Raw genomic sequence first — 115,343 nt, 5'->3', positions numbered from 1 at the left:
TAGTAAAAAGCCATTTATTAATGTCAGTTACGGCACAACGTCGTGACATTCAAGACCCCGATGTCATCAAACAATTTGCCCTCGAGGTCAAAACAGTGACGCGGCTAAACTATTTGATGTGTTTAACTGTTGCCGATATTTGTGCAACTAACAGTACGCTTTGGAATAGTTGGAAGCAGAGCCTAATTCGAGAACTGTTTTTATCTACTGAACATCAACTCAACCAAGGAATGCAAAGTACTCCTGATTTACGAGAACGTATCCGCCATCATCGCCACCAAGCGTTAGCGTTATTACGCCAATCTTCAATCAATGAAGAAAAATTAAACCAATTATGGTCTCGCTGTCATGCAGACTATTTTTTGCGTCACACGCCTTCTCAATTAGCTTGGCATGCCTGTAACCTATTAAAACATGATCTTGAGCAGCCTCTCGTGTTGATCAGCACACAGCCAAAACACGGTGGAACCGAAATTTTTATTTGGTGCCCCGATAAGCCACACTTATTTGCGGCCGTGGCTGGGGAGCTTGATAGGCGCAACCTGAGTATCCACAGTGCACAGATTTTCACCAACAAAGACAACATGGCAATGGATACCTTTGTGGTGTTAGAACCGAATGGCACGCCATTATCAAAAGATAGATATGAGCAGATCCGCCATAGTCTGCTACACGCGGTACAACAACCAGCGATCTCACTTCCCCAGGCTCGCACCCTACCATCAAAACTACGCCATTTTACCGTTCCTACCAAAGTGAATTTTTTACGCTCAACCAATGAGCGCCGTAGCTATATGGAGCTCTTTGCTCTCGATCAACCGGGGTTATTAGCACGGGTTGGGCATGTGCTCGCTCAGATGGAAATCTCGTTACATGGTGCACGGATCACCACAATTGGCGAGAAAGTGGAAGATTTTTTCGTCCTTGCAGATAAAAATCACAAAGCGCTCGATAAAAAAATGCAACAAGAGTTATCAGAAAGGTTGACAGAAACCCTCAACTCGAAGGATAAATGTTAGGTTTTATAAGCAATATTATTACTGGTCCTTAAAGGGGAAAATTAATCAATGCAGCAATTACAAGCCATCATTGAACAAGCATTTGAAGATAGAGCGGCTATCACACCATCCACAGTGACCCCCGCCGTTCGCCAAGCGGTGACAGAAACCATTGCCCTACTTGATAGTGGTAAACTGCGTGTTGCTGAAAAAATTTCAGGGGTTTGGGTAACACATCAATGGTTGAAAAAAGCAGTATTACTCTCCTTCCGCATTCACGATAATCAGTTAATCGAAGGGGCTGAAAGCCGTTATTTTGATAAAGTTCCCATGAAATTTGCGGATTACGATCAGGCTCGCTTTGAACGCGAAGGCTTCCGTGTTGTTCCACCCGCGGCTGTTCGCCAAGGGGCATATATCGCTAAAAACAGTGTTTTGATGCCTTCTTATGTCAACATTGGTGCTTATATTGATGAAGGCACCATGGTAGACACATGGGCGACGGTAGGCTCTTGTGCCCAAATCGGTAAAAATGTGCATTTATCCGGCGGAGTTGGTATTGGTGGCGTACTTGAACCACTACAAGCTAACCCAACCATCATTGAAGACAACTGCTTTATTGGCGCCCGTTCAGAAATTGTTGAAGGCGTTATTATTGAAGAAGGGTCTGTCATTTCAATGGGGGTTTATATTGGTCAAAGCACAAAAATTTATGACCGCGAAACTGGTGAGATCCACTATGGACGTGTGCCAGCGGGCTCTGTGGTTGTATCGGGTAATCTGCCATCGAAAGACGGTAGCTACAGCCTTTATTGTGCCGTGATTGTTAAAAAGGTCGATGACAAAACCCGTGGAAAAGTCGGTATTAATGAGCTATTAAGAAGCATTGACTAATCCCACATCCTCGCTCGGCTAGAGATAAAACACGTTCTCTACCCAATCTAAAAATGATAGACCTCTTTTTCTTATGATGAGGGGTTTGTCAATTTCCTCATTTCGCGCATAATATATAAGTTTAGCTATTGTCGGGCTTTCGAGAATATAAACTGTATGATTTTATTTTTTGCCTTTTTAAAACACAGATTAATAGCATCGCTAAGTGTTATTCGCTTTAATGCGCGTGTTTTTAATTCCTGCCAAAAATAGAATAATACTGTTTCTGCTGGCATATGCTAACGGCTCTGTGCCTCTACAAATTTCGGTTTCCTATAACTCGGTGAACAACATGTACGATAATCTAAAAAGTTTAGGTATTAGCAACCCTCAAGATATTGACCGTTATACGCTACGCCAAGAAGCAAATAACGATATTTTAAAAATCTATTTTCGCAAAGATAAAGGGGAATTCTTTGCGAAAAGTGTAAAATTTAAATATCCACGCCAACGCAAAACTGTAGCCGCGGCAGATGGTAGCAATAATTTCAAAGAAATTAATGAGATCAACTCCAACCTACGTTACGCTATTGAAGAACTAGACCAAATTTGCCAAAACGATACAAGTGATATTGATTTGAAACACAAAATTTTGGATGACCTACGTCATCTTGAGCATGTGGTCTCAAACAAAATCGCTGAAATTGAAGCTGACCTTGAAAAATTAACCCGTAAATAGTTTTAAAATACCGCTCTTATTTTCTTTACTGCACCGAGAATCCTATTCACGGTGCAGTAATTTACAGTTGCTCACCCCAAGATTGTATCCAAGGCTTCGCATATTCTTCGGGTACATCTTCTTCTATCGCGTCAATGAACAAAACCTCACCAATCCGTGTTCCCGATTGTTCAGTTAATAACTCATCAAAACGCTTTCCTGCCCCACAAAAATTTTCGTAGCTGCTATCACCTAAAGCGATTAACCCGTAACGTAATTCAGGTTGATAACCAACAACATCTTGAATTTCATAAAATAGTGGAGCAATCGTATCGGGTAAATCCCCTTGCCCTGTGGAGGAAGTGATGACTAAGGCGACCCCTTCACCCGCATTATATTGCTGCCAGTCACTGAGCATTGGCTCATCAAAAATCGTGACCTCATGGCCGAGTTGCTCCAATATTTCCTGAGCAGATTCAGCCACCGCTAAGGAATTACCATAAACTGTTCCCACAAAAATACCAATTTTTGACACGAACACCTCCTATTGACCCAACTACAGTGATGAATTGAATTCTCCCATCCCCAATTTGCTGGCGATATGCTGCCACCCAAACTGATTTACCAATGACAACCATGACTCATCCCATTGTGCAATCAGAGAGATACGCTCCCCTGAAATGGGATGATCTAATACTAGCTGGCTGGCATGCAACATTAGCCGTGAAACGGCAAAATGTTGGCTTACACCGCGGTTTTGACGTAAATCACCGTGTTTACTATCGCCAATAATGGGGTGACGAATGTGCGACATATGACGTCGTAACTGATGTTTGCGCCCTGTTTCTGGTTTCAATTCTAGTAAACTAAACCGAGATGTTGGATAACGCCCAATTGCGACTGAGCACTCAACTTGAGCGATTGGCTGGCAATGTGTAACACACTCTTGCAATGCTGGCTCTCTGGTCGCATGTTTATCCGCAATTTTGTCCAACTGCTCAAGTAATGGATAATCAATGGTTTGAGGCGCTTCAACATAGCCACGAACCACCGCATGGTAGATTTTTTCTATTTGATGAGATTCAAACTGCGCCGCTAATTGCCTCGCCACATCACTGGATAGTGCAAACAACAACACACCCGATGTTGGCCTATCAAGACGATGGATTGGATAAACAAATTGACCAATTTGGTCTCGTAATGTTTGCATAACAAACACAGTTTCCTTGCTGTCTAACCAGCTGCGATGCACCAACATACCGGCAGGCTTATTAACAGCAACCATATACTCATCTTGATAAATAATCTCTAACATCAATGAGCTACCTACCCAACTGAGTACTGAAAAAATCATCTAATTCACGAAGGTGAATCAACAATAAATGATATTGCCCTTCCTCATCATTCTTATAAACTTCTTCAAAATAAGGGGCTATAGCAAAAGCTCCGGGTAAAACAGCGCCTTGCTCAATGAGTGCTTGTAAACGAGGGATAAGTACCCATTGTAACCACTCTGTTGCTTCCATCGTATCAATTGAAAAAGGCTCTGTACTTTCAAAAGCTTCAGGGCTAGGTGGTAATTCACGCCAAAGTGCCTTCGCTCTCATTTCCTCTTCAATATGACGAAGCTTTTCCATGATGCGCTGTTCAATATTCATATAAAAACCTACTTAATAAACTTAATTCGAAATATACGGCATATCCTTCATTAATTCTGTCGTAAATATGGGGTGTAGAACAACCAAAATAATTTCCCACACAAAATCCTAGTTACTTTCACGTAATCCATCTTGCCGCAAGCACTTTTATAAGTTTATTTAAAGTTTATTTACCTTTTGTTGTAGTTAATAAGAGTAATATCAGACGCTTTTCACTTTACTGAATAAAAAACACTCAACAATCAAGTATGGTTTATATATGGGATTATTAAAGCAGTGGCGTAAACAAAATAAATTTTGGCAGTCTATTAACAACAGCTATGACCATTTAAAACGACAAGTCCGTATTGCCAAACTCCCGTCTAAACCTTATCAGCAATTTCAATCCATGTGTGAAAGCTACACCAGTGCCCGCATGTCTAAGGAATTAAATAATATTCCTGATTTTGCTGAACGCCCCTTAAATAAGTATTTGCATCGCGAGTGGAACGGAAAACAAAAATTACTCACCGCGAGTCACACCCTAGAACTCATCGAAAAAACATTTTCGACGGATGCTATCAAAGCAATGTTTTCTATTGATCGCCAAGGGTTAAAAGTTGCAGATATCGAATTAAAATCGGGAGATTATGCGCAATTAAGGCTTGTTTACTCCCAATATCCACGCGAAGGTGACCTCACCTTACACCTGCTAAACGAAACAGGGGATGATATCTATTTAATGAGCTTTTCGTTTGGTACTGAGGGCCAACTTTATATCTGTTCTTTACAGGGGCCTGCTACTGAACAAAGTACCGAACAAGTGAAGTCCATTACGAAGCAAATGCATGGGATGCGACCTAAAAATTTATTGATGTCATCTATTTATGCAGTTGCCGCTTTTTTCCACTGTACATCTATTATGGGTATTTCAAACCATTGCCATATTAAGCGCCAACATTTGAAATCAAGCTACGATAATTTTTGGCAAGAGTGTAATGGTACGGTTTCCGCGGATGGCTGGTATCACTTGCCTTTAACAGAGCCTGTTCGTGATATCGAATCGGTCAAAAGCCAACACCGCTCTGCGTTCCGTAAGCGTGAGGCCTTAAGAGAAGCCATGTATCAAAGTGTGTTAAACGCATTAACGCAATATTCTACCGACCCACATCAAAAGACACGAACGCAACACTAAGTGAAAAAGAAGCCAGCCAACAAGAGGGTTGACTGGCTTATCTCATGTTTTAAAGGGTGTTAAAGCATCCTGCAAAAACGACCTCCTGCCGTTCGACATCCTGTCGCTAATAAACAGATTAAAGTCAGCGACATGCGCCACTTTGCCATCCATGACCTCTGTTTACTGATAAAGCAGCAAACTCACTGCTCCCTCATTCAGTCGTTTAAGAATGTATTAAAAACACTAATGAAACAACCTAGTGCAATAAACTTAAAAACAGCCTTAAACCTTCAATTTAAGAGATTGATAGTAACTACATGAAATTAAATGTTAAATAATGCTCACTTAGATAAATTAAGAAAATTAAGGTTTATTTCTTAATTGATTTGTAAGCTATTTCCTACAGCTTCCATCAGCAATATCTTACTCAAGCGGTTCTACTACTGGGGTTAACTCTTGAATAAAATGGATAAGATTAGGCGCTAACACGCGTTTTTCCTTACTACCAAATTTTTCTAAAATAATTTCTCCCGTTAAATTACATAACGAAATCATTTCTAAATCAGATTCTAACGTTGCTATAAATAATGTTGGTGATAGTTTTAAACGCTTTTGGGTAACTAGATGACCAATTAAATTTTCTTGCAAACGGATAAAATCCTCTTCGCTCCACACTTGAACCAAATTCAATAGATGACCTTCAAATTGAGCCTTCATATCCCCCGCAAGCTGAGTGGTATAAAAAGGATGGATCATCGGTTGTAATTCAATATCCAATGCTGTCGCTACTTTATTTAAGTTTTTATCTGCTATTGGGAAGGCTTGTGGCTCCCAATAAACCCAATTTTCCCCCGTCCGAATGACACAAGGAGACGGAATGCCATATAGGTCACAGGAAGCAGGCGATAGACCTGTTTGCTCCTTCCATTTGGTCACATATTGTTGAGTAAATTGAGTAAGCGCTTCAGAAACGGTTGTATTCATAATGATTTAATAACTTTAGATTGAGTGAACTGAAATGGCGGCAATATCATTAATAAATGATATTATGACAGAAGTTAACCGATGAATGAATTGCTCTCATTTTCAGCCGTTTTATGGTATCGCGTGCTTTTAGTACATGAAGTTTAAGGATCACTATGTCACACTATCAAAATAACCCTGCTTTGGATAATCTCACACTAGGAAAAAAAACGGCATATTATGATCAATATGACCCAAGCCTACTCCAAGCCGTTCCGCGCAGCTTAAATAGAGATCCGTTAGATATTCACGCTGATAGCCTACCGTTTCATGGGGCTGATATTTGGACCTTATACGAGCTATCTTGGCTCAACAAGAAAGGTGTTCCGCAAGTCGCTATTGGTTCAGTCCATGTCGATGCACAAAGTGAAAATTTGATCGAATCAAAAAGTTTTAAACTCTACCTAAATAGTTTTAACCAAACTCGCTATGATTCATGGGAAAATGTGCGAAGTGTTTTGCAAAACGACTTAAGCAATTGTGCTAATGGAAAAGTTAGCGTTACACTCCATAAACTTGATGAGTTTTCACAGCAAGCGATTTGCCAATTTGAAGGGATTTGTATTGATGAACAGGATATCGAGATCAATCAATATGAATTTAGTCGTGATTATCTCGCAAATAGCACGGAAAATGAAAACGTAGAAGAAACACTAGTTAGCCATTTATTAAAGTCGAATTGTTTGATTACTAACCAACCCGATTGGGGGTCAGTACAAATTCGTTATCGTGGCCCGAAGATCAACCGTGAAGCACTGCTGCGCTATTTGGTCTCTTTCCGTCATCATAACGAATTCCATGAACAATGCGTCGAACGTATTTTTAATGATATAACACAACTGTGTAAGCCTGAACAACTCAGTGTTTACGCACGCTATACGCGCCGTGGTGGTCTTGATATCAATCCATGGCGTAGTAATACCCAATTTACGCCTGAAATAGGACGTTTAGCACGGCAATAAGCACCTTAATTAAGTTAATTGATATAATTTTATATACTCTAAATAGTTCGAGGTACAGCAAGGCGACCGGTAGACCAGTCGTAGCAAGGCAGAAATAACGATGCCAATGGTGCGAAAGTAAACTGAGTCAATGACGCCGTAACTTGAAGTATGGCGAGTATATCAAGATCCCTTTGGGATAAAGGAGAGTTACTTGATTACTCATATCAGTCCATTAGGTTACCAAAGCAACAAAAAGCATTAAATATCAATAGCTTAATTTATTATCAGTTCATTTTTCATACTACAAAACACTACATTTCATTCTAAATGAATCAATAAGTTACCCCTTCATTTCGAACGAAAAAGAGGGGTAATTAACCCCTCACCTCTCATTTTTGCGGCACAGTTCGTCACAGTGATATCTGATAACATTACGACCAATATTGATATCGCGCCATTGCCTGACTGCTTATAATTAACTCCAGACTTTATTGGAGGGTTTATGACCAGTACGCAACTTATCTTACTCGCACTTACTTGCATCAATGAAAATAGAGAGCCGTCTCACACTGAACAATCACGTATCTATGTTTTCTATAAAACTGAGATAGATGGCAAGGCTATTTCGATCAATGAGTTTATACTCTTACTTTCTAATTCATCTTTGTACTGCCAGATAGAGCAACCAAAAAGAGCTCCAGTAATTGAGTCCATAGAAAGTTATCTAAGCAGTTCTGCTGATAAATCACACGCAAGAAAGTAGAATAATCATGCACAATCTCGCAAATCTAACTCAGTGAGTAAGAGATTTCCGCAGGGGTATGAATACAACAAAGAAGATTAGATGTTTACTCAGCTTCAATTTCGGCGTTCTTAGCCTCCTCCTCCGCTTGCCTCTCCGCCTCCTCTTTCGCCAATCGCTCGGCTTCTGCTTGTTTGAGGTTGTAGATAGAATTCACCGGCATTTCGACGCGCATATCTATCCAGCGAGACTCAGGCACGTCACACGGCTCGTAGTTTTCGTAGTAAACAGGGTTGCCGTCTTTATCTATGTACTTAATGCGCTTGTTCTGAAAACGCTCCGGCATGTCTGCGTTCTGTTGGTGAAAAACAAAAACTTCAATATCACCATCAGGTCTCACCTTGTAATCAATAAGCACCATGTTTTTACCATTATGGTCTTGAGGAATAACAAAGCCGTTATTGATACCCCATGCTCCATCCGAGTTAAAACCGACAACGCCTTTAATTAAATAGTGCCCTACACCAAGGTGCTCCATTTCAACGCCTTCTGACTCTTCGTTAAGCTCAATGTGATCAGCAAATAATTTCACAATTGGGGACGCCTTTTTAACAAATCCATTATTGTCAGTGGTGACTCCTGTTAAGCGATCATAAGGAATATTTCCAGCAACTAACGTCCCTTTGGTGCTAAAGCTCCACGACCAGCTGTTAGCTTCATTCGACCATATACCACTGACACCAGAATTTTGGATGATTAAACCATACGTCTCATTCGGTCTTATTGAACATTGATAGCTTGCTGCTGTGTACTTGGTGCCATCGGCATAATTCCCAGCCACTTGCTTCCCATCTAGCTGTTTATCCATCTCTTTCGCCGTTCTCAGTTGCTGTGTTGTGCCGTCTGGCAACGTCACTGTAATTGTACCGCTTTCTGTCGCCCATCGATTTAAGATATCGCTGAACTGCACATTCGCAACGTTCATTGCTACAATCTTGTTTGCTGCATCAGAGACTGAATTCACCATCGTTGTCAGTATTTGATACGGTGCATTGCTCACCGATGCAGGCACAGGGAAACTCAGTGTTATCTCTGTGTTGCTCTGAATAGACGCAATGCTGTTAATGTAAATCGTTGCGCCATTTTGAATTAAAATAACCTGCTCTGCGGATACTCGCGAGTTGTTATCTTTCCACTTAGTACCTACTCCCACTAACTTTGTGCTGTTTGCTGTCGTTGTGACTGTTCCTACGTTGTACATAATATTCTCCGAAATTTAGATACAAAAAAACCGCAATTAAGCGGCTTGTTTATGAATTGATTGAACTATTTGAATGACGATGGGGCGCTCTTGCATGCTAAGACAAGCGCCGGATGGATTTTTAATGTGCAGTCTGAGTTGTCGCCGCCATTCCCTCGCCCTATGAGCCGTATCTTTATCACTGTGTCTTTTTGATATTTCGGTATCTTGATATAGCAGGATGCGATTGCAGCCCATGTTGTATCTGGACTATTAACTGTTGTTGTGATGACATTTTGGGAAACTCCATTTGCAAAAACTGAAATTTCAAAAGGTCTATTGATTGCTGGCTCCCTGTGCTCAGATGAAAAATGCATTGTCGGCATAATCAAATCAACATCATACGGCATGTTTCCTACGTAGATTATTGATGTTTCTATAGACATAACAGATTGTTTAATGAAATACTTTGACACCCCTTCGTATAAAACCCCCGTTGCAACATCCCCGATGAATTTTTCAGCGTGGACAGTTCCCCTGAAGTCACCATCAGTTGCATAAATCTTGCCAGTTATTTCTGCATCATTTGCAATCAACTTCCCGTTTTCAAAGTCCAGCATGAGACCTTTTTTAGCTGAAGGATCCCAATTTTTGGATTTGATAGTCGAACCGATTAACAGCTTTTCAATGGTCGCTTGATTAATAAACGCTTCATTAATAAAGACCTGTCCATTTTCAACAAAGAAAACTGGCTCTAACTTGCCACTTACAGGGTTAAAGATACCAAACGTATCAGCACTGAAACCAATTTGCGTGACGACTTGGCCGTTTTTTACCTCCACTCCCATCATGAACTTAGCGTCGTAATATTGACCATTCCAATTAATGCCGGTCTTAATTGTGTAGATAGCAGAGCCATTGCCGTTGTGGTCAAAAATGGTTTGCCCACGTTGCTCAATCGCTGCCTGCTGATTGTCAAACTCAGCTCTCGTCAACTGACTGAAATCTGCCAAAGCTTGCTCGTTGTCGCTGATTGACTGCTTGTTATCACTGATTGACGACTCTGCTTGACCGATTCGAGTAGATAAATCTGTGTTAACTTTAGCAATCGCCTGGTCTTGCTTCGCAATCGCTTCTTTCTGCGTGTCAATTTGGGCTTGAACGGTGTCAATCCTGCTATCAAACTTCGCGTTGAGCTGCTCATGGCTTTTTGCAACTGACTGCTGAGTATCTGCCAGCGCTTCTTCAACTCGCGTAAAACGAGCACCGTTCTCACCGAGCTGGGCATCAATTTGCGTGAACTTCTGCGCATAAGCTTTATCGTTATCAACAATAATTTTGTTGGTCTCACGAATAGAGGCTTTAGCACGTAAAAGCTCAGACCCTTGCTCATTTTGCTGCGCTGCGAGCTGTAACGTCGTTTCAGCTTGCGATGACTCGATGTTAGACTGCGTGTTTTGAAGGTTCGCTATCGTCGCTTCATTGCTATCAAAGCGTGAAGAAGACACTTGCTCAAGCTCCGTCAATGTCTTATCCGTCTCAGCGATGGCCTTTGTGTTAGTTGTCACTGCGGCGCTGATATCTGATAACTCTTTGTTTGTCTTGTCTATTTCCTCTTTGTTAGCGTTAATATCTTTCCCGAGTTCTGCGCGCACTTGTTCTGTGCGTTCTGAGTGTGCTTTGTCTTTCTCAGCAATTGATTTACGCACATCCACGAATTCAGCTTGCGAATCTTCGTAGTGCGCTTTCACGCTCTCTGCAAGCTCAGCCGTTGCTTTTTCATTCGTCGCTGTTGCATTCGCAATACGCTTGACGTCCGCTTTCGACTGTAGCAACTCAGAGCTATGTTGGTTCACTTGAGCTGTCGTCTGCATAATCGCTTCTGAAACTGCAAGCTCCACATTTGACAATGACGTCTCAAAGTGCGTGATATAGCCGCGCATCTCGCCGAATTCAGCTGTAGTTGATTGCTCGAATTTAGCTTGCGCTTTTTCTAAGTCGCTAGTTGCTGTCTCAACTGTTGTGACGCGTGATTTAACGCCATCTACATCAGCTTTCACTTGACTGATTTGCTGCGCCGTTGCTTTCTCATAATTCGACTGAGCATCCTTAATATTCAGGATTTCAGATGCGTTATAATCGACTTTTGCAGTAATCTGCTCTTGCCAGCGCGCAGCGGCCTCTCTGTCAGTGACTTGCACTTGCTCAATGCGGAATATCTCAGCTTTTCTATCTGCAACCTCTTCTTTCAAACTGAAATGAACTTCCGTCGTGAACTTAGTGTTCATCATCACCGCTTCGTTGACAGCTTCAACCTCTCTATCAATGCTGACAACTTTCTGCTTCACATCAATAGCATCAAGCTCAAGCTCTGCAATCGCTTCTTTGCTAAAGTCAATCTGCTCTTGCATCTGCTTTCCAGCTTCGGTGGTGAGGAAGGTGTCGCCCAGCTCGTCAATTACATCGCTGATAATGTTATCTGGCTTGCCAGTTGCTTCAACAAAATCAGAAACTCCAAACGGATTTATAGAGCGAATATAAAACCAATACTCCTGCCCCTCTTTAAGCCCATCCTTTATCCAGAAAGTACCGCGCCCGAGCCTTGCAGCCTTTATCTCAATATTAGTGGCGTTACCAACTTTTTGTTCGCTACCCCAGAATTCAAATTGAGTGTTTATCGAGTTATCGGTCGCGATGTGGGGCGTCGCTTTTAGTGCAAAGTGCATTGAATCAACTTGAATGTGCGTCGGCTTTGGTGGTGCGCCAATATTCATTTCAATTTGAGATTCAGCGCCTTTCATTCCATTAATTATTTTAGCTCTAACACCTACGAAATAATTCCCTGCGTTTAAGCCGAAAAAATCATAGCTAAACAGGCTTGTATCTTCTTCAAGCACAACGAGGCCATTTTTGTTGTACACACGAATCTCAAATGAAAGACCTTTTGTTGTTGTCGAGGACTCCCAAGAAACTGTTGTTTGTACTGTGGAACTATTCACGTTAACAACGCGCAATCGCTCAATAGAAGGGGCGCGATAGCTATTAAGTGTATCTATAGGCCTCTCAAAAACCACCCCATCATCAACTATCGCTTGTTTGTTTGGGTTGTGTTCTGTTGCAGATATTTTATATAGATTATTATTTTCTTCTTCTTTGACGCTAGTTATGCGGTATAGCTTTGGCATTAAATTTTTTGCAGCAACAATAAATGGAGAGTTCTCTTTAAAGAAAGTAGGCTCTTTTATTAGATGAATTCTATTTCCGTCAATGAAGTCAATGTCGTATTGAGCTGGCTTTCCATTCGATCCTATCATGGAAAAAGTTAACGATAACTCGTCAATCTCAATATTAGAATCAACAGTAATAACTTTTTTATTTTGCGATACAACCCTGCCGCCAATTCGTGAACCAATGTGGTTGTTATCAGCTATCTGTACAATGTCGCCCGGCATAAAAGCTATAGCTTCTCTTGCCATAGAGAATGAGATTTTGCTTGTCTCTCTTAGCGATGTCTCAAGTAACCACTTGCCTGTTCTATAAGCCTGCCCCCTGCTAGTGCAACCGAATGCCTCGATAGTTGTTTCTTTATATCCATCATTAGCAATGGACACATCGTCAGCAACGTACTCTTTTGAAGTTTCCCAGCCGTTGTTCGGGTCAACCCAGGACACTATAACAGCGTTATAGCGCTCGTTATTTGGTGTTGAATTCCTTGTGAATTTCCCATCTACAACATTGGCGTTGGTAATTAATGCTATGGGATCTGACGGCATATCCATCAGCATCGTATAATAAGTCCCGTCCCATATGGCGGAACCTCTCAACATTGAAGCAATGTTATCTAAAACAGTTTTAGCTTTTTCCTGCTTTGTTAGATATGCGTTAAGTGTAAACCTAGGTTCTTTTCCGCCATACCCATCATTAACTTGCTGATCGCAATACTGAGAAAGCAAGTATAAACGTCCGTCATCAATATCGATATTCCCAAGGGCTTTGGCTAGTCCGAACTGATCATTTTTAATCAGCGCTCTGAAAAGCCAAGCCGGATTGTTTGTCCATGCCTTTTTGAATCCACCTAGCCACACGCCATCATAGGTGCGGGTTAATGGGTTATAGTTGTCTGGTACATCAACAATAATCCCACGCATATGATAATTTCGTGTTGGGGTATCTTTGAACTGATCCCTATCTACAATAACGCCAACAATTGCAGAGCATGGATACGATAAACGGTCATCTGTAATCTCAGTGTAACTATTCCAGACGGTTCCGTTTTGCAGTGTGTCTGAGTTGCTGTCGTCGGTAATTCTTCTTACTCTCAAATCGAAAGGTTTAGCATCTGGCGCATCAATCACGTGCGCTTCTAAATACTCTCCCGATATCTTGCCGGGGCCTATCGTAACAATTTTTTTTGTCACATATCCGCCATTACCCTCTCTGACTTCGATAGCAAGTTGAACCGAGGCGTTATCTTGATTTCCACTGGAGTCTGTTTTAACCAAACTGCTAACACCGATATTTAACCTGACACGGTCAACGTCTTGATTGGTAACTGTCCGCACCAAAGGCGTCTCTTTAGTGACTTCTTTATTTACAATCACCGTTGACTCTAAGTAATCAAAGCCATTAATAGGCTCTTGAAACTCGCTACCGTTTCTCCATGCAGCCGCAACGCCGTTTATACTTACATCCCCATCTTTATTTGTGACAGGCGTCTTATTTAGCATGATTGAAGATAGATGCTCAGTATCAACAGGGCCATATATCGGGCCTTCTGATATCAAGTCTAATACTCTTAAAAATTGCTTTGACTTTAAGTTATCGTTAATAAGAGTAGGGGTTTTAGATTTTCCGCCGCCTGACGACATATTTACCTCAACTTATTGAAATATCCCAATCTTTATTGTTTGTTGTGTCTATACCCAGTGATATCACGTTACTACCAACGACCATCTCCCCGAGCAAAATAGGCACAGGGCGCCCCTGACCCACTAAATTATCTGCACTTGAAAATGAGTTATTAGTAATGCGATCTGACTGTGCATCAGTTGACGAGGGTTTATTTGGTGTTTTGAACAAGGTGTAAAGCGATAATGCTATGGATGCAGCAACCAATCCCACCACCACCCAAGTAGCCACGCCTCCCGCAATTGCCCCCTCAACTACAGGCGTGAACTTAACAACAGAATTAGCAGGGAGCCTTCTCGAAAAGCTAAACTCTAACTCGCCTGAGCTTATCTTTTGGTCGTTGATAGTGATGTGCATTTTTGAGTGAGTGAATGCTTTTCGAAACTCAATATTTTGAGCAAAAAGCAATCTTAGCCCGTCGCTGATTTTTGAAACATTCATGTCGAGGTTGCTAAAATATCTTCTAAGACCCCCTCTAAATTCAAATCTAACCATTTTTTATGTCTCCAAATTGAATGCACTGTGCGCCAGTGCCCCTGCCTTAACGGTTCTCTACGGCTCAAGTGCCCTGCACAATCGTGATGAATAGCGATATTGTCGCCAAGGTAAACCATGGCGTGGCTTGGGTTCGCTCCATAAAAAGGCGATCTAATGATGATGTCGAGTGGCTGGATGCTAGTAATGTCCACTTGATAAAAGCCGTTGTGTGGCAAATTGTTTATGTAGAGATTCTCATCCCGTAACCACCAGCCGTCAGACCTTTCATATTCAGGTAAATCGATGCCACACAAATGATATGCATCACGAAATAATGTGTAGCAGTCAGTTACTCCGTGCTCAAAATGCCTACCAAGAAGGTGCGGGACAGGCTTAAATATTCGCAATCTATTGTTACTTACAAGCCACCACTCAAGCCCTGTCATGAGTTGCTGCTTTCTGTCAGCGGCAGATAGTACAAGACGAGTCTGCGGGTGAGAATGAAAGACGGCTGTGATTTCTCCTACTTTTTCAGCCTCTGTCCATTCATCGCCACTTATCCTAAAATGCTTGCGAGGCTCATGGTGTGAGTTTTTACACCTGAATAGATGCGAATTGCCAATGATTAGCCCGCACTGCTCCAAATCGCTCTCATTAGCATATTCAATGCACTCTTTCTCAAGCATTACCCCACCTTATTGCTATTAGGAAATAACCCTATTGGAAGTACCTCAGGCCTAGGGTGCCTCAATCGACATCCGCGCTTTGAATGAGAGCATTTGTCCTTGAGCGGATCCGATGTTGGGTTATCAAATTCATCAGCGACTGGTTTACCAGAATATCTGCATCCTTTACCCCTATATACCCACTGACAAACATCCGCAAGAATTGTCCTTGCGGGGATAATTGCCGTGTCGCTCTCGGATGGTGATGCGAGAGAATATGTCACCTGCTCAAACGTCTCTTCTGTCATTTCTTCAATGATGAACACTGACAAAACCTCGCTTGTTGGGTCAGCGTCAGGATTGCCATTTTTGAAATTTATAGCATCTAATGCATTAATTGGAACCTGCCTACGAATTAACCTTGAACCAACAATGTCGTTAAAATCACTATTCAGCCCAGTCATAAACCCGAATAAATTACTTACAGTTAAAGTTGGTTTGGCTCCTGTTCCTGAAACCTTAGACTCGAACCCCTCAGCAAGTATGGGGTAAGCCTGATACTCTCGGCCTTGCCAGATTAGATTGTGATAGTTCTCATTAACACCACCATAAAAACGAATTATTTCGCCGCCTAGTCTTGATAAGTCAAGCTCGTATAAGTCCAGACAAGTCACAACCCCAGCATCGACTGCGGAGATAAGCAGCTCTTTTGGGATATCTTTCATCTAACTACTTCCTCAAACTCTGCTATTAATTTATGAACGATGCCGTTCTTGGTATAAGACCAGCTACGGCAGACATAACGCCCTTGCTGTCCCGTATCTGATGGTGTCCAGAAAAACGACTCCACAGCCCCCCTCTCCTTCAAAAAGGCTCTAACTTCTTTGGCGATATTGGGTTTTCCACACAAGCCATCTACACCGATAAATGTCAGTGCAGAATATTTAGAAAGTAGAGGATTAATGCCTTTTTGTTGGCGCTGCTCGTAACCGTCACCAAAAGTGACGACTGAGACATTAGGGGTTTCTGTGACTGTATAGTCTTTCTGCGGCACCCAATTAAATATTGGGGTCAAACCAGTCTCCTTGCTGTTTAAATATCAGGATTTTCAATAGATAAATTTGGTTTATGGTTAAAGGTCAGCCCTGTGAATCTTGCCGAAGGGATGGCTGATTAACTTCGGTGTGAGGAAAATATGCAATTTATGTTACATAGTGTTCGTTCTATGAATCAGAGCGAAGAATCAAATAAACTTGCAGTGGGACTAACTGGCTCTGATGGCTCCATTCATAACTTTGACATTAATACCACAGGTAAAAATGTCATGAATCTAACCTTAAGAGACATTGAAAAATTAGCAATTCAACATGCCAGAGAAAGCTTTGCAAACTGTTCTAACGGTTAAAATTTTCAACAGTAACAATTCGCGCACTTAGCGCATCTAATTCACAGCTCATTGCCGCTTGCATGTCAGTGAGCTGTTTTTGTAGCTCTGCAATCTGAACATTTTGCTGTGTGACTTGCGCTGATAATGTCGCAATTGTTTGTTCTAAATGTTTGTTACTCATAACTACCTCTCCTTATTAACTTAACATTCCACCCGGGCGCTTTTGGTCTTTGATTTGAAGTAATGCAGTGGTTTTCATCATTTCTTGCATTTTCTTCATTGTTGCATCATCTATCCCGTTAGTTGTGTGAATAGTGAAATGATTCTCTTGATATATTGTTGCTCCCCCGCCAGAACCTCCTCCGATGTCCTTATTCGATATAACTCTCCCATTGTCACCCGGGATCATGTATTGCTTTCCGGTGCTGGCTTTGAAGATTTCAGGCTTACCATTTTCACCAACTCGGTAATATTTATCCGCTGATACTGGGCCGCCGCTTTCACGCCCTCCGCCAAATGCCATGCCCACTGCTTGAGTGCCAAGGCCAGAAAGCTTACTTGCCATCTGCCCACCGGCCATCGCAGTTTGAAATGCCGTCGCCCCTGTCGCTGATGCAGTACCCAATGTCGCAATAGATGCTGCTATCGCCGCCGGAGTCCATGCTGCCAATGCTGCCGCTCCTCCTGCTGTTGCTGTTGCGGCTGCTGCCATCGCTGATGCTTTGCCGAGCGTTTGAGATAAAATGAAGTTTTTCACCATCTCAACACCCATTTGCACAAACGAGTTTACAAGTGTGTTTAATATCGTGCTTCCCATTGAGCGAAGGGCCTCTTCTGCTGACATGCTGCCAGTAATGATGCCTGTAAGAGCATTGGATGCGTTACCGGAAAACGAATCAATAGCGCCTGTGAGCATTTCAAAACCGAGATTTTGCTGTCTCAGTATTTGCCATCCCGCCTCGGTCATCTGCTTGTTGAATTCGTTCTGAGAAGCTGTCCTCAACATTAAATACTGAGCATCTGTCGCCTCTTTTGCAGCAGTAAACTGCTCGTGAGTCATTTGCTGTTTTGCATAAGCCTCTTCAAGTAACGCCTGCTCTTGTTTATGGAAGTTCTCCATCATCACCAGCTTTTTAGCTTGTTCATTTGCTAAAGCTTGGATGGGGTCGAATTTGGCTCGATTTTCTTCGATGTTGTTGACTGTGCTATTGACTTTAATTTCTGCGATTTTGTTAGCGTATTCAGAAGCAATTTCATATTTACGTTTATGATGCATTTCTTCTGTGATCAGATTAGCGTTAAGTTGTCTGTCTAGTTGCTCTAATGCTAACTTCTGATCTCTTGCCGCTTGGAGTCCTAAATTTTGCTTGTAAGCGTCCTCCCTATCTTTGATGGCCTGTTTTAAGTCGAACTCTTTCCCTGCAAGCTCTGTTATTTCTTCAATTTGCGGATCCGTGGCTTTTTTGCCAAGTTTTAGCTTTGCCTCTTCAATTGCTGCGTCTCTGTATAACCCCTTAGCTTCTAACGCTGCAACTTTTGTTGCATTTGCCAGATCATTAATTTTTTTCTGCAACTTCTCAGCTTCAGTGGCTTCTTTAGCCGCTGCGGTAGCCGCATCCTTGCTGGTTTTTATTGACCTCTTCTTTTCTTCATTGTTTTTGAAAGTGGCAACTGCTGCGTCTTGTAGATTTTCAATCGCTTTTTCATCTTTAACGCCCGCGTCCTCCGCTGCGTACTTAACTTGTAGCTTAACTTTTGCTTCACCATCAAGCTTAGATAAAGCCAAATCCCTCTCTATTTTCTTTTTTAACTCCTCCCCTTTTTCGCCGCCATAATCCAGCATCAAGCTTTGAGAATTGAATTTTTGCTTGCTTCTTGTGGCTTTCTCCAAATCTACGCCATACTGTCTTAGCGCAGCGCTTCCACTAGGTAGTAGAGTTTTAGCTTGATAAGATAATAGTTCAGCACCTTCTCTTAGTTCGCCATTGAATTTTGCTGTTGCTATAGTTACAAAGTTTTTGGCTTGAGATAACCTTTGTTGTGCCCTTTCAAGCTCACTCGCAGCAATTTTCTGATCATTCAAAACGATATTTAGAGCCTCAGATGCCTCCCTTCCTCTTCTGTTGCTTAACTCAAACCTTTTGATTTCTCTGTTGTAACCCTCTATTTTAACTGTGAGTTTATCAAACCGCTCCTGAGCTTCTTTTAGTGATTTTTCCAACTCTGGTATTTGTTTGTTTGCTTTACCTATCTCTTCTCCAATTTGAGCTCGCGTCATCTCTTTGAATTTTTGGATAAGCCCGTTTACTCCGTCCGCTAGGCTATTCGCACTATCTCTAGCTTCCTGAGCCTTTTGGCTAAAATAGAACAAGCCTGACGCCGCCAAAACTGCAAATCCTACTGGCCCACCAACCAACCCAAGCGCACCTCTCAGCACGCCGCCAATCGTAATGCTAGCCCTTGACGCCGCCGCAGCCGCTTCCGCTTGGGCTAATCTATGCTCAGATAACAATCTGTTGTACCTATTTACTATTGGAGCAGCGTTTCTTCTTGCTGCCGACAGCCTAGCTTCTGCTGCTGCAACTTGATCGGTTGTTGTTGCAGTTGCTCTCATTTGTTGCGCTAGCTTAACTTCATCTAGCGCTCTTGTTTTAGCTACTGACGCTGCTCTTAAATTTGCAGCGGCTGTTAATTCTGCTGATGATGCAAGCCTGTGTTCCGCTATGGCTAAATTTCTTGATTCTATAGCTGCTTGTATTTTCCCTTTTGCTGCCATCGCTAGTGCGCCAGCAAACCTACTGCCTAGCACTGATGCTAGCAACGTTAATACGCCAGCCAATGCGCTCAGGTTTTCACTTACTGTTACAACAGAATCATTGAATACACTCACAAATGACTTTATTGTTGATGACTCTCCAAAAAACTTTGTGATGTTATTCCCAGCCTCTTGCATTGCTTGAGACATCGTCTGAGTTGTATTTGCGAACTCCTTGCCGATTGAGTCACCTTGAGATAAAAGGCCATTGACAACGACATCTGTCGTTAACTTTCCTTCTGCTGCCATTTTTCTCAGCTCGCCAATTCCAACACCTAAAGAATCAGCCAAAGCGACCATTAAACGACTTCCTTGCTCGGATACAGAGTTAAATTCTTCTCCTCTCAGCACGCCAGAAGCAATGCCCTGCGACAGCTGAATAATGGCGTTCTCCGCCTCTTGCGCGGTTGCTCCGGAAACAATAAACCCCTGATTTATTATTGTCGTGAGTTTAGCTAGATCTTGAGCTGACGTGTTGTACTGTCTTGTTCCTCTTTCTAAGCGAGCATATAGAGTTGCCGTTGCATCTAAACTTGATCGAGTTGTTTGAGAAATATTAAATATTCGCTCAGTGACATCAACTAAAGACTCCCCCTCTCTAATCGAGTTAGAGAGTTTGTTGTTTAATGTTGTCCATGCTTCCGCGTAGTCGGCTACAGACTTAACAGAGAGATAACTTGTTAACGCTACTGCCACTTTAGATAGAGATAGCATCGCCTTGTTTGTGCGATCTATTGCAGTGCTTGTGCTGTTAAAGCTTGACTCCATTCTATTGAGCCTCTGTTCTAGAGTTCTCTGTGAAGTTAAAAGCTGCTGAACATCCATCGATACGTCGTATACTATCTCGCCTAGATTCGTTGACATTTCTTTCTCCTAGAAAAAGAAAAGCCCCGTCAACGCGACGAGGCCTTTAGCTAAAATAAAAAACCCCGCCAAACGGCAGGGTGTAATCAATAAAGTTGTATGGTTTATTCCTCGATCAGCTCATATGTTATTCTTGCTGTAGGAATAACTGTAGTTGATGTTGTTTTCAGCTCTATATCAACCCTACCCAAGTCTGTCGTCACACTTTCATTGATATCGTCACAAGTTTCAAACTCAGTACACTTTTTTCGTATAATATCAAGGGTGTTTTTGTCAGCCCCATGCTTCTCTAAAAAAGAAAACTCACTATTTAACTTGTCAAGTAAAACGTCATGAACCAAAAAACTTTTGAGTGGGTCAGGGTTTTCCCCGCGAAACCAGATGGTAACATGACTTAACTTATTGTCACTAAATCCAATAACACCATAATCAATCCATTCATTAAATGGATTCCCTCCATAAAATGAGCACTGCGCATATAAATCACTTGCATCATCACACTTAATTTTTTCACCATACTGGGATTGAGTCTTGCTCATAGACTGCCCCCACGTTAAACCAAACGGGGCATCTTGTTTACTGTCACAACCAGCCAGCAAAGCAACCACCGTAGCAATTATCAGTACCTTTCTCATCTCACCCTCACCTCAGTTTTTATTAATTTAATTTATGATAGCCCGAGGGTGACGCAAAACAAAGCAAAAGGCCTCAGTTAAGAGGCGTAGTGTGTGATCTGGATTACAAGCCCAAGGACGGGGTATCAATTCTAACGATTCGTTATAATCAAACAATATCAATAATTTGAGATATTCAGGCAATAAAAAACCCACCGGAGTGGGTTAGTTGAATTTATTTAAGAGCTCAGTCAGCTTTTGAGTTGACGCTGGTCTGTCTATGTTATTCCTGACATTACTTCGCTTCTGCGCTCTGGCTATTCGGTCACCAAAATATTGTTTAAATAATATATATTCTGGCTTACTCTCAGGCTCAACATCAAAGTAAGATATCTTTCCATACAGTGCACAAAGCCAATCTGCACATTGAATAGTCTGATACAATTTACTGTCTACCTGAACAGGTGCTTCCAACAGTTGATACTTATCGCATTGATGCATTTCATATATCGAACGCTTTACAATTTCTTTTCTTATCTCATGGTCATCCATAAAAATAAGAAACTGAGCGTCTTGGCCCTTGAATTCATCATCAAGCCTTTTAATAACTTCTTTTAGACTGGATTTGTATACACCTTGAGGATTGTGCTTCTCAACCCCCCTTTTTTTAGCCTCTCCAACATAAAACAAAAAACCACCCATCTTGGTTATATTGTTTATAATTCTTCCAGTGCTACCGATCAGAAAGCTTTTATATTTTTTTAAGTTGGCTACAGAATACTGTTTTGACCCTTTCTTTTCCCAGTTAGACAGTTGAAATTTTCCACCAGCCTCTTCTTCTTTCTTCCTTGCGGCAGGAATCTCATATTTACCAAAAAGATTTTGTTTTAACTTAAAGAAGAAATGAGAGAAGTCTCGAACTCTATTAGCAGGAATTACAAATCCACCTAGCCCGAATACTGGGTGAGTGTTATGAAGCTCATGATCATGTGATATGAATGGACCGTCATGGCCAAATTCATCTAGATATACTATGTATAACTGAGACATGTTATTTTTCTATAGGTTTAAATACACGGAAGCTCGACTATAAATAGCCGAGCCCCGGAATCAGCAGCAGAGAATTCTCATCCCCCGCCTCTGGATTCAGAGTCTATTACCTTGAGGTTAATGGTGTCAAGATCTTTTTATTGCGTAATGACCCATTAAGCGTATAATTCGCGCCCCACGAGATTGCCACGTTATGATTTGCGCTGCAATAGAATCTTATGTGAGCACAGGTAAAATGCACCAAACCACTGTATACATACACAATGATACCTAGTTGGCGCATTGATACTAGGGCATTGCTGCCCTACTTAGTATTATTTCCTACTCACCAATCGACGCTTACCACTGATCAGCTCATCATTGCGCAGGTCATCAGCTTTCATGATCTCGTCGTATTCTTCACGAGTGAAGCCTTTCTCGTCTGGATATTTAGCTTTTAGCATCATGACGAACTCGGTCATGGTTAATTGCTCCGCCTCCTCACGACTCATTCCAAAATGAGCTCGAGCAGCATTGATGTACTCAATGGCATTAAAGCTATCTGTAAATTCGTTTTTACCTTCGTTACGCTGAAGCTTTCTAACCTTTACTTTGCCAACAATGCCATGCATCATTAACTCATTAGCCAACACAATTATGGATGTGACAGGCATCTTGCCTAGCCTGTATGTTGAGCCATTTCTACTTGGCTTCCACTCGCCTATCAGCTCATCGCAATCATCATTACAGCAAGCTTGCATCACCATCATTGATGTTGATAAAACGCTGCGTCCGTAGGCTGGTTTTTTTAACGCTCTAAATAGCCAATCAGGAACCTCTCCATAAGCATGTTTGGCGCGAGCAATTAATGCCTGAGCCTCCGCCCCGCTTATCAGAGTAAGTGCATTAACAATCTGCTCTGGCGTTCCTATTCTTGTCATCGCATCAAATGAAGGCTTGAAAAAATAATCTTTGTCAGGCGTTGATATTATGAATTCGCCATATTCCTTTCTTGCTGCCATTTTTCCCCCTGAAAATATTATCAAGGGCACTCGAAAGCACCCTTTGTAATATTAAGCAGCCGTGACAGTGACTACGCATTTAGCAGTTTTTGCACCATCTTCAGATGTGACAGTTACATTTGCTGTTCCTGCTGCAACACCTGTGACAGTGACAACATTCACCAACTTACTAACTGTTGCAAAGTTAGCCTTATCACTTACAACCGTGTAATTTTTATTGGTTGCATCTGTTGGCGTGAAGTTAACTGTGAACGTGCCTGTTTCACCTGCTTTTACGCTCAATGTTGCGGGCGTGACTGATACTCCTGTTACTGCAACTTCCTCAACTAGCCATTCAATCGAGTCAGCATCAGATACTTTTAACTCTCCCGAGTAAGTAGCGATTTCTGATGCTGGAAACTCAGAAGACCAAGATGTGAATACAAAATACCCTTGAAGAACAACAGCATCCTCTCCAGTGAAGTCCATCTGCACCCAATAAGCAGGCTGGCGACCCATTTGCACTTCTTTAGGGATCTCCTGTAATAGCTTTAATGGCCCAAAGTCAGTATCTTTGTCTCTCTTGCGATACTCTCCGTCGAATGAGATAGAGAGATCCATGTTGGTAACAATGTTTTCTATTAGGCCTTTTGTATCGTCTGCCTCTGACGTAATCGAATTTGGTGATAAATCAAAGGACTTTGTTGTAATCGCGCCAATCCGCTTAAATGCAGACTGCGCTGGAACTTGGTCAGGGCAGCCAGGAGCAATACGAATAACTGCATTGCGCCCAATCAACTTGTTAGTTTGTACGGGGCAGTTAGCCATGTTTTACCTCTTTCTATAGAAAATAAAAAAGGCCGCACATTGGCGACCTAGTTTGAGATTTGTTTGTTTATGATAAGCAGCGGAATGAGAGCCTGAATATCGTTCGGTTTTCTGTGGTTACAATTCCTGATGGCAGCCCACCCATGTTAAAAACTGAGTTGAGATTACAGTCACTAGGATTTGCCGCGACATATTTGAGTATTTCATCAGCGCGAGTTAATGCGGGAATTGGGTCATCTTGTGCGGACACGAGAATAACATCTACATAATCATCTGCACTCAACTCACCCAACCGACCAGAACCACTGGCAGGGCGGATAACAATATATTGCTGGATTTTAGTTTCTGGACGCTCTTTCCAGTCTAAGCGTTGAACAATGAATCCATCAGTAAGTCCACCGCGCTTTAAGTAGTCAAGAAAATCATCAATAATCACACTCTCAGCTCCCTTGTTATCACTTCATGTATACGCTCCTCAGACTCTTCGAAAGCAGATTTAAGAAACTCTTTTTTCGCAGAGCTACGCCTAAAGTTTTGTTTCACTTTAGGGTCATGGACATACACCGCATAACTTGCGCTATAACCAACCCTCCCCGTTATGCGAGTGCCGTTCACTTTAGTTTCGCGAAACTGCGAATTAATTAGCGTTGATGTGTCAATAGGGGTATACACAGCAGACAGCTCAGCACCGACAAGGATCGCTTTATGTATTGCTGTTTCCGCTTTTTTTGTTGTTGCGTTAATAAACGCTCGTGTATTGCGCCTTGCACTGTCAAGCCCTCTAACTCTGCCAGCCATATCAAGTCCTTATTTCATAATCTGGCTCTTCCCCGAAAAAGCTCATATCATCTTCTTTAACTGTGATGATGATGTCAGCTCCTGCGACTCTCGGGTCAGATTGAGAAGTGGTATCGCCTTTGGCAATGTAGAACCCGCGCTCTGGCTTTTGAACATCTACACCGCTACGCTTCAATTCAGTGTAAAAAACGTTATTGGTGACGAACTCTTTGCCCATATCGTCTTTCACAACTTCATTACTAGATTGCCATGTGCAGTCAATAAGATAAGGAGGCCCGTAGGTAGTTTCATCCCCCCACTCGCCGCCACCATGAATGACAGGGTAAATTGTTGCGATGTTGGTATATGACCAATTAGCGGTAGCGCTCATCGACCACCTCCGCACATACATCCGCCTTTAGCTATCCACAATCCAGCATGCGCCGTTTGAGTCGGGTCAGATGGGATTAGACCATTAGCACATCCGTACTTATCTAAGCTACGTAGAAGCGATATAGCCGCTTTCCATCTATCACCAAAGGATTGATACCGAAATGACCGTGACGCACCGTTGGGGGCTGATTGCGAGATGATATACTTATCACCCTGACCAAGCGCCATGAGTGCAAGTAAATACATCTGAATCAATAGTGCGGTTGCCGCTGGATAATGCTTATCAAGGCATTCCTGAATGCTGCCGACCTGCTCAATCAACGCGTCGAGAATAAAATCAGGCAACTCTATTCCCTGCCCCGTCAGGTATTCTTTGGCTTGCTCTTTTGTGATCATGATTACCTCACAAAGCAAAGCCCTCTTTCGAGGGCATAAAAAACCGCTTTCGCGGCTATTCTTCTTTGTCTTTCTTCGACTTGGCTTTCGGTGTGGATGGGATTAATTCAGCAGCCTCAATTGATAACTTCCGAACATTTGGTTTCAGTGCGGGGTGAAGGCTTTCAATATCAACAACCTCACCTTTTTCGACACCATACCAAGGGATAATAACTTCATACTTAGCCATTTTTATCTCCTTAGCTCAGTTTCGCGCCATAAACCACGCCAGACTTACCTTCGCCATCACGAGTGATTTGCAGACCTGCCGCGCACATGATTTGGAAATTGTAGTTATCCTGTGGCATAAAACGAGGCTTAGGAACAACACCAGTCGCCATGCCAACTAAAGGAGTCACTACATCTTTGCGACGCTGATACGCAATGAACTCAGTACCTTTAAGCGCATAAGTCGGGCGAATTTCTTTCACGCCAGCATACGGCAGTAATGTGTCGATAACACGACCATTCACTACGCTATTGCCAGCACCTGCGCCAACCGCAACCACTGTAGGCTTAATCAGGTTACCCCATGCCTCATAGCTCACCCACATAACATCGTAAGCGTCTACTTTGTTGTTGAATGCAGTCTGGCCGAACGCACCACCAAAACCAAAGAACGCTAACAATGCAGGCAAGTCAGCAGTGGTTAAATCGATATTAGCACCAGAAGCTCCCAAGTCGATTTTCGCTGTGTTGCGGTGATTCTTCATGCCTTGGCCTTTGTAACCATCAACGCTGATTTTGTCGTCACCATTCAGGAAGTAATTAACAATTTTCTTGTTGAATTGGCGCATCTTCGCGGTTTGAGAATCTAACACTAAGTCGATGCCAACAGTGCTTAGCCCTGCCGCATGACGCCAGTTAACACCATAACCTGCGGTGAATACTGGAATTGGGTCACCGTCTGAGTCGTATCCAGTGTGATCATGCGAATATGGTGCTTGACCATCGATGCTGATTGATACGTCATCAGCAATATCGCCAACCACGTTATACAGTTTCGCTGTTTTGCCAATTGGTAACACTGTTTGCAGGCCCATTAAATCATTGACGATTTCCATGCCTGTTTCTTGGCCGCGGAGTTGGATAATATTACGGTCAATCTCAGCCCAAAATTCACGAGTGAAGCCGCCAACTTGGTTTGCCGCTAACGTCTCACCGTCCATCACGTTCTGATACTGGTTAATCATCAAGTTATGTTGCGTGTTATAGATATTACGTGTAGCCCATAGGCTATCCCACTGACGTTGCAGTCGGCTATTTGTTGCTAAAGTTTCAGCAGTATAAAACATGTTTTTTCCTTTTTATTAATCAGTAGTTGCAGTAGCTACAGTGCCAACACGAAAGCGAACACGAATGAAATCATCATCTTTTAGCGTCACTTCATCTTGAGAGTAGCCAATTACTGATTCTGTATCAGCAGATGCAAGAGCGCCTTTACCATCAGCACCAAGCTTGATCGGAGAGTCTTTTTTATAAGTTCCAGCAGGAACCAATACAGCCAACTCTCGACCTTCTTCTACATACTCACCGACAACAGAGTCACCAGCAGGAATAGCATCACGAATTGTCAGACCTTGGTGATACGCTGGATTGGTAATGTAGATGCGACCAGTTAATGCTGTGGCTTGTGCAAACTCATCATCTGCATCAATAACCACGAAAGTACCGGGCAACACATTCGCCTTTGCTGCGCGTGTTTCTGTGATTGATTTGCCGTCAAGATTTACACGGCGGTAACGACTAGTAGCCATTATTGAGCTCCCTTAAAGTATTCCGCTGGGTTTGGTGCGCCAACTTGCTCTTGCTGTGCGACTGAGTTGCCAGCTAATGATGCTGCTTCACCGAGTTGCTTGTGCATATCGATTAATGCTTGGCCTTGTAGTGAATTTGCAACCACTTCGCCATATTTAGCTGCTACCTCTTTGCGCATTTCGGCTTCTTCTGCACGTTGGTTTGCGGTTAATGATTCTTCCAGCTTCTTGTGGTTAACCTGTAACGCATCAACCTTTTCATTGATTGGCTTTAGTTGCTCAGCAAGGTTCGCTGCTAATGCCTGAGCAATATCACCTACGAGTTCTTTCTTTTCTTCTTGAGTTAAAGGCATGTCGCCCTCCGTACTGTTATTGATTGCAGGGCTTGCCTGCGGTTTACTGAATACCGATTTAAGTTTATTTGTTACCACTTTGACCCATGACTCTTGGCGCTCCACTTCTTCGCCTTGAGTATCAAATGTGATAACGCCATCTTCGTTAGTGTAGGAATGCAATTTAGCCGTGCCGTTATCTACGATGATGACTGCGTGTGTATCAGTGAAATCAGATACCCATACAAACTCACCACCAGTAGCAAACTGCTTGCGAGCCGCCATCGTTAACTTGTGTTCTTTCTCGCGATAGGTTTCGCCAGTGAGCGCGCCGTTATTGATTTGCATCTCAGTTGCTTGGTCAGCATTAACCATCATCCCAACACCTTGAGTTGGTGTTGCTGCACCAGATTCATGAAGTAATATTGCGTCATGATCCATTCTGTGAATTTTTGCAATCCAGTTATAGCCTTGCGCTTTCTGTTCTTCGTTGGCTTCGAGTTTCTCCAAGAAAACAGCCACGCTGGTATGAATTGGCTCTGAGCTTTCGCCGCTTTCCAGCGCTTCTACCCTTGCCAAAACTTCGCGACCACCTTCAGATTCTTTTGCCTTGTTTACATCAATCCACTTTTCGACATAGATTCGATTACCGACCTTCTCTACATTTCGATTCCACGCCCCAATATGCCCCTGATTGATGCCCTCAGCCGACAAAGCTGATACAAACTCACCATTTACCGTCGGATGCCCAAGCGGAGCAAGAGTGCCTTCTAGACCTCTGTAATGAGCATCGATTTCAGTGCTTGGATACAATCCGCCATTCATGATCACGTTTGCTGGCAGTGTGTAACTCGGGATGATGATGTGCTCACGGCCGTTATAGGTTTCACGCCTGATTGATGCGCTATTAACCTTGGTCGTGACGTTTACTTGAATCGGCATCGTTATTCCTCCGCCCATTGGTAACCACGTTCTTTCATGGCTTCTTTTTCCTCTTTCAGTTTATTGAGCAACGTATCGTTGTACGGCCTACCTTCTTTGTCAGTCAGAATAGTCACCGTCGAACACTTGCAGTTGATTGAATTACCATCTCTAGCCCACCAATCACGCTGCTCGTCAGTGGTAAATATTTTGCCGTGACGTGATGCATGATTAGGTCGTGTTGTTGGACTAAGCGCGGATATGTGGACCTGCCGAGTTTCAAGGTTTAGAACCTCACTAGCCTTATCAGCCTCATCCATTCTGGCTCGGCGTAATGCCGTTGTGATTTCCGTTCTGGCCACTCGATTAGCACGACGGATTTCGATGCCTGATTGCTCATTCAGATTTCTAGCAACTTCACGAGGATTTAGCCCCCTCGCTATACCATCGGTAAGAATGCGCGCCATATCTGCTTTGACTTGCGCAGACAGCCCTTTCATTTCTTCAAACACCCTAGCCCGAACTAACGCCATCCGAAGCTGATAAGGCTCACTAAGCAATATCGTTGCTACGCTTTGTTGCGTCGCTGCATATGCTGTCGATTGCTGCGCTAGGTTTGCATATTCCTGCGCCGTTCCTCGCTCATATGCTGTGCTGACGTACTCATTGAAAAAGAAGTTATTGAATTCACCACCCTGCAATAACACCTCATCGACCATGAGCTCACCATCTCTCAAGATGATTGACAGATAATTAGGGTCTAGGTCGAATTGGTATTTTTTATTAACTACAGGCTCGGATGGGATTCTATTGAGTAGCTGTATGTAGCCTTGTGATACTTTTTTAATGCGCTTTGCAAAGGCTTTCATTGCTCCGCGCTCCAATTTATCAACCGCTGTTGGATCGGCTTTCGTTCCTGCCCTTATAGCGGTCCTTATCTTCTGGATTTTCATCGAATTCACCTAGCGGGTCGCTACCATCATTCTCATACCCTGCTGCCGTTCTAATCTCTTCAACGGTGAATACAGGCTCGCCAGTTGCTAGTGATGCTTGATTTATACGGCTCATCTTTTCACCACTATCGAGCTTCTCAGTAGCTGATTGCTCGTTCAGGTCATCCCAAATAACCGTTTTCTCAGCAATAGGCTCTAGAACCTTGATTCGTGTTAAGTGATCAATGAAGTCCTCTATTTCGAATGAAAGCTCACCCTCCCTGCGTGATTGGCAGCGTGAATTGAAATACTTCTGATCTTCAGTGCTCGCTCTTTCTCCTGTTTGCATGCCGACGAGTATTTTCGATGGGATATCCATTGCTGCGGCGGCAGTTTGAAGATTGACGTTATATGTAGGCGTTGGGTCTGATACAGCAGTAACTAACGGGTTAACGTTAGCTCCCTGAGTGATCATAACTGCGTCATTGCCTATGTTTATTTCCCTAGCAACATCGTTATAAATCTCCTGCAACTCTGACATCTCAACACCGTAGGCTCTTGCTAAGTCATCAAGCTTGGCCTCTTTGTCAAAGTTCACTGACAGCTGTCTGGCTGCATTTTTTAGGAATGACTCACCAGAACCGCCTTCGACTTTTTCAAGGCTCACAAATGCGTTGTAGGCTGGCTCAAGGAAGCCAATCGCATCAATGGAGTAGTCACCTAGAATGAACACGCGGTCAGGATGAATATTGATGTTTCTAGTGCCGCCATTGGGTAGTGACTCGGTGTATTGCCACATCTTCGGCTGACCGTAGTCAGGCGAGTTAATATCAGTAACCCACTCAGTAGGTTTGATAGCACTAGCCCATGCAGGAGTAACCCTTCTCAAAAGCTTGGAGGCTTTAACCGGCTCGTGCCATTTACCATTGTCATTGATGTGAAGGATTAGGCCAGAATAGCGACCTACAAGACGGCGCTGATCTGCCTCTTTAAACTCTTTCCATATGCGCTTGTTAATTGTTTTTTTGAAAGATTTTTCCCAACCAGTTTCATCTTTAGATTTATCTGCTTTTTCACCTTCAATAACTTGTGGCGCTGTTTTCCAACATGTACCAATTAGTTTAGTCACTCCACCGTATGCAATCCCACCACGGCGAAATAGTTTGTATAAATCATCAAAGGTTAAATCTTGTTTAAATCCGTATTCGCACCAAGCTGATGATCGCTTAGCATCAAGCCCCATGGTTGGATTTACCAAAGCCATACGGGCACGAGCTATCGCATCATTCACTAAGTGATTGACGGCTAGTTTCATGTTTTCTTGCATTATCGCCTCAGTAATCTTTTTGGAACCAGTAGACCTGCGTTAGATTTTTGCGTGATATACCCATCCAGACCATACCTAACCGCATCCCAACAGTGGTTATACTCATCCTCAATGACGGGAAGCACTTCACCAGTGATGCGGTCTGTTTTGTATGAGTAGAGGCGGGCTTCTTTTGCTGTTTCTTTACAGCGAGGATGAATGATAATTTGCTTGAAACCACGCAAGTATGTGATGCCATCTTCTACGCTGCCCTGCCACTTTTTAGCGGCTGAAATATTAAATCCCTGTCGCTTCAGATAACTGATTGTTTCCGGACGCGCTGAATCGGCTTTGATAGGCCACTTACGAGCTTCGGGTATTTCATCGTAAAAAGCTGGCATGTGGTCAAGTTCAACGCCTACACCGTAAGCCTCGCGCTCGATGTACAGGCAGTCATCTAAGATAAACATGCGAATAAGCGTGTTAGGGTCTTTAGCAAAACCAAAGTCGGCACCGAAAAGCAACCTATCTGCTTTCTTCCACAGGTCATCAGGGAACGATTTAACAACGTATTTATTCGCTAACACCTGCTTATCAGAGTTTTCAAGATAAGCGCCTTCCCATATCCATGCGTATGTGTTCGGGTCTAGGCGGGATTGGTCGCTCAAGCGTTCTTCTTCAAGCACTGACGGGAACCATGGGTTATCATCGTAGTTCATCTCGACAATAATTGCGTTATCGGGTGGCTCCTTTCTAAAGCGCTTGTCTGTTGCACTGCCATCTTTCTCAGGGTTCCATGTCACCCATATTTCAGAGCCAGCTTCACGAACCGTAGGAGCAAGTTTTGTCCATGCGATTTCTGATACTGATTCAGCCTCATCAACCCATGCGATTAATATTCTCGCCTTGGATTTGATGCTATCTAAGTTATGTCGCAACCCTGCGAAAACATAGCTAACTGAGCGGCACTTAGTGCGAATGTATTTCTCGCCAAGCTCGTAGAAATCACTTAGCCAAGGCACAGACCTGATAGCTTGTTTAACTTCTTCCATCGAGGATTCTTCAAGCGAGTTCATGTACTCACGAGCGCAAAGTATCACCCCAGATTGACCATTCATTGCAGCCATATAGCCACGGATAGCTGTCATTAATGCGAATGTTCTCGTCTTTGCGGAGCCACGCCCACCATATGCGCCACGGTATCGCACACCTTCGTTCTCGAAAACTGGAACCAGTTTAGGTGGAATTTCAATCCTCGCTACCGTCATTGCTACCCCCAGCAACTAAAACTATTTTTGTTGGTGACATTGAGCTATCAGATGACTTGTGATCCACTTCCTGCTTCTCACTGTAACCATGATTGGCCAGCATTAGCTTAGTGATTGTTGCGTTAAAGTCGCCAGTCAATCCGCTATTAATTAGCTTCATTTCCTGAAATGCCATAATTCCGTCTAACGTGTCCGAAAACTCATGACCTAAGTAACTATCCTGCTTTGCGTATTCATAAACAGTAGAGCGAGCAATGCCTAAATAGCACGCCAACCCTGCAATACTTGGTATTACCTGACCTTCGTTTTCTTTGTAACCGCCGTACAGGTATTCCTTAGCCTTAGCGATTAGCTCATCAGTCAGCTTGCTAGGGCAACCAACCTGTTTAGATTGTTGTCCCATATCCATCCCTTTAAATTTCTTTAAACACAATTTCTTTCTTGTAGCAGAGCTTCATTAGCCAAGTGCTGTGAATTAAAGCGCCGATAATAGACAATGGGTACATGTAACGGCGCAGTGTCATTTTGTAATGCAGTGTTCCTGTTTTCATATTCCACCCAATAAAAAAGGCCGCTAGGGCCTATTGTAATGTTGCAGAGTGTGATGACTGTTGATGACTTGGAAAAACTAGAAGCCCTTGCATTCCTGACTTACCAAAAGCCTGAACACATCTAGCTTCAAAGTCTTTATAGTCAATGCAACCGTTAGCTAAAGTAGTGACAGCAACTAATTGATCCTGCACCAGTTGTAAAGCTTCTGGTTTTAGGTATTGGTGTATTTTATCTTTACTGTCCTTTGCCATCTGCTTAGCTTCTTCATAAACAGAATCAGGCAACACGGCTTGGTATACCCACTTAGCTGTTATCATCCCGAATAGCGATGGACAACCACCAACATGACCAGAATAAGGCAAACCAGACATTCGGCTTAATGTTTGATAGAAAGGTTGTTGAAAGCGCTTCTCCCATGATGTTGGCTTATCAAGTAAGAATATCGCATTGATTCTCTCATCGTTATAAACTGGCATATTGCCACGGATAAGAGCATCAATTTGTTCATCACACCATATTTCAAAATCAACAGACAACCAGCGAGCGAAACGCACGGCTAATTTAGAGTGTAGCCATGTTCCGCCACCCCTATCTTTCCTAGCTTTGCTAGTTTTTACATACGGGATTTTCCCGTATCTACCTTCAAGTGCTTGAATATAGGCTATTGTTTCAGGAAGTCTGACCCACTCATTGGGCACTTTCCCAAATTTAGCTGCTATATCGGTAGCATTGATCCATCCGTCGTTATTAAAACGCACAGGGTGCCCATCATATTCGAGAGGAATAATATTATTCATAACGTATTACCTACATTTGAAATGAACCCTCGTTCACATAGAAAATCAGCCCGTCGAAGCTCGCCAGCTATAACTGACTTCCTCGAAGGCTCATATCAAAGTGATTGGATTCGACGTTTTAGAATTGCTCTGTGAATGAGCGGTGAAATGCGTAGAGTTCGCAGCCTAGCGATACACTGCTAAGCCACTTCTAGTCTGTTCCTAGCAGTCAAGATAGCGATCACCCCCTTAAATGGTGGGATAATTACACCTATTAAAAAGCCTCTGATTCATTGGAAGATAAATAAATTTACATAATTAAACTTATTTTTAACTACCATGTAACTAATTGAATAAACTCTGTATAGAATTAGTGCCGTCCTTAAGATGTACACAGCAAAGATAATTTCCTTTTCAAGCCTCAACACCAGGGGCTATTTTTTTGCCATTAAAAAGCCCCTGATTTCTCAGAGGCTCATTATTCGCTTGCATATTTTGAATGCGTCAACTACATTTAATGTGATATTCATTAGTTCAACAGATGTACTTAGCCCGCGGTGTGTGGGCTTTTTTTATTCTTTCGGAATGCTTTTATCCAGTTCTTCCCGGAATTGATCTGGCTTATCAAAACCCTGCGTTGCCATGATATTTCTCCATTAAAAAGCCCCGCTATTTTGCGAGGCTCAGATTTGTAATATCTACTTGAGATTACTACCTTTTTAATGTTGTGGTTATCCACGATTAACGTATAGTGACGTTACATTCATGAACTATTATTCTCTACTTTGCCTCGATATCTGGGGCATTTCTTTGTTGTTCAATTTCCCGTATTGCTTTCTTGTCGAGAGTTAAGACTTATTTGACTTTGTGGCAAGAGTCACAAGATCAATAAAGTCCTGACAGAACTCAAGTCGGTGTCCGTGATCGTCCACGAAGTTATATTTATTAAAGTGTTCTAATATTTCCTCGGGACTTTTCCCGTTAATAGGAGATTTAGAAATTGAATCGTGTTCCTGTTTCATCTTCAAACCTTCAATAAGTTAAAGCGGGGGAATCCTCGCTTTTTCGATTTCTCGAATGGCTTTCTTATCTAAATTGCACTTTGCTATTGAATTCATCGCATCAACTAGCAGTTGTGGCATGTCGCCCCAGTCCACTTTTTCAGGAATATCAGGCTGAGGACAATCAGCGGTTAACTGTGCTGGTATTGGTGGAGACTGAACGGGAATCAATACCTCTTTTGTACTTGTGCAACTCACTAACAACATCGTCAGGCACAGCAGTATTAGCGCACTCATTGTCTTTGAGTACTGTTTTGATAACAGTCTTAACTTTGACATGTTCTGAGTCCTCTAATTGCTTTGCTTTGATGTTGTCGAGCGATGCTTGATAGTGAAGAGTTATTGCTGATTGGGTTACTTGGTTTAGTAGCTGGCTTGTTGATAATTGCTCAATGAGCTTTCCATTCTCTTTACTCACTTTGACCATCTGATATGTCAGTATTAAGCCAAATATGAATAGCAACAGCCAGCAAATAAACGGTGCTAAAGCTATAAGCCTTTTCACAGCAAACTCCACGCTTTTTCGAACATAGCCTCATCGTAGGGTTGCGTGCCATTTTCATGACGAATGATTGCCTTGGCCAGTTTAATTGTGGTTGCCTTATCATAAAGACTGATAACATCAGTAGGCGATACACCCAACTCTTTAGCTACACCGTTAATATATGCTCGGGTGTTGTTTTCATTCGTCGGAGCCCAGCGGTCAATCAGGCCTGATACAGTTTTTAACCCGTACTTACGCTGGTAGGTACGAAGTAGTGCCATCAATGCACGAATACCATAAACAGGGCTTTCAAATCGACAGAAGCGAGGTTCAATACTTGGGTCATGCGGCAATTGCCCTTTCCAATTATTGGCTTTGTTGTAATCAATGTTACCAGGGTTGTTATTGCGAATGCCTCGCGCTTGCTTAGTCATTGTTCACCCCCGCCCTGCCTTTAATAATTTTACTCAGGCCATCCACGCCGACATACCCAATGAATACACTGGCCAGATATGCCAACTCATGGTTAAGACCAAGCAGTGTTAGAAGGTCTTTTACAAACCATGCAAATAGTGCACACATAGCGCCATCAAATAGCGTCTTCTTCCAACCGCCGCCGTTGTACTTGCCGCGTAGAATCGCCATACCTGTTGCTAGTGATGCGCTAATACCTTGCTCCTTATGAGCAGCAATAATTTGAAATACGTTATCCCAGAACTCGGGGTTTTCTTTCATATGATCCATACTCACCCCCTTTACTGGAGGAATTAGTTAATAGAAAGCCGCGCACAGACGCTCAGTGAAAGTGAGTGATAGTAGTGATTCTGTGGCGGCTGTATACGAAAAAGGCCGCACTAGGCGACCTGTTGAATGTGAACCATCCGGAAATTCCGGAGAGTTGAGCTTGTAAGGATTACTTACAGCTTTAATTGGCGATATCGGAATTCCGATATCGGAACAATACCAACCAGTTATAAATAGACTGTCAGATAAAGCCTGTTTCTTTTTTTTAATTGGTTGGTTAAAATAAAAGACGACCAAGAGTTTTTTTTGGTTTAGCTATAAACATGATTTGCAATCTTTTGCCACCATCCTAAAAAGTTGGTGGTTTTTTTATGCTCACTCGAATTCATCAAGCATATAAACCCTTGCAATGCAAAAAGCCCCACCGAAGTGAGGCTCTAGAACCGGAACTTTTCAGCCCGTAATCAGCAGGTAATCTCTTACCCTCTTTCGACCTCTCAGCCGATGTGGTTGGAGTTCCAGTCCAAATAGACGAAGTGACCAACTAGGCGGGATCGATAACAAGTGCCGCCTCTTTTATCTTGTTATCCTCAACGAAATGGCAATAACCCATCGTTAGAACGATATTTACACAAAAAAGTGCAAAAGTCAATTCATTCGTTAGAAGTATTCGTTTTTAATTTGTTACCTTTTTTAGTATGTAATCTGCGTTACTTTCTCCTTTTTCACACTCAACCACCAAAGATTCATAAAATTTGCTAACCGAACGTTTCCATTGATCAATCGTAACCCCTAAGTGAGACACAGATTGAAAAGCTTTCGATGCAGGTATTCGCTCATAGCCACGACCAGAGCAACGCTTACAAGGCCTACTGACAGCTTCACCGGTTAATCTTAACGTTTCCCTGTCTATTGCCATACCACGCCCTTTGCAGTCATTGCATGCACAAGAAACATAACCTTTACCGTTACACTTATCACAAGTGCATGACTCAGTGTCATCAATAATGCGAACTTCTTTACCAAAGACTTTTTTAACCTTAATCGTCTTTACCTTAAAACCTGATCCGTTGCACTTTACGCACTCAGTAACACTTGATGCCGATCTGCAATAATCTGCATAAGCGAATTTTGCGAGTATTTGCATTACCTTTCGCTTAACATTCATATCGAGCTTGCGTAAGGCTGGAACCTTATCGCAATGATTCAACGCATGCCGAGTTAAAAGTTGTATCGCTTTCACTTTGTCATTCTGGCTTATCTCCATCTTTCCCGAGAACGCAGAAAAGCCGAATGACTCTTTACTTTGACAATATCCAAAAGCCCCCATGACATCAGTGACGGTTAATCTATCTGGCGATGTTGAGCTAGGCGCATCTGATATTGATGTTGTTTTGGCGAAGTGATATTTAACAGCGCTTTCTAGGTTCATCTTACCTCCGGCAATACCGTGTGATATCTATCGCAACCGACTGAATACATTATCGGAAGATTCATTCTTCTAGCCCAGCTCGTCTCTACAACTTCCATGAAGCCATGTTTTTTCTGAACGATGGAAAGATAACGTTTAGGCTTTTTCCCTGTCGCTTCTGTCTCTGCTCGGTATCGGCATTCTTCAATTGCTGCTTCTATGTCAGTGAACATCTTTCAGCTCCTTTAACTTGGCTCGGTAGTGGGTTATGCAGGAATCAACGTGGGTATTTTTATATTTAGGGGTGTAACCACTTTTAGGGAGAGTTGATATGTGCGTCTCTTTTTCTCCATAAATAGCGTCATACGGTGAAGAGCCATTTTTTATTCTTCTGGAAATTGTTCCTCTTGAAACTTTAACATTGGGCATTCTGCTCCACTCTGTTGCCGTCAACGTTATTCCATTACATGTAATACCCACTCTCCTTTTCTTGGTGTGTTCTTTCTGATGCTTTCTAGTTCTCATCACATTACATCCGTTACATAAGAACCTAAGATTTTCTGGCGAATTATCTTTAACATCTTCATTGATGTGGTCTACATGCACCGTACTCCAATCAATCGCTTTCCCACACTTGTTGCAATTCATTGGGTTATCGCCATGTAACTGGTGCATAACGACGCGGTGTTCATATGCATATCCGTTCTTCATTGCTAATGGATGATCTGGTAGATATAGCATCTGATACCCCTTCGCATTATGAGTTCTTAACGACCGACCTTTCTTTTTGTAGCTTCCTGTTCTCATCATCCTGAAATAATGCATTTGGCAAACCATCTGCGACTTATACATGGCTTGGCGGTCACAACCGACAACTTTGCACTTACACATCGAAGTCTCCTTTTTTCTTCAGTTCCTTCACTTTGGCCCTGTACTCATCGCGGATTCGGATATAATCCTCTCGCTTCCAGTGTGGTATCTCATGCGGGCCACGTAACCAGTCAACCAACTCCTGTCCAAACCTTTCAACCAGCCGCAGCTCGTATTTCTGAGTAACGGTGGCATTTTTATGTGAATATTTCCCCGCCCCCGCATTGCATGATTTACATTGTTTGTATGCATTTCTCTCTTCAAATCGGAGTTCAGGATGAGCACCAACAGACAAAAAATGACCACAGTCCCATTGACCGCCGTGAAGATCAGGAGGATTGGTTTCACCACAACTAATGCAAGGCTCATTACGGTCTCGAAGTCGGATGAATTGATTAAATGCTACTTGGGCTTGCTGTCTGAAATATGAGAGGGGTTTTACTGCTAACTTGCGGGCTTTGAGTTTATCGCGGGCTTTTACTTCTTTTTGTTTCTGCTCTTTCTTGAGTTTAGCTTCTAGTTTTTCTCTCTCCTTACTTCGTCGCTTGATTGCTAATTCTGCTCCATGTTCCGGACAACACCACCAAATATTATCGTACGACGGGTGAAATATTACTTTGCATATTTTACATTTTCGCCGCACCGATTTTCTCGGCTTTTGCATCTACACCCCCACAAGACCTATAACCAAAGTAACAATCGAAAAGAATAGAATTATGTGTCGGGTTCTAATCATTTCCCCAACTCCCACTCTGCAAGCGCAATAACCAACATCGGGTTACTACTACCTTCAATCTTCCGCATTGCTTCATACGCTAAATGCTCTTTAAATTTGCGCTTTAATAGCCCTGCACACTTCCTGACGGCTTCATTGGACTTATGGATAACCCAACATAGCTTGAGTGTTGTTAATGCGCTCATAAACGCTTCTGCTTCGTTTTTCATGCTCTCACCCTCGCTATCGATTCATTGAACTTTTGCACTAAGTGATTCGGAAATGCGTTTGCAAATGGAGTGATGACAACGCCAATCTTTCGCGGCATTTTCCTTCGCTTAATCTCTGCATCGATAGCAATATTCACATCAGCGATAACGCGATACTCCCTGTTTCGACTGCTCATTTTTAGCTTTTTAAGTACCCCTGCATCAGCTAGCTCTCTCAACACAACTGAATAGCAGTTCACATGTCTTTTGCTATTGCTTATGTCACGAAGCATTGATGAGTGAACAATATCCCCAACTTTAAATTTTTTTGCTATTAGCTCTGCTATTCCAATATTCATCTCTCTTGCTGCTCCTTGAGTTTCATGTACTGTGATTCTTTCGGTATCGTCACGAGACAACCTATACCCGCCGCCCAACACTCAACCTGCTCCATGAAGTGGAACATTTCACCTGTATCTAACTTTGATGTTTTTCGTAGTGTCCTGACGCGCTCTATATCCTGTGTAGTAGCGTCTATCATCTCTACCACCTCGTAGCCTAGAAATGTGTGCTTTAACATGTCCTTGACAGCTTCAGGCGTGAAATTAGCTTTGTTTTTACACAGATACTTGCTTATCTCTCCACACCACATATGGAAAGTTGCATTCTGAGATAGTGAGCGTGTGGACTTCCAAGGCTTGATAATGATTCGGTGTGGTTGGTTTGTTGCTAGAACTTCTTTGAGGTGTTGCCATGCGGTATTTTTGGTTGATTCGTGGAAGAGGAAATCTGCTTCCAAGTTAAACTCCTTGCATCATCCTTACCATTTCAACGAAATATTCAGAGTCTTCTTTGGCTTCACGAATGAATCGTTTTTTAAATTTCCTGATTTGTTTCCTGGTTGGCTTAGCCTGAAACTTAAAGTGATCCTCATCGCCATAAGCTGATATTTTTAATATCCAGAATCTGCGATTCGTATTGAAGTTAACGTAATAGACCATTGTTTCTACTGGGTCACTCACTGTTAGCTCTCCTGTTCACCAATTAGCGTTAACTTAACAATCTCAATAACCCCTATTGCTTCAGCTAAGCTTATTTCACCGTCATATTCGTGGATTAATTCCAGCAAGCGTTTAGATAGCTCACCATTAGCTTGGAATTTTTTATCGATGGGTAATTTGGTGATGTTCATCATTCACCCTCTGGCATTGGTGGGAGTAGTAAAGGTATCCAGTGCGTTATTGGGTAATTATCATCTTCAATAAACTCATCGTTATCGCTGATAAAATGGCTGTAAGAACGCGACCAAATCCAACCTTCTCCACATGTATCAGAACGCATGAAAACGTGGTATACAAACTCTCCATTACCTCTGAACCATCCAGCAAATACTGGTGCGTCTAGTTCTGGCAATGTCTCGCTACACTTAACCCAATTAGTTCCCTGCATTAGATGCCTCCACCTGTTAACGTTGTTCCTTTCATCACTCAACCCTCTCTTAAAGTAGGTTACATTCTGTTAAAAACCTCTGAGTTAGAAACCTTTAGATACGCCCTTCCTCTTGGGAAGCATCGATTAAGTTTTCGATCCAAATTGGGCGTTTTGCTTTTTGGTTTGGCGCTATCAAAATAGAATAGTTTTACTTCTTGTGATTGCTGCTTATCGAGTAGTAATTCATAGTTTTTAAAACACTCATTGGATGCTGAATAGTCATAATCCTTGTGAAATAGAATGCCTTTCATCACTCAACACCTCGCTTAATTGACTGATTTAGCTCTTTAATTCGATTAGCGCGCTCTTCCATTTTGTCGAGTAATTCAAATACAAGTTTGAAGTCGATATTGTTCATCCTAAAAATCCTTATTATGAAAAATAAACTTTGCATTCACACTTAGGGCAACACTTGTCTTTGGTGTGAGTAAGTCGCTTATTTTTGATTAATTTTGCATCTAGTAAATTGTAGATGTGTAGACATCGGTAGCACATAACTCGCTTGTCTGTGTTCATCTAGAAGTCCTTATGATTTGGTGTGTTACGGTTGGCGGTTGCCATATCAGCTCGAGCCATTGCGTGAGTTTGATCGGTGTCGAATAAGCAAAGCCCTTTCTGGTCTACAAATGCTGTTCCCGTTTTACCGTGGCGGTTAAGTCTCACAATAAGTTCTGTGAGCGTCTTGTCGGCTTTGTCGTTGTAAACTGAGTCTTTGTATATTCCCATCCAGTAATCGCAATCCTGCTCGATCTGACCGGTGTCACGGCTATCACTTGGCATAGGTCGCTTGTTGGTTCTATCTTCCAATTTACGGTTTAGCTGTGTGAGTAATACCACTGTGGTATCAAGCTCTTTTGCCAGTTGCTTGAGACCTTTGGTAATTTCACCGTAGGCAATATCGTTACGGTCTGCTTTGCCAGCTTTCATCAGCGTTAAATAATCCACGCCGATAAACCCGATTTTCCCAACCTTGCGCTTCAACTTCCGGCACTCTGACTGAATGTGTTCAAGTGTCATCCCTGCTGTGTCATCGACCCAAATGTTAGGCTTTTCGCTCAAGTCACTGATAGCCTTTCCAAGTAGCGACCATTCGAAATCATCCTCTGTGCCACCATAGAACATATCTGAGTTTAAGCCTGACTTCTGGCTTACCATTCGCTCAACCAATTGCTGATTGGACATCTCCATGCTGAACAGAGCCACTGGAAGTCCATCATCAGAAACGTTCTTAGCCATTTCAGTTAGAACGGTTGTCTTGCCCATCTTTGGACGCGCACCTATAACGAATAGGGAACCACGCACAACAAATTTAGGTGCCAGCATGTCATCAAGTGGCTTAATGCCTGTCTTGAGTCCTACAAACTGATCGGGATTGTTAAACATGTTTTCTACGCCTTCGAACCATTCAGGCAATAGCTCAGCCATGTTTTTCAAACCTGACTTTCGGCCGGTAACACCGTTTTCACTTGCATCAGTTACCAGCTTCTGCACTAACTCCATTTTTTCACCAAAGCTTAGAGTGCTTGGCTCAATCAGTAATCGTGTGGCTTCGTTGATTTTCTCAATGGCATAGCGCTCATTGGCATACTCTTTGATTTTCTTCGAGTAATGGAGCACGTTTGCGGTGCTTGGGGTATTCTTTGCAATTTCAGCCAGATAACCCAATCCACCTGTAGTTCCTTCGCTTCCAGTTGCTTTCAAGCTGTCAGCTACAGTTAAGATATCAATCGGTTGATGCTTGCTAGCCATTGACCGCATTTGCTCAAAGATAATCTTGTGGTGTGTGCCGTAAAAATCATCTGGCTTCAACACGGAAAACACTCGTTGAGCATTGTCGCTGTTTGGGTCAATCAGTAGGGATCCGATAACACTTTGTTCGGTCTCTAGGCTGTGTGGCACTTGGTAATTCATAGCGATCCCTCCCTAGTTTTTAACACTGTCGACGGTCTTAGCAGATAATCGAAATTAGCCCTCCAACCAGAATCGTTTTCACCGAAATAAAACTCTTTAGCTGAACTCATGAAATACTCAAAATAGTTTTTAGCCGCTTCGACTGTTGGCTCTTTGAGTTCTTTCAGGAATTTTGAGATGGCTCGTTTCCGCTTGTCATTCAAGGATTCAGCGTTTGGTAATCTGTCACCAGCAGCCTCGTTAAACGCATTCATAATTTCGATGTAGGGGATGTTGTTTTTTCGATTGGTTGAAATTAACTTTTCACAATCCCCCTCTTGAGGGGTTAGGGGAGTATTTATTTCTTGTTCAAATACATTCTTATTCTGTTTCACTTCTTTTGTTACTGGGTTAGTAACCTCAGTTAAGCTCTGAACGTTGGTATCACTGGGTTTGATTGTCACCTCATTAGTAACTTGCTTTGTCACCTCGTAATTTGCCTGATATTCAAGGTAATTTGTGATTGTGATTATTGTTCCGTGTCGTGTACCTGCGCGGGTTATCATCCCTTCTTGCTCAAAAAAATCCAGCATGTCTCTGACTTGTTTTTCAGTCTTTTCTTTTCCCTTTGCATCCTTCAGTTTTCTAGCTAAAACTTTTGCTTTTGTTACCAACTGACCAGCCCGAAGATCCCAAGACACACCACCAAACTCAACTGTTGTTGGCTTATGCCTTGCCTGCCCTAGTAATCTGACCCATAGCGCAAGCTTAGCTGTATCTTCTGCCCAGCTTGCGTTAAGCAGGCTCCTGAATATCGCGACGTGACCAAGCTTAGAGTTATCCATGCGAGAACTCCTAGTGTGGTTCTTGTTGCTAAAATCAGCATATGCAACGTTACTCATGCGTTTTCCCTCCCAATAGTTCTTTCCTGTGAGCATTCCTTAGTTTTGCATCTTCAAAAGCTTCTCTAAGTCGCTTTATCCCTAGTGGGGTAACTTTCCTGAGTTCCCTATCCCGCATGATGTTTTTATGCACTGCATGATAATTAAAGTCATGATTTCGTTTATTTTTCATGATATAATTCTCTTATTCGATTGCTGTATCAAAAAAGGGAAACACTAAATTTCCCTTGTCACCATTACTGGTTGTTGATACAGTTGTTTTGATAGTTAAATATCCAAACTGATTTGAGCCTCATCATTCGCCGTGGTTGGGGCTTTTCTTTTAACCTTTCCCTTCCCTTCAAGAGCTTGAATAACCCTTTCTGCATAATCACCTTCAAGAACAACTTTCGTTGGCTTATCGCTGATATTTACAGAGTCAGGCGGCAATCCGAACTTACTCACCAACTGGCAAGCTAAATCGAATATTCTGGCTTTATCTCGACTGGATTTTGATGGGTGTATTCCTAGCGCCTTAGCGAGTCCGTTATTACCGACTGAATACATTTGTTGGATGTAAAACGTCATCAATTCGTTTGATGAGCACTCTACTTTGATATTTTTTGCATTTTCCATTTGTTAAATTCCTTCTTAGATTACTTCCCATATTGGGAACAGCAGTAATGATCCGTGGCTCATTCCATATGAGCGGATTGTTTGGTGGGTAAATCTGTCGCTTTATCAGCGACTCCGTAGCAGTCAAGAACCCTGCGATTGTTAAAGAGCTAAAATATTAAGAAACTTCTAGTTCAGGCCAAATTTCATTCCAGTCATTAGGCCGAAGATCCATACGGGTTACTGCACCATTTGTAGCTAATTCAATTTCTACGCATCGTTTAGGTGAAATAGAACTTAAACCCGATGCCATTTGAGATAGGTAGGACTTTGAAACACCTAGTTGGTCAGCTAAGGCCTTAGCGCCCCCCCACTCAAGAGAGTCAATATACTTTTTTAATTCCATGTTTATTCTCCATGCGTTCTAAGACGGAGTTTATTAAACACTAAACCAAACGTCAAGTATTTGCTTGTTTAGTCATTACTAATCAAAATATAAAAATGGACATGAAAAAAATAAGACAACTAAATCTTTCTAGGTGGTTCGAGGGAAAAACCCTCCCCACCAAGGAAAAAAGTTTTTTATCTCAACTAATGAATGGCAAATCATCGTTTGGAGAGAAAGCTGCGCGTCGGTTGGAAAGAGATTATGGGATGCCCGCTGGGTATTTAGATTCCGAGACCCAACTAGATGAGATTGAATATATAGGCACAGTGCCTTCAGGAATGGTTCAGGTGCGCGGTGAGGCGTTCTTAGGTGTTGATGGTGCTGTTGATATGATCGAGGCTCACAATGGCTGGCTGAAGATATACAGCGACGATAAAGACGCATATGGGTTGAAGGTTAAAGGTGACAGCATGTGGCCACGCATTCAATCAGGCGAGTTTGTTGTGGTTGAGCCAAATACAACAGTCAGATCTGGCGATGAAGTTTTTGTGCGCACGGTTGAAGGTCACAATATGATTAAGGTTTTCAGCAAAACTCGTGATGGGGACTATCAGTTTTCCAGTATAAACAACTCACACAAGCCCATTACTCTATCACCAGATCAAGTTGACACCATGCACTATGTGTCAGCTATCGTTAAACCAATTAAATATATAGACGCTTGCGAAAAAACAGGCCGAGCACTGTTTTAATGGCCAGACGACACGTTCATATGAAAAAATTATGGGGTTGTATCAAGCAGCACAAGGTAGAAATAACCGCAGCACTATCCGTGATTGCAATGCTGGTATGGTTTGATTTTGATGATGATGCCATATTCCAACTCTACGAGATGATTTTTGGACGGCCTGACGACACGTTTTAGGAGAATGCATGGCATTTAACGACATTGAGATAGCTAACATTAAGCGGTGTATGGAGTTTTTCATGGAAAAGCGCCGACCTGCTGAACACCTAAGGGATGAGCTGGATTTAAGCTATAGCATTGAAGATGACTCCGTTGTCATATTTGAAGTAAGACGCCTTACTTGGAGTGACGGGCAAGCTCAAGAGCCGATAGCAAAAATTACACATGACAAATCTAACAGCTCTTGGTCTCTGTTTTGGATGGATAAAGACAGCAACTGGCACAACTACGATGAAATAATGCTAGGCAGTTTTTCTGACGCCATTAGGCTCGTTGAAGATGATGCCCGTGGCTGCTTCTTTGGATGACGACACGTTTTAGGGTGTTGTAGCCGATGCATATTTACAAATCACTATTTGAAGTATCACAAAAGTACTGTGATAATGATCAGGTAAAATAATGGAACTAAATGAAGCAGAAATTGACGATATGAAATTTAGAGTTGTTTATGATGGCCCTGCCTTAGACAACCATGAGATGGATGTAAAGGACTTGGTCCCAGCACTGATATCTATGTCAGCATTATTCGAAGAGGCTGGCAGGGTTATCTATGGCGACGACGTTAAAGTTTCTGTCAAAGTTAAAGCTTCTTTTAGATCAGGATCTTTTGGTATTGATTTGACTGCAGTAACCAGCTGGCTCAACTCAGCAATTGAGTTTTTTTCTGGTAAGCCCGGAACTGCAACAGCAAACCTTATTGCCATAGTCGGCTTTTCTACATACGCAGGCAAGCAGACATATAAGGGCTTGCTTCAATTGCTTAAGTGGGCAAAAGGAAGGCCAATAACAAAAATAACACCACTTAAAAATGGTGGCGTGAAAGTATTCATTGATGAAAACGAAGAAATTTTTGAAAGAGAAGTTATTGAATTATATAAAAATATAAACATTAGAAAATCTTTGAATGAAATAATAACCAAGCCGTTAGAAATAGATGGAATAACCAGTTTTGCTGTAACTCTAGACGAAGGTAGCTCTTTCACCACGGTCAGCAAAGAAGAATCATCATACTTTTCAGTCAAATCAATTGAAGAGGTTAAGTTATCTGAATCTGAATCGGAAAAAATATTACAAATCATAAACCTATCTTTTAATGAATCTAATAAATGGCGATTTAGTGATGGTTCATATCCATTTTTTGCTGATATATCAGACCCTGATTTTATAAATAAAATGAACACCAGAGAACTTAACTTCTCAAAGGGTGATATGCTTCTCGTTAACTTGAAAACAACTCAATTATTAAGTGATAGTAAAATAAAATCAAAATATGAGATCACAAGGGTAATAAAAAAAATTGACCCTCAAGAACAAATAAAAATCCCACTAAGCTAATAGCATAGCCCTCCCCGCGAGGGCTTTTTTGTGCCCTATCCCCGCCAAAGAAGTGATCTGCATTCCAATCTGAGATTTTTTTGAAAATAAATTCACTTAACATTCATTGAGTTGTTAACCTTTAACTAAATTATGTTTAGTAAACACTTGACTATAAATTTAGTGTTTAATAAACTTAATTACATCAACGGAACACAGCACGTTGATGTTCTTTAACAACGATGATGGCGAGCTGTGTATTAGCTATCAGAACGGTGGCGCTGATAAAGCGTCAACCTTCTCAAAAGGTTTTAATGAGCACAGGGTATTCACCCCCACCATAGGGAGATTTGCCCCGACATGGAGAACATCCCATGTATAAACAGAAATAACATGGTTTCGATCCCTGTGCTCACAAAAGCCAACTGTTTGGAGGATATATGGCAACTATTACAGTTAAAAAATCACGCAAGCCTGAGTTTTTACGCGGATCATCTGCAAATAGACGTCACGCCAGACGGAAAGCAGAAGCTATTGCAAAAAAGAATATTGAATTGAAATTAGAATCAGTATTTCCTCAGGAGAAAAGACTTACATCAGTAGAAAAAACGCTGTCATTAAGTCACATACCGGTTACTAGAAATATTGAACCTAAATACCAACCATCGGTAGACAACTGTTGCTTACCTAATGTAGCAATATTTTCAGGCGTTAAAACAAAACAGCCGAGCAGTGAGTTCGGGGTGACGGCGAGATAAAGCCCACGGATGGGCTATTTAATCATGGAAGCCTAGTTTATCTTTTGCCGCTTCTACAAATAATTTTGTGGCTATACCAACATTTGCAAATGCATAATCAACCATTCTGCTAACAACAGCTTCAGCGCCCTTTTCTTTTACCATATCGAGAAGCGTTTTTTTATCTTCATCAGGTAGGTTAACGGCTCTGATCATTGCTTCTAAATTGTTAATGGTGCTTTCGTGAATTTTTATGTTAACAACGTTTAATTTGTTACCAAGAGTATCGGCATTAGCGCAGTCAACACCATCAGCGGTTAACCCCATTTTGTGAATATTAAAAGAATAGGGTTCATCATCGACAACGCCGATTCTCACAGCACCGTCTTGTACTAACCCTCTTTTTTGCAAATAGTCCAACTCTCTTGCTAGTTGGTCTTCTCCGAATTCTTCCAGTAACTCGTTAAATTTATCCTGAGTTATTGGTTTCATTAAGAATTCTCTGTTATTTAATGCTTGAATAATCATTTCTTGCCTCTCAGATAGAACGTGCATGTTGTTTTCCTTTTTCATTGGTGGGGTGAACACATTGTAACCAATTTCTTTGGTGGGGACTAGAGAAACCACTGACGCCCTAAGTGGATAAATAAACGGGCACAGTTAACTAATTACAGTCCATTCTGTGGGCTGTGGTGAGTTAATTAATAGATAGGAGATAGAGAGTGAAAACATTCAAAAACGTGACGCTACTAGGAAGTCCTTGTGAAAAATGCGGTGCAGAACAAGCAGCGGTGGAAACTGAAAAAGGTAGTGATAATTGGTTTTACGATGGTGACAAGGTGACCTGTGAAATCTGCGGTCACTCTGGGTTAATTGAAACCGATGGCGAATCCGCATGGTGCGTATGGGATGAAGTTAACAGCTAGCATCGTGTTTAGTTAATAACGGAGAAACAATATGTTCGATTACATAAATGAGACTTACGGCTTAAACATTAAAAAAGGTGACCGTGTTCGATATACCTTCGGTAATGGCTCAAAAGAAGGAACAATAGTCGGAGTTCACGCAGCTAGCGTAAAAATAAAAATGGATGGCGATGATTATGCTGATATTTATCACCCCACTTGGGAACTTGAGTATCTCTAGGGAATAACGGAGGGAGTATGGCAGATAAAACAGGTGGAGCGGCTTTTCCAGTTCCAGCAACAGAGTTACATGGAACTGATACCGGTATGACTTTGCGAGATTATTTCGCTGCTAAAGCCATGCAACCAATGATTGCATATTTCGGCGAGCAGGCATTTAGCGATTATTCTATGAATGAAATTGCTGAGGAAGCCTACCGCATGGCAGATGCAATGTTAAAGGCTAGGGGGTGATATGGGATTTAAGCATAGTCCAGCGCCGTGGAATAGTCATATTAAATATCTTGATTACACAATTGTACTAGATGCGAATGATAAGAAAATAACCCTTCTTTCGCATGACTGTAGTGAAGCTGACGCTAATCTAATTACTGCAGCACCAGAGTTATTGGCGTTGCTTATGAAACTAGACAAAATTGGTGGGCTTGGTTTGTCTACGCACAAAGAGATTCAGTCTGTAATCGCAAAAGCCCTCGGTAAGCAGTAACCCACCACAACACATTTCATATCGCTATTAATAGTGAGGAATACGCACATAAGGAACATAGGAAATGGCAAATGAATTAGTCGTAATTGAACAAGCAACTGCGCTCGATTTATTTACAGCGCCAGAAAAAGTAAATCAGATGCTAGAGCACATTAAATCTCTTGCAGAAGAAGAGCGTAAAGAACTAGACAGTGATTTCTCAGTAGCTAAAAACCGAAAGGCTTTTGCATCTTTGGCGTACAAGGTCGCTCAAACAAAAGCGTATATCGACAAGGAAGGTAAGGCAGTTGTCGATAAGTTAAAAGAGCTACCAAAAAAAGTTGATGCTAATCGCAAGATTTTTCGTGACGAACTAGATGCATTAAGCAAAGATATTCGCAAGCCACTAACAGAGTGGGAGGCTCAAGAAAAAGCTCGCGAAGAAGCCGAAGCGCTTAAGAAGCAAATCGAAGTTGATCATGAAGAAGCTCTGCGAATGAACGAGCTGTTTGATTTGCGCAAAGCCGAAGAAGAACGCCAGCGCATTGCTCGTGAAGAAGAAATGAAAAGACAAGCTGCGGAACAGGCAAGGCTCGAAGCTGAACGTAAAGCACAGCAAGAAATCGAAGCAGCAGCACAGCGTGAACGCGAAGCAAAAGAAGCCGCCGAACGTGCAGAGCGTGAAAAGCAGGAAGCTATTCAACGTGCAGAGCAAGCAGCAAAAGAAGCCAAGGAAAAGGCAGAGCGTGATGCTAAAGAAGCTCAGGAGCGAGCCGAACGCGAGAAACAATTAGCTATCGAAGCTGAGCGCAAGAAAGCACAAGAAGCAGAACAAGCGCGATTAGCAGAAGAAGAACGTAAGCGTCAGGAAGAAGCTAAACGTCAGGCTGATAAGGAGCATCGTCGCAAGTATAACCAAGAAACCTTACAAGCCTTAGTAAGTAACGGATTTGATGAAAAATTAGCGACTGAATTTATTAAGTTAGTTGCTAGTAATAAAATCCCCCACATGACAATGAATTACTAATACCCACCGCACCAACACCAGAACCTAAATAACAATCGCTATCGTAAGATACGTGAGGATTAATCATGCAATCAAAAAACAAATACAGCCGTGCAATGCGAGACGTTTGCATGGTTAAACCAGTTAAACCTCAAGCAGTTAGAAATAAGCCAACATCAGGGTTTTGTCTGGCAGTTATAGCAATATTCGCATTCCTATTACTTCCTGCTTTGGTGAGGTGACTTATGAATAAATGCATACAGCTTTTATTGTCAACTTTTGGATGCGACCACTCCTCATCAGGAACAATTATTACTTGTGTCAACGAAAATGACATCAAGCGCATAGACGGTGATTACGGAACAATCATCAGCAAACTACAGTTCACGGAAAAAGAACGCTACGAAAACATTAAGGAAGATGGGCAGCTTGCTGGGTTTATTGATGAAGCCATAGCGGCTGGTGATGGGCAATGGATTGTCGATTACATCAGGAGCAAAGGTAAGGTGGCAGCATGAGAATTTCAGAGTATGAAAACTTCGTCACCATTCCAGACCGTGAGCATCTAGCAAATCAATATGATGAGCTAGCTAATGAAATGGCTCAACGGTTTTATGATGCGGTCATGGATGAAACTCCGCATCTAATACAAAAACTTAATGAATCTGAACTTGATGGCATTTGGAATGGATTATTTAAAGCCGCCAAGTCTGAAAACTTACTGAGATAATCAAAGGGAAAAATATGAGTAACTCACTAGTTTCAATGGCTGGCTTACTTGCCAAAAAGTTAGAGCTGGCTATTGATGAAAAAGACCTAATTCAAACATTGAAATCCACGGCATTTAAAGCCGAAGCAACAGAACAGCAATTTTTAGCCCTTCTCATCGTCGCTAATCAATACAACTTAAACCCTTGGACTAAAGAAATTTACGCATTCCCAGACAGAACAGGAATTGTTCCGGTGGTTGGTGTTGATGGTTGGGCGCGCATTATTAATGAAAACAAAAACTTTGATGGCATGGAGTTCATTATGGACGCTGACTCCTGCACATGCAAAATTTACCGCAAAGACAGGAGTCATCCTACCTCGGTTACTGAGTATATGGATGAATGCAATCGAAACACCCAGCCTTGGAAATCACACCCAAAACGGATGTTACGGCACAAAGCAATGATCCAATGTGCTCGACTAGCTTTTGGTTTTGCCGGTATTTATGACCAAGACGAGGCCGAAAGAATTACCGAAAACACACCAACGGGCGTTATTAACGGGCAAGAAAGCCACGAAAAAAGAGCTGAACTAATCGCTAAGTGCGAAGCGGCAGCAGCCAAAGGAATGGACGCATTTAAACAATTATGGACGGAGTTATCAGGGGATGAGCGAACCATTATCGGATCCGCTGAAAAGGAACGAATTAAAAACTCTATAGCCATTGATGCTGAATTTACCGAGGTGCCAAGTGGAGCAGAAAACTGACGAATGGTATGCGGCAAGACTAGGATGTGTTACCGCCAGTAACCTATCAAAAGTAATGGCAAAAGGAAGCGGAGCAACTCGTAGAAATTATATGGCTCAGCTAATTTGCGAAACACTAACAGGACAAAAGGAAGAGTCCTTTAAATCAGCCAGTATGGAGCGTGGAAACGAGCTTGAGGCAGTTGCAAGGGAAATGTATTGCCTCAATGAGTTCGACGCCACAGTGACAGAAACAGGCTTTATCCCTCACCCATCTATCGAAGGATTCGGAGCTAGCCCTGATGGGTTGGTAGATGAAGATGGACTTATTGAAATCAAATGCCCAAACACCGCAACTCACTTAGAAACGCTTAGGACAGGAAAGCCCAAGACAGAATATCTATTACAGATGCATGGGCAAATGATGTGCACTGGACGCAAATGGTGTGACTTTGTCAGCTACGACAATCGCCTTCCAGTAAACCTCGCTTATTTCAAAACACGGATTGTTTTTAATGACGAGCTAGCACAAGAAATTGAGCAAGAAGTTCGTAAATTCTTAAATGAACTCAAGGAAGAAATAGAAAAGTTAACTAAATATGCGGAGGCTTCTTAATGGCTGAGAGGGGAGTAAATAAAGCAACCATCATTGGCAATTTAGGCGATGATCCGATCGTGAGGTATTCACCAAACGGAACCGCATTTGCTAATTTTTCGGTTGCTACAAGCGAAACGTGGAAAGATAAAAACACAGGTGAGAAACGAGAGCGCACTGATTGGCACAACATTGTCATACAAGGAAAGCTGGCAGAGGTGGCAGGCCAATACCTGAAAAAAGGCAGCCAGGTATACATTGAAGGAAAAATGCGCACTCGTAAGTATCAAGGTAATGACGGGCAAGATAAATACATTACGGAAGTTATCGTTGGCATTGATGGGAAAATGCAAATGTTAGGTGGTCGTGGTGGCGAATCATCAGGCCAAAGCCAAGGTGGTCAAAGCGGTTGGGGGCAGCCTCAGCAACCAGCGCGACAGCCTCAGCAACAATCACAGTCGTGGGGACAAAATGAATTAAAACCTCAGCGTGCTGATTGGGCTAAAGAGCCACCCATTGATTTTGATGACGATATTCCCTTTGCCCCTATCGGACTCTCCTACCCACGCCACGCTATTTATGTGATTTAACAAACGCTAAGGTGACAAAAATGGTTTTGTTTGATAAGAGGCCATCCTTTGAAAAGGCATGGTCAGCAACCTCATTCCGCGTCGTAATGGCTGGGATGGGCGATGATACAGCAATGCTTATTGCTGAGATGTACAAACGCGGCTATGAGCCTGACGAGATTGTATTTTGTGATACTGGCTCGGAGTTCGAGCACACCTATCACTTCATTGGCTGGCTAAGAAGTTGGTGTAATGAGAAAAAATGGTCAAAAGTAGTCGTTCTGCGTAAGTGGGATAAAGATGGAAATCCGCTAAGTGTCATAGAGACTGCTGAGAAAAAAAACACGCTACCTCCCGCCGCATTTGGCAGCAAATCATGCTCACTGCGATTTAAGGTCGAGACCGCTGACAAGTATTTCAACAATCATCCTGAGTGTTTAAAAGCATGGGGAGCTGATAAAAAAGGCGCTCCTCTGAATTCTCACACCGGAAGCATTCTGCGTATCATTGGCATTAACGCCGATGAGCCACAACGTGCCGAACGATGGAAGCCTGAACATAAATGGGTGCAGGTGTTCCCGCTGGTTGACTGGAATATCGGAGAGAAAGAATCATCAGCGGTTGAGGAAGTCGGCCTGTATTACCCCGGTAAATCTTCATGCATTTGCTGTCCTCACCTCACTGGCTCTGAACTAGTTATGTTACGTGATAGATATCCAGAAGATTTCGGACGCATCATCGCGATGGAAAATAATTATATCCAGCACGAACTCCGACCCGATTCAACGACAAAGGGAATGTGCAGAAGAAAAACAATAAATCAGAAAATAGATGAATACGAGCGTGACCAACTGGACATTGCCGAGGGCTGGTGTCAGCTCTGTTTATTACAGTAACCAAAGGATATAACCATGAATCTAACAATACGAGATTCAAATACAAACGAAGAAGTTATTTTAACAGTAGCTATTTCAGAAGAAGACTTTGACAAACTATCCAAGCAAGAGCAGGACGATTTAATAGAAAGCGTTACCTTTGATTATTACGAAAATAAAGCAGCCGAAGAAATAGAGCGTCAATTTAAATAACTCATGGAATATTTGCAAGGATGCAAACAGGAGATAGATATGACCATAAAATACACATGTCATGATTGCGGGGATGAAACAAAAATAATCCAATCTCATGATCAAGCGTCAAATACATACGGTTTCATAATTCAATGCCTTAATTGTGGATATGAGGCTGGTCTATTCGACACCATTGAAGATGCAGAGATAGTGATTAAGCATAACTCGCAGGGATGCAATGAATAAAAAAATGCCGACACAGGGAGGTCGGCGAAAGTTGCACAGCTTGTAACTGCTCTTTCGGCTTAAGTGTAGAAGGTAAATAGGTATTTGCCATGAAACGTTTTAATCCTAGCGATTAAATAGATGTAATAAGAGGAGTGAATATGAACAGTTTTATATACCGTAGTCAAATTATGAAATTTACATTGCCAGAACCAGACCCTAAGAATGTTTGCAATCTTTGCGGCGGTAATGTCGGAAAAGATAATTTAATCCAAGGTAAGGCGGCAAATATTTGTTTTGACTGCTCAGATTTGGCGAAGGAAATGGCAGATGAAAAGCGCAAGGAAATAGCAGAAAAAGAAATTGAGCAAATGGCAATTGATTTATCAACTGGTGACTTAGGTTTAGTTGATATGGGAATAGCTACAGCCAGAGTGCACGCAGAACGCTTATATAAAGCTGGATATAGAAAGGTGGAGTGATGGATAAATCAAGGCAGCAATTTGAAGAGTGGCGCAGTAAGAATAAATCATCAACGATAAATCTATTCGATGTATGGCAAGCATCACGAGAGAGTTTAGAAAAAGAACGTGACGAAGCCATTAAGCATTTAATTCTAGTTTTCCAGCAATACGCAAATAATGACCATTTATTTATGTCGGCTGGCGAGAATGCTTGCGAGTTTTTAGATAATTTAGGCTACGGAATTGATACTGGTCGAACCCTTGAATTAACCGATAAAGGTAAGCAATTAATTAAAGAAGATTGGGAGTGAAAATAAAATGAAGCTACTTACCTTAAATGACGAAGAATATTCTTTATTGCAGAATATATTAAATAACTTTGTATTACACGGAGTGGAAAGCATTCCAAATGACGATAGTTGCAATGTGCTTAAAATGAATGACAGGATTAATGAGCTAAAAGATGTAGAGCCTGTTGGTTATATAACTCCTGTTTCTGGACTTCTTCTTCGTAGAAAACAAAAATCATTTATTTACCCAGAAAAAACAGAAACTAATATCCCACTATATCGATTGGATTAAATAATAATGAAGCTATTTGTACTGTTATTAATTTGGCAGGGATATGTTACGCCTGTAACCGATACATCATACACACAGCAAGAATGCGAGAGCCGTGCTATGCAGATAATGATGGTGCGGGATGTTGAAATTAAATGTGGTGAGGTGATTAGATGATGAATAAATTAAGAGAAGAAATAACAAACCATTTAAGATACAACAAATTAACCATAGATGAATTATATTATTTATGTAGTTCTGAATATTCTAAAAGTCAGGTTAGTTGCGTGGTCGGTCATTTAGAGGCAGGCGGAATTATCAGGAAAAGCATTTGTGAGTATTGGGAGCTAACCAATGAATAAATACACTGAACTATCTGACTTCGAGATTAATAAAAAGGTTGCTGAAAAATTAGGACTGGCGTACGAAGTCACAAGGTACGGCGTGGTTACAAGGATGAGCAATAAAGAGCAGTGGCGTGAATTCAATCCCTGCAACAACCCAGCCGATGCAATGCCGATTATTATTGAGAATAAGATATGCATGAATTATGTAGATATCGATATTGGTTGGGGCGCATGTCATTTTGATGGAGAAAAAGGTGAATTGGAGGTTTACGATAAAAATTATTATCGAGTGGCTATGATTTGTTTTCTATTAATGAAGGATGCGGAGAATGAAGGCTGACTACGGAGGTAGCCATACACCAAAGGAATTGCGTGATAGATGGCAAACTCCCCTACCTTTATTTACAGCATTGGACGATGAATTTGGTTTCTATTTAGATGCCGCCGCCGATAAAAATAACGCTCTCTGTTCTCATCACCTAACCGAAAAAGACGACTCGTTAAATTGCGATTGGGAAAGTTACGGGGCTATTTGGGTTAATCCCCCGTACAGTGAAATTCAGCCTTGGGTTAATAAGGCCGCTGAACAATGCAAAAGGCAATTACAACCCGTCGTTATGTTAGTTCCGTCAGATACTTCTGTCGGCTGGTTTAATTCTGCATTGGAAACTGTTGATGAAGTGAGATTAATCACAGGAGGAAGAATTTCATTTATTAACGCTGGTACAAATAAACCAGTTAACGGAAATAATAAAGGCTCAATGCTTTTAATATGGCGACCATATATCAAGCCACGAAAGATAATTAATGCCGTCGATAGAGACGAGTTAATTAATATCGGAAATCAAATATTAAATGAATGGAAAATAGCATAGGTGAATTATGGATATTATCGACTCAGCAAACGAACTAGAACAATTACACATTCAAGCAGCATTATCAAATCGCCAGCCGATAGTTAAATCAATAAACGGAATGTGCATCTGGTGTGAAGAAATGCCAGCAAAACCAAATAGCGCATATTGCAGTAAAGATTGCGGGGATGATTATGAGAAATATAAAAGGAAGAACGGAGGCGCATAAATGCAAACAGTCAGAGAATTCGCAAAAAAGCACAGAAGAAGTGATGAAACGATAAGGCGGTGGATAAGCGCTGGGAAAATATATCCAGCTCCAACATTTGACGGATATCAATATTTAATACACCCATCCGCACAAAAAATAACAAACTACGAAAATCTTAACCCAAGCATTCTATTAAATAAAAACTGCAAACTGTTAAAAAGGATTGAGACAGATGGCAAGAAACAGAAGTCCCAAAAACGCTCACCTACCACCTAACCTATATTGTAGAAAAGGATATTACAGCTACCGAAACCCCGAAACCGGCATTGAATACGGTATAGGAAGAAATAAAGCCGAGGCGGTAAATGAAGCCATCTCGGCTAACTTGTTTATTTATGGAAAAAAAGAATCATTAATAAACAGAATGGCAAGTAACGATGCAATAAAATTTCATGATTGGATAGACAGATTTGGTGAGATTATACTCCTCCGTGATTTAAAGAAAAAGACCCTAGATGACTACCAAGGACGGTTAAAAAGGATAAAAAATAGCTTCAACAATGTTCCTTTAAGTGAAATAAAAACTAAAGATATTGCTGATTATATAAATAATATTGTTTCGGATGGGAATATAACTACCGCAAGATTGATGCGTAGTATTCTCAAAGATATGTTTAACGAAGCGATGTCGGATGGTGTTGTTGATTTTAATCCCGTAATAGCAACCAGAGTTCCAAGGAATAAAATAGCTAGAACTAGGATGTCAGAAAGTGATTACATTCAAATATACAACACAGCAGTAGAGCACTGTCAGCCTTGGGTTAGTATGAGCATGGATTTGGCTATATTAACAGGACAGCGCTCTGGTGATATTAGAAAATTAAAATGGAATGACATTTATGATGGTTACTTATGGATAGAGCAAGAGAAAACAGGAACTAAAATAGCAATACCGCTTACCATTTCAAATAATATAGCTAATAAAACTTTGCAATCAGTGCTAGATAGATGCAAGCATGAATTGAACGGAAAGGAATTCGTGCTGGTTTCACAGAAGGGTGATATGCTAGCAGATAAAACCATTGGCAAGGCTTTTTCACTAGCCAGAGGCAAAAGTGGTTTGTCATGGGAGGGTTCTCCGCCGACGTTCCACGAAATCCGAAGCCTAGCATCCAGAGTGTATGGGAATGAAAAATCAAATGAGTTCGCTAACCAGCTTTTAGGACACAAATCAATGGATATGACCAGAATGTATCAGGATGATAGGGGTCTTAGTTGGAAAAAAATCGAAATTTGATATTGGATTTATTTCGAATTATTTCGGAGAGCAGTCCGTAATAAAATGATTTAAAAGGGAAAAAAATGATTACTCATATCAGTCCATTAGGATCCATGGATCTCTTATCTCAACTTGAAGTTGATATGTTAAAGCGTACCGCAAGCAGTCATTTGTATCGCTTGTTCAGAAACTGCTCATTAGCGGTTTTAAATTCAGGGAGCTTAACAGACAACAGTAAAGATTTATTGGATAAGCATACTGACTTCGATATCAACGTATTACGACGTGAGCGCGGTGTCAAACTTGAGCTAATTAACCCACCTCAAGATGCTTTTGTCGATGGTAAAATCATCCGTTCTATACAAGCAAACCTGTTTGCGGTACTGCGTGATATCCTCTTTGTTCATGCTCAAATCATCAATGCAGAGCAAAAAATGCATTTAGATCTGGGAAATGGCACTCACCTAACTAACGTCATTTTCTCTATATTACGTAACGCGCGTACACTGCATCTTGATGAAGATCCAAGCATGATTGTTTGCTGGGGTGGTCACTCTATCAACGAAACCGAGTACCTATATGGCCGTAAAGTCGGTAATGAGCTTGGTTTAAGAGAGCTAAATATCTGCACAGGTTGTGGCCCCGGAGCCATGGAAGCCCCAATGAAAGGGGCGGCTGTTGGCCATGCTCAACAACGCTATAAAAATAGCCGTTTTATCGGCCTAACAGAGCCATCTATCATTGCTGCTGAGCCACCTAACCCTTTAGTCAATGAGCTTATCATCATGCCTGATATCGAAAAGCGCCTTGAAGCGTTCGTTCGCTTAGCGCATGGGATCATTATTTTCCCTGGGGGCGTCGGTACAGCAGAAGAGCTTCTCTATTTACTAGGCATTTTGATGGATCCTGAAAATAGCGAACAAGTATTGCCATTGGTTTTAACGGGGCCAAAAGAAAGTGCTGAGTACTTCTCTGTGTTAGATGATTTTATTCGTCATACACTTGGTGAAGAAGCCAGCAAACACTATCAAATCATCATTGATGATCCCCAAGAAGTCGCTCGTGTAATGAAAAAACACATGCCATTGGTGAAAGACAACCGTCGTAGCACAGGCGATGCTTATAGCTTTAACTGGTCAATTAAGATCAACCCTGAATTACAGCATCCTTTCGAGCCGACTCATGAAAATATGGCGTCACTGAATCTGTATCCAGGCCAATCACCAGAAAAACTGGCCTCTGATCTTAGAAGAGCCTTCTCTGGTATCGTTGCGGGTAACGTGAAAGAAGTCGGTATGAAGGCTATTGAACAGTATGGCCCGTTTAAAATTCATGGTGATAAAGAAATTATGCAACGCATGGATATTCTACTGCGCGGTTTTGTCGACCAACATCGAATGAAACTGCCGGGTGGAACAGCCTATGAGCCTTGCTACGAAATAGTGAAATAATATAATGAGGCCAAGGATGGCGTAAATTTTATGATCCACTTACTGATAATTGATGCACTTAATTTAATTCGCCGCATACATGCCGTACAAGGCAGTCCTTGCGGCGATGCCTGCTTATCTGCGGTAGCACAGCTTATCTCTCACACCTCACCGACCCATATTGTTGCAGTATTCGATGAGGAAGGTAGGCACAATAGCTGGCGGCATGAAAAACTGCCTGACTATAAAGCAGGCCGTCAGCCCATGCCTGAAAATTTATATGCTGAGCTACCTTCATTAGTCAAACAATTCGAAGCAAAAGGCGTCCACTGCTGGCAATCAAGTGGTGACGAAGCGGATGATTTAGCGGCAACTTTAGCCAAGAAAATCGCCGATGCAGGGCAAACTGTCACTATCGTTTCTACTGATAAAGGCTATTGCCAACTACTGTCGCCTTCAATTCGTATTCGCGACTATTTTCAAAAACGCTGGTTAGATGTGCCTTTTATCGAAAAAGAATTTGGCGTAAAACCTTGCCAATTACCTGATTACTGGGGGTTAGCGGGGATCAGCAGCAGTAAAGTGCCTGGTGTCGCGGGAATTGGTGCTAAAAGTGCCACACAACTGCTACAACAATACCACTCCATTGAGAACTTATTTGCTCATTTAGATAGCGTTGATGAAAAATGGAGAAAAAAGCTTATTGGTCAGTTTGATATAGCAAAAGTTTGCCGCGATATTGCAACCTTAAGAACAGATATTCAGTTGCAAGGGAACCTGAACCAATTGCGCTATCACCCCAAACCATAAGCAATAAAAAACTGCCTCTTCATTCACTGTTAACCAGCGTTTAGGAAGCAGTTTTTGCTATATGATATGTTCTTACTAAATATCAGATTTAGTCGCGTATTGGTGCATAAGCAGACCAAATACGTTGTACATGAACGGTAATTTCTTCGCGGTCATGGTACAGCTGTTTCGCTTGGATCCGCACATTGATGCCATTTTCTGCCAATTGTGTACGCATCTTTTCAAGGATATGAGACACTTCCTCATAGCGCTTTTTCATCGGTAGCTTTAAGTTGAAAATGGTTTCACGGCACCACCCATGCAATAGCCACTCCGTGATTAACGCAGCGACTTTCGCCGGTTTTTCAACCATATCACACACTAACCAAGTAATATTTTTCGTATTTGGCTCGAATTTAAAACCATCGACTTGATGGTGCCTGACTTGCCCCGTGTCCATCAAGCTTTGCGCCATCGGACCATTATCCACGGCATGAACCATCATACTGCGCTTAACTAATTGGTAGGTCCATCCCCCCGGACATGCACCAAGATCCACCGCATTCATACCGCTTGCTAGCCGCTCATCCCACTCATCGTAAGGGATAAATATGTGAAATGCCTCTTCTAATTTCAATGTTGAGCGACTAGGTGCATCCGATGGAAACTTAAGCCGAGGGATCCCCATATAAAATGGCGAGCTATTCGAACTGTAAGAATATCCGGTATAACAACAGCCTGAAGCAATAAAGAAAACATGGATAACCGGACGTTTGAAATTCTCTTTAGCCAGTAAAACTTTTTCTTGTCGTAAAGCATTACGCAAAGGCACCGTAAATTTACGGCAAAATTTCATCAACTCTTTGCTTTCATTAGTATCAGCAACTTCAACGCGAAGATCGCCTGCTCGTTCAACCTGCTGGCTCAGCGCATTCACAATGGGGGTAACACGATCTTCTGGAGGTAAATCTTTAAGCAGTTCCCCAACCACAAACATTTGACGAGCAAAAATCAGCTCACGAAAAGGTAGCTCGCGGGCAAGTTTATCGGCATCTTCAGCTTGATAGCATTCAAAAATAACATAACCGCTATTTTCTTTGACGCGCGCAAAACCATAAACCTCTTTTTGCCCAGCTTTATCTGTAATTTCGGCCGCACACTCTTTTTCAAAGCCTGGACGGCAATATAATGCAATTTTATTACTCATGGCGTAACGCCGGTTTCCTTAGACGCATAGCGCCGATAACGACCAACAGCCAGCCAATAAGAAAACAAACTCCCCCTATTGGCGTAAAATAGGAAAAGTATTTTACCTGTAACAAGGCCATACAATAAAGGCTACCACTGAAAAGAAGTATGCCTACGGCGAAAAAAACGCCACACCAGTAAAACCATAGAACCACTTTACGCAATAAAATCGCCCCTAGCACCATTAAAGCTACTGTATGTAGCATCTGATACCGCAAACCGATTTCAATCCATTCCATCTGATGAGCACTCATAATCGACGAAAGCGCATGAGAGCCAATGGCACCAAAAGCCACAGTAAAAAAGCCACTAATCCCAGCAAAAATTAACATCAAACGACTATTCACAGTAACACCTTTTATTAACCATACCCTAAATAATCCCAGTTGCATCAAGGGGTTAATTTAAAATCCCGATAAACACGATAAACTGAGTGCCGTTTTACCTATCTATGCAACCAACTGCAACTTGAAAAATAACGGGTATATATGATTACTGAATAAGCGCCATATCTTGGTCACCCGTAATAAACCCCAGTTTTTCTTGCTCGCTTGCTGCTTGAGTCAAGATCCATTGACGAAATGCAGCTATTTTTCCCAAATCAGCTTGGTTTTCCTGACAAACAAGGTAAAACGCGTTTTTACTCACCAATACCTCGTTGAATGGGCAAACCAAACGACCTGCATCAATTTCATTTTTTGCCATAACATTATTTGTTAAAGCGACACCCTGACCATGTACTGCGGCTTGAATGACCATAGCACTATGACTAAAAATAGGGCCTTGTTGTACATTGATAATATTGTGCAATTCTAATTGGCGAATATAAGCTTGCCAATCCCGACGAGAAGAATCATGTAATAACGTATGATTGACTAAGTCTTCAGGCTGCTTTAATTGATGCGCCCCCGTTAATAATAACGGAGAACAAACTGGCATTAAATATTCAGCATACAGCCTATCCGTCCTTAGACCAGACCAATTTCCTCGCCCATAGAAAATAGCCACATCAACATCATCCGCTAATTTATCTTCTTCCCTATCAACGGCCTGAATACGAACATCAATCCCCGGATAAGCTTGGTTAAAGCTAGAAAGACGCGGGACAAGCCACTGTATTGCAAAACTAGGGGATAAACTAACCGTTAATGCTCCCTTAGCACTTCGCGCCTGTAATTTCCTTGTCGCCTCATTAATAGAAGAAAATATCTCTTTAATATCAAGATAATAACTTTGGCCTTCTTCTGTTAACAGCAAAGAACGATTGCGCCGGCGAAATAACTTTAACCCGAGGAAATCTTCCAAACTTTTCATTTGGTGACTCACAGCGGCTTGGGTCACAAACAACTCTTCCGCCGCTTTAGTAAAACTTAAATGACGAGCGGCGGCATCAAACACTCTTAACGCATTAAGTGGCGGTAATCTTTTAGACATAATCACTTCTACTTGATAGGGTTATACGCATTAGTTTTTCTCATCCGAAGCATTATAAATTGTCCATTGAGGATACGCCAGTAAATACCTATAGTATGCACACTTCCTAAGCCGGAACGAAAAGTTACAGAGTTTAGTTACTTTGAAACTTTTGGCTTTGTGGTTGTGATGTTGTGTTTGCAAGTTGTCTGGGAATGCCAGACTTTGTAGCTTTAGCTACTGTTTTTTTTCACTTCCTGTACATTTACCCTGTCTGTCCATAGTGATTTTATGATGCACCGCTTTAATTGCGGTGCTTTTTTTTGCCTAACAATTGCAAATAACATTTTCAAGACAGGTTTTAACCAGTTTACAAAAAATATTATCAGTTAAATATTTAAGATAATTCTTGAATTTTCCCCATCCAAAGATGAGATCACCGAAAAGACAAAAGAAAAATGATTGCAATATGCAGTAAAAGGCATAATCATTTCCCTAATTTTTTCTAAAGCTCTAATAAAAACCAGCGGTAAAATTAAATGTAACAAAAGATTTCGATGAATAAATCGAGAATATCATCAATAATTATGATTACAAACCAAACGCCAAATATTTAGATAAAGAACACATATAATGTACCATTTTTCTGCAACACAATTTCGAAAACAATTTCCAGCTATCAATTCTCAAACGATTCATCTTGATAGTGCAGCAACAGCCTTAAAACCAAACTCAATGATTGAAGCCGCAGATAACTATTACCGTCACTCTGGCAGTTCAGTTTATCGAGGTCAATCTCCAGAGTCGTTACGAATTACTGAAAATTATGAACAAGGCAGGAAACGTGTCGCGAAATTGATTAATGCAGAGAGTGAAAATACCATTATTTGGACCCGAGGAACCACCGAGTCCATTAACCTTATTGCCCAAAGTTATTTTAGAAATCATTTAACAGCAAATGATGAAATTATTGTTAGCGAATTAGAACACCACTCTAATTTATTACCTTGGCTGATTCTTGCACAGCAAACTGGTGCAAAAATTGTCAAATGGCCTGTCACTCAACACTACACCCTCGATATTGAAAGCCTTAAGCCGCTACTTAATCCACGTAGCAAAGTGATCGCTATCACCCAGATGTCAAACGTAACAGGCTATCAACCAAATTTAGCAGCAGTAACGTCACTAGCTCATGCGGCTGGGGCGCTCGTTGTCGTTGATGGCGCACAAGGTGTGGTACATGCCCCAATTGATGTCACCGCTTTGAATATCGATTTTTATGCTTTCTCCGCCCATAAATTATATGGCCCAACTGGGCTTGGCGTTTGCTATGGTAAACCACGATTGTTGGCTGCGATGTCACCATGGCATGGTGGCGGTAAAATGTTATCAGAAGTTAATTTTGAGGGCTTTACTCCCGCTCCTGTTCCTTATTGTTTTGAAGCTGGCACACCAAATATTGCTGGCGTCATTGCCTTTTCGGCCACTCTTGACTGGTTATCTCACATCGATTTACACCAATCTGAGGCCTATTGTTGTTCACTCATCCACTACGCATACGAAGAACTCAGCAAATTAGAGGGGTTTATCTGCTATAGCCAGCCTAATACTCCGCTACTTTCCTTTAATTTCGCTGGCATACATCATAGCGATTTGGGCCTATTGTTGACTGAACAAAAAATTGCATTACGCTATGGGCAACATTGTACGCAACCATTAATGGATGCAATTGCTATTACAGGCTGCTTACGCATCTCTGTCATGCCTTACAATGATCAGCAAGATATTGATAAATTTATTAACGCAGTAAAATTTGCACTCTCAATACTGAATGATGAATAAGGAAGCCGAATGACTTCAATAATATCGACATTTGTTCCACACCCTTTCGGTACGACGCTGAAAATTGAAGAGATTATTGAACAATTTTCAGCACAAAAAGCGTGGGAAGATAAATATCGCTTGCTTATCCAACTCGCTCGTCAACTACCGACTCTGACTGATGAGCAAAAGCAGCAGACTCAGGAAGTGAAAGGTTGCGAAAACAGAGTGTGGATTGGTGCAAGACTCAACGATGACCAAACATTTCATTTTTATGGCGATAGTGAAGGACGCGTTGTTAAAGGGCTATTTGCGATTTTATTAGCCGCAGTGGAACAAAAAAATAGCCAAGCGATCCTCGCTGTCGATTTTGAGGATATTTTGAATAGAACTGGGTTATCTGGCCAACTCAGTGAATCACGACAAAATGGAATAGCCGCATTAATAACGACTATTCGCAACTTTGCCAGCGAAATGACACCTGCCGAATAATGTACTAGAGGCTATGAAAATAGCCTCAGCTTTTGAGCGAATTTTCCCGCTCTAATTTTGCGACCATCTTCTTCAGAGCATGTGATACTGCAATAAAACCAAAACTTGCTGTCACCATCGTTGCCGCCCCAAAGCCTGAAGCGCAATCCATTCTTTTAGAGCCGTCAGCGGTACTTTTAGCCGCACAGACGGAGCCATCACTTTGCGGATAAACTAATTGCTCTGTTGAAAATACGCAGTCTATGCCTAATTTACCTTTGCTATTTTTAACAACATTAAAATCGGATTTCAGGCGCTCACGTAATTTTGCGGCAAGGGGATCTTGGATCGTTTTCGCTAAGTCTGTTACTTGGATCTGAGTTGGGTCGATTTGCCCTCCTGCGCCCCCTGTCGTTACAACGGGGACTTTATAACGCCGACAGTAGGCCAACAGAGCCGCCTTCGGCCTGACACTATCGATGGCATCAATAACATAATCAAACCCCGTAGAGAGCAGCTCAGCCACATTATCTACGCTCACAAAATCATCCACGATATTCACAACGCATTCAGGATTTATTTCTAAAATCCGTGCTTTCATGACTTCAACTTTTGGCTGACCCACTGTGGATTTAAGTGCATGTAACTGACGATTGGTATTAGTGATACAGATATCATCCATATCAATCAGGGTAATCTGCCCTATTCCCGTCCGTGCGAGTGCTTCCGCAGCCCAAACGCCGACGCCCCCAATCCCAATAACACAAATATGAGAACGAGCAAAAAGTGATAGCGCTTGCTGTCCATAAAGACGTCCGATCCCAGCAAAACGCTGCATCCAAGCATCTGAAAGCTTAGTTTGCATAGTAAATAGTAACCTTAATAACTACATATGACCGAAAAGTGGCTGGCTCTTTTTCAACACCCACACTCTTCCGTAATGATTATAAAAACCGGCCATTCTACCTGCTTCATGACCTGTTCCATGATAGATATCGAAATGATGTCCTTTAATTGCACCACCAACATCTAGGGCAATCATCATACGCATTTCATAGCGTCCCGTAAATTTCCCTGCATTATCAAGTACAGGTATTTCTGCTAATAGCGCTGTGCCTGGCGGAATAAGTGTTTTATCCGATGCGACTGATGCTTTAGCAATTAACGGTACTGCACTAGCGCCTCTGACAGGAACAAATGATTGTGGTTTGAAGAAAACAAAGGAAGCATTTTGTTCGAGTAATTCGCGCACTTCTTGTTCGCTATGGCTATTCGCCCAATCGTGGATCGCTTGCAGTGACATTTTCTCTAACGGCACTTCACCACGATCGACAAGCACTTTACCTATGCTCTTATAAGCATGCCCATTTTTCCCCGCATAACCAAAGAAATTCAGCGGGCTACCATCACCAAAATCCACATAGCCGCTACCTTGAACTTCCATCATAAAGTTATCCATGGCGGAGTTACTGTAGGCTAGAATGAGTTTATCGCTTAAAGCACCATTGTATATCGCGGCTCGGCTGGGGAGGCGTTTTTTCCCTTTAGGTGGCATTGCATAAAGTGGGTGCTGAAATTCCCCCTGTTTGGTACGGCGAGCTTGGATAACCGGCGTGTAATACCCAGTAAATTGTACGTTACCATAATTATCCACCCCTTCCATTTGAAAGGCGGTTAAGTTGAAACTCGCCAGTTTTTTAGGATCTCCCCCTGCAACTAGCCAGTTTTCAATCGCATGATAGGTATCATTGTTACCTTGAAACAAACGCGGTGACGCATTCTTGATTTCATTAACTTGCCGATAAAAATCTTGTGAATTGATTGGGCGCCCTTGAACATTTACTTGGCTTACTTGCTGAAGATCTTGCTTTAAACGTCCATCTTTATACTGCTGCCCTTGATCTGTCGGGTGAGATTGACAGCCAACAAGTAAAGATACAAACGCACCTGCTACACACCATTTTTGCCATAATTTCATGTTATACCGCCCACTCCAATCCAATATGAAGCGCACAATAGCAAACCCACATAAAGAATGAAACGGCTAAAAATACTTACTCTCCTATCGCCGTACAAATTGTGGACTTATTACTGGTTATTATTTTTCCCCGCAATGGATAATTCACATTTATTTTTTATCATCGACTCTAAAAAAAGGATTTAGCCTATTGCCTGTTAATCAATCTCACCGCTCCATTAAAATGATTAATATTTGACCATTGAGTGTATATTTTGTTCTATCTATGCGGAAATTTGAAAAAAATACACAAAAAAACTTGCATCAGATCTCATCCCGAGTATAGTGCCCGCTATCGGACGCGGGGTGGAGCAGCTTGGTAGCTCGTCGGGCTCATAACCCGAAGGTCGTCGGTTCAAATCCGGCCCCCGCAACCAATCTTCAAATTAGTATCAAAAATATTTCAGGCGCGGGATGGAGCAGCCTGGTAGCTCGTCGGGCTCATAACCCGAAGGTCGTCGGTTCAAATCCGGCTCCCGCAACCAATATCCCCTGTTATATTTACCTCTTCAGTCGCGGGGTGGAGCAGCTTGGTAGCTCGTCGGGCTCATAACCCGAAGGTCGTTGGTTCAAATCCGGCCCCCGCAACCAATTCTTATTTTTCCTATTAAATCAATGCAATAATAAAAAAGGCAACTCACTTTTCAGCCAGTCACCTTTTCTAATTTATCGATTTTATTCTAGCGGCTAATTTCTAATCGCTAATTCGCCGCCATTACGAAAATAGGCTTTAATCCCTTGGAAGATAGATTCCGCCATCTGCTGCTGGAACTTCGCGGTTTTCAATTTACGCTCTTCTTCTAAGTTACTGATAAAGGCTGTTTCAACCAAGATTGAAGGGATCTCCGGCGCCTTCAATACCGCAAAGCCTGCCTGATCAACTTTATTTTTATGTAGCCGATTGACTTTGCCCATGCGCTTTAAAACCTCATCACCAAATTTGAGGCTGTCATTAATGGTTGCTGTTTGCACTAAATCAAGCATGGTATGGTCAAGGTAAACATCACCACTTTTGCTCACCCCACCAATTAAGTCAGCCTCGTTCTGTGTCTGAGCGAGGTAACGAGCGGTATTACTGGTGGCACCTTTAGTCGATAAGGCAAACACAGATGAACCGTGAGCTGAGCGATTGGTAAAGGCATCAGCGTGAATCGAAACAAACAAGTCTGCCTGCATTTTTCGAGCCTTAGCGACCCTAACCTTCAATGGAATAAATACATCCTCGTTACGAGTCATATAGGCACGCATTTTGGGATCTTTATCGATTAACGCTTTCAAACGGCGAGCGATTTGTAAAACCACATCTTTTTCTCGCGTTTTGTATTTCCCCATTGCGCCGGGATCTTCCCCCCCATGCCCTGGGTCAATCATAATAATAATGGGGCGATCTCGACCTGCTTTACCCGGTTTCTTCGCCTGAGCAGGCATTTTCTCTTCTAAATCGCCTTTATTATAATCTTCCAATAAGGCAAGCAATGGATCGTCCGATGTTTCTACCCCTTTACCCGGATAGAAATCTAACACCAAACGGTTTTTAAATTCAGCAACGGGCGCGATAGTAAAAATCTGTGGGCTGACTTTATTTTTGACTTCAAAAACAAGACGCACTGTTTTTGGATCAAACTGCCCGACCCGTACTAATTTTAAATGCGGGTCGCGAGATTGGATTTGAGTTCCCATCTGCTTCAGAATGTTGTTCAGCTGTACCCCTTCCAAATCGATAACGATGCGTTCAGGGTTATGCAGTACCAACTGGCGATATTTTAATGGAGCACTCGATTCTAGCGTCACGCGCGTATAACTTGATGCAGGCCAGATACGTACTGCGATCACATTTGTATTCGCAGCAAAGCCAAATGGGCTGACACTAAGCAACATAACCGCTGCCGCTCCTTGTAAAAGGCGGCGTTTAGATGGAGAGTGATCTGGGTGACTCATCAATAATTCCGAACCTAAAACTGAATATCAGGTGATTTTAGAACAAAAGCCAAATAGAGGCCAGAAACATAAACTCTAGCGAATCATTCGCATACTGTCATCAAGAATACACATTTAAATATAGAGATATGTAAACCCAAATAATAAAAATGTTACAAGTCTTATCCTATATTTTGCTTGATATTTATCGCTAAAAAGAATAAAAATACATTAATAGCGAATAAAAATTCAGTTAAGAGGGTGGTTATGAAAGAGCGCAGCACCGAATTGGTAGATGAGTTTCGCCATTCGGTTCCTTATATCAATGCCCACCGTGGCAAAACATTTATTATTATGCTTGGTGGAGAAGCAATTGCGCATGAGAATTTTCCGAGTATTGTCAATGATATAGGATTATTACATAGTCTTGGTATCCGCATTATCGTAGTTTACGGCGCTCGCCCTCAAATCGAAGATATTTTAGCCGAGCATAATTATGAGGCTGTTTATCATAAACATACCCGCGTAACGGATGCGAATACACTTGAATACGTTAAGCAAGCCTCTGGTGCCTTATTACTTGATATTACGGCTCGTTTATCGATGAGTCTGAGTAACACACCTTTACAAGGCGCTCATATTAGTGTTGTCAGCGGTAACTTTGTGATCGCGCAACCACTCGGTGTGGATGATGGCGTTGATTACTGCCATAGCGGGCGTATCCGCCGCATTGATGAAGATGCTATCAATAAACAACTGGATAATGGCTCTATCGTACTTATTGGTCCGGTTGCCGTGTCTGTTACTGGTGAAAGTTTTAATCTCACTTCTGAGGAAATAGCCACTCAACTCGCAGTGAAAATGAAGGCTGAAAAGTTAATCGGCTTTTGTTCTTCACAAGGAGTCGCTGATAAAGATGGCAATATTTTATCAGAATTATTCCCCGATGAAGCCGAAGATAGGATCCAAGAGCTGGAATCCGAAGGGGATTATTATTCAGGTACTGTGCGCTTTTTACGTGGCGCGGCGAAAGCTTGCCGCCGCGGTGTTCGTCGCAGCCATTTATTAAGTTATCAAGAAGATGGCTCGCTAATCCAAGAACTCTTTTCGCGCGATGGCATTGGTACGCAAATTGTCATGGAAAGCGCCGAACAAATCCGTCGTGCTAATATTAATGATATCGGCGGTATTCTTGAGTTAATTCGCCCTCTTGAGCAGCAAGGCATCCTTGTAAGACGTTCACGGGAGCAACTTGAGATGGAAATCGATAAATTTACGATCATTGAACGAGATAACTTAGTGATTGCTTGTGCGGCTCTCTACCCTTACCCCGAAGAAAAACTGGGGGAAATGGCTTGTGTCGCCGTGCATCCTGACTACCGTAGCTCTTCGCGGGGAGAAGAACTTTTACATCGAGTTTCCCTACAGGCTAAGCAATTAGGGTTAGCAAAGCTATTTGTTTTAACCACACGTAGTATTCATTGGTTCCAAGAAAGGGGCTTTATTCCCGCAGAGATTGAGATGTTGCCATTGAAAAAACAGGCGCTATATAACTACCAACGCCGTTCTAAAATTTTGATGCTAGATTTACATGCAAAAGCCGATAAATAGGCTTTAGCTCGACTAACCTGACAATTTACTTACTGTCAGGTTAGTCAATCAACCTAGGCGATTTGTACCACTCTTGATTTTTGGCATAGCGGTATGCTATCGATTAAAGGTTGTAGCAGTGATGACATTTCGGCAAATGATGCGCCATAGAAATAGAATGCTGTTTCTGTAGGGCCTTCCCACACACCATGGATCGCACCAATATCTTCTACAGCCTCATCTAATTTATCGAAAATATCGTTAATATCGCTATTTTCATAAACTTCGTCGGGCAAATCAGTACCATTTAAATAAAGGGCTAACCCTTCTTCATCACCAAATTCAATCACAATGTCTTCACCATGAATAACTAAACGTGATCCTTTCGGCGCCAACATGGATGAAAACAATTGAATAATTAAGCTGATATTTTCATCATTCGCCTCTGCAACAGATAACTCAATATCACACTCATCAATTTCACCATTGTCTGAAAGTAACGTGCCACCACCTGTCACATGAATATCTTTTTCCATACTTTGCATAACATGCATAAAGGCATCTTCTAAGTCTGCACGTCTTTCTGGCTGAATTCTCGCTTTAAGTGTGACTGTTATTGCCGTCGTTGTTGGCTGGGTATCCATATTATTACCTTTTGCATTTAAGTCTAATTATGTAGCCAAGGCTACTACGTTTATTTTACATTCATGAGCTGTATTGCTAAGCCACTACGTCGTTTCGTCGGTGTTTCAATGGCACGGCGTAAAATCTTAATCGTGCAATACAAAGAAAGTTCTTTTTTGGCGCGAGTTATTGCAGTATACACAAGCTCTCGAGTGACGACTGGTGAATATACCTTCGGTAGTACTAAGGCGGTATGAGCAAACTCTGAACCTTGTGATTTATGTACAGTCATTGCATATGCTGTTTCATGTAAAGGCAACCGATTAGGTTGGATCCCCTTAATTGAGCCATCGGGATACTGAAAATAAGCTCTAAGTGCCCCTTCTTCATCAGGCAGGATTATCCCTATATCGCCATTAAATAGCCCTAATGGACTATCATTTCGGCTGATCATAATTGGCCTACCTGCATAATGTTTATTTATTTGGTTTAATGGCCGATGAATAAGCCCCTGCCGATGAAGCAGTTTTTCTAATTTTTCGTTTATCCCTGTTACACCATAGGGGCCATCTCTCAAAGCTGTCAACAAACGAAATTGATTAAATTTAAATAAAATCTCAGCCGGATCCTGTCTAGCTTTTACTGATAGAAGATAATCTCGATAGAAATTAGATGCCGCTATCAACATCTGTGCATAATCATCCTCACTTTCTTGTAAATAAGTATGCACGTCATTTAATGTGCTGTTTAATAACTTTTCAGCACGCTTGGTATCTCCATCATTAACCGCAAAAGCAAGCTGCCCGATACCCGAAGAAGCCGAAAAACGGTAACTTTTACGCAGTAGGCAGAGGCTATCTCTGATCAAAGGGCCTGTATTTGATGTAAAGTGATCGAGTGCGTATCCTGTCAGTTGAGCCAATTCTTGGGCACGTTGAGGGCTATATCCTTGATCCGCAAATTGGCAAATATCTCCAAGTACAGCCCCCGCTTCGACGGATGCTAATTGATCTTTATCCCCTAAAAAGATCAATTTGGCATTTACTGGCAAGGCTTCGATTAATTTACCCATCATGGGTAAATCCACCATGGAAGCCTCGTCAACAATCAAAATATCCAGTGTTAATAAATTATCACGGTGATAGCGGAATTGCTGGCTTTCAGGTTGTGCCCCTAATAGCCTATGCAGTGTTTTTGCCTGATTAGGCAACATATGTCGCTCTTCATCGGTCAATGACAAGTCATCGAGTGCTGCCCCCAACGACTCTGTTAAACGTGCCGCAGCTTTACCTGTCGGCGCTGCTAATTCAATTTGAATACGTTGTTTATTCTCTACAGCCAATTTAACCAATGCCGCTAAAATTCGAGCAACTGTGGTTGTTTTCCCCGTGCCAGGCCCCCCTGAAATCACGGAAACTCGGCTAGTGACAGCCACTGCGGCAGCTATTTTTTGCCAGTCAATTTCATCACTTTGCGGGAAAAGAGCGTCTAATATTCCTTTAATGCGCTGAGCATCATATTGAGGTAGTCCGGTGTGTGAAAAGTAGTCTGAAACACTTTGCTCATATTGCCATAGCCGCTGAAAATATAAAAACTCCCCCGATAACACCAAGGGGGATAATTCACTTTCCCCCGCTAGGCAGACAAAAGGGGCATTTTTAACTAGGTGATAAATGGTTTCTGGATCAGGTGTACCTATTGCGTGCCAAAATTCGTCTGCAAGTTCAGGATGGCGCCCTGCAAACAGTTTTTCCTGACTGAAATCAGATAATGACAAGCAGACATGCCCTGCCATCGTCTCAGCACTCAATAATGCGGTAAGCAGTAATAATGTTGGGTTTTGCTCTTGTGTAATGTTATAAGCAAACTGGATATCAAGGGGAGTGAATAATCGCGCTTCGAGCGCTTTATTAAACAGCGCTTTCATCATGGCTCACTTCCCTCTTGTGCGTTACGAAATAGTCGGTCCAGTTCGTCGATAAATGCCTTTTCTGGCCGATAATAAAAAATACCATTTTTTGACTCTACCCGATCAATGCCACGAAGAAAGAGGTAATAGACGCCACCAAAATGAACATCATACTGATAGTTAGGTAATCGCTGTTTAAGGTAACGATGCAGCGCTAATGAATATAATTGATATTGAAGATCATAACGGTGGTCAATCATCGCTTCAGCCATCGCAGATTGCGTATAGCTAGCCGCATCATCACCGAGGTAATTTGATTTATAATCAAGGAGATAAAATTTCCCTTTCCATAAAAACGTTAAATCGATAAACCCTTTTAAAATACCTTGTACTTTTTCAAAATTAAGCGGAGGGCAAGCCGCAGATAGCGGATCATATCGATGAGTAATGCGATCAACATCTTCAGCTTGAAGCAAGTTATCAATAGGAAGATAAAACTGTAGTTCATCTAACATATCTTGAGGCGCTAATGCAGACAAGCATAAACCATCATCTGCCAGTGGCGCATCCACAATAGCCGCCAACCATGCCTGTAACATGTCAGCCCATTTGGTATCAAACCCTGCTCCTTGCAATTTCTCAACTAACCATTCAAGGGGGATCTCTTGTGAAAAGTCCATTTCTTCCATAAGTTCATGAAGAAAAGTTCCCGGTGCAGTTCCGCGGGGAAACAGATGTGGTGTCAACGTAAATTCATCGATTTCTGGTAAAGTGGCATCTAAGCTAGCTTCCACATCTATTTTAGGTGCCAGTGAGGTCGCAAGCTGCTCAGCACTTATCGCTTGCTCATTACCACTGCCACTATGACCACTGCTATAGCTCAACCCTGAATAACTGGTTACTCTCCAATAGTAGTCAAAGAAGCGAGTAATATCCCTAGCTGACAATGACTCATTATCATCTTGATCAAAAGACATTGAGATAGATTCTGTATACTCAATGCGCTCCACACTAATCGCAGTACCGGCGAGCTCTGCTAATCCTTTATTGAGTAAGCTAAAATCCCCTGCTTCTCCCTTTTGAATTAAATACCCCAAAGCAGATAAGTGTAGGTCGGTTTCACCACTTTTCTTGCGGTTACCTTTAATTATTGGCGCAATACCAACACTACAATGATAGATTGCACGTGTTAAGGCAACATAGAGTAGCCGTAAGTCTTCCGCCAAACGCTCTTCATCCGCAAGCGCAACGTTCTCTTCACTATCATCTAAGTCTAAATGAGTGCCGTAATTCTCCCTGTCATGGTACAGCGCCTTTGATTGTGGTAAAAAATTACTCGCAAATGGCAGCCAAACAATCTTGTATTCAAGGCCTTTTGATTTGTGGATGGTACTGATTTGAACTAGGTGTTTATCACTTTCTAAACGCATTTGCTGTGCGTTCGATTGATGATCAGGATGAGCAATTTGCTGTGTTAACCAACGCACTAATGTGTGCTCACCTTCTAATTGAAGAGACATCTCTTGAAGCAGTTCACCAATATGCATCAAATCCATTAAACGACGTTCACCTTCCACGGCAGAAAGCAATGATTCTGCAATATGGCGCTCCGCCATCAGAACCCGAAGCATCGGCAGAACCCCGCGCTTACGCCAAATTAGCGCGTATTGAGAAAACTCATCCACCAGCGCTTCCCATGCCTTTTCATCGTAATTTAGCGCATCAATCTCTTTGGCGTTTAGCCCTAAAGTTCCCGTTGCTAGTGCACTACGTAAAATACGCTCTTTTTCTGGCGACAGTACCGCTTGTAAAATCCATAAAAGGTCACGCGCTTCTTGGGTCGCAAAAACACTTTCTCTATTCGATAGGAAGACAGATGGGATACCCAACTGATTGAGTGCATCACGGATCAGTGTTGCTTCACGTCGGCTTCTCACCAAGACTGTAATATCAGCCGCAGAAACCGGATGTTGTTTTCCATCACTATGCTGAAATAAGCTTGTTCCCTCAGCTCCCCCTTGTAACCATTGACTGATCTGTGCGGCGCATTGTGATGCCATTGTTTGCTCATAATCAGCAATAGAAACCGCTTCTGCATCAATTTGCCAAAATGTTAGCGCTTTTACTGCTTGACCATGATGCTTTAATATCTTGCCCGCATTTTTGGCTGCAAAGTTGACAGGGTTAAATGGGATCTGCTCAAAAATAAAAGGTTTTTCGCAATGGCTAAAAATACGGTTAACAGCTTCAACCATTTGCTCGGAGGAGCGATGGTTAGTTTCTAGTGTATAGTGAGCACTAACCTGCTTTTTCGCTGCAATGTAAGTAAAAATATCAGCGCCGCGAAACGCATAAATAGCTTGTTTAGGGTCACCAATAAATAACAATGCACTATTTTCAACCTCATGATAAATCCGCTGAAAAATACGATATTGTTGAGGGTCGGTATCCTGAAACTCATCAATCATCGCAACAGGGAAACGCTGGCTAATGGCTTTAGCTAAGTAATCTCCGCCCTGCTTTTTTAATGCGTTATCTAAGCGAGTGAGCAAATCATCAAACCCCATTTCGCCTCTACTGTGTTTTTCTCGGGCAATGTTTTGCCTAACTTCTGTTATGGCAACGGGAATAATCAGATCTTTAATAGTTAGGGATTGCGAAAGAAGTTCATCAATGAGCGCGAATACCTCGTGCTCAGGGCCTGAGCCACTTTTCGATTTATCATGTAAGGCAGCTTGCGAAAACCGAATAATTTCTTTTGGCAGTTGGTAATCTTGTGTTTCTTCCTCTGCCCAGCGTGCCATTTTATCTAACCAGCTCGGTAAAAAGCGCGAGCTATAACTACGTTTATCAACATCCGAGCTAACAATCCGTTTTTCAATTTCAGAGCACCCTGCTAGCCATAAAGACTTCACTTGAGTAATGAGTTCGATTAAACGCTGGTGACGCTCTTCAAAGGTTTCTTTATTTGGCGTTTCATTAACTATGTATGGCATATCACCTTGTAAAAAAGGCTTAATATCCGCCAGTAATGCTTCCGGACTATTCCATTGTGACAAAACAACTTTTGCCATTGAATAATCGAGTGGATAGAAATGACGCCGCCAAAAATCAGCACAAGCTTGCTTTTGAATCGGAAGTTCATCTTGGATCATCGTCTGTTCAAATAAAACGCCTGATTCAAAAGCATTGTGAACTAACATTCTCTGACAAAAGCCATGAATGGTATAAATCGCAGCTTCATCCATTTGACGCTCAGCGGTAAGTAACCAATTTATGGCAAACTCACGTTGCTCTGGTGTTGGAATTTGCGAGAGTAGCTCTAAATATTCCGGCTCTTTTTCGAAACCGACCCCATCACGGATACAAGCAAGGCGCATTTTATGAATTCGCTCACGTATACGCCCTCGTAATTCATTAGTTGCGGCTTCTGTAAATGTCACTACGAGAATTTCTTCAACTGTAAGAGGTCGGGGGAAAGCATTCTCCCCCCCTAACCCTAATAGTAAACGCAGATAGAGTATCCCTATCGTATAGGTTTTGCCTGTACCCGCAGAGGCTTCAATTAACCGTTGGCCTTGTAATGGTAACGAAAAAGCATCTAACAATTGGGAACTTATCTGCATTTTACTCACTTCGCATCTTCCTTAACTGGCAAGATTTTTTGAAATTCTGACGCATTCGGATAGAACACCCAGCCTTTTAGTGGTGCATATCCTGTTTTTTCATTGACATCTTGACCAATAACTTGAGATGCCAACGCTAACCCTTGACGTTTCATCACCGCTTTTTGGTAGTACTCAATCACTTGCTGCTGAGTCACTTTCTCAAATAACGCGAGTACTTTCTCTCGGGTATCGAACGTAAAAATATTGCGGTTAAAGTCTGAAGAATAACGTCCAACCTCTTCATAGAAAGTTTGTGGAGGTTGTTTCATTTCAGTAATAATCGATTGTTTATACTGTTCAAACTCTTGGGCTGGCAGTTTGTTCAGCTTATCGAGTGCAACTTGATAAAACTCTTGGTAACGAGAGTTCAAGTAGTCCGGTGTTTTTGCGTTACTTTGCAATAAGAAACCAATTCCCCACTGGTCACCTAACCCAACTTTGAAAGCAAAAACCGCATACCCAAGTTGCTCATTTGTTCTTAGTTGATCGTAAAACCAAGGCTGAATGATATTAGACAGAAGGCCAGACAATACCGTCCCTTCAATACGGCTATAGCCTTCAGGGATAAATATCTCTGCCAAAGCGTTATCTGTACTTTGAGCTTGGTGATGGAAATCCGCTAAATATGGTTTATCAACAACGACGATATCACCACGCCACCAATTTGTTCCTTTGCTCTTAAGTAACTTTTGGGCATCTTGGATCACTTTCACGCTTTGTTTATCGGTTAAATTACCAATAACCATCGCCTGTAGCGCTGCACTATCCACAACTTTGCTACGATAATCTGTAATATCTTTTAGCGAAATGCTATCAAGCACTGATAACCGTTCTTCTTGCTCAAAATAAGGTACGGTGTCGATACGACGCAGTGGTTGCATCGCTAATTCATAAGCTTTGGCATTATTAGCAACTTTAATTTGCTCCTGATACCAAGATTTCGCCTGAGCCAGTTCCCTTTCGGTAGGTTCAAAGCTGACATAAAGCTTGGTCATTGATAAAAACAACTCAGGTAAATGCTGTGTATAACCACTCGCATTAAACTGTAAGCCAAGTCCTTGGGAAACAGAAACAGACATCCCAGCAACGGATGCTTGGTATTGCAATTCATCCATTTTTAAAGAAGCGATATATTGCAGTAACGCGCCTGTCACTTGCGATTTAGCATCCTGCATCCCCTCTTTCGTTCTAAGAGATAAATTAATTGTTGCCTTCGGTTCGTCCGCGAAATATTGGCTAGGCATATAGAGCACTCGAGTGTTATCTGTTTGATAGATAAGCTCTGGGTGCTTATATGTCTTATCAACCTTAATTAATGACAAGTTATCAGGAATGTATGGGTTTAATTCAGGCAATCTAAATTTCATTTTAGATTCCAATTTATCCCATTGTGCTAACTGCTTTTCTGTAATTTTATCAACCTGATAAGGTGCATTCACAAAGTAAGCTTTTTTGTTATGAGGCTCATCCGGGCTAATAAACCAAATCCTCGCATCTTTTGCCGTTAATTCAGATAGACGAGCCTTAATGGCAGCAGGATCATACTTGTCAGCAATATAATCTGAGTCCAGTACATGCTTCACTGGTACATTGATCATTTGGTCTGATAACCACTCAATGTAATTCACATCTCTGACAATGGAGCCATAACGAAAAGAGAGATTCAGTACATTGGCAATTTCTTCAAAATAATTTTTATTAATACCGTCTTTTTTCAGTAAATCGATATAAGAGAAAACAGCCGCAATAATCTGATCGCGCTCTGCTAACCCTTTATCGGTTAACGTAATATAAATTGAGAAAACACCATCATTGCGATCTGCATTTGGTGTTGATGACGCACTGATCCCTTCGGCAAGCCCTTGAGATATTAACCAATCAGCAAGCGTACCTGGGCTGCGATTCCCAATTAGGTAACCAATATACTCATCACTTTTACTACGAAAGTCAGCCATATTGTTTTTTATACTAAACTCAAGCTGAATTGCTTTTTGTGGCTGAGCGGGAACATAGTGAATGATGATCCCCTTTTCGTTATCTGTAACGGCTGGCACATCTGTCGATGGTGCAGTGACTTGACGATCTGGGATGCGTCCAAAGGTTTCTGCTGCTATTTTTGCCAATGACTCTATAGACTGGTCGCCATAAAGCACACCATTCATCAAATTTGCAGAGTAGTATTGCTTATAAAAACCCACCAGCTCTGCTTGTAATTTACTGTTCGGTTTATCTTGTAGCGTCTCTAAGTTCCCACCGGAAAAACGTGAGTTCGGATGCTGAGGATTTAACGTTTCCGAACGAACCTGCCATAACCGCATGCCATCACGGGAGCGCGCCATCGTCAGTTCAGCATTGACCGCATTACGCTCTCTGTCTGCATTAGTTGGGTCGAGCAATGGATCTGCCAATGCATCAGCCAATCGATCGGTTGCTTGTTGAAGTGCACTATTTTCAACTTCCAAATAATAAGCAGTACGATGAGCGGCAGTACTTGCATTATGACTACCACCGTGTTTTTGCAAAAACTCAGACAAACTGCTTGGTTCTGGATATTTTTTAGATCCCATCAACACCATGTGTTCTAAATAGTGCGCTAACCCCAATTGACTATCTGGATTTTCTAGACTTCCAACAGGAATGGATACCGCCGCTAATGACTTTGTCGCTTTAGGATCGGACACCAATAGAACAACCATGCCATTATTTAACTTGATGGCTTGATAAATTCTTGGGTCATTTTCACTCTTATTGATAGTCTCAGGTAAAACTTGCCAAAGGGGTTGTGCGGCTACCGCTCCCCCCCAAGCCACTAAGGCCAACAACAAGAAAAATTGAGCGATACTTTTGGATAAACGTAGCATCCTTTAATGCTCCCCTTTTTATTTTAAATGTTCTGCCATTGGCAGAAGGTAACGCTGAGTATTTTCCAACAGCGCCTGAATTAAGTTCTGATCGATGTTTCTACAAACTCGTAAAACATAATCGTCTTCCATTTCACCTCTTTTCATTGAAGAACCTTGAAGACTTTGCATTAATGCGGACAGTGCTTTTTGCTGAATCTCCTCAGAAACAAAGTCATACTGTTTGCTCTTTTTATCAAAGCAAGCGGACAACCAGTTCCAACCGCTTTGATTTAACAATAATAGTGGTGAATTTAGCCCATCACAGTAACCTGTGATTAATTGCTCTAAGTATTTTTTCGCATCGTCTTGTTTTACACTAGAAAAGTGCCAAATGCTATTCTCTCTACCAAACGCGATACTCTCACCTTCAGCGATAGCAAAATTAAATAATAAGTGTTCAACCCACAGCTGAACGCCATCATTTGCGGTTAAATAGGCAGGCCGATAGCGCAACACCCCTTTTTCATGAATATTCTTTAATACCCCATTAATTTTGATGCCATTAATTTGAATATCAATAACGTGATCAAATAGTTGTGCATTCTGCTCTTTAATCTTCTCTGCAAGTGGCGCAATATCCTTAACTTGCTGCTCCCAAAAAAGCTGACCAAATTGTTTTGCAGGTAGCTGCCCCGCCGCCCTTAATGCCTGATATAAAGGTGCCGGATTCTCATCTTTAATGAGTAAGGCTAAAAGTCGCTCATTCACTTTATAGCGCTGTAACCTATCCAGAATAAAAGGTTCATCTTCTGGTAGCTCTGTTTCTTCAATCGTAAAATGAATTTTTAAGCGCTGCTGGAAAAAAGCCCTAATTGGGTGCCGATAGAAGCGTAACAGTTGTTCAATCGAAATATCGGTCACTGGCTCTCGTTCATCCAAGGTAGAGATAAATGATTTGTTCCCTTGAAAAGTTGTTTTGGCCGCTGGTAACCACTCACTCGCAAAGCTTTGATAGGGTGAATTAGCTATAAAGTTTTCTTTCGCAAATGGCACTCTATTGTGTTGGAACACCAAATGCTCTTTTAATTTTATCGCGCTGTCATCAATATTAAGGGCTTCATCGCCTTCCAGACAGAAACTCTGGCAAATATAATCTAACAACTCGGTAACCAATACCGATGGGTTACACACCTGATTATCCTGGATAGATAAGCCGATATAACTGATATAGAGCTGTTGTGCAGCTGAATTCAATGCTTCCAAAAACAGATAACGGTCATCATCCCTACGCTTCCTATCCCCTCTAGCTGGTTTTTCTGCCATTAAATCGAACCCTAATGGCGGAATTGTTCGAGGATAGATACCATCATTCATGCCTAGCAAGCAGACCACCTTAAAGGGCACTGAACGCATAGGCATTAGTGTACAAAAATTGATAGCTCCCGCTAAAAAGCGTTGGCTGATCTTCTCTTCATCGAAACAGACTGCCAATTCATCCCGAATTAAGCGTAAAGGCACCTGTTCATCATAGCCAGAGCCCTGCGCATTTTGGATAATTTTATGCCACTGCTCTGTAACAAGAGTAAGTACTAACTCAGCATCTCCGTCAACGTGAAAGAAGCTGTCAATTAGCTGCTGGCAAACCTCTTTCCACTCATCAAGAGTTCTTTCAATGTCTAGTAAGGTTCGCCATTCTTTTAGTGTATTCACTAATAAAGCGAGTTTACCTGCTAATTGAGCAGCTAAACCACTACTCTCATCATACGGTAAAACATCATGCCAAGGGCCATATCGACTGTCCATCGCATAACCTAACAGCATGCGACTTAAACCAAACTCCCAGGTATTTTGCCCTATCACTGGAAGCGATAAAGCGCGAACGTTATCATCATCCAATCCCCAGCGGATACCTGATTCATTAACCCACCTGCGTAACAAGCCTAATTCCCTTTCATCAATATCAAAGCGTGCAGCAAAAGCAGAGACCTCAAGTAATGTGAGTACTTGCTCCGTTGAAAAACGGCTTTGAGGCAGGTCGAGTAACAGTATAAATGCCTGTAAGATTGGGTGTGCTTGTAAGGCTTTTCTATCTGAAATAGAAAACGGGATATATCGCTTAGACGCGGTATTACCAAAGACGGCTTGGATAAATGGAGTATAACTATCAATATCCGAAACCATCACAATGATATCCCTCGGGGTCAATGAGGGGTCTTGTTCAAACAGCGCCAATAATTTGTCTTGTAAAACTTCCACTTCCCTTTGAGCACTGTGGCAAGAATGAAATGTGACGGATTGATCAGATAAGGTTAATACCCGCTTATTTTGACTTGTATTGTAATCCGTTAATGTGGTTCCTAGCTGAGCATGGTTTTCGAGATCTAAAATGTCTTGCTGCAAATGCTCTAGTAAACAACTACGATCGGTATCCACAAATGCTGAAATTTCATTTGCACCATCGATTTGTGAAATAAAATAGAGGTTATCTCTCCCCAATTTTCCCCATGATGCCAGCAGTGGGTTCGCTAACTCTTGCTCTCCCTCTGCATTAAATAACCCTTGAGCATGCTCATCTATTTTAAAACGTGATATTTCATGCTTATCAATATAATGATGCAGTTTTCTTTTTTGAAGTTTTGCGAGAAAAGCGTGGCTATGGATATCCCCCCAATAGTAGCGGCAAGGGTTAGTAAACATTAAATGGATATCTGTGTGTTCTGCAATGGCATTCAATGCTTGCAGGTAAACAGGTGGTAATGAAGAGATACCGCAAATAAAAATGCGTTTTGGTAGAGCATCTCGTACGCCCTGAGTGGTGGACAATTTATCGATAAAGCTCTGATAAAGATTCGCTCGGTGCCATGGGGATTGCCCAAGTGAGTCAGTATAAGCAACTAACCGTAGCCATAACCGTTTCTGCCATAGCTGATTGGTTCCTAAACCATTAATAAGCTCATTTTGTTGCCATTTTTCAATCCACTGAGGCCGATATACTAAATATTGGTCAAATAGATCCGCGACACGCCCAGCAAGTTGATGTAGCTTACGTTTATCTAAGTCATTATGAAGGTAATGGCGTAGTGGCTCAAATTCATCTTCATCGATCACTTCAGGTAAGATTTTCATCAACTTCCATGTCATCGCCTGCTTAGTGTAAGCGCTCTCTTTTGGTATATCCGGTAATACCCGTCGAAACATATCCCAAATAAAGGTTGCCGGTAATGGATAATAAATATTCGCTGCTATTCCGAAGCGTTTTGCTAATTCTATCTGTAACCATTGAGACATACCGGGGCTTTGTACCAAGATTATCTCTTGTTCGAACGGGTGAGAAAGAGGCTCATTCTCCATTAAGTGAGCTATCAGTTCCTTTAACAGCTCTAACTGATTAGAATGATAAACCTGAAACATTGTTATCTCCTGTTCTACAAAACCAGCGGTTTAGAGAAAGTGCTTGCCTAGTCGTTGATAGGGTTACTTTGATATCACGACAACCATCTAATACGGTGAATGTCTGTGAGCTTAGCTGCCAATCGGGGTACATACCCCCTGAATTTTCAGGGATGGGCACCACACCCACCGTTGTGCGTTCCAAATTGCTCTGTAACTCTCTTAATGCTATTGAATTATGAAATATCCAATTGAAATTCAAGGTAATATATTGGCTGTAGTTTAACAGAGCAATTAACAAAATAGCAAAAACAACGAGGGCGATCATTGATTCTATTAATGCGAAACCTTCCTGTTGACTGGTGGGCGACCTCATGAACAAAATCCTTTTTGATTAACAGGGCAATAATCCAACCAACCTTTTATACGTGGCCTGACTTTTTGGGTTTTAGAGATAGGCGCGACCCAACGATAAACCGTCACATAGTGACGCCCTTTATATAGACCTTTGCCCGATAAAACAAACTGCCCACTCTTATAATGTTTAATACAGCTCACCCACGTTTGAGTTGGTGGTCGTTGGCATTGCCAATTTGCCCCTCTGTACGTCGTTAACCGCCAAGATTGCTTTAACCCCCACGCTAGCGCTGATTCTGCTTGGTTAAAAGCTTCGATATAGTTTTTTTCACGAAAAAACTCATCACGGGCATTATCTTGATAAAAATGTAAGGTTTTTAATAATAATAACCCCATAGTCATCAACACAATGACCATGACTAACGCAATGTTTCCTCTTTGCTCCCCAACTCGCCTCATCGTAAGTTTCTCAGCAAAACAGCGGTACGATAATGCAGCACTTTGTGAGGCAAATGAGGGCTTTCAATATCAAGGCTCATTTCAAGTATTGATTGTGATTGATCCCAAGTAAATCTCATTGAATTCACTTTAATCATTAAGGGGTCAAACAAGGATAACCACCGATTGCCATCACAATCCATCACATTACGGTTTGACTCTAATTTTCTATCATTGAGCCGGTAACCAAAAAAATCAGACTCCTTATTTCTGCCTCTGACAGGTCTCCATGTACCTGATAAATTTTGGTCGTAAGCGAAAATAATGCAGGAATTAGGGTGACGACCTAAAAATTTAGCACCGATCTTGATAGGCTCTCCTTGGCAAGAGAAACTACTACAATAGCCAATACGCCTAAAATCCTTTTCCATATTAATAAGCACCTGCCTAACCTCCCTATCTACCTGATACTGAATATAAGATTGGTGAGTCTGTTTAAACAAATTCGGGAGAACAGCAATGGCAGCAAGACAAACTAAGCTACTGATAGCCATTGCTATCAATGTTTCAACTAAGGAAAAACCGTGTTGTTCATTGATTTTCATAAGAGAAACTCAACAACGCGGAATTCCAGTCAGTTTATCATTGCTACACACCCTGATCCGCCCCATCGCTGACATGAATACCGTGATCTGCCCAAAATCATTTTTCAATTCAAGACGAAAAGAGTGGCTAGTCCCTTGCTTCCCATAAAAATCAACAGATAAACGAGAAGCCGTTTTAATTTCAATGCCTTCAAATTGGGTCGATGCTAATGCTGCAATGGATTTTCTAGCTCCGGCCTCTTTGATGCTTAACGTCCATTCTCCTTGAGAGAGTGCTATCGATAAAATGCGATGTCGATTTAAATAAACACTCTCCATCAAATGACGGTAAATAAATACGGTAACCTGCCGTGCAGCATCAATTAAGCGTAACTTTTGCTGTTGTTGCTGCCAGTTATATAACGCGGGCAACAAAGCTAAAGAACAAATAAATAACACCACTAAAAGCTCAATGAGCGTGAAGCCTTTCTCTCCTTTCACTATTCGAATTTCCATATATCGCCGCCATTATCTTCGCAAAATGTGCACTTAATATTGTCGACGATGGCAAATAAAAACAGCGTGATTAGTTCACTCTACATAGCCTTTCGCAAACTATTATGAAATTCATAATAGCTGTTTCGTTATTTTAGGAAGCGCTTCGCAAAAAATGATGAGGGCGAAAAAAAGAGGTAACAAACTGAATTTGGAAAAGGTAAAAAAAAACCAAGGCGCGGTTCAAAATGACCATACGCCTTGGTTTATCAACGTATCTCTAGGTTGCGTTATACCGTAAATGGATACTTGATAGCTTCGTGGCACTGATACCCCTCTAGGGTGAAGTCATCAGTGCTAACCCAAGTTTCAATATCTTCCAACGTTTTAATTTGAGGGTTTATCGATAATGAAGGCAAAGGGAAAGGTTCACGCTTCAACTGTACATCACGCATCAATGGCAATTGGTTTTCATAAATATGCGCATTCACAATTTTATGGTACGCCTTACCTGCTTTATGACCCGTAATTCGTGCCATTAATGCCAATAATACAAAGCACTGCACTTGGTTAAAGTTTAAACCTAGTGGTACATCACAACTACGTTGATAAGAGGTCAAATGGAGGGTATCACCTAATAATGAAAATGTATGGGTGTGCATGCAAGGACGCAGACACCCCATTTCAAATTCACCGGGGTTATAAAAAGTAATGATTTCAGCGCGGTCATCAATACCATTTTTTAGGTTATTAACTACCTTTTTAAGCTGATCAAGGTGTGAACCATCAGGACGTTGCCAAGAGCGACCTTGGACACCGTATACACGCCCCATATCATCTTCACCTTTTCGATGGGGATTATTTAGCCATGCTTGGTTTTCATTGGCATTAGCATTCCATGTATTACAGCCAATTTCACGAAACTGAGCAGCGCTATCATAGCCACGTAGGTAGCCTAATAGCTCGGCAATAGCTGCCTTATAAAAGCTTTTTCGGGTCGTGATTAATGGAAACTGGTTATTCGCAACATCATATTCCAGATCAGCATTAATCACAGTTAAACAACGTACCCCCGTACGTTTATTTTCAACCCACTGGCCTTCATCAATGATGCGCTGACATAACTCAAGATACTGCTTCATAATCACTCTCTTACTCAATAGGCTACAAAATTGCCGATAACTGTAACCTTATAATATTAATAGATTTTAACTAACGCGAAGTACCGCTTGGCGGCAAATAAATCAACCACTCAGGTTGTGGCTAATGTGAGGAAACTTAGCCGACAACCTAACTACTTGGAGTATGACAACCCTATATTGATTTATTTACTTGGCTGCTGCTCTTTATTATCAGGCTTATGTGCGGGAACATTTTTACCATACTTATATGCCCAAATGATCATCAACACACCAATAATAATCATCGGTATTGATAAAATTTGGCCCATACTGATCCCACTGAATAAGCCTAGCTGAGCATCAGGCTGCCTAAAGAACTCAACGATAATGCGGAATGCACCATAACCAATTAAGAATAAACCTGAAACACTGCCCATTGGGCGAGGTTTACGGACAAATAAGTTAAGGATAAGGAATAACACAACGCCTTCTAAAAACATCTCATAAAGTTGAGATGGGTGGCGAGGAAGCACGCCATACTGCTCTAGAATAGGGATTAATGAAGGGTCTTGTGCCGCAAGTTGAATATCTTCACTACGGGAATTAGGGAATAAAAATGCCCATGGGGTATCAAGTGTTACACGCCCCCACAACTCACCATTAATAAAGTTACCTATCCGCCCCATGCCAAGACCAAATGGGATCAGTGGAGCGACAAAATCTGAAACTTGCAAAAAACGACGGCGTGTACGATGCGCAAACCACATCATTGCACAAATAACACCAATTAAGCCGCCATGGAACGACATGCCGCCATCCCAAACCTTAAATAAATAAAGGGGGTCATCTAAAAATACAGGAAGGTTGTAGAAGAAAACATAGCCGAGTCTTCCACCGACAAAGACACCTACAAAGCCAATATAGAGTAAGTTCTCAACCTCATTTTTTGTCCAACCGCTATTAGGTTTGCTTGCACGGCGACTAGCAAGCCACAATGCGAAAACAAACCCTACAAGATACATAAAACCATACCAGTGTAGTGATACTGGCCCAATTGAGAACATTACGGGATCAATTTCCGGAAATGCTAAGTAGCTGTTACTCATCGTTCCCCACTTTATTTGTTAATCTAAAATCATAGCGCATCATAGCATAGCTCATACGCAGGTGAATAAGGCAGATTAGATCCCGCCTCGAGCAAAGCCACCAAGCCCATTTTTCTCCATAAATAGACTTATTATTTGCCTAATACTGTCGCTTGTTTCCGCAGTTAAAAGCTCAGGCACTAGCTGCTCAACTTTTTCAGGCTGTAGCCCTCGAATAAGATACTTCACTCTTGGTACGCTTCTTCCACTCATACTTAAGGAACGATAGCCTAATGCAATTAACGCCATCACCCCAAGGGGTTGCCCCGCCATTTCACCGCAAACACTGACTGATATCCCAACCCGTTGACACTCTTCATGAACTTTTGCTAAAAAACGGATCATTGAAGGATGGAGGTTGTCATAAATGGTGGCAACATGCGTATTGTTGCGGTCAACTGCAAGTAAATATTGCGTCAGATCATTCGTTCCAATTGAGATAAAATCTATCCGTTTTTTTAACTCAGGAAAAAGAAACAGTAAAGACGGAACTTCAAGCATTACCCCAATTTCCGGCATAGGAACGGTTTGCCCCGTTGCTAAACTTACTTCTTCTTTTGCCCGCTTAATCAATGTGATCGCTTCATCCACCTCATTGATACTCGTGATCATCGGCAGTAATATGCGCAAGTTTTGTGTTGCAACATTTGCATGTAGCATAGCTCTAAGCTGGATTAAGAAAATTTCTGGCTGATCTAGCATCACGCGAATGCCTCGCCAACCTAAGCATGGGTTTTCTTCATTGATTGGCATATAAGGTAATTGCTTATCTGCACCAATGTCTAATGTCCTCAATACCACAGGCTTATCGGCAAATAACTGCAAAATCTCTTGGTATAACTGCTTCTGCTCATCCTCTGACGGGAAGCCATTATGGAGCATAAAAGGGAGTTCTGTGCGGTATAACCCAACACCATCAACAGCGACATTGATCTGCTGTTCATAACGGGGGCTTAAACCTGCATTCAGATGGATATGTACGCGCTCGCCATTTTTTAACTCTGATTCCTGCTCAAGTGCACCTTCAGCGAGCCGACTCAGTACATCTTCCTCTGCAATAATTTGTTTATATTCCTGAGCAACAATATTTTCAGGCTCTATGAAAATTTCACCACGATAACCATCAAGGATCAAAAAGCGGTTGTGAAGCAATGAAGGGTCAATATCCGCCCCCATTATCGCGGGGATCCCCATTGCCCGTATCAAAATAGCCGAATGAGAGTGTGTCGCGCCATCTCGCACGATAACGCCTGCAAGTTGCTCTAATGGCATTTCAGCTAACAAACTCGCGCTCAATTCGTCCGCCACTAAAATGAAACGTTCAGGCCACTGATCCATTGAAGTCAAGCTGTCATCCAGATGGAATAGCAAACGCTGTCCTAACGCGCGTAGATCGGCTCCTCTTTCGCGAAGGTAGAGATCACGTAAGCGTGAAAACTGCTCAACATAGTCCTCAATAACGATTTTAACCGCCCACTCCGCCATTGAGCCTTGTTCGATTGCGGAAAATAAGCGTTTTTTTAGTTGAGGGTCATGGAGTAGATGATTGTAGAGGTCGAAAATCGCAGCACTCTCTTTTTGGGAGTTTGCAATAAAACGTTTGCTGATACGGCGGCATTCTGAGGCGGCATTTTCTATCGCAGTTATTAAACGCTGTTTTTCCGCATTTTGGTCTAAGGCACACGCCTCACAAATACTGTCGAATGACGGTTGTGAGCTATCTTGCCAGCCATATGCCATGACAATTCCCTGAGAAACTGAAATGGCTTTAATACGGCTTTGCCTATATTGACCAAACACCCCTTTGGTTTGCGCTTGCGACAATATTACGGCTAATTGCATGGATAGCGTCACCATAAAAGATTCTTCGGTTTCGCTAAAGAAACGTCGCTCACGTTGTTGAACGACTAACACCCCAAGTAATTGACGACGATATACGATAGGGACACCTAAAAAGGCTTTCAATCGCTCTTCTTTTAATTGGGGAAGGTATTTAAATTCGGGATGTTCACGGATATCGGCAAGATTCAACATCTCAGACTGGCGTCCAACCGCACCAACGACTCCCTCATCAAAACCAAGGCGAATAGCAACACCGCTAGGCTTTTTTAACCCGCGGGTTGCCATTAGGTAATAGCATTGACGTGAGTGGTCTGCCAAATAAATTGAACAAACGTCAGTCTGCATGGCATGACAAGTTTCATTGACCAAAACTTCTAACGCTCCGGTTAAACTTGTCGCCATGGCAACTTTTTCAACAATCTCACGTAGACGCGTCAACATGATATTATCTCGCTCCACGCCTACGATGAGTGAATGCAGGTCTTTGTACTGGCTTTTGTTCCTGTAATGACATGACAACAGGTGCAAATTCTTTCATAACACGGCGATACACTTCCCGTTTGAAAGAGACCACTTGCCTCACAGGATACCAATAACTGACCCATCGCCAGCCATCAAATTCTGGCGATTTACTGCGCTGAACGTTTATATCTGCTTCATTGCATTGAAGTTGTAGTAAAAACCAACGCTGTTTCTGCCCGATACAAACAGGTTTTGTGTCCCAACGCACCAAACGCTTGGGTAATTTGTAACGCAACCAATTGCGAGTTGAAGCTAACAACCTAACATCTTTACGTTGTAGGCCAACCTCTTCGAACAATTCACGGTACATAGCCTGTTCTGGCGATTCCCCTGGGTTGATTCCTCCCTGAGGAAATTGCCATGAATGTTGACCATAGCGGCGGGCCCATAAAACCTGCCCTTGCCGATTACAAATTACAATTCCTACATTCGGGCGGTAGCCATCATCATCGATCACCAGACTACCTCAATAACCAAATTTGAAAGATAACTAATTGTTTCACACATACCCTAACTGGTAAACCTATATCAATAGAGTTTGCAGATATGAGTAAAGACACTACAATAGCGTCTATCTCAACGGGGTGCCAAACATTATTTAGGCTGAGAATTAACCCGTAGAACCTGATCCGGGCAATGCCGGCGTAGGGATTTGAGCTACCATCAACATAATTTGTTATGGTGCCCTCTCAAATCCTGTGTGCTTTCTCTCTAACGCAGGAAAAAACATGTTTAAAAAATCGCTCCTTCAGTCACTCTTTGCACTTACTGCTCTCGGTATTACCCATATAGCATGGGCAGAAAAGCCGACTTTAACCGTTTACACCTATGACTCATTTGCTGCCGAATGGGGACCTGGGCCACAAATTAAAAAAAATTTCGAAAAACAATGTCATTGTGAACTTAAGCTCGTTTCGTTAGGAGATGGTGTCGCTCTTCTCAATCGTTTACGTATGGAAGGGAAAAAAAGTAAAGTGGACATCGTGTTAGGGCTAGATAATAACTTGATAGATTCTGCCGAGAACACAGGGTTATTTGCGCCAGCAGAGATCAATACTGACGCAATGAAATTACCTATTGAGTGGAATAATTCAACTTTTATCCCATATGACTATGGCTATTTTGCGTTTATCTATGACACAGATAAAATCAAAAACCCACCCAAAAGCATGAATGAGCTACTCAATAGTGAGCAGCCATGGAAAATTATTTACCAAGACCCTCGAACCAGCACACCCGGCTTAGGCTTAATGCTGTGGATTGAAAAACTCTATGGCGATAAATCTGCCGATGCGTGGCAAAAAATAGCGAATAAAACCCTAACAGTGACAAAAGGTTGGAGTGAGTCCTATGGCTTATTCCTCAAGGGCGAAGGTGACTTTGTACTTAGCTACACTTCATCGCCGGGTTATCAAATACTCAATGATAATAAAGATAATTATGCGGCTGCCTTATTTGAAGAAGGGCACTATATGCAAGTGGAAGTTGCAGCAAGATTGAAAAATAGCTCGCAACCTGAGCTGGCAAAGCAGTTTTTACAATTTATGTTAACGCCTGAATTCCAAAATACACTCCCTACGACTAATTGGATGTATCCTGTCATTGATACACCACTCCCTGAAGTTTATAACGTCCTTCCTGTGCCTAAAAAATCACTGCAATTTAGTGCACAAGAAGTTGCCAAAGAACGTCAGTCATGGGTCCGTTTATGGCAATCCGCCGTCAGTCGTTAATTAATTTATCACTTATACCGGGGGCTTTGGCCTCTGGTTTATTAGTGTCTGTTGCACTATTGGCTTTTGGTGCACTGTGGCTTTTTTCGCCTGAAACTTCATGGAGTGAGATTTTTAGCGACCGCTACTTATGGCATGTGATCGGCTTTACTTTTTGGCAAGCCTTTTTATCAGCGCTGTTCTCTGTACTGCCTGCCATTCTCCTTGCCAGAGCGCTCTATCGACGCCGCTTCCCCGGTAGAACGCTATTTTTACGCCTCTGTGCAATGACGCTTGTTTTACCCGTCCTTGTCGCTGTTTTTGGTATTTTATCTGTTTATGGAAAAACAGGCTGGCTCTCATCACTCTTTCAGTTGGTCGGTATCGAATACCAATTCACCCCTTATGGCCTAAAGGGGATCTTACTTGCCCACATTTTCTTTAATATGCCACTTGCTACTCGTATGTTGCTGCAATCGCTCGAAAGTATATCAATAGAGCAGCGGCAAATTGCAGCACAACTCGGGCTTAATGAGTGGCAACAATTTCGTATTTTAGAGTGGCCATATTTGCGTAGACAGATGCTACCTACCGCAGCGTTAATTTTCATGCTCTGTTTTGCCAGCTTTGCAACGGTTCTTGCTCTTGGTGGTGGCCCCGCAGCAACGACGATTGAACTGGCTATTTATCAAGCTCTTAATTACGACTTTGATCCGGGGCGTGCTGCAATTTTGGCGCTCATCCAGTTATTTTTCTGTGTTGGATTAATGTTTCTCAGTCAGAAAATAAACAGTTTGTTTTCTATTGGTCATAGCCAACACAATCATTGGTATGATCCCGCAGACAATATTTTTCGCCGAGTACGAGATGCCCTTGTGATCACCGCCGCTATTTTGCTGCTGCTTCCGCCCCTGCTCGCAATTATTGCTGATGGGGTTAATGGCCGTTTGTTGGATGTTCTTAACCAATCCGCGCTTTGGCAAGCCGCTTCCACATCGCTATTTATCGCGTTATGTGCTGGCCTATTGTGTGTCTTGCTCACCATGATGCTGTTATGGAGTAGCCGCGAATTACGCTTACGCCATGCAATAAAATTAGGGCAAGCGATGGAATTAAGTGGGCTTGTGATTTTAGCCATGCCTGGCATCGTACTTGCGACTGGTTTTTTTATTCTCTTTAATGAAACGATTGGTATTCCTGAATCGCCCTATGCGTTAATCATATTGACTAATGCCCTACTTGCCATCCCTTATGCATTAAAAGTCTTAGAAAACCCAATGCGGGATCTGGCTGAACGCTACAACCCTCTTTGCCAATCACTAGCGATTGGTGGCTTCAATCGATTACGGATCATTGAATTAAAAGCGTTAAAAAAGCCCCTCGCTCAAGCTCTCGCTTTTGCTTGTGTTATTTCTATTGGTGACTTTGGGGTCGTGGCGTTATTCGGTAATGAGGATTTTCGTACTCTCCCTTATTACCTTTATCAGCAAATAGGGGCTTATCGAACAAATGACGGTGCCGTAACAGCGATGTTACTCCTTTTATTATGTTTTACTTTATTTAGCCTACTCGAACGTATATCAGGAAAAGATTATGATAAAGTTAAATAACATTGATTATCAATATGATAACCTGAATATGCAATTTGATTTCTCCATCAAAGTAGGCGAGCGCGTTGCTGTAATGGGGCCTAGCGGTGCGGGCAAAAGTACACTGCTTAGCCTTATTAGTGGCTTTCAATTTGCCAAAAGCGGCTCAATTCAGCTAGCAGGGGCTGATCATACCTTCACGCCTCCTGCCAAACGCCCAGTTTCGATGTTATTTCAGGAAAATAACCTATTTGCTCATTTAACGGTCAGACAAAACATTGGATTAGGGTTACATCCGGGGCTGCGGTTAAGCCGAGAACAAATACAACAGGTTGAATTAATTGCTACGCAAGTTAGCCTCGATGAGTTTCTTGATAGGTTACCCGCCCAATTATCAGGGGGGCAACGCCAGCGGGCTGCACTGGCTCGCTGTTTGATCCGCCAGCAGCCAATCCTCTTATTGGATGAACCTTTTTCAGCTCTCGATCCCGCCTTACGCAATGAGATGCTATTACTCCTTGATGAGATCTGCCAATCACGGGATATCACACTGGTCATGGTATCGCATAATATTGAAGATGCACTACAAATCGCCCCAAGAACGCTAGTGATTCATGAAGGTGCTGTGGCGTATGACGGCTGTACCAAAACACTGTTATCGGGTAGTAATTCAGCCTCTGAATTATTAGGCATAACAAAAAATACTGTATAAAACCCCACCCATGTCGTATAGTAGGCTTGTTAATTATTGATGCGAGCCTCTCTATGCCTCAATTTATGTCTCCTGCTGAAAAAGGCTTTATTTTAAGTCGTCATTGGAAAGACACCCGCCATGGGGTTGAGGTTAGCTATTGGCTTATCACTGATAATGGCCCTCGTAAAGTGACGGTTCCTCTGCAACAAGCCATCGCTTTTGTTCCCCTTTCATCACTACCGGCGATCAAACCTCTGCTTGATGAACAAGCAAACTTATCCTATCGCCCCGTTGAGTTATCCGATTTTCGTCGTGAAAAAGTTGCAGCTATTTATTGTCAACAATATCGCCAATTACAAAATCTGGATAAACGCTGCCAAGAACTCGGTATTGAATTGCTTGAAACGGATATTCGCCCCTGCGAGCGCTATCTTATGGAGCGTTTTATCACTGCGCCTGTATGGTTTTCACAAAATCAGCAAGGTGAATACCAACTCAAACCTTGTGATAGCTATCGTCCACTGATTAAAGCTGTATCGTTAGACATAGAAACCAGCCAATACGGTGAATTATATTCAATTGGGTTATCCGGCTGCGGTGATAATGTGGTTTTTATGTTAGGGCCAGAGCAAGGTTCTGCACTCAACAATACCCATCGGCTTGTTTATGTGAATAGCCGCCCACAATTGCTTGATAAACTGAATGAATGGCTACAACAGTATGACCCTGATGCCATTATTGGCTGGAATCTCATCCAATTCGATTTAAATGTACTCCAAAAGCACGCCGAACGTTATGGCATCCCACTCCAGCTTGGTCGCCAAGGGAAAAAGCTGGAGTGGCGTGAACATGGCTTCAAACAAGGTGTATTTTTCGCTTCGGCAGAAGGTCGTTTAATTATTGATGGCATAGATGCGCTCAAAGCAGCGACATGGAACTTTCCCTCATTCAGTCTTGAGTTTGTTGCGCAAGATTTACTGGGTGAAGGGAAAGCCATTGACAGCCCTTATGACCGTATGGATGAGATCAATCGCCGCTTTCATCATGATAAGCCCGCGTTGGCTCACTACAATATTCAAGACTGCCTATTAGTCCATCGTATTTTTGAAAAAACCGATTTAATGGCTTTCTTGCAAGAACGCTCGACTGTCACTGGGCTGGCGGTAGATCGTATGGGTGGCTCCGTGGCGGCATTTTCACATTTATACATTCCCCGCCTGCATCGCTTAGGGTTTGTGGCACCAAACCTGACAGAGCAAAAGCTACAACATAATCCCGGGGGCTTTGTGATGGATTCACAGCCCGGTTTATATGACTCGGTATTAGTACTCGACTATAAAAGTTTGTACCCTTCGATTATTCGTACTTTTTTGATTGATCCTGCCGGTATGATTGAAGGGTTAGCTCACCCTGATCAGCAACATTCCGTTCGCGGTTTTCGTCAAGCTTGGTTTTCACGTAAAACACACTGTTTGCCTGATATTGTCAGCCATATATGGCAAGGCCGTGATAAAGCCAAACGAGAAGGTAATGCGCCATTATCTCAGGCACTTAAAATTATTATGAATGCCTTTGCTGGCGTCCTTGGTGCTGAAGGATGTCGTTTTTTTGATCCCCGTCTTACCGCATCCATTACCATGCGGGGTCATGAGATCATGAAAATAACCAAGCAATTAATCGAAGCCAAAGGCTATCAAGTAATTTATGGGGATACTGACTCCACTTTTGTCTGGTTGAAAGAAGCCCATACACAGGAGCAAGCACAAAAAATTGGCTTCGAACTGCGTGATTACGTGAATAATTGGTGGAAACAGCATTTGCGGGATGAATGGCAGCTAGAAGGGGTACTTGAGTTAGAGTACGAAACCCACTATCGACGTTTTTTAATGCCGACTATTAGAGGTTCCGAGTCAGGCAGTAAAAAGCGTTATGCTGGACTTAGTGGGGATAAAATGGTGTTTAGGGGATTAGAGACAATCCGCTCCGATTGGACCCCGCTAGCACAATTGTTTCAAAAAGAACTGTATACACGTATTTTTCATCGGCAACCCTACCGCGAATTTATCCGTGACTATGTGCAAGCGATTCGTAATGGCGAATACGATGAACGCCTTGTTTACCGTAAGCGTCTACGCCGCAAATTATCTGATTATCAACGTAATGTGCCGCCTCATGTAAGAGCCGCTCGCAAAGCCGATGAATACAATTTACAACAACAGCGCCCACAACAGTATCAAAATGGGGGATGGATAAGCTATATCATCACTCTCGCGGGGCCTGAGCCTTTAGAAATTATCACGGCAAAGCCTGACTATGAGCACTATATTTTGAAGCAGATAAAGCCTATTGCCGACGCCATTTTACCTTTTTTACAAGATGATTTTGATACTATTTTAACGGGCCAGATAACTTTACTCTTTTAAGATTGGGGTTAATTTTTACTCAATTTTTTGCTAAAATGGGAAACCATCAACCAAACTTCTGGTTGAAAACCTTCATTGCTAGAATCAAAAGGGAAAATACCTGATAGCACAATAGTGAGAAACACTATTGCTTTGGTATTGTTGTTTTTTTAACAGGTGACGATAAGCCTTGCTTGAATTAATATAACGCCCCTTTGGTATCTCGCACTTCGTTTCTACACTATGTTTGCGAGACAATTAACAATAATTGTCCTTTGGGCAGCGACTACAATTCATATTCACATTGCCCTTGTTTACTAACACAGAGTGAAGGCAAATATATAATTTGTCTTAAAAAATCTAAAAATAAACTATTAAATTTATGGAACTGAGTTAAACCTATGCCATTTACTCTTGGTCAGCGCTGGATAAGCGATACAGAAAGCGAACTCGGATTAGGCGCCGTTGTGGCTATTGATGCCCGTATGGTGACTTTACTTTTTCCCGCCAGTGGTGAGAATCGTCTCTATTCACGTAATGATGCACCTATTACCCGAGTTATGTTCAATGAAGGTGATATCATTACCAGCCATGAAGGCTGGCAACTCAAGGTCGAAAGCGTCACAGAAGATGACGGCCTGCTCACTTATATTGGTACTCGCCTTGATACAGAAGAGCAAGGCGTTAGCCTAAGAGAAGTTTTTCTCGACAGCAAACTCACCTTCAATAAACCTCAAGATCGCCTATTTGCAGGTCAAATTGACCGTATGGATCGCTTTGCTTTACGTTATCGCGCACGTAAATTTCAAAGTGAGCAAGTTAAGCACCAAGCGACAGGTTTACGTGGTATTCGCGCAAGCCTTATCCCACATCAGCTACATATCGCTAATGAGGTAGGTAAACGCCACCACCCTCGCGTATTACTGGCCGATGAAGTGGGTCTGGGTAAAACCATTGAAGCTGGGATGATCATCCATCAACAGTTAATGGCAGGCCGTGTTGAACGTGTGTTAATCATTGTGCCTGAAAGCTTGCAGCATCAATGGCTCGTTGAGATGTTACGTCGTTTCAACCTCCGTTTTTCACTGTTTGATGATGGTCGTTATAGTGAAGCGCAACATGACAGCGATAATCCATTTGAAACAGAACAGTTGGTGCTGTGCTCATTAGACTTTGTACGTCGCAACAAACAGCGCTTCGACCAGCTCGTTGAAGCGGGTTGGGATATGATGATTGTCGACGAAGCTCACCATTTACAATGGAGTGAAGCAGCTCCTAGTCGTGAATATCAAGTGATTGAAACCTTGGCAGAGAATATCCCTTCTGTTCTGCTGCTAACCGCAACGCCGGAGCAACTGGGCCAAGAAAGTCACTTTGCACGTCTTCGCCTGCTCGATCCCAATCGTTTCCATGATTATCAAGAGTTTATTGATGAGCAAGCCAACTATCGCCCTGTTGCGGATGCGGTCGCACTGCTATTAACTGGTGAGAAACTCACCAATGACCAACAAAATCTACTCAATGATCTGATCAAAGAGCAAGATATTGAGCCGTTATTGAAAGCCGCTAACGTTGACAGTGAAGATGGCAACGCGGCTCGCCAAGAGTTGATCAGCATGTTAATGGATCGCCATGGTACTAGCCGTCTTCTATTTAGAAATACCCGTAATGGTGTTAAAGGCTTCCCTCGTCGTGAATTGCATTCGCTGAAAATGCCGCTTCCTACCCAATACCAAACAGCAATCAAGGTTGCAGGTATTATGGGGTCGAAAAAAGATCTCGAAACGCGCGCTAAAGAGATGCTCTATCCAGAGCAAATTTACCAAGAGTTCGAAGGTGAAAATGCAACTTGGTGGAACTTTGACCCTCGCGTTGAGTGGCTCATGGGCTACCTAATGGCTAACCGTAACGAAAAAGTTTTGGTGATCTGTGCAAAAGCCGCCACAGCGTTGCAATTAGAGCAAGTATTGCGTGAACGTGAAGGGATCCGCGCCGCGGTATTCCATGAAGGTTTGTCACTACTTGAGCGTGACCGTGCGGCAGCTTACTTTGCTTCAGAAGAGGATGGTGCACAGGTTCTACTTTGCTCTGAAATTGGCTCTGAAGGACGCAACTTCCAGTTTGCTAACCAATTGGTGATGTTTGACCTCCCCTTCAACCCAGACCTATTAGAGCAACGTATTGGTCGATTAGATCGTATTGGGCAAACACGCGACATCGTTTTAAGCGTACCTTACTTAGAAAATACTGCACAAGCCGTGTTATTGCGTTGGTACCATGAAGGTTTAGATGCTTTTGAGCACACTTGCCCTACCGGACGCTCCATTTACGATAAATATTATCAACAACTGCTGCAATATATGGCTGAGCCAACGGTAACCGACGGTTTTGAAGAGTTCTTAAAAACCTGCCGTGAAGAGCACGAAGCATTAAAAGCACAGTTAGAACAAGGCCGCGACCGTCTACTTGAAATGCACTCCAACGGGGGGGAATCAGGTATTCAATTAGCCGAAACGATCGGTGCGGAAGACAATGATACTGAATTGGTTAATTTTGCCCTTAACTTGTTTGATATTGTTGGCATTAACCAAGAAGATAAAAGTGATAACTTGCTGATTTTGACCCCATCCGATCATATGTTAGTTCCTGATTTTCCAGGGCTACCTCAAGATGGTTGCACAATCACTTTTGACCGTGAGCAAGCGTTATCTCGTGAAGATACCCAGTTTATTAGTTGGGAGCACCCGATCATCCGCAATGGCTTAGATTTAGTCTTGTCTGGTGACACAGGGAGCTGTGCCGTTTCTCTGCTTAAAAATAAAGCGCTTCCTGTTGGAACATTACTTACCGAATTGGTGTATGTCCTAGAAGCACAAGCGCCGAAGCACTTGCAGATTAGCCGTTTCTTGCCTGCAACCCCGATCCGCTTGTTGATTGACTTAAAAGGGAACAACCTCTCTTCACAAGTTGAGTTTGAAAGTTTTAACCGTCAGCTCAATGCGATTAATCGCCATATGGCAAGTAAATTGGTTAATGCGGTACAAAATGAAGTGCATTCGGTCCTGAAAATGTCCGAAGCGATGGTGGAAAAAGAAGCCGAAACGCTTATCGCGAATGCGAAAGAGGCCGCGGATAAAGCTCTTTCACTAGAATTAGCTCGTCTTGAAGCACTGAAAGCGGTTAACCCAAATATCCGTGATGAAGAGTTGGATGTGATCGAGGAAGAGCGTCAGCAACTGCTCACCAATATTGGGCAAGCAACATGGCGTCTTGATGCTATTCGTTTAGTGGTTGTCACTCACCAGTAGTCACACGTTTTTAATTAAACTAACACCGCTTGGTTATTTCTCTCACTAAGGGAGAAATAACCTTGCTGATAACGCAATGAATTGGCTTTTGGCGTTTATCCACGCGCGATGCTGATCATTGATTTAGTGAGATCTTGGAGCCTTATTGTCTATGATGGAGCCTTACCATCCCCCTACTGATCCTTGGCTATATGTTCTGTATCAAGATGAACATATCATTACGGTGAATAAGCCAAGTGGGTTACTGTCTGTTCCCGGTAAAGCCCCTGAACACCATGATAGTATTATGAGTCGCATACAGCGCGACCATCCACACGCTGAGTCTGTCCATCGCTTAGACATGGCAACCAGTGGCGTCATGGTTGTCGCACTAAATAAAGCCGCTGAACGGGAATTAAAGCGCCAATTCCGTGAGCGAGAGCCTAAAAAACACTATATTGCCCGAGTTTGGGGCCATTTAGAGAAGCAGGAAGGTTTAGTGGATTTGCCGCTTATTTGCGACTGGCCAAATCGACCAAAGCAAAAAGTCTGCTTTGAAACAGGAAAAGCCGCACAAACAGAGTATCAGGTCTTGGAATATGAAGAGCAAGCAACCCGTGTAAAGCTATCCCCTATTACAGGCCGCTCTCATCAACTCCGCGTACATATGTTAGCGCTAGGCCATCCAATTCTTGGAGATAGGTTTTATGCCCATGAGCAAGCGCGTGCACTTGCCCCTCGCTTACAGCTTCACGCCCAAGAGCTTTACATCACGCACCCTGCCTATGGCACACCGATGCATTTTAGCTGCCAACCCGATTTTTAAATTTATTCATCAACTATTAGGCCGTAATAGCAACAATGCTACGGCCTATTGGCTAAATAAAAACCACATCGCAGAGTGCGATATGGCGAGAAAATTTATTTGAAGCCGCGCTCTTTTTTGATTAAATCATAAGCCGCTTGTATTGACTGAGCCTTCTGTTTCGCAAGTTCCATCATCTCGGGGGGCAACCCTTTCGCTATCAACTTATCAGGGTGATGTTCACTCATTAATTTACGATACGCCCGTTTAATTTTCGTTGGTTCATCATTAATAGAAACACCAAGTACCTTGCAAGCATCTTCAAGAGTTGGGCCATTCGATGATTGATAGTATCCGCCTGATTGCTGATGAGAATAGCCGTGACCAAACTGTCGGCCACCTTGGATCATATTTAAAAACTGTTCAAATTGTGTTTTAGAGATCCCTAACTCTTCTGCAATAATAAACAGAACCTTTCTTTCGTTTGGGTGCAAGCTGCCATCGGCAAATGCCGCCTGTAACTGAATTTCCAGAAACATCTGAATTAAGTCGAAACGACCATAGCAAGCCATACGTAATTGCTTCAGTACATCACGTAGTGGAAAGTCCGGTGATTTACCTTCCCTAAACGCTTGTTGCGCCGCTTTTCGTGTTTCCCCATGTATTTGCATTCTATCCATCAAATTTGATGCTAACTGAATGTCTGTCTCGGTTACACGGCCTTTTGACTTAGTTAGATGACCCAATATTTGGAAGGTACTGGCGAAAAAAATAACCTGACGATCACGTTTATTCATTGCACTAGCAAACTTACGTTGTGCCAAGGCCTTATCAAAACCATGCCCTAAAATTAAACCAATTAGCGTGCCCCAAATGCCAAAACCAGAGGCTATTGCCAGTACGACACCAATAATTTTGCCCCAATAGTGCATATATCCCTCAATTCTTCAATGCTCAGAATCCAATTTTGCATTATCATACTATCCATTCTGCTCGGTGCATAACTACAAGCGCGTAAAGTTTTATACATTATACTGGCGCAATGTAGTTGGCTAAGTTAGTCTTTGAGCGTTTGTCGGCTATGCCAATTACGACGGAACCGCATATTTAATGATGAAAAAAAGTTATCCAACACTACTTGCATCCATGGTATGGATGGCAATTTATAGTCAGCAAGCGCATGCTGACCTAGCAGCACAATGTATGCTGGGCGTCCCGGTTTATGACAAACCACTAGTTGAGGGCGATCCCAAAGATTTACCGATCCGTATCACCGCTGAAGATGTTCAGGGCGAATACCCTAACTTTATTGAATACAGCGGCGATGTGGATATCCAACAAGGTAACCAAACGCTGACTGCCGATAGCGTTAAATTGACGCAGGTTAACCCTGATAGTGCTGATCCAATCCGTGAAGTTACTGCAACAGGTAACGTTCACTATGATGACCCACAAATTATTCTCAAAGGCCCTAGTGCTTGGTCTAACCTGAATAATAAAAATACTGACGTGAATGACGGCAACTATATGATGGTGGGTCGTCAGGGTCGCGGTGAAGCGAAAAAAATGAAAATGCGTGGTGAAAACCGCTATTCCATTATGGAAGACGGTACATTCACCACCTGTTTACCGGGCAATAATAGCTGGAGCGTTGCAGGCTCCGAAGTGATTATTGACCGTGAAGAAGAAGTGGCTGAAATTTGGCATGCACGTTTTCGCTTGGGTGATGTCCCGGTATTTTATAGCCCATACATGCAATTACCTATCGGTAACAAACGTCGCTCCGGTTTCTTAATTCCAACAGGAAGCTACTCTAATAATGATGGCCTAGAGTTTTCACTGCCTTACTATTGGAATATCGCGCCTAATTACGATGCGACAATTACCCCACAATTCATGACCCACCGTGGCATAAAATTAAATAACGAGTTTCGTTACTTGGTCACGCCGGGAACGGGAACTATCGCCTTCGATTTTATTAATCACGACCGCGCGTATGTGAAAGATAAAGAGCGTAATAAACGTGATGCACGTGACAGTGATGACCGCTGGTTATTCTACTGGCGCCATTCAGGAACTTATAACCAACATTGGAACTTCAACGCCGATTACACCAAAGTAAGTGATCGCCAATACTTTACGGACTTTAGCTCGCAATACGGGAATACAACAGACGGTTATGCGACGCAAAAATTCAGTACTGGCTATTCGGCTGAAAACTGGAATGCAACCCTAACGCATAAGCAGTTCCAAATTTTTGTGGAAGATCCCAATCGCCGTGCTTATAAAGCTGAGCCGCAGTTGGACTTTAACTACTACAAAAATAATTTAGGTGCCTTTGACTTACACACCTATGCGCAAGCTGCTCGCTTTACCAGTGTTGGCAAAAATAACCCAGATGCAACGCGTTTGCATATCGAGCCTGAATTAAGCCTTCCGCTGTCAAACGGCTGGGCGAACATGAACAACAGCTTCAAATTGCTGGCAACCCATTATGATCAAGATATTCCTAAAGCGAATAACAACGCCAGCTTAGAGAAAAATGTCACACGTGTTCTTCCTATATTTAAGAGCGATGCCAAAGTCGTTTTCGAACGAGATCTACTTGAAGGCAGTGACTTTGTTCAAACCTTAGAGCCTCGTGTCCAATATCTCTATATTCCATATAAAGATCAGGACAACATTAACAACTATGACTCGGCCTTACTCCAGTCAGACTATAATGGTTTGTTCCGTGACCGAATTTATAGTGGTCTTGATAGAGTCGCTTCCGCGAACCAAATCACGACAGGTATTACAACGCGTATTTATGATGAATCCTTGGCCGAACGCTTTAACTTCTCTGTCGGGCAAATCTACTATTTTGAACGTCCGCGTGCGGGTAACTCCAGCCTGAAAATCGACGATAAAAGTAATACTGGCTCGTTATTGTGGGCAACAGACTCTTACTGGCGTATCAACGATAAGTGGGGGATCCGTGGTGGGCTACAATACGATCGCCGTTTAGGCAACGTCACCATGGGGAATGCAGTGACCGAGTATCGCATTGATGCTGATCGTTTGTTACAGTTAAACTACCGTTTTGTCGACCGTGACTATATTCAAGCGACCTTCCGTCGTGATGAATCAGGTGGCAACACTTATACCCTACCGAAATACCAAAAAGGGATTTCCCAAGTGGGTGCGGTATTAAGTTGGCCATTAAGTGAGCGTTGGGGCTTTGTTGGCTCTTATTACTATGATACTAAGCAGCAACAATCCGCCAGCCAATTAATTGGTTTACAATACAATACTTGTTGTTGGGCGTTCAATGTAGGTTATGAACGTAAGATTGTTGGATGGCAAGAAGACAAGTTCAGCAGTGAATATGATAATAAATGGTCATTCAATGTGGAACTTAGAGGCCTAAATAACAATCATAGTTTAGGTAGTCAGGAAATGCTTAATAGAGGTATCATCCCTTATCAGCGTGCTTTCTGATAATAAACACAAGCTATTTGATGCCGCTGCTTACTCACAATAAGGCGAGTTATCTGCTCGCCAAATAGTAAGCAGTGTCGCATAAATAAAACGATTAACCTGCCTCTGGCGGAACCTAAATCAATAGATAGGACCATTATGAAGAATTGGAAAACGCTTATTCTGGGACTGATGTTTGCAAGCTCCACAGCATTGGCTGCACCACAGCAAATGGATAAAGTTGCTGCTGTAGTCAATAACGGAGTTGTGCTGGAAAGTGACGTCCAGAATATGTTAAACACAGTAAAACTGAACGCACGCAATGCTGGCCAACAAATTCCAGATGATGAGACTCTTCGTCACCAGATCCTTGAGCGTTTGATCACTGATAACATCATGTTACAGATGGCAAATCAGATGCAAATCAATATCCCTGAAGAAGCCGTTAATGCCACAATTGCGGATATTGCTCGCCAAAATGGTTTAACTTTTGAGCAGATGCAAGCACGTCTAAAAGCGGATGGTATTGATATGGCAAAATACCGTAGTGAGATCCGTAAAGAGATGCTGATCGCTGAAGTGCGTAATAACGAAGTACGCCGTCGCGTGACTATTTTACCCCAAGAAGTTGAGTCTCTCGCAAAACAGATCAGCAGCCAAGCAGACTATGAAGCGAGCGTTAACCTAAGTCATATTCTCATTCCATTACCTGAAAACCCAACTCAAGAGCAATTACAAAAAGCAGATGCGATTGTTGCTAAGATCATGGATGAGATCAAAAAAGGCACCAACTTCGGCAAACTGGCTATTGCTTACTCCGCAGATCCACAAGCACTGAAAGGCGGTAATATGGGATGGTCTCGCCTACAAGAGCTACCAGTTGTTTTCGCTGAACAGTTGAAAAGTGCGAAGAAAGGCGATGTTGTAGGCCCTATTCGTTCTGGTGTTGGCTACCACATTTTGCGCGTTAACGAAATGAACAGCGCCAATAAAACCATTTCAGTCACCGAAGTGAAAGCTCGCCATATCCTTATTAAGTCATCACCAATTATGGATGATAACCAAGCGAGACAAAAGCTCACTCAGATCACACAGGATATTCGTAGCGGCAAGACCACATTTGAAAATGCGGCAAAAGAGTTCTCTGAAGATCCGGGCAGTGCGCTTAAAGGCGGTGAGTTAGGCTGGAATATGCCAGATGTATACGATCCCGCTTTCCGTGATGCCTTGATGAGACTTAATAAAGGCGAAATCAGTCAACCTGTTCGCTCAAACTTTGGCTGGCACCTTATTCAGCTAGAAGATACCCGCAATGTTGATAAAACAGATGCGGCACAAAAAGATCAAGCCTACCGTTTATTGTTCAATCGTAAATTCAACGAAGAAGCACAAAGTTGGGTACAGGAGCAACGTGCGGCGGCATATGTTAATGTCATCGATGGACGTGATAACCAATCTAATGACGAAAAATCTCAATAAACCAATCGTAATAACCCCCGGCGAGCCTGCCGGGGTAGGCCCAGATCTACTTATTCAACTTGCCCAAGAGTTTTGGCCTGTTGAGCTTGTTGCGTGTGCTGATCCTGAATTACTACTCGCTCGAGCCAAACAACTCAACCTGCCACTGTCATTAAAAAACTATCAATCAGGTAATGAACATGACGCCCAAGTACCGGGAACTCTGTCTATCCTTCCCGTCAATTTGAAAGCACCAGCGCAAGCCGGTGTGCTAAACATTGCCAATGGGAAGTATGTTACTGAAACATTAGCAAGGGCCTGTGATGGTTGCCTAAGTGGAGAATTTTCTGCCATTGTGACTGGCCCTGTCCACAAAGGGGTGATTAATGATGCGGGGGTTCCATTTAGCGGGCATACTGAATTTTTTGCCGATAGGAGCCATTGTCACCGTGTGGTGATGATGTTAGCCACAGAAGAGTTACGTGTGGCTCTCGCCACGACCCACTTACCCTTAAAAGATGTTTCAGCGGCAATCACTCAACAAAGTCTGCGGGAAGTGATTACAATCTTAAATCACGATTTACGTACAAAATTTGCGATTGATACACCAAATATCTATGTCTGTGGCCTAAACCCGCACGCGGGTGAAGGAGGACATATGGGAATGGAAGAGATAGAAACCATTATCCCAACACTTGAGAGTCTTCGTGCTGAAGGTATGAATCTCATCGGGCCGCTGCCCGCTGATACCCTATTTCAGCCTAAATATTTAGAAGATGCGGATGCCGTACTCGCAATGTATCACGATCAGGGTCTTCCTGTGTTAAAATACCAAGGTTTTGGTAGAGCCGTGAACATTACGCTGGGTCTGCCTTTCATTCGTACTTCTGTTGACCATGGCACTGCGCTAGAGTTAGCAGGTACGGGTCGTGCCGATGCGGGCAGCTTTATTACCGCATTGAAGTTAGCTATCCAAATGACATATAAGAATTCATGAATAATCGAGTCCATCAGGGGCATCTTGCCCGCAAACGTTTCGGGCAGAACTTTTTAACTGACCAATTTATTATCGACAGTATTGTAGATGCAATACATCCACAACCAGGGCAAGCTATCGTCGAGATTGGCCCCGGTCTTGGCGCACTGACTGAACCTGTTGGTAGTAGAATGGATAAGATGACGGTTGTTGAGCTAGACCGTGATCTCGCTGCGCGCTTGCATGTTCACCCACAGTTAAAAGATAAGCTTACAATTATCCAGCAAGATGCCATGACAGTGGATTTCGGTGAATTAGCGAAGCAGGCAGGGCAACCTTTACGTGTTTTTGGTAACCTGCCTTATAATATCTCGACCCCGCTAATGTTCCACCTATTTACCTTTACAAACTCTATTGCTGACATGAACTTTATGCTGCAAAAAGAGGTTGTAAACCGCCTAGTTGCAGGTCCTGGGAGTAAAGCCTACGGCCGTTTAAGCGTTATGGCGCAATATTACTGCCAAGTTGTTCCGGTGTTAGAAGTGCCACCAACGGCCTTTGCACCGCCACCAAAAGTTGATTCTGCGGTTGTTAGGCTTATACCTCATCGCGAGAACCCTTACCCGCTGAAAGATATTAAAATGCTCAGTCGTATTACCACACAAGCATTTAACCAGCGTCGTAAGACGATCCGCAATAGTTTGGGGGATTTACTCAATGTTGAGCAGCTCACAGAGCTAGGCATTGATCCCGGTACTCGCGCTGAAAATATTTCCGTTGAAGCTTATTGCAAAATGGCGAACTACCTAGCAAGTTTGTCTGAATAAGTATCGAAAAGGAGGCACTATGCTTAACGAACCTAATGTTAGCATCCAAGTACAGAGTGTCTATATCGTCAGCCAGTCTCAACCTGAAATAGGACGATATGTATTTGCCTATACCATATCTATCCGTAACTTAGGCCGAGAGCCACTACAGTTAATGAGCCGCTATTGGCTCATTACTAACAGTGATGGTCATAAAACTGAAGTTCAAGGCGAAGGCGTTGTCGGTGAACAACCAATCATCCAGCCCGGTGCGGTATATCGTTATACCAGTGGAGCAATATTAGAAACTCCCATGGGTACAATGGAAGGTTATTACGTCATGTTAAACAGCCGAGGAGAACACATTCATGTGGATATTCCTCCATTCCGCCTTGCTTTACCTACTTTGATTAATTAATTATGTCGACATATCTTATTGGTGATGTACACGGCTGCTATCGCGAATTGCGTGCATTACTCGAACAAGTGAATTTTGAGCCGCAAAAAGATACTTTGTGGCTCACTGGCGATCTGGTTGCCCGAGGGCCTGACTCATTACAGGTCCTTCGCTATGTCAAAAGCCTCGGTGATTCCGTACGCATAGTGCTAGGTAACCACGATCTGCACTTATTAGGTATTTACTGCAAAATCAGCCGGAATAAACCGAAAGATCATCTCGATGAGCTACTCAATGCGCCCGACGCTGATGAATTAATCAATTGGTTACGCCGCCAACCGCTGCTACAGGTCGATGAAGAGAAAAAGATCATCATGGCTCACGCTGGGATCACACCACAGTGGGATCTGCCGACAGCACGCATGTGCGCACGGGAAGTAGAATCGGTTTTATCAAGCGATGCTTATCCGCTATTCATTGATTCTATGTATGGCGACATGCCAAATAATTGGTCTGAGAATTTAATGGGGCTACCGCGTTTACGCTTTAGTACAAATGCATTAACACGGATGCGCTACTGTTTCCCTCATGGTCAACTGGAGATGATTTGTAAGGAAAGTCCAGCCAAAGCCCCTTCTCCCCTTAAACCTTGGTTTGCACTGCCCAATAAACTCCCTGAAGGCTATTCTATCTTTTTTGGTCATTGGGCGTCTTTGGAAGGGAAACATACGCCAGAAAATGTGTATGGGCTAGATACTGGTTGTTGCTGGGGGGGAGAATTGACGCTGTTCCATTGGGAAGCAAAACAGTATTACCACCAAAAATCACACCAAAAACGCCGTAAAGATTAATCATTAAGTTATGTTTATTTCCCTTAAATAGACATAACTTAAAAGCTATTCTTTTTAATTTAAACTGAATAGTGGTAATAAATTCATTAGATTTATTTTTGAATAGTGATTTAATTCGCTACTTTCATATATTAATAAGCAAAAACGGAGCAATACGCTCCGTTTTTAAAATTACGACGCTATTAAATTCTTTTGGTTAAAATCTCAAAACAATAACCATGTGAATTGTTCTCATCCGCCTCATGGTACTCGGTGAAAATAGAATCCCACTCATCTGGCTCGTAAATTGGGAAATGAGTGTCGCCAATCACTTCTGCATCCACGTGAGTTAAATACAGCTTATTCGCCAGAGGTAAAAACTGTTGGTAAACTTTTCCGCCTCCAATCACAATGACTTCGTCATCGTCAGAGCCTGTCTTGGTTTGCTTAGCCGCCGCCAATGCTTCTTCTACGGAGGAGACCCAGATAACATTTTTATCCGAACCCGGCTTACTACTTAATACAATGTTGACGCGCTGTGGAAGCGGACGACCAATTGATTCGTAAGTCACTCGACCCATTATGACTGGCTTATTTAACGTATTACGTTTAAACCAAGCAAGATCACCGGGTAAATGCCAAGGCATCGCTTTTTCCATGCCGATAACCTGATCAATCGCCATCGCTGCGATTAAACTAATATTCATTGAGTCACCTTAGAGGCTAATATACAAATTTGTGCTCACTATACGTAAACAGAAATGCTTCGTCGACTAAATTTAATCTTCCTTAAAAAGTGATTATTAATTTATACTCAGTTAGTGATAAAGCCGACTAAAAATAACATTAAAAATAAAATCAATATCGAGAGTGCAAATGTACGAGACCTCCCTTTTAATTGCCACTATCGCCACATTAGGCATGCTTTCCCCCGGGCCAGACTTTTTTCTTATCGTTAAAAACTCAGCGCGCTATCAGCGTTCAGCAGCGCTCATGACTGCAATGGGCGTCATTTGTGCGGTTGCCCTACATATGACTTATTGTGTCGCTGGGCTTGCGGTTCTTATCACCACCACACCTTGGTTATTTAACGTATTAAAATACGCAGGAGCGGCTTATCTGATTTGGATTGGTGTTAAAAGTTTGATGCCAAATAAAGGACAAAACCTAGACCTCAACAATACACAACACGAAATCGTCACTTTCAAAAAAGCATTTATGCAAGGTTTCCTTTGTAATGTTTTAAACCCTAAAGCAACATTGTTCTTTCTTGCTGTTTTTACTCAAGTTTTAAGTGTTGATTCGACGTTTGGTGAAAAGCTGTGGATCGCCTTTATCATTTGGGGGCTTGCTGCTATTTACTGGCCACTGCTGGTGTGTTTGATCCAGAGTGCTCCTGTAAGAAAAGGGTTAGCTAAAGTACAAAAATATGTCGATAAAGTGCTTGGCGTTGTACTTATTGCTTTCGGGGTTCGAGTTGCACTCAGTTAATCAGATGAATAAAAAAATCCCTCAGCCATGATTGTTTAATGTCTGGGGGAAATACATAAATGGTTTTTAAACCATGCTCGCCTATTGTTAAAAACTCCCTATTAATCACGCTTATTTAACGATAGCTAATATAAAAATATTCACAAATAGCTTTAAACCCTAACTCTAAGATTGAAAGATCTGATCTCCTCCTACAGTTAATTAATTCCCCTATCGAATTACTTAATTATTTAACTCATACTTTTCATTATCATCAGTAAAAAGCATCGACTTAACTAAAACCAAAAACAAGAATAATCTTGTTCAGCCTTTTCATCAAATTGTATAATTTAACTTTAATAGATAAATAAAATTAAACATGGGCCTTATGATCATGGAACAAAATACGACTCTTTTTGATGAAGATGAAATGGAACAAATCAGTACTCTTGCCTCTTCCATATTACCGCCTTCCGAACTCGCTGAGTGGAATTCACTTTTGCAAAAAGCTATTCATCATCCCGATGATGTTTTAGAAGATGAAAAATATTCAAACTATTCGGATTTAGAAGCTGTGTTTGATGAAGATGATGACGATAGGTTACAACTACTGTTTGATATCTTCTGTCACAGTCATAATATCGTTGTCGCTATTGATTGGCGTGGTGAAGATGATGATGATCAGTTAATCACCTTTTTGTCTCAGCGGATCTCCCGATTTGATCCTACCCTTGAAAAAGAACAGCTGTTCAAAACGCTTAAAGAGCATGTTGATAACAGTGAATTAGAGAATGAAGAGTTTGAAAGCAGTACGGATTACTTCGCAGAAAAGTTTAGCCTCTTACAAGATTTTATTGAAAAGTATGGCTATAAAATGTGGGTGCTACATGTGGATTATGATTCATACCCTATCTTTATTGCAAGTATCGAGAATAATTCGGTCATAGAAACTGAAATGTTTATGGATTTTATTCCGAACTAAATGAGACTGTAATTTAAATTGTGTATTTGCCTGCTTTTGATAGGTTAAATCCAACAACAAAGCAGGCATATTATGGGCGAGAAAAAACTAAAAGCCCTTGCAGCAGAATTTGCAAAAGGGATTAAGACCGAAGCTGATCTTAATCAGTTCACTCGCATGCTGACTAAATTGACGGTTGAAACAGCATTAAATGCTGAACTAACCGAGCACCTAGGTCATGAGAAAAATAGTACCAAAACAGGTATTAACATGCGTAACGGCTATTCATCTAAAACATTACTCACGGACGATGGTGATTTTGAATTGAACACGCCACGTGACCGTGAAGGCAGTTTTGAGCCTCAGTTGATTACGAAAAGTCAAACTCGCATTACTCAGATGGACAGTCAAATTTTATCCTTTTATGCAAAAGGAATGCCCCCCGTGAAATCGTCGCTACATTCAAGGAAATGTACGACGCTGATTTCAAAAGTCACCGATGCTGTTAAAGAGCAAGTTCAAGAGTGGCAAAATCGGCCTCTCTAATCGCAGTATCCCATCGTCTATCTTGACTGTATTGTTGTCAAAGTGCGTCACGATGGCAGAGTTATCAATAAGTCTGTTTTTCTTGCATGAGCCATCAATACTGAAGGACATAAAGAACTTTTGGGCATGTGGATGGCCGAAAATGAAGGCGCTAAATTTTGGTTGTCGGTGCTCACTAAGCTTAAAAATCGCGGTGTTCAAGACATTTTGATTGCCAGCGTTGACGGTTTAAAAGGCTTTACTGATGCGATAAATAGCGTTTATCCTCAAACACAAATCCAGCTGTGCATCATTCATATGGTGCGCTACGTTTCTTGGAAAGACTACAAGGCTGTGACTGCGGGGCTGAAAACCATCTATCGTGCCGCAACAGAGGCTTCTGCATTGATAGCATTGGAAAAATTCGCTTTAATATGGAACAAAAAATACCCGCAAATTAGCAAAAGTTGAAAAGTTGGTATGCGCATTGGGAAAACGTAAATACGTTTTTTGCTTACCCTGATGATATCCGCAAAACCATTTATACCACGAATGCCATTCGTCCACTTCCCCTAAAATAAGACAGCTATAATTAGATTTTCTGCTCTAAAATTTGCAGAGGTCATGATGAAAAAAGTTCGTTTTACTGAGACTCAAATCGTTAATATCTTAAAACTCGCTGATTCAGGGATGAAAGTGGAAGATATTTGTCGCCAAAATGGCGATCAGTAATATTACTTATTATAATGGTGGTATGGAAGCTAATGATGTTAAAAGATTAAAAGAGCTTGAAGAGGAAAATGCCAAGCTTAAAAAAATGTTTGCAGAAGTTAGCCTTGAAAATCATACGATGAAGACGCTTTTTGCAAAAAAGGATTGGTAGTGGCGGAAAAGAAGTCCTGTACTCAGGCTTTAAAAGAGGCAGGTTTATCAGCCATTAAAGCTTGTAAATTAACATCATTACCTCGGGCAACATTTTATCGCCGACAGCTAAATTGGCGTGAAAGAGATCGTGCAGTGATTGATGCTATTCAATCAGTTTTAGCTAAATCGCCACAATCAGGGTTTTGGAAATACTATTTTCGGCTAAGATTTCAAGGCTATCCCTTTAATCATAAACGAGTTTATCGCCGTTTGGGGTTAAACCTGAAACGGCGAGTTAAAAAATACTGCTGAAACGAGAAAAAAGCCCCTTAGTGATTGAAGAAGTCCCGAATGTTCAATGGGCATTGGATTTTGTACATGACAGTTTATATTGTGGTAATCGTTTCAGAATATTGAATATTATTGATGAGGGAACACGTGAATGTTTGGCGATTGAAGTGGATACATCGTTGCCAGCTGAACGGGTTATTAGAGTGCTTGAACGCTTAAAAGTCGACATAGGAGTGCCGAAACAAATACGCGTGGATAATGGACCTGAGCTTATTTCAACCAACCTATTGAATTATTGTACAAATAATCAGATTGAGCTATGTCATATTCAACCCAGTAAGCCACAACAAAATGGCTTTATCGAACGTTTTAATGGCTCATTCCGCAGTGAATTTTTAAATGCATATTTATTTGAGTCATTAAGCCAAGTACGTGAAATGGTGTGGTTTTGGCAACAAGATTATAACCAAAATCAAACGCACGAAAGCTTAAATCCCCCCTCCAGAGGTATATCGTAAACAGTTAGAAAACTCTAAATTGCAGTGTCTTAATTAATGGGGAGTGGACAATATCGTTTGGCAAGGCCAATAGGGTGTTTGGGGGAATTTACAGCGTCAGACCCGCCCTACCGGTGAGTTTAACAGTGAACAAAACCTGCGTTTTCAAGGGCAATATTTCGACAAAGAAACCGGCCTGCACTATAATACCTTCAGGTACTACGCCCCGGATTTAGGCCGCTTTACCCAGCAAGACCCGATAGGGTTAGCGGGTGGGTTAAATCTGTACCAGTATGCACCGAATCCACTGACATGGGTGGACCCGTGGGGTTGGGCGAAGAACAAGCAACCTAATTACTCTAAGAAAATACAAGACTTATTTAATGCCGCATTAGATGTATAAAAAGTGGAGGCGGTGTTCCTCGTTTAGATACCAAAGGTAATCCTAAAATATATCAAGGAAAAGAATACCTAAAATGGTAAGGCGCTATAGAATATGAAGTACCTAGACTTGACAACAATCATCGGGTTTTACAACTCAATGGTGTGAATTCTATGGGTATTCCTTATTCTAAAGTATGGATATACCTTAGATCATTATCAAAAAATTCATTCAGACTGGAAACCGATGGGTAACATTAAGTGTTAATTGAATAGAACCAATGTATAAGGATTTAGTATGCCATTTAAGCTAAAATTAGAATCAAATAACGTAGAAATTGGACATGTGGATTTGATAAAAATAATCAAAGTAGAACATTTCTATATGGTTTTTTTGAAAGATATATGGATAAATTGCTCAAATCAGAACTTTAAGATTGATAGCTTAACAAATTTAAGCATCGCCAAACCACATGGATATGAATATTTAGCTTCATTTGATATCATTGATTCAGCTAAATTTAATAGAAATCAAAACAATTGTATATTACTTTCATCACTTGATAGTATTACTAACTCTAGATATATTAATAATTATTCTAGACTCCTTTCATTATGGAATTTGAATGATACCAATATTAATTGGAGAGACATGTCAATTGAATATAAAAAAATATGGTTAGAGCTATGCTTAGAACAGAGCGGCATTAAGTACAATGATATCAAAAAAAACATTGTAATTGACTGTACTCATATATCTGACATACCAAGTTTATATTGCTTACTGGGTGAGGCATTTTTTGGATGGAAAGGTTATATTGGCAGCAATTTAGACGCACTAGACGATAGTCTAATAAATATAAAAAGTAATGGAAAAAAAATAACCTTCCTTAATAGTAATATATTGATAAAAAATATCGACACTACCAAAAACATAAAAAAATATTCAGAAAGCTATATTTCAATTTTAACGGATATATTCAGTAAACATGGCTTTTGTGTTGAGTTACATTAGGTTAATGACTACTAACTTAACGATATTAATATTAAACCATATGTTATAGTATTGAATATATAATTTTTAGCTAAGGCCAATAGGGTGTTTGGGGGAATTTACAGCGTCAGGCCCACCCTACCAGTGAGTTTAACAGTGAACAAAACCTGCGTTTCCAAGGGCAATATTTCGACAAAGAGACCGGTCTGCACTATAATACTTTCAGGTACTACGCCCCGGATTTAGGCCGCTTTACCCAGCAAGACCCGATAGGGTTAGCAGGCGGGTTAAATCTGTATCAGTATGCGCCAAATCCGCTGACATGGGTGGATCCGTGGGGACAGTGTGCGATTAAACTATCGAGAAATATGGTTTCAGTTGGTACTCCTAGACCTGCAAACTCAGCCGCTCACCACATAGTAGGGGATACATCTAAAGGAGTGAAACCAGCGAGGGATATTCTAAAAAAACATGGCATTGATATTGATGATGCTAGTAATGGGGTTTTCTTGCCTAATAAAAATAACATTGATGAGTCGCTGTCTGGTATTAAACATAACGGTAGACATCCGAATAACTACATCGATGCGGTTAATGAACGAATAATTCAGGCAGACCTAACTGGTGGAAAACAAGGTGTTTTAGATGAATTATCAAACATCCGTAACATTCTTTCTTCTTCAAGTCGAGATGCGAGTTGGTACAAAATATTATGAGTAATAAAATATATTATTTAAAATCCGATGCAATGAATTACTGCTCTTTTATCCAAGATTATCCTGCGAGAGAAGAAAGCATAATAGCAAGAGCAATGGGACAAAAATGGCAAAAATTTAACAACACATATACCAATATAGTTCTAGAACTAAGGGCTAATGATTTTGGTAAGAAAAATTATCAATTTGACTTTAGCAGCGCTCTATCTCCATTTATGGTTTTTAGTGAGGGTGCATTAGTATCCTTATCTGATATTCTGAGTTCAAGGGGGCAAATATTACCAGTTAAAACTGAGAGCAAACGGAAAAAATTCGTTGGCTATTATCCAACCAATCCGCTTTCAGAATGTTTTGACAGAAAGAATTCTGTTTATCGGGAATATCCCAATGGATTAATGATTGAGAAGCCAGTCCTCATTAAAAGTAACATTACAGATGAGTATCTATTTACTATTGACGAAGATATTAGTCGGGTTTTTGTTACGGATAAGTTTAAACAAAGAGTAGAAGATGCCGGTTTAACTGCTTTCGATTTTTCAGTAGAAGTAGAATTATCGTAAAGATATTGACGAACTTATGATTTAAATTACAAGCTCGTGTAATTACCCGTTTTAGCTACAAATATTACACCAAAGCAAGTAAATTGTCGTTAGATCACTCCCCCGAACAGCGCCTTAATTTTCCACTTAAATGCGGCAATCTGAGCTTGTTGCGCCTGATTTTGCTGCTTTATTGCCCGGATATCCTCATAGTCCGGTATTAATACCCAACAGCCGTTTAAAATCTTAACGGTAAAGGAGAAGCCGGTCTCAAAAACTGCCTCTTTCAGCCACTGACCTTTAAGGTTAATGGCGGGCGGTGGGTGTTGTTTTTGCCCTTCGGCGCATAGCCGACCGTGTAGAATCGTTCTGTTTTCAGGATGTTATTTACGGTGCCGCCTGACTTAGAATGCGCACTAGCTATAGTCAACGCTTTATTCGTTGATTACGGTTGTCAATGCTCATCGAAAACTACCCCACTTTTTATTGACTTTCGACCAATCAAAACTGGCCCACTGTATTATTCGTGAAACCGACTTTACCAGAATGACAGAGTCGCCTGATAACACGGAATACCGCACGGAATATGGGTATAGTCAGAACCAAGTGACCGTGCGTCAAGTGCCGATCGCGCGCTGGC

General features: G+C 42.0%; 124 protein-coding genes, 3 tRNA genes, 5 pseudogenes and 1 riboswitch (1 of these 133 running past the window's edge). Of the genes and pseudogenes, 62 read left to right on the top strand and 70 right to left on the bottom strand.

What is annotated here, in order from left to right; genetic code table 11:
• The 3 genes from glnD to PR709_RS17450 form a co-directional block, all read left to right on the top strand.
• A protein-coding gene (gene glnD / locus PR709_RS17460) for a bifunctional uridylyltransferase/uridylyl-removing protein GlnD (protein ID WP_121874656.1) crosses the window boundary here: on the top strand, positions 1-1,019 show its end. Its footprint begins 1,621 nt before the window's first position; 1,019 of the gene's 2,640 nt are visible here — the last part of the coding sequence; its start codon lies off the left edge, out of view; the stop codon is at positions 1,017-1,019.
• Positions 1,020-1,067: 48 nt separating this feature from the next.
• Entirely contained in the window at positions 1,068-1,892 is an 825-nt protein-coding gene (gene dapD, locus PR709_RS17455; protein ID WP_004916799.1) for a 2,3,4,5-tetrahydropyridine-2,6-dicarboxylate N-succinyltransferase, read from the top strand.
• A gap of 331 nt (positions 1,893-2,223) precedes the next feature.
• Positions 2,224-2,610, top strand: coding sequence for a DUF3461 family protein (locus PR709_RS17450; protein WP_014657679.1), 387 nt, complete (start codon positions 2,224-2,226; stop codon positions 2,608-2,610).
• 61 nt (positions 2,611-2,671) lie between these two features.
• Here PR709_RS17450 and PR709_RS17445 read toward each other — a convergent pair whose 3' ends face one another.
• From PR709_RS17445 to PR709_RS17435, 3 genes are read right to left on the bottom strand one after another with little or no spacing between them, the layout of a single operon-like run.
• Positions 2,672-3,124, bottom strand: a complete 453-nt coding sequence (locus PR709_RS17445; protein WP_036943415.1) for a flavodoxin — start codon at positions 3,122-3,124, stop codon at positions 2,672-2,674.
• Between the two features lie 21 nt (positions 3,125-3,145).
• Complete coding sequence (gene truC, locus PR709_RS17440) at positions 3,146-3,904, bottom strand: tRNA pseudouridine(65) synthase TruC (RefSeq protein WP_004916802.1); 759 nt, start codon at positions 3,902-3,904, stop codon at positions 3,146-3,148.
• 7 nt (positions 3,905-3,911) lie between these two features.
• The gene (locus PR709_RS17435) at positions 3,912-4,247 is read right to left on the bottom strand and encodes a YqcC family protein (protein ID WP_004916805.1); all 336 of its coding nucleotides are present in this window, start codon (positions 4,245-4,247) and stop codon (positions 3,912-3,914) included.
• Positions 4,248-4,506: 259 nt separating this feature from the next.
• Here PR709_RS17435 and PR709_RS17430 point away from each other — a divergent pair, with 259 nt between their 5' ends.
• The gene (locus PR709_RS17430) at positions 4,507-5,421 is read left to right on the top strand and encodes a VirK/YbjX family protein (RefSeq protein ID WP_004916809.1); all 915 of its coding nucleotides are present in this window, start codon (positions 4,507-4,509) and stop codon (positions 5,419-5,421) included.
• Positions 5,422-5,826: 405 nt separating this feature from the next.
• On the opposite strand, the gene syd is transcribed toward PR709_RS17430, so the two are convergent.
• On the bottom strand, positions 5,827-6,387 hold the full coding sequence (gene syd / locus PR709_RS17425) for a SecY-interacting protein (RefSeq protein ID WP_004915359.1): 561 nt from the start codon (positions 6,385-6,387) through the stop codon (positions 5,827-5,829).
• A gap of 155 nt (positions 6,388-6,542) precedes the next feature.
• On the opposite strand from syd, the gene queF reads away from it, so the two are divergent.
• Positions 6,543-7,388, top strand: a complete 846-nt coding sequence (gene queF, locus PR709_RS17420; protein WP_040132405.1) for an NADPH-dependent 7-cyano-7-deazaguanine reductase QueF — start codon at positions 6,543-6,545, stop codon at positions 7,386-7,388.
• A gap of 830 nt (positions 7,389-8,218) precedes the next feature.
• Here queF and PR709_RS17415 read toward each other — a convergent pair.
• From PR709_RS17415 to PR709_RS17390, 6 genes are all read right to left on the bottom strand, one after another.
• On the bottom strand, positions 8,219-9,373 hold the full coding sequence (locus PR709_RS17415; protein ID WP_272571053.1) for a phage tail fiber protein: 1,155 nt from the start codon (positions 9,371-9,373) through the stop codon (positions 8,219-8,221).
• A 65-nt stretch (positions 9,374-9,438) separates the two neighbouring features.
• Positions 9,439-14,220 carry a TipJ family phage tail tip protein gene (gpJ, locus tag PR709_RS17410; RefSeq protein ID WP_272571052.1) on the bottom strand — a complete coding sequence of 1,594 codons (4,782 nt, stop codon included), beginning with the start codon at positions 14,218-14,220 and terminating at the stop codon, positions 9,439-9,441.
• 7 nt (positions 14,221-14,227) lie between these two features.
• Complete coding sequence (locus PR709_RS17405) at positions 14,228-14,701, bottom strand: tail assembly protein (protein ID WP_272571051.1); 474 nt, start codon at positions 14,699-14,701, stop codon at positions 14,228-14,230.
• On the bottom strand, positions 14,698-15,423 hold the full coding sequence (locus PR709_RS17400) for a C40 family peptidase (protein WP_272571050.1): 726 nt from the start codon (positions 15,421-15,423) through the stop codon (positions 14,698-14,700). Before PR709_RS17400 ends, PR709_RS17405 begins: the two co-directional genes overlap by 4 nt.
• On the bottom strand, positions 15,423-16,127 hold the full coding sequence (locus PR709_RS17395; RefSeq protein ID WP_272571049.1) for a phage minor tail protein L: 705 nt from the start codon (positions 16,125-16,127) through the stop codon (positions 15,423-15,425). The genes PR709_RS17400 and PR709_RS17395 overlap by 1 nt, the downstream gene beginning before the upstream one ends.
• Positions 16,124-16,477 (bottom strand): phage tail protein, encoded by a 354-nt coding sequence (locus PR709_RS17390; protein ID WP_206093076.1) that lies wholly within the window; start codon positions 16,475-16,477, stop codon positions 16,124-16,126. Before PR709_RS17390 ends, PR709_RS17395 begins: the two co-directional genes overlap by 4 nt.
• A 129-nt stretch (positions 16,478-16,606) precedes the next feature.
• On the opposite strand from PR709_RS17390, the gene PR709_RS17385 reads away from it, so the two are divergent.
• Positions 16,607-16,807, top strand: coding sequence for a hypothetical protein (locus PR709_RS17385; protein ID WP_272571048.1), 201 nt, complete (start codon positions 16,607-16,609; stop codon positions 16,805-16,807).
• On the opposite strand, the gene PR709_RS17380 is transcribed toward PR709_RS17385, so the two are convergent.
• From PR709_RS17380 to PR709_RS17210, 37 genes are all read right to left on the bottom strand, one after another.
• The gene (locus PR709_RS17380) at positions 16,797-16,970 is read right to left on the bottom strand and encodes a hypothetical protein (RefSeq protein ID WP_272571047.1); all 174 of its coding nucleotides are present in this window, start codon (positions 16,968-16,970) and stop codon (positions 16,797-16,799) included. The two genes, PR709_RS17385 and PR709_RS17380, sit on opposite strands and share 11 nt — an antisense overlap.
• Before the next feature lie 15 nt (positions 16,971-16,985).
• Positions 16,986-20,468 (bottom strand): tape measure protein, encoded by a 3,483-nt coding sequence (locus tag PR709_RS17375; RefSeq protein ID WP_272571046.1) that lies wholly within the window; start codon positions 20,466-20,468, stop codon positions 16,986-16,988.
• A 104-nt stretch (positions 20,469-20,572) separates the two neighbouring features.
• Positions 20,573-21,103 carry a hypothetical protein gene (locus PR709_RS17370; protein ID WP_141173689.1) on the bottom strand — a complete coding sequence of 177 codons (531 nt, stop codon included), beginning with the start codon at positions 21,101-21,103 and terminating at the stop codon, positions 20,573-20,575.
• A gap of 204 nt (positions 21,104-21,307) precedes the next feature.
• On the bottom strand, positions 21,308-22,132 hold the full coding sequence (locus tag PR709_RS17365) for a DUF3800 domain-containing protein (RefSeq protein ID WP_250170521.1): 825 nt from the start codon (positions 22,130-22,132) through the stop codon (positions 21,308-21,310).
• Between the two features lie 314 nt (positions 22,133-22,446).
• Positions 22,447-23,133, bottom strand: coding sequence for a DUF6246 family protein (locus tag PR709_RS17360; protein ID WP_272571045.1), 687 nt, complete (start codon positions 23,131-23,133; stop codon positions 22,447-22,449).
• Positions 23,134-23,184: 51 nt separating this feature from the next.
• Positions 23,185-23,940 carry an Ig-like domain-containing protein gene (locus PR709_RS17355; protein WP_206093063.1) on the bottom strand — a complete coding sequence of 252 codons (756 nt, stop codon included), beginning with the start codon at positions 23,938-23,940 and terminating at the stop codon, positions 23,185-23,187.
• Between the two features lie 67 nt (positions 23,941-24,007).
• Positions 24,008-24,376, bottom strand: a complete 369-nt coding sequence (locus PR709_RS17350) for a phage tail termination protein (protein WP_052127995.1) — start codon at positions 24,374-24,376, stop codon at positions 24,008-24,010.
• A complete protein-coding gene (locus PR709_RS17345) occupies positions 24,373-24,738 on the bottom strand; it encodes an HK97 gp10 family phage protein (RefSeq protein WP_206093064.1) in 366 nt (121 codons plus the stop codon). The genes PR709_RS17350 and PR709_RS17345 overlap by 4 nt, the downstream gene beginning before the upstream one ends.
• Position 24,739: 1 nt before the next feature.
• The gene (locus PR709_RS17340) at positions 24,740-25,108 is read right to left on the bottom strand and encodes a hypothetical protein (protein WP_206093065.1); all 369 of its coding nucleotides are present in this window, start codon (positions 25,106-25,108) and stop codon (positions 24,740-24,742) included.
• Positions 25,105-25,506 (bottom strand): DUF7370 family protein, encoded by a 402-nt coding sequence (locus tag PR709_RS17335; RefSeq protein ID WP_072502873.1) that lies wholly within the window; start codon positions 25,504-25,506, stop codon positions 25,105-25,107. Before PR709_RS17335 ends, PR709_RS17340 begins: the two co-directional genes overlap by 4 nt.
• A gap of 55 nt (positions 25,507-25,561) precedes the next feature.
• A complete protein-coding gene (locus PR709_RS17330; RefSeq protein WP_072502872.1) occupies positions 25,562-25,735 on the bottom strand; it encodes a glycoprotein in 174 nt (57 codons plus the stop codon).
• A gap of 10 nt (positions 25,736-25,745) precedes the next feature.
• Complete coding sequence (locus tag PR709_RS17325) at positions 25,746-26,840, bottom strand: major capsid protein (protein WP_171831166.1); 1,095 nt, start codon at positions 26,838-26,840, stop codon at positions 25,746-25,748.
• A 15-nt stretch (positions 26,841-26,855) separates the two neighbouring features.
• Positions 26,856-27,302, bottom strand: coding sequence for a gp53 minor capsid family protein (locus PR709_RS17320; protein WP_053110927.1), 447 nt, complete (start codon positions 27,300-27,302; stop codon positions 26,856-26,858).
• Positions 27,302-28,576, bottom strand: coding sequence for a hypothetical protein (locus PR709_RS17315; RefSeq protein WP_072502871.1), 1,275 nt, complete (start codon positions 28,574-28,576; stop codon positions 27,302-27,304). Before PR709_RS17315 ends, PR709_RS17320 begins: the two co-directional genes overlap by 1 nt.
• Before the next feature lie 2 nt (positions 28,577-28,578).
• Complete coding sequence (locus tag PR709_RS17310) at positions 28,579-29,508, bottom strand: phage minor head protein (protein WP_272571044.1); 930 nt, start codon at positions 29,506-29,508, stop codon at positions 28,579-28,581.
• A complete protein-coding gene (locus PR709_RS17305) occupies positions 29,444-30,814 on the bottom strand; it encodes an anti-CBASS protein Acb1 family protein (RefSeq protein ID WP_249998710.1) in 1,371 nt (456 codons plus the stop codon). Before PR709_RS17305 ends, PR709_RS17310 begins: the two co-directional genes overlap by 65 nt.
• Complete coding sequence (locus PR709_RS17300) at positions 30,814-32,061, bottom strand: PBSX family phage terminase large subunit (RefSeq protein WP_272571042.1); 1,248 nt, start codon at positions 32,059-32,061, stop codon at positions 30,814-30,816. Before PR709_RS17300 ends, PR709_RS17305 begins: the two co-directional genes overlap by 1 nt.
• Entirely contained in the window at positions 32,042-32,464 is a 423-nt protein-coding gene (locus tag PR709_RS17295) for a DNA-packaging protein (RefSeq protein WP_042116181.1), read from the bottom strand. The genes PR709_RS17300 and PR709_RS17295 overlap by 20 nt, the downstream gene beginning before the upstream one ends.
• Positions 32,465-32,642: 178 nt before the next feature.
• Complete coding sequence (locus tag PR709_RS17290; protein WP_121874686.1) at positions 32,643-33,410, bottom strand: KilA-N domain-containing protein; 768 nt, start codon at positions 33,408-33,410, stop codon at positions 32,643-32,645.
• A 1,019-nt stretch (positions 33,411-34,429) separates the two neighbouring features.
• Positions 34,430-34,657, bottom strand: coding sequence for an Rz1-like lysis system protein LysC (lysC, locus tag PR709_RS19645; protein ID WP_419179809.1), 228 nt, complete (start codon positions 34,655-34,657; stop codon positions 34,430-34,432).
• Positions 34,575-34,955 (bottom strand): hypothetical protein, encoded by a 381-nt coding sequence (locus tag PR709_RS17285; protein ID WP_223854692.1) that lies wholly within the window; start codon positions 34,953-34,955, stop codon positions 34,575-34,577. The genes lysC and PR709_RS17285 overlap by 83 nt, the downstream gene beginning before the upstream one ends.
• Positions 34,952-35,368 (bottom strand): structural protein, encoded by a 417-nt coding sequence (locus PR709_RS17280; RefSeq protein WP_060560976.1) that lies wholly within the window; start codon positions 35,366-35,368, stop codon positions 34,952-34,954. The genes PR709_RS17285 and PR709_RS17280 overlap by 4 nt, the downstream gene beginning before the upstream one ends.
• Entirely contained in the window at positions 35,361-35,678 is a 318-nt protein-coding gene (locus PR709_RS17275; RefSeq protein ID WP_004916437.1) for a phage holin, lambda family, read from the bottom strand. The genes PR709_RS17280 and PR709_RS17275 overlap by 8 nt, the downstream gene beginning before the upstream one ends.
• Positions 35,679-36,354: 676 nt before the next feature.
• On the bottom strand, positions 36,355-37,110 hold the full coding sequence (locus PR709_RS17270; RefSeq protein ID WP_272571041.1) for an antitermination protein Q: 756 nt from the start codon (positions 37,108-37,110) through the stop codon (positions 36,355-36,357).
• A gap of 201 nt (positions 37,111-37,311) precedes the next feature.
• Positions 37,312-37,830 carry an HNH endonuclease signature motif containing protein gene (locus PR709_RS17265; RefSeq protein ID WP_231131507.1) on the bottom strand — a complete coding sequence of 173 codons (519 nt, stop codon included), beginning with the start codon at positions 37,828-37,830 and terminating at the stop codon, positions 37,312-37,314.
• Between the two features lie 142 nt (positions 37,831-37,972).
• Complete coding sequence (locus tag PR709_RS17260) at positions 37,973-38,623, bottom strand: recombination protein NinG (RefSeq protein WP_104873297.1); 651 nt, start codon at positions 38,621-38,623, stop codon at positions 37,973-37,975.
• A 68-nt stretch (positions 38,624-38,691) separates the two neighbouring features.
• Positions 38,692-38,904, bottom strand: coding sequence for a DUF7740 domain-containing protein (locus PR709_RS17255; protein ID WP_104873296.1), 213 nt, complete (start codon positions 38,902-38,904; stop codon positions 38,692-38,694).
• A complete protein-coding gene (locus PR709_RS17250) occupies positions 38,901-39,242 on the bottom strand; it encodes a hypothetical protein (protein WP_104873295.1) in 342 nt (113 codons plus the stop codon). The genes PR709_RS17255 and PR709_RS17250 overlap by 4 nt, the downstream gene beginning before the upstream one ends.
• A complete protein-coding gene (locus PR709_RS17245) occupies positions 39,239-39,682 on the bottom strand; it encodes a YbcN family protein (protein WP_014657880.1) in 444 nt (147 codons plus the stop codon). The genes PR709_RS17250 and PR709_RS17245 overlap by 4 nt, the downstream gene beginning before the upstream one ends.
• 1 nt (position 39,683) lies before the next feature.
• Positions 39,684-39,905, bottom strand: a complete 222-nt coding sequence (locus tag PR709_RS17240) for a DUF7279 family protein (protein WP_272571040.1) — start codon at positions 39,903-39,905, stop codon at positions 39,684-39,686.
• A 2-nt stretch (positions 39,906-39,907) separates the two neighbouring features.
• The gene (locus PR709_RS17235; RefSeq protein ID WP_164456859.1) at positions 39,908-40,078 is read right to left on the bottom strand and encodes a hypothetical protein; all 171 of its coding nucleotides are present in this window, start codon (positions 40,076-40,078) and stop codon (positions 39,908-39,910) included.
• Positions 40,075-40,332, bottom strand: coding sequence for a DUF551 domain-containing protein (locus PR709_RS17230; RefSeq protein WP_272571039.1), 258 nt, complete (start codon positions 40,330-40,332; stop codon positions 40,075-40,077). The genes PR709_RS17235 and PR709_RS17230 overlap by 4 nt, the downstream gene beginning before the upstream one ends.
• A 414-nt stretch (positions 40,333-40,746) precedes the next feature.
• On the bottom strand, positions 40,747-40,869 hold the full coding sequence (locus PR709_RS19640) for a hypothetical protein (RefSeq protein WP_442959598.1): 123 nt from the start codon (positions 40,867-40,869) through the stop codon (positions 40,747-40,749).
• A 21-nt stretch (positions 40,870-40,890) separates the two neighbouring features.
• Complete coding sequence (locus PR709_RS17225; RefSeq protein WP_272571038.1) at positions 40,891-42,285, bottom strand: replicative DNA helicase; 1,395 nt, start codon at positions 42,283-42,285, stop codon at positions 40,891-40,893.
• Positions 42,282-43,109 carry a replication protein gene (locus PR709_RS17220; protein WP_272571037.1) on the bottom strand — a complete coding sequence of 276 codons (828 nt, stop codon included), beginning with the start codon at positions 43,107-43,109 and terminating at the stop codon, positions 42,282-42,284. Before PR709_RS17220 ends, PR709_RS17225 begins: the two co-directional genes overlap by 4 nt.
• 324 nt (positions 43,110-43,433) lie before the next feature.
• Complete coding sequence (locus PR709_RS17215) at positions 43,434-43,781, bottom strand: hypothetical protein (protein WP_141173831.1); 348 nt, start codon at positions 43,779-43,781, stop codon at positions 43,434-43,436.
• A 157-nt stretch (positions 43,782-43,938) separates the two neighbouring features.
• Complete coding sequence (locus PR709_RS17210; protein ID WP_154611330.1) at positions 43,939-44,166, bottom strand: transcriptional regulator; 228 nt, start codon at positions 44,164-44,166, stop codon at positions 43,939-43,941.
• A gap of 95 nt (positions 44,167-44,261) precedes the next feature.
• On the opposite strand from PR709_RS17210, the gene PR709_RS17205 reads away from it, so the two are divergent.
• The 5 genes from PR709_RS17205 to PR709_RS17185 all read left to right on the top strand — a co-directional run bounded on the left by PR709_RS17205 (position 44,262) and on the right by PR709_RS17185 (position 47,187).
• The gene (locus PR709_RS17205; RefSeq protein ID WP_272571036.1) at positions 44,262-44,900 is read left to right on the top strand and encodes a S24 family peptidase; all 639 of its coding nucleotides are present in this window, start codon (positions 44,262-44,264) and stop codon (positions 44,898-44,900) included.
• Positions 44,900-45,073, top strand: a complete 174-nt coding sequence (locus tag PR709_RS17200; RefSeq protein WP_272571035.1) for a hypothetical protein — start codon at positions 44,900-44,902, stop codon at positions 45,071-45,073. The genes PR709_RS17205 and PR709_RS17200 overlap by 1 nt, the downstream gene beginning before the upstream one ends.
• An 8-nt stretch (positions 45,074-45,081) precedes the next feature.
• On the top strand, positions 45,082-45,423 hold the full coding sequence (locus PR709_RS17195; protein WP_004916513.1) for a DUF3024 domain-containing protein: 342 nt from the start codon (positions 45,082-45,084) through the stop codon (positions 45,421-45,423).
• 91 nt (positions 45,424-45,514) lie between these two features.
• Complete coding sequence (locus PR709_RS17190) at positions 45,515-46,450, top strand: hypothetical protein (protein WP_272571034.1); 936 nt, start codon at positions 45,515-45,517, stop codon at positions 46,448-46,450.
• Between the two features lie 419 nt (positions 46,451-46,869).
• Positions 46,870-47,187, top strand: a complete 318-nt coding sequence (locus PR709_RS17185) for a transcriptional antitermination N peptide (protein WP_154611332.1) — start codon at positions 46,870-46,872, stop codon at positions 47,185-47,187.
• Positions 47,188-47,205: 18 nt separating this feature from the next.
• Here the strand turns inward: PR709_RS17185 and PR709_RS17180 are convergent, their stop codons facing one another.
• A complete protein-coding gene (locus PR709_RS17180; protein WP_272571033.1) occupies positions 47,206-47,721 on the bottom strand; it encodes a hypothetical protein in 516 nt (171 codons plus the stop codon).
• 167 nt (positions 47,722-47,888) lie between these two features.
• On the opposite strand from PR709_RS17180, the gene PR709_RS17175 reads away from it, so the two are divergent.
• The 23 genes from PR709_RS17175 (at position 47,889) to xni (ending at position 59,656) form a co-directional block, all read left to right on the top strand.
• Complete coding sequence (locus PR709_RS17175; RefSeq protein WP_272571031.1) at positions 47,889-48,092, top strand: hypothetical protein; 204 nt, start codon at positions 47,889-47,891, stop codon at positions 48,090-48,092.
• 31 nt (positions 48,093-48,123) lie between these two features.
• Positions 48,124-48,312, top strand: coding sequence for a hypothetical protein (locus tag PR709_RS17170; protein WP_272571030.1), 189 nt, complete (start codon positions 48,124-48,126; stop codon positions 48,310-48,312).
• Between the two features lie 17 nt (positions 48,313-48,329).
• Complete coding sequence (locus PR709_RS17165; RefSeq protein WP_272571065.1) at positions 48,330-48,545, top strand: hypothetical protein; 216 nt, start codon at positions 48,330-48,332, stop codon at positions 48,543-48,545.
• Between the two features lies 1 nt (position 48,546).
• The gene (locus PR709_RS17160) at positions 48,547-48,798 is read left to right on the top strand and encodes a hypothetical protein (RefSeq protein ID WP_272571029.1); all 252 of its coding nucleotides are present in this window, start codon (positions 48,547-48,549) and stop codon (positions 48,796-48,798) included.
• Positions 48,799-48,862: 64 nt separating this feature from the next.
• The gene (locus PR709_RS17155; protein WP_053110603.1) at positions 48,863-49,804 is read left to right on the top strand and encodes a hypothetical protein; all 942 of its coding nucleotides are present in this window, start codon (positions 48,863-48,865) and stop codon (positions 49,802-49,804) included.
• A gap of 224 nt (positions 49,805-50,028) precedes the next feature.
• A complete protein-coding gene (locus PR709_RS17150) occupies positions 50,029-50,301 on the top strand; it encodes a hypothetical protein (protein ID WP_053110604.1) in 273 nt (90 codons plus the stop codon).
• Entirely contained in the window at positions 50,298-50,513 is a 216-nt protein-coding gene (locus PR709_RS17145; RefSeq protein ID WP_060561218.1) for a hypothetical protein, read from the top strand. Before PR709_RS17150 ends, PR709_RS17145 begins: the two co-directional genes overlap by 4 nt.
• Positions 50,514-50,527: 14 nt before the next feature.
• Positions 50,528-51,262, top strand: a complete 735-nt coding sequence (bet, locus tag PR709_RS17140) for a phage recombination protein Bet (protein WP_272571027.1) — start codon at positions 50,528-50,530, stop codon at positions 51,260-51,262.
• Positions 51,246-51,857, top strand: a complete 612-nt coding sequence (locus PR709_RS17135; RefSeq protein ID WP_193450954.1) for a lambda exonuclease family protein — start codon at positions 51,246-51,248, stop codon at positions 51,855-51,857. Before bet ends, PR709_RS17135 begins: the two co-directional genes overlap by 17 nt.
• Entirely contained in the window at positions 51,857-52,426 is a 570-nt protein-coding gene (ssb, locus tag PR709_RS17130) for a single-stranded DNA-binding protein (RefSeq protein ID WP_272571026.1), read from the top strand. The genes PR709_RS17135 and ssb overlap by 1 nt, the downstream gene beginning before the upstream one ends.
• Positions 52,427-52,446: 20 nt before the next feature.
• Positions 52,447-53,301, top strand: coding sequence for a hypothetical protein (locus PR709_RS17125; protein ID WP_272571025.1), 855 nt, complete (start codon positions 52,447-52,449; stop codon positions 53,299-53,301).
• A 15-nt stretch (positions 53,302-53,316) separates the two neighbouring features.
• On the top strand, positions 53,317-53,493 hold the full coding sequence (locus tag PR709_RS17120) for a hypothetical protein (protein ID WP_193450951.1): 177 nt from the start codon (positions 53,317-53,319) through the stop codon (positions 53,491-53,493).
• 368 nt (positions 53,494-53,861) lie between these two features.
• The gene (locus PR709_RS17115; RefSeq protein WP_272571024.1) at positions 53,862-54,182 is read left to right on the top strand and encodes a hypothetical protein; all 321 of its coding nucleotides are present in this window, start codon (positions 53,862-53,864) and stop codon (positions 54,180-54,182) included.
• Complete coding sequence (locus PR709_RS17110) at positions 54,182-54,475, top strand: hypothetical protein (RefSeq protein WP_272571023.1); 294 nt, start codon at positions 54,182-54,184, stop codon at positions 54,473-54,475. Before PR709_RS17115 ends, PR709_RS17110 begins: the two co-directional genes overlap by 1 nt.
• A 7-nt stretch (positions 54,476-54,482) precedes the next feature.
• Positions 54,483-54,746: a hypothetical protein gene (locus tag PR709_RS17105; RefSeq protein WP_272571022.1), complete on the top strand. Its 264-nt coding sequence runs from the start codon at positions 54,483-54,485 to the stop codon at positions 54,744-54,746.
• Positions 54,747-54,898: 152 nt separating this feature from the next.
• The gene (locus tag PR709_RS17100) at positions 54,899-55,087 is read left to right on the top strand and encodes a hypothetical protein (RefSeq protein WP_272571021.1); all 189 of its coding nucleotides are present in this window, start codon (positions 54,899-54,901) and stop codon (positions 55,085-55,087) included.
• Entirely contained in the window at positions 55,080-55,412 is a 333-nt protein-coding gene (locus tag PR709_RS17095) for a phage protein NinX family protein (protein ID WP_272571020.1), read from the top strand. The genes PR709_RS17100 and PR709_RS17095 overlap by 8 nt, the downstream gene beginning before the upstream one ends.
• A complete protein-coding gene (locus PR709_RS17090; protein ID WP_272571019.1) occupies positions 55,402-55,947 on the top strand; it encodes a phage N-6-adenine-methyltransferase in 546 nt (181 codons plus the stop codon). Before PR709_RS17095 ends, PR709_RS17090 begins: the two co-directional genes overlap by 11 nt.
• 7 nt (positions 55,948-55,954) lie before the next feature.
• A complete protein-coding gene (locus tag PR709_RS17085; protein ID WP_272571018.1) occupies positions 55,955-56,155 on the top strand; it encodes a hypothetical protein in 201 nt (66 codons plus the stop codon).
• On the top strand, positions 56,156-56,413 hold the full coding sequence (locus PR709_RS17080) for an excisionase (RefSeq protein ID WP_071599637.1): 258 nt from the start codon (positions 56,156-56,158) through the stop codon (positions 56,411-56,413). It begins immediately after the preceding gene.
• A complete protein-coding gene (locus PR709_RS17075) occupies positions 56,370-57,434 on the top strand; it encodes a site-specific integrase (RefSeq protein WP_272571017.1) in 1,065 nt (354 codons plus the stop codon). Before PR709_RS17080 ends, PR709_RS17075 begins: the two co-directional genes overlap by 44 nt.
• 65 nt (positions 57,435-57,499) lie before the next feature.
• Positions 57,500-58,867 (top strand): nucleotide 5'-monophosphate nucleosidase PpnN, encoded by a 1,368-nt coding sequence (gene ppnN / locus PR709_RS17070; RefSeq protein ID WP_014657675.1) that lies wholly within the window; start codon positions 57,500-57,502, stop codon positions 58,865-58,867.
• Between the two features lie 30 nt (positions 58,868-58,897).
• Positions 58,898-59,656, top strand: coding sequence for a flap endonuclease Xni (gene xni, locus PR709_RS17065; protein ID WP_036943252.1), 759 nt, complete (start codon positions 58,898-58,900; stop codon positions 59,654-59,656).
• 88 nt (positions 59,657-59,744) lie between these two features.
• Here the strand turns inward: xni and rlmM are convergent, their stop codons facing one another.
• From rlmM to PR709_RS17050, 3 genes are all read right to left on the bottom strand, one after another.
• Positions 59,745-60,842 (bottom strand): 23S rRNA (cytidine(2498)-2'-O)-methyltransferase RlmM, encoded by a 1,098-nt coding sequence (gene rlmM, locus PR709_RS17060; protein WP_004916579.1) that lies wholly within the window; start codon positions 60,840-60,842, stop codon positions 59,745-59,747.
• On the bottom strand, positions 60,835-61,230 hold the full coding sequence (locus PR709_RS17055; RefSeq protein ID WP_014657673.1) for a DUF423 domain-containing protein: 396 nt from the start codon (positions 61,228-61,230) through the stop codon (positions 60,835-60,837). Before PR709_RS17055 ends, rlmM begins: the two co-directional genes overlap by 8 nt.
• A gap of 145 nt (positions 61,231-61,375) precedes the next feature.
• Positions 61,376-62,317: a transcriptional regulator GcvA gene (locus tag PR709_RS17050; protein WP_004916582.1), complete on the bottom strand. Its 942-nt coding sequence runs from the start codon at positions 62,315-62,317 to the stop codon at positions 61,376-61,378.
• Between the two features lie 612 nt (positions 62,318-62,929).
• On the opposite strand from PR709_RS17050, the gene csdA reads away from it, so the two are divergent.
• Both csdA and csdE read left to right on the top strand, forming a co-directional pair.
• The gene (csdA, locus tag PR709_RS17045; RefSeq protein WP_004924913.1) at positions 62,930-64,138 is read left to right on the top strand and encodes a cysteine desulfurase CsdA; all 1,209 of its coding nucleotides are present in this window, start codon (positions 62,930-62,932) and stop codon (positions 64,136-64,138) included.
• A 9-nt stretch (positions 64,139-64,147) separates the two neighbouring features.
• Positions 64,148-64,609, top strand: a complete 462-nt coding sequence (gene csdE, locus PR709_RS17040) for a cysteine desulfurase sulfur acceptor subunit CsdE (protein WP_004924917.1) — start codon at positions 64,148-64,150, stop codon at positions 64,607-64,609.
• 25 nt (positions 64,610-64,634) lie between these two features.
• Here the strand turns inward: csdE and tcdA are convergent, their stop codons facing one another.
• Positions 64,635-65,453: a tRNA cyclic N6-threonylcarbamoyladenosine(37) synthase TcdA gene (tcdA, locus tag PR709_RS17035; RefSeq protein WP_004924919.1), complete on the bottom strand. Its 819-nt coding sequence runs from the start codon at positions 65,451-65,453 to the stop codon at positions 64,635-64,637.
• A gap of 21 nt (positions 65,454-65,474) precedes the next feature.
• Complete coding sequence (gene mltA, locus PR709_RS17030; protein WP_004924922.1) at positions 65,475-66,566, bottom strand: murein transglycosylase A; 1,092 nt, start codon at positions 66,564-66,566, stop codon at positions 65,475-65,477.
• Between the two features lie 339 nt (positions 66,567-66,905).
• Between mltA and PR709_RS17025 the strand changes: the two genes are divergently transcribed.
• The 3 genes from PR709_RS17025 (at position 66,906) to PR709_RS17015 (ending at position 67,196) form a co-directional block, all read left to right on the top strand.
• Positions 66,906-66,982, top strand: a tRNA-Met gene (locus tag PR709_RS17025).
• Positions 66,983-67,013: 31 nt separating this feature from the next.
• Positions 67,014-67,090, top strand: a tRNA-Met gene (locus PR709_RS17020).
• 29 nt (positions 67,091-67,119) lie between these two features.
• Positions 67,120-67,196, top strand: a tRNA-Met gene (locus PR709_RS17015).
• A gap of 96 nt (positions 67,197-67,292) precedes the next feature.
• On the opposite strand, the gene amiC is transcribed toward PR709_RS17015, so the two are convergent.
• The gene (gene amiC, locus PR709_RS17010; protein ID WP_004924926.1) at positions 67,293-68,543 is read right to left on the bottom strand and encodes an N-acetylmuramoyl-L-alanine amidase AmiC; all 1,251 of its coding nucleotides are present in this window, start codon (positions 68,541-68,543) and stop codon (positions 67,293-67,295) included.
• Between the two features lie 246 nt (positions 68,544-68,789).
• Between amiC and argA the strand changes: the two genes are divergently transcribed.
• Positions 68,790-70,133 (top strand): amino-acid N-acetyltransferase, encoded by a 1,344-nt coding sequence (argA, locus tag PR709_RS17005; RefSeq protein ID WP_014657668.1) that lies wholly within the window; start codon positions 68,790-68,792, stop codon positions 70,131-70,133.
• 53 nt (positions 70,134-70,186) lie between these two features.
• Here argA and PR709_RS17000 read toward each other — a convergent pair whose 3' ends face one another.
• The 13 genes from PR709_RS17000 to rppH all read right to left on the bottom strand — a co-directional run bounded on the left by PR709_RS17000 (position 70,187) and on the right by rppH (position 89,507).
• Positions 70,187-70,756, bottom strand: a complete 570-nt coding sequence (locus tag PR709_RS17000) for a hypothetical protein (RefSeq protein ID WP_004924935.1) — start codon at positions 70,754-70,756, stop codon at positions 70,187-70,189.
• Between the two features lie 50 nt (positions 70,757-70,806).
• Positions 70,807-72,663 (bottom strand): exodeoxyribonuclease V subunit alpha, encoded by a 1,857-nt coding sequence (gene recD, locus PR709_RS16995; RefSeq protein ID WP_187367809.1) that lies wholly within the window; start codon positions 72,661-72,663, stop codon positions 70,807-70,809.
• Entirely contained in the window at positions 72,663-76,271 is a 3,609-nt protein-coding gene (gene recB, locus PR709_RS16990; RefSeq protein WP_004924942.1) for an exodeoxyribonuclease V subunit beta, read from the bottom strand. The genes recD and recB overlap by 1 nt, the downstream gene beginning before the upstream one ends.
• A gap of 5 nt (positions 76,272-76,276) precedes the next feature.
• Positions 76,277-79,174, bottom strand: a complete 2,898-nt coding sequence (ptrA, locus tag PR709_RS16985; RefSeq protein ID WP_004924947.1) for a pitrilysin — start codon at positions 79,172-79,174, stop codon at positions 76,277-76,279.
• An 18-nt stretch (positions 79,175-79,192) separates the two neighbouring features.
• A complete protein-coding gene (gene recC / locus PR709_RS16980) occupies positions 79,193-82,567 on the bottom strand; it encodes an exodeoxyribonuclease V subunit gamma (RefSeq protein WP_004924948.1) in 3,375 nt (1,124 codons plus the stop codon).
• Positions 82,545-82,922: a prepilin-type N-terminal cleavage/methylation domain-containing protein gene (locus PR709_RS16975; RefSeq protein WP_004924951.1), complete on the bottom strand. Its 378-nt coding sequence runs from the start codon at positions 82,920-82,922 to the stop codon at positions 82,545-82,547. The genes recC and PR709_RS16975 overlap by 23 nt, the downstream gene beginning before the upstream one ends.
• On the bottom strand, positions 82,919-83,362 hold the full coding sequence (locus tag PR709_RS16970; RefSeq protein WP_004924954.1) for a YgdB family protein: 444 nt from the start codon (positions 83,360-83,362) through the stop codon (positions 82,919-82,921). Before PR709_RS16970 ends, PR709_RS16975 begins: the two co-directional genes overlap by 4 nt.
• Positions 83,359-83,946 carry a prepilin peptidase-dependent protein gene (locus PR709_RS16965; protein WP_004924958.1) on the bottom strand — a complete coding sequence of 196 codons (588 nt, stop codon included), beginning with the start codon at positions 83,944-83,946 and terminating at the stop codon, positions 83,359-83,361. Before PR709_RS16965 ends, PR709_RS16970 begins: the two co-directional genes overlap by 4 nt.
• Positions 83,947-83,955: 9 nt before the next feature.
• Positions 83,956-84,441, bottom strand: a complete 486-nt coding sequence (locus PR709_RS16960) for a prepilin-type N-terminal cleavage/methylation domain-containing protein (protein ID WP_004924961.1) — start codon at positions 84,439-84,441, stop codon at positions 83,956-83,958.
• Between the two features lie 269 nt (positions 84,442-84,710).
• Positions 84,711-85,562, bottom strand: a complete 852-nt coding sequence (locus PR709_RS16955) for a thymidylate synthase (RefSeq protein ID WP_004924967.1) — start codon at positions 85,560-85,562, stop codon at positions 84,711-84,713.
• 182 nt (positions 85,563-85,744) lie between these two features.
• Positions 85,745-86,647, bottom strand: coding sequence for a prolipoprotein diacylglyceryl transferase (lgt, locus tag PR709_RS16950; RefSeq protein WP_004924969.1), 903 nt, complete (start codon positions 86,645-86,647; stop codon positions 85,745-85,747).
• 75 nt (positions 86,648-86,722) lie between these two features.
• On the bottom strand, positions 86,723-88,969 hold the full coding sequence (gene ptsP, locus PR709_RS16945) for a phosphoenolpyruvate--protein phosphotransferase (protein ID WP_004924971.1): 2,247 nt from the start codon (positions 88,967-88,969) through the stop codon (positions 86,723-86,725).
• Positions 88,970-88,973: 4 nt separating this feature from the next.
• A complete protein-coding gene (gene rppH, locus PR709_RS16940; protein WP_004924973.1) occupies positions 88,974-89,507 on the bottom strand; it encodes an RNA pyrophosphohydrolase in 534 nt (177 codons plus the stop codon).
• Positions 89,508-89,620: 113 nt separating this feature from the next.
• A riboswitch (TPP riboswitch) is annotated at positions 89,621-89,719 on the top strand.
• 59 nt (positions 89,720-89,778) lie between these two features.
• On the opposite strand from rppH, the gene thiB reads away from it, so the two are divergent.
• The 6 genes from thiB to rluA all read left to right on the top strand — a co-directional run bounded on the left by thiB (position 89,779) and on the right by rluA (position 99,560).
• Complete coding sequence (gene thiB, locus PR709_RS16935) at positions 89,779-90,783, top strand: thiamine ABC transporter substrate binding subunit (RefSeq protein WP_272571016.1); 1,005 nt, start codon at positions 89,779-89,781, stop codon at positions 90,781-90,783.
• Positions 90,759-92,372 carry a thiamine/thiamine pyrophosphate ABC transporter permease ThiP gene (gene thiP / locus PR709_RS16930; protein ID WP_004924976.1) on the top strand — a complete coding sequence of 538 codons (1,614 nt, stop codon included), beginning with the start codon at positions 90,759-90,761 and terminating at the stop codon, positions 92,370-92,372. Before thiB ends, thiP begins: the two co-directional genes overlap by 25 nt.
• Complete coding sequence (gene thiQ / locus PR709_RS16925; protein WP_004924979.1) at positions 92,356-93,063, top strand: thiamine ABC transporter ATP-binding protein ThiQ; 708 nt, start codon at positions 92,356-92,358, stop codon at positions 93,061-93,063. Before thiP ends, thiQ begins: the two co-directional genes overlap by 17 nt.
• A 53-nt stretch (positions 93,064-93,116) precedes the next feature.
• Positions 93,117-95,468, top strand: a complete 2,352-nt coding sequence (locus PR709_RS16920) for a DNA polymerase II (protein WP_272571014.1) — start codon at positions 93,117-93,119, stop codon at positions 95,466-95,468.
• A gap of 380 nt (positions 95,469-95,848) precedes the next feature.
• Positions 95,849-98,755: an RNA polymerase-associated protein RapA gene (gene rapA, locus PR709_RS16915; protein WP_272571013.1), complete on the top strand. Its 2,907-nt coding sequence runs from the start codon at positions 95,849-95,851 to the stop codon at positions 98,753-98,755.
• A gap of 151 nt (positions 98,756-98,906) precedes the next feature.
• Positions 98,907-99,560 (top strand): bifunctional tRNA pseudouridine(32) synthase/23S rRNA pseudouridine(746) synthase RluA, encoded by a 654-nt coding sequence (gene rluA / locus PR709_RS16910; protein WP_004924987.1) that lies wholly within the window; start codon positions 98,907-98,909, stop codon positions 99,558-99,560.
• A gap of 95 nt (positions 99,561-99,655) precedes the next feature.
• Here the strand turns inward: rluA and djlA are convergent, their stop codons facing one another.
• The gene (gene djlA, locus PR709_RS16905; RefSeq protein WP_004924988.1) at positions 99,656-100,471 is read right to left on the bottom strand and encodes a co-chaperone DjlA; all 816 of its coding nucleotides are present in this window, start codon (positions 100,469-100,471) and stop codon (positions 99,656-99,658) included.
• Between the two features lie 181 nt (positions 100,472-100,652).
• Between djlA and lptD the strand changes: the two genes are divergently transcribed.
• From lptD to apaH, 6 genes are all read left to right on the top strand, one after another.
• Positions 100,653-103,019, top strand: a complete 2,367-nt coding sequence (lptD, locus tag PR709_RS16900; RefSeq protein WP_272571061.1) for an LPS assembly protein LptD — start codon at positions 100,653-100,655, stop codon at positions 103,017-103,019.
• A 138-nt stretch (positions 103,020-103,157) separates the two neighbouring features.
• Entirely contained in the window at positions 103,158-104,477 is a 1,320-nt protein-coding gene (gene surA, locus PR709_RS16895) for a peptidylprolyl isomerase SurA (protein ID WP_004924993.1), read from the top strand.
• Positions 104,458-105,453, top strand: a complete 996-nt coding sequence (gene pdxA / locus PR709_RS16890; RefSeq protein ID WP_036944132.1) for a 4-hydroxythreonine-4-phosphate dehydrogenase PdxA — start codon at positions 104,458-104,460, stop codon at positions 105,451-105,453. Before surA ends, pdxA begins: the two co-directional genes overlap by 20 nt.
• A complete protein-coding gene (rsmA, locus tag PR709_RS16885) occupies positions 105,450-106,259 on the top strand; it encodes a 16S rRNA (adenine(1518)-N(6)/adenine(1519)-N(6))-dimethyltransferase RsmA (protein WP_014657655.1) in 810 nt (269 codons plus the stop codon). Before pdxA ends, rsmA begins: the two co-directional genes overlap by 4 nt.
• A 19-nt stretch (positions 106,260-106,278) precedes the next feature.
• Positions 106,279-106,656: a Co2+/Mg2+ efflux protein ApaG gene (gene apaG, locus PR709_RS16880; RefSeq protein WP_004924999.1), complete on the top strand. Its 378-nt coding sequence runs from the start codon at positions 106,279-106,281 to the stop codon at positions 106,654-106,656.
• 2 nt (positions 106,657-106,658) lie between these two features.
• A complete protein-coding gene (gene apaH / locus PR709_RS16875; protein ID WP_150376403.1) occupies positions 106,659-107,486 on the top strand; it encodes a bis(5'-nucleosyl)-tetraphosphatase (symmetrical) ApaH in 828 nt (275 codons plus the stop codon).
• A 182-nt stretch (positions 107,487-107,668) separates the two neighbouring features.
• Here the strand turns inward: apaH and folA are convergent, their stop codons facing one another.
• Positions 107,669-108,172, bottom strand: a complete 504-nt coding sequence (gene folA / locus PR709_RS16870) for a type 3 dihydrofolate reductase (protein ID WP_004925009.1) — start codon at positions 108,170-108,172, stop codon at positions 107,669-107,671.
• 169 nt (positions 108,173-108,341) lie between these two features.
• On the opposite strand from folA, the gene PR709_RS16865 reads away from it, so the two are divergent.
• The 9 genes and pseudogenes from PR709_RS16865 (at position 108,342) to PR709_RS16825 (ending at position 114,724) form a co-directional block, all read left to right on the top strand.
• Positions 108,342-108,956, top strand: coding sequence for a LysE family translocator (locus PR709_RS16865; protein WP_004925011.1), 615 nt, complete (start codon positions 108,342-108,344; stop codon positions 108,954-108,956).
• A gap of 373 nt (positions 108,957-109,329) precedes the next feature.
• Positions 109,330-109,917 (top strand): DUF6630 family protein, encoded by a 588-nt coding sequence (locus PR709_RS16860; RefSeq protein WP_230085186.1) that lies wholly within the window; start codon positions 109,330-109,332, stop codon positions 109,915-109,917.
• Between the two features lie 72 nt (positions 109,918-109,989).
• Positions 109,990-110,892, top strand: a pseudogene (locus PR709_RS16855) (IS256 family transposase).
• A gap of 156 nt (positions 110,893-111,048) precedes the next feature.
• A pseudogene (locus PR709_RS16850) lies at positions 111,049-112,131 on the top strand (IS3 family transposase).
• Between the two features lie 42 nt (positions 112,132-112,173).
• Positions 112,174-112,410: pseudogene (locus PR709_RS16845) on the top strand (RHS repeat-associated core domain-containing protein); the annotation flags it as partial.
• 342 nt (positions 112,411-112,752) lie between these two features.
• The gene (locus tag PR709_RS16840) at positions 112,753-113,469 is read left to right on the top strand and encodes a barstar family protein (RefSeq protein WP_004925027.1); all 717 of its coding nucleotides are present in this window, start codon (positions 112,753-112,755) and stop codon (positions 113,467-113,469) included.
• A 146-nt stretch (positions 113,470-113,615) separates the two neighbouring features.
• Positions 113,616-113,732, top strand: a pseudogene (locus PR709_RS19635) (RHS repeat-associated core domain-containing protein); the annotation flags it as partial.
• 84 nt (positions 113,733-113,816) lie between these two features.
• Complete coding sequence (locus PR709_RS16830; RefSeq protein ID WP_004925031.1) at positions 113,817-114,164, top strand: AHH domain-containing protein; 348 nt, start codon at positions 113,817-113,819, stop codon at positions 114,162-114,164.
• Positions 114,161-114,724 (top strand): hypothetical protein, encoded by a 564-nt coding sequence (locus tag PR709_RS16825; protein ID WP_004925033.1) that lies wholly within the window; start codon positions 114,161-114,163, stop codon positions 114,722-114,724. Before PR709_RS16830 ends, PR709_RS16825 begins: the two co-directional genes overlap by 4 nt.
• An 89-nt stretch (positions 114,725-114,813) precedes the next feature.
• Here the strand turns inward: PR709_RS16825 and PR709_RS19630 are convergent, their stop codons facing one another.
• Positions 114,814-114,993, bottom strand: coding sequence for a hypothetical protein (locus PR709_RS19630; RefSeq protein WP_071599680.1), 180 nt, complete (start codon positions 114,991-114,993; stop codon positions 114,814-114,816).
• Positions 114,994-115,144: 151 nt separating this feature from the next.
• Between PR709_RS19630 and PR709_RS16815 the strand changes: the two are divergent.
• Positions 115,145-115,343 (top strand): annotated as a pseudogene (locus PR709_RS16815) (hypothetical protein); the annotation flags it as partial.

Origin of the sequence: Providencia sp. PROV267 (assembly GCF_028477825.1) — a bacterium.
Classification (GTDB): domain Bacteria; phylum Pseudomonadota; class Gammaproteobacteria; order Enterobacterales; family Enterobacteriaceae; genus Providencia; species Providencia stuartii.
The sequence above is the reverse complement of the archived record's forward strand: the minus strand, read 5'-3'. Positions and strand labels throughout refer to the sequence as shown.

Bases quoted from the DNA above. Each gene is read 5' to 3' on its own strand.
- PR709_RS17190 (WP_272571034.1), top strand. From the start codon at position 45,515: ATGGAACTAAATGAAGCAGAAATTGACGATATGAAATTTAGAGTTGTT.
- PR709_RS17195 (WP_004916513.1), top strand. From the start codon at position 45,082: ATGGCATTTAACGACATTGAGATAGCTAACATTAAGCGGTGTATGGAG.
- PR709_RS16975 (WP_004924951.1), bottom strand. From the start codon at position 82,922: ATGAGGTCGCCCACCAGTCAACAGGAAGGTTTCGCATTAATAGAATCA.
- PR709_RS17415 (WP_272571053.1), bottom strand. From the start codon at position 9,373: ATGTACAACGTAGGAACAGTCACAACGACAGCAAACAGCACAAAGTTA.
- PR709_RS17185 (WP_154611332.1), top strand. From the start codon at position 46,870: ATGGCAACTATTACAGTTAAAAAATCACGCAAGCCTGAGTTTTTACGC.
- PR709_RS17295 (WP_042116181.1), bottom strand. From the start codon at position 32,464: ATGGGACAACAATCTAAACAGGTTGGTTGCCCTAGCAAGCTGACTGAT.
- PR709_RS17400 (WP_272571050.1), bottom strand. From the start codon at position 15,423: ATGCTTGAGAAAGAGTGCATTGAATATGCTAATGAGAGCGATTTGGAG.
- PR709_RS17260 (WP_104873297.1), bottom strand. From the start codon at position 38,623: ATGCAAAAGCCGAGAAAATCGGTGCGGCGAAAATGTAAAATATGCAAA.
- PR709_RS17305 (WP_249998710.1), bottom strand. From the start codon at position 30,814: ATGCAAGAAAACATGAAACTAGCCGTCAATCACTTAGTGAATGATGCG.
- PR709_RS16830 (WP_004925031.1), top strand. From the start codon at position 113,817: ATGGTTTCAGTTGGTACTCCTAGACCTGCAAACTCAGCCGCTCACCAC.
- PR709_RS17365 (WP_250170521.1), bottom strand. From the start codon at position 22,132: ATGTCTCAGTTATACATAGTATATCTAGATGAATTTGGCCATGACGGT.
- PR709_RS17145 (WP_060561218.1), top strand. From the start codon at position 50,298: ATGAGAATTTCAGAGTATGAAAACTTCGTCACCATTCCAGACCGTGAG.
- recD (WP_187367809.1), bottom strand. From the start codon at position 72,663: ATGAAAGCGCTGTTTAATAAAGCGCTCGAAGCGCGATTATTCACTCCC.
- PR709_RS17110 (WP_272571023.1), top strand. From the start codon at position 54,182: ATGGATAAATCAAGGCAGCAATTTGAAGAGTGGCGCAGTAAGAATAAA.
- PR709_RS17090 (WP_272571019.1), top strand. From the start codon at position 55,402: ATGAAGGCTGACTACGGAGGTAGCCATACACCAAAGGAATTGCGTGAT.
- csdE (WP_004924917.1), top strand. From the start codon at position 64,148: ATGACTTCAATAATATCGACATTTGTTCCACACCCTTTCGGTACGACG.
- PR709_RS17210 (WP_154611330.1), bottom strand. From the start codon at position 44,166: ATGGAATTAAAAAAGTATATTGACTCTCTTGAGTGGGGGGGCGCTAAG.
- PR709_RS16965 (WP_004924958.1), bottom strand. From the start codon at position 83,946: ATGAAAATCAATGAACAACACGGTTTTTCCTTAGTTGAAACATTGATA.
- ppnN (WP_014657675.1), top strand. From the start codon at position 57,500: ATGATTACTCATATCAGTCCATTAGGATCCATGGATCTCTTATCTCAA.
- PR709_RS17340 (WP_206093065.1), bottom strand. From the start codon at position 25,108: ATGAGCGCTACCGCTAATTGGTCATATACCAACATCGCAACAATTTAC.
- PR709_RS17125 (WP_272571025.1), top strand. From the start codon at position 52,447: ATGGTTTTGTTTGATAAGAGGCCATCCTTTGAAAAGGCATGGTCAGCA.
- PR709_RS17075 (WP_272571017.1), top strand. From the start codon at position 56,370: ATGGCAAGAAACAGAAGTCCCAAAAACGCTCACCTACCACCTAACCTA.
- xni (WP_036943252.1), top strand. From the start codon at position 58,898: ATGATCCACTTACTGATAATTGATGCACTTAATTTAATTCGCCGCATA.
- PR709_RS16955 (WP_004924967.1), bottom strand. From the start codon at position 85,562: ATGAAGCAGTATCTTGAGTTATGTCAGCGCATCATTGATGAAGGCCAG.
- bet (WP_272571027.1), top strand. From the start codon at position 50,528: ATGAGTAACTCACTAGTTTCAATGGCTGGCTTACTTGCCAAAAAGTTA.
- PR709_RS17335 (WP_072502873.1), bottom strand. From the start codon at position 25,506: ATGATCACAAAAGAGCAAGCCAAAGAATACCTGACGGGGCAGGGAATA.
- recC (WP_004924948.1), bottom strand. From the start codon at position 82,567: ATGTTTCAGGTTTATCATTCTAATCAGTTAGAGCTGTTAAAGGAACTG.
- PR709_RS17160 (WP_272571029.1), top strand. From the start codon at position 48,547: ATGGGATTTAAGCATAGTCCAGCGCCGTGGAATAGTCATATTAAATAT.
- PR709_RS17225 (WP_272571038.1), bottom strand. From the start codon at position 42,285: ATGAATTACCAAGTGCCACACAGCCTAGAGACCGAACAAAGTGTTATC.
- mltA (WP_004924922.1), bottom strand. From the start codon at position 66,566: ATGAAATTATGGCAAAAATGGTGTGTAGCAGGTGCGTTTGTATCTTTA.
- PR709_RS17270 (WP_272571041.1), bottom strand. From the start codon at position 37,110: ATGAACCTAGAAAGCGCTGTTAAATATCACTTCGCCAAAACAACATCA.
- PR709_RS17215 (WP_141173831.1), bottom strand. From the start codon at position 43,781: ATGGAAAATGCAAAAAATATCAAAGTAGAGTGCTCATCAAACGAATTG.
- thiQ (WP_004924979.1), top strand. From the start codon at position 92,356: ATGATAAAGTTAAATAACATTGATTATCAATATGATAACCTGAATATG.
- PR709_RS17355 (WP_206093063.1), bottom strand. From the start codon at position 23,940: ATGGCTAACTGCCCCGTACAAACTAACAAGTTGATTGGGCGCAATGCA.
- PR709_RS17100 (WP_272571021.1), top strand. From the start codon at position 54,899: ATGATGAATAAATTAAGAGAAGAAATAACAAACCATTTAAGATACAAC.
- PR709_RS17255 (WP_104873296.1), bottom strand. From the start codon at position 38,904: ATGAAAAACGAAGCAGAAGCGTTTATGAGCGCATTAACAACACTCAAG.
- PR709_RS17205 (WP_272571036.1), top strand. From the start codon at position 44,262: ATGGACATGAAAAAAATAAGACAACTAAATCTTTCTAGGTGGTTCGAG.
- dapD (WP_004916799.1), top strand. From the start codon at position 1,068: ATGCAGCAATTACAAGCCATCATTGAACAAGCATTTGAAGATAGAGCG.
- PR709_RS16920 (WP_272571014.1), top strand. From the start codon at position 93,117: ATGCCTCAATTTATGTCTCCTGCTGAAAAAGGCTTTATTTTAAGTCGT.
- PR709_RS17345 (WP_206093064.1), bottom strand. From the start codon at position 24,738: ATGGCTGGCAGAGTTAGAGGGCTTGACAGTGCAAGGCGCAATACACGA.
- PR709_RS16840 (WP_004925027.1), top strand. From the start codon at position 112,753: ATGCCATTTAAGCTAAAATTAGAATCAAATAACGTAGAAATTGGACAT.
- djlA (WP_004924988.1), bottom strand. From the start codon at position 100,471: ATGCACTATTGGGGCAAAATTATTGGTGTCGTACTGGCAATAGCCTCT.
- PR709_RS17300 (WP_272571042.1), bottom strand. From the start codon at position 32,061: ATGACGGTAGCGAGGATTGAAATTCCACCTAAACTGGTTCCAGTTTTC.
- PR709_RS17180 (WP_272571033.1), bottom strand. From the start codon at position 47,721: ATGCACGTTCTATCTGAGAGGCAAGAAATGATTATTCAAGCATTAAAT.
- rsmA (WP_014657655.1), top strand. From the start codon at position 105,450: ATGAATAATCGAGTCCATCAGGGGCATCTTGCCCGCAAACGTTTCGGG.
- amiC (WP_004924926.1), bottom strand. From the start codon at position 68,543: ATGAGTCACCCAGATCACTCTCCATCTAAACGCCGCCTTTTACAAGGA.
- PR709_RS17375 (WP_272571046.1), bottom strand. From the start codon at position 20,468: ATGTCAACGAATCTAGGCGAGATAGTATACGACGTATCGATGGATGTT.
- PR709_RS17290 (WP_121874686.1), bottom strand. From the start codon at position 33,410: ATGAATAATATTATTCCTCTCGAATATGATGGGCACCCTGTGCGTTTT.
- PR709_RS17250 (WP_104873295.1), bottom strand. From the start codon at position 39,242: ATGAATATTGGAATAGCAGAGCTAATAGCAAAAAAATTTAAAGTTGGG.
- PR709_RS17280 (WP_060560976.1), bottom strand. From the start codon at position 35,368: ATGACTAAGCAAGCGCGAGGCATTCGCAATAACAACCCTGGTAACATT.
- PR709_RS19640 (WP_442959598.1), bottom strand. From the start codon at position 40,869: ATGTGCTACCGATGTCTACACATCTACAATTTACTAGATGCAAAATTA.
- PR709_RS17315 (WP_072502871.1), bottom strand. From the start codon at position 28,576: ATGCCGATTCAAGTAAACGTCACGACCAAGGTTAATAGCGCATCAATC.
- PR709_RS17430 (WP_004916809.1), top strand. From the start codon at position 4,507: ATGGGATTATTAAAGCAGTGGCGTAAACAAAATAAATTTTGGCAGTCT.
- PR709_RS17220 (WP_272571037.1), bottom strand. From the start codon at position 43,109: ATGGATAACTCTAAGCTTGGTCACGTCGCGATATTCAGGAGCCTGCTT.
- tcdA (WP_004924919.1), bottom strand. From the start codon at position 65,453: ATGCAAACTAAGCTTTCAGATGCTTGGATGCAGCGTTTTGCTGGGATC.
- gpJ (WP_272571052.1), bottom strand. From the start codon at position 14,220: ATGTCGTCAGGCGGCGGAAAATCTAAAACCCCTACTCTTATTAACGAT.
- PR709_RS17450 (WP_014657679.1), top strand. From the start codon at position 2,224: ATGTACGATAATCTAAAAAGTTTAGGTATTAGCAACCCTCAAGATATT.
- PR709_RS17360 (WP_272571045.1), bottom strand. From the start codon at position 23,133: ATGGCAGCAAGAAAGGAATATGGCGAATTCATAATATCAACGCCTGAC.
- PR709_RS17170 (WP_272571030.1), top strand. From the start codon at position 48,124: ATGTTCGATTACATAAATGAGACTTACGGCTTAAACATTAAAAAAGGT.
- truC (WP_004916802.1), bottom strand. From the start codon at position 3,904: ATGTTAGAGATTATTTATCAAGATGAGTATATGGTTGCTGTTAATAAG.
- syd (WP_004915359.1), bottom strand. From the start codon at position 6,387: ATGAATACAACCGTTTCTGAAGCGCTTACTCAATTTACTCAACAATAT.
- PR709_RS17265 (WP_231131507.1), bottom strand. From the start codon at position 37,830: ATGCTATATCTACCAGATCATCCATTAGCAATGAAGAACGGATATGCA.
- surA (WP_004924993.1), top strand. From the start codon at position 103,158: ATGAAGAATTGGAAAACGCTTATTCTGGGACTGATGTTTGCAAGCTCC.
- recB (WP_004924942.1), bottom strand. From the start codon at position 76,271: ATGCAGATAAGTTCCCAATTGTTAGATGCTTTTTCGTTACCATTACAA.
- PR709_RS17405 (WP_272571051.1), bottom strand. From the start codon at position 14,701: ATGAATGTTTCAAAAATCAGCGACGGGCTAAGATTGCTTTTTGCTCAA.
- PR709_RS17115 (WP_272571024.1), top strand. From the start codon at position 53,862: ATGAACAGTTTTATATACCGTAGTCAAATTATGAAATTTACATTGCCA.
- ptsP (WP_004924971.1), bottom strand. From the start codon at position 88,969: ATGTTGACGCGTCTACGTGAGATTGTTGAAAAAGTTGCCATGGCGACA.
- PR709_RS17320 (WP_053110927.1), bottom strand. From the start codon at position 27,302: ATGGCTACTAGTCGTTACCGCCGTGTAAATCTTGACGGCAAATCAATC.
- PR709_RS16970 (WP_004924954.1), bottom strand. From the start codon at position 83,362: ATGAGGCGAGTTGGGGAGCAAAGAGGAAACATTGCGTTAGTCATGGTC.
- lgt (WP_004924969.1), bottom strand. From the start codon at position 86,647: ATGAGTAACAGCTACTTAGCATTTCCGGAAATTGATCCCGTAATGTTC.
- PR709_RS17150 (WP_053110604.1), top strand. From the start codon at position 50,029: ATGAATAAATGCATACAGCTTTTATTGTCAACTTTTGGATGCGACCAC.
- apaH (WP_150376403.1), top strand. From the start codon at position 106,659: ATGTCGACATATCTTATTGGTGATGTACACGGCTGCTATCGCGAATTG.
- PR709_RS17050 (WP_004916582.1), bottom strand. From the start codon at position 62,317: ATGTCTAAAAGATTACCGCCACTTAATGCGTTAAGAGTGTTTGATGCC.
- PR709_RS17085 (WP_272571018.1), top strand. From the start codon at position 55,955: ATGGATATTATCGACTCAGCAAACGAACTAGAACAATTACACATTCAA.
- PR709_RS17380 (WP_272571047.1), bottom strand. From the start codon at position 16,970: ATGAGTAACAAACATTTAGAACAAACAATTGCGACATTATCAGCGCAA.
- PR709_RS16860 (WP_230085186.1), top strand. From the start codon at position 109,330: ATGGAACAAAATACGACTCTTTTTGATGAAGATGAAATGGAACAAATC.
- PR709_RS16825 (WP_004925033.1), top strand. From the start codon at position 114,161: ATGAGTAATAAAATATATTATTTAAAATCCGATGCAATGAATTACTGC.
- PR709_RS17105 (WP_272571022.1), top strand. From the start codon at position 54,483: ATGAAGCTACTTACCTTAAATGACGAAGAATATTCTTTATTGCAGAAT.
- lptD (WP_272571061.1), top strand. From the start codon at position 100,653: ATGAAAAAAAGTTATCCAACACTACTTGCATCCATGGTATGGATGGCA.
- PR709_RS16960 (WP_004924961.1), bottom strand. From the start codon at position 84,441: ATGGAAATTCGAATAGTGAAAGGAGAGAAAGGCTTCACGCTCATTGAG.
- PR709_RS17165 (WP_272571065.1), top strand. From the start codon at position 48,330: ATGGCAGATAAAACAGGTGGAGCGGCTTTTCCAGTTCCAGCAACAGAG.
- PR709_RS17310 (WP_272571044.1), bottom strand. From the start codon at position 29,508: ATGAAAATCCAGAAGATAAGGACCGCTATAAGGGCAGGAACGAAAGCC.
- PR709_RS17370 (WP_141173689.1), bottom strand. From the start codon at position 21,103: ATGAGAAAGGTACTGATAATTGCTACGGTGGTTGCTTTGCTGGCTGGT.
- PR709_RS17325 (WP_171831166.1), bottom strand. From the start codon at position 26,840: ATGTTTTATACTGCTGAAACTTTAGCAACAAATAGCCGACTGCAACGT.
- argA (WP_014657668.1), top strand. From the start codon at position 68,790: ATGAAAGAGCGCAGCACCGAATTGGTAGATGAGTTTCGCCATTCGGTT.
- PR709_RS17235 (WP_164456859.1), bottom strand. From the start codon at position 40,078: ATGATGAACATCACCAAATTACCCATCGATAAAAAATTCCAAGCTAAT.
- ssb (WP_272571026.1), top strand. From the start codon at position 51,857: ATGGCTGAGAGGGGAGTAAATAAAGCAACCATCATTGGCAATTTAGGC.
- PR709_RS17080 (WP_071599637.1), top strand. From the start codon at position 56,156: ATGCAAACAGTCAGAGAATTCGCAAAAAAGCACAGAAGAAGTGATGAA.
- PR709_RS17385 (WP_272571048.1), top strand. From the start codon at position 16,607: ATGTTACATAGTGTTCGTTCTATGAATCAGAGCGAAGAATCAAATAAA.
- PR709_RS17155 (WP_053110603.1), top strand. From the start codon at position 48,863: ATGGCAAATGAATTAGTCGTAATTGAACAAGCAACTGCGCTCGATTTA.
- PR709_RS17435 (WP_004916805.1), bottom strand. From the start codon at position 4,247: ATGAATATTGAACAGCGCATCATGGAAAAGCTTCGTCATATTGAAGAG.
- PR709_RS17275 (WP_004916437.1), bottom strand. From the start codon at position 35,678: ATGGATCATATGAAAGAAAACCCCGAGTTCTGGGATAACGTATTTCAA.
- apaG (WP_004924999.1), top strand. From the start codon at position 106,279: ATGCTTAACGAACCTAATGTTAGCATCCAAGTACAGAGTGTCTATATC.
- PR709_RS17120 (WP_193450951.1), top strand. From the start codon at position 53,317: ATGAATCTAACAATACGAGATTCAAATACAAACGAAGAAGTTATTTTA.
- PR709_RS17000 (WP_004924935.1), bottom strand. From the start codon at position 70,756: ATGGATACCCAGCCAACAACGACGGCAATAACAGTCACACTTAAAGCG.
- PR709_RS17330 (WP_072502872.1), bottom strand. From the start codon at position 25,735: ATGGCTAAGTATGAAGTTATTATCCCTTGGTATGGTGTCGAAAAAGGT.
- PR709_RS16865 (WP_004925011.1), top strand. From the start codon at position 108,342: ATGTACGAGACCTCCCTTTTAATTGCCACTATCGCCACATTAGGCATG.
- thiP (WP_004924976.1), top strand. From the start codon at position 90,759: ATGGCAATCCGCCGTCAGTCGTTAATTAATTTATCACTTATACCGGGG.
- thiB (WP_272571016.1), top strand. From the start codon at position 89,779: ATGTTTAAAAAATCGCTCCTTCAGTCACTCTTTGCACTTACTGCTCTC.
- folA (WP_004925009.1), bottom strand. From the start codon at position 108,172: ATGAATATTAGTTTAATCGCAGCGATGGCGATTGATCAGGTTATCGGC.
- ptrA (WP_004924947.1), bottom strand. From the start codon at position 79,174: ATGCTACGTTTATCCAAAAGTATCGCTCAATTTTTCTTGTTGTTGGCC.
- rluA (WP_004924987.1), top strand. From the start codon at position 98,907: ATGATGGAGCCTTACCATCCCCCTACTGATCCTTGGCTATATGTTCTG.
- PR709_RS17230 (WP_272571039.1), bottom strand. From the start codon at position 40,332: ATGCAGGGAACTAATTGGGTTAAGTGTAGCGAGACATTGCCAGAACTA.
- lysC (WP_419179809.1), bottom strand. From the start codon at position 34,657: ATGTTGTTAGTGAGTTGCACAAGTACAAAAGAGGTATTGATTCCCGTT.
- pdxA (WP_036944132.1), top strand. From the start codon at position 104,458: ATGACGAAAAATCTCAATAAACCAATCGTAATAACCCCCGGCGAGCCT.
- rapA (WP_272571013.1), top strand. From the start codon at position 95,849: ATGCCATTTACTCTTGGTCAGCGCTGGATAAGCGATACAGAAAGCGAA.
- rlmM (WP_004916579.1), bottom strand. From the start codon at position 60,842: ATGAGTAATAAAATTGCATTATATTGCCGTCCAGGCTTTGAAAAAGAG.
- PR709_RS17095 (WP_272571020.1), top strand. From the start codon at position 55,080: ATGAATAAATACACTGAACTATCTGACTTCGAGATTAATAAAAAGGTT.
- PR709_RS17200 (WP_272571035.1), top strand. From the start codon at position 44,900: ATGGCCAGACGACACGTTCATATGAAAAAATTATGGGGTTGTATCAAG.
- csdA (WP_004924913.1), top strand. From the start codon at position 62,930: ATGTACCATTTTTCTGCAACACAATTTCGAAAACAATTTCCAGCTATC.
- PR709_RS17395 (WP_272571049.1), bottom strand. From the start codon at position 16,127: ATGAAAGATATCCCAAAAGAGCTGCTTATCTCCGCAGTCGATGCTGGG.
- queF (WP_040132405.1), top strand. From the start codon at position 6,543: ATGTCACACTATCAAAATAACCCTGCTTTGGATAATCTCACACTAGGA.